Source organism: Streptococcus australis (assembly GCF_040226615.1).
Classification (GTDB): domain Bacteria; phylum Bacillota; class Bacilli; order Lactobacillales; family Streptococcaceae; genus Streptococcus; species Streptococcus australis_E.
The window spans coordinates 57,672-154,947 of record NZ_JBCOAT010000002.1 but is presented as its reverse complement, the minus strand read 5'-3'; the positions used below and the strand labels follow the sequence as shown (position 1 = coordinate 154,947).

The window sequence follows — 97,276 nt, the reverse complement described above, 5'->3', positions numbered from 1 at the left end:
TCTTAGGCTCCTCTGATGAAACAGTTGTAGCAGGAGTTTCAGGCGTAGTAGTTGTCGTAGTAGTGGTTGTTGTAGTCGTTGTAGTTGGTTTGTTTGATGTGTTGACGACCTTAATCACGTTTGCATCATCAATTTTTTCAACTTTAGAAGTGTAACCTTCAGGTGTGTTTGTTTCCACTACTGAGTACTCAATCTTCTTACCGTCTTTGATACCTGGCAATTTCGTAAATGCTGCTTGCCAACCAGAAGCTTTTGTAAGAGTTTGTGTCATTCCTTCTAAAGCTTTGCCGTCAGCATACAATTGAACAGTGATATCTTTACGGTCAGCTTCTTCATCGCCAACCCATTCTTTCTGAACGGTCACAGTTGTGTCACCAGATACCCAGAATTTCAACTCTGTATTGTTCCAGAATGCTGGGTCTGTTTGAGGTGTTGTGATTTCGTCAGCTTTCAAGGTAGAGTTGTTGTCTACGCGAATGGTAGTCTTAGGAATTAATGTTTGGTATTCAATGATTAATTCTTCGTCTGTAGCAGTTTTGAAGACATCACTGACATCTGATAAGTTCACAGTAAATCCGTTACCGTCTGCATCGAATTTCACATGTTGCCAGAAGTCCCATCCTGAAGCAACCACTTGACCACCTTTTCTTAATGTGAAGGATGGTTTCAAGTAAGTTCCCACGAAGAATTCACTTGCTTCGTGCTTCGCAGCTGGAGCGAAAGTGATTTTTGAATAATCTACTGCTGGAGCTTGGATACGATCTGACACAACTGGGTTAGTGATGGCTTGTTTCTTACCATCTCCGTTGATACGGATAAACCATTTTGTAAGGTAGTAGTCATCTCCAACATTCATCCAGGCATAGTTTTCAGAAGCGTCTAATTTGAATGTTTTTGTTGTGTAGGAACCATCAAGGTTGTACTTGTTCAAAACAGATTCAAATACGCCAGGTCCATCAGGACGAGTGATGATGACAGATTCTGAACCGACTTTAGAAGTGGCGGTCTTGTTTCCAGGATTTCCTGGAGTGCTATCCCACACTGCTTGGTATGAGAAACCACCCTTAACGTTTTGGTTCATGGATTCGATTGCTTTTTTAAAGGTAAAAGTAATCTTCTTGTCTGTCATCGACAAGGTAGCTACTTCAGCACCGTTGGCTTGAAGTGACTCTGTTGCAAGTTTGGTGATATTGACACCTTCAGGAGCGTCGATAGTAAACGTATCACCTTCCTTAACAGAAATACCTGTTAAGTCCCAATCAAAAGAAAAATTAACCTTTTGACCAGATGTATCTGCTTTAAGGTTTGTAATGGTTGGTGTAACAGTTGCTGCAGAAACTGGCTTGATGATTGACAAGCCAAGAGCAACTACACTAATCATTGCTACAAACGCGAATAATTTTTTATAGAAAGTTTTCACTTGTTCCTCCATTCCTTTTTCCTGGTTTGGAAGTAGATCACTTTTTTCCACACATTTTAAGCGTGTCCAGTTCTATACCGACAAGGAGTCGGTTAGATGTTTATGACGGTTTTTCTGCTAGGACTGAATGGTAGAGACCATCGTTGTAGCTAGAGAAAAGCGGAAGTCGACTGTGACAGCTTAAAATAAAAAACTGATTGTCCTTTCCACACACAGAATTAATAACTCCAAGGGCCATAAAGTTCAGGATTTCAAAGCAATACAGCTGAAAAACCGATTGATTTGTTTCCCTATAATTTTAAGCCTCTTATATTATATTACAATCCTTTGCAGTGTCAAGTAATTTGTATCTAAAAAATAAAAAATAGTAGGATTTCTTATTGGTAGGTCTTTTCGTAGGTTAAAAAGATTGAAAAGATTGGAAGAAGACTTGTAACAGACGCAGTTTGGGAACTGAGCTAAGCTTGATTTTTAAGACCTGGGGTAGAAGATTTTACCCCTACTGATTCAAAGCTAGCTTTCATTTTCTGGATTCCTGGCTTTCATGTTATAATATGCTGATAAGAAAAAACAGGAGACAAGGACCGAGATGATCACGTCAAAATATGAATGGCAGTTTGCTGCGCCCTTTTCAGATGATACTTTTTTGGCGCAAGCAAAGAAAAGAGGATTGGAAGCATCCGCAGCTAAGTTACTGGGAGAACGAGGGATCCAGACGGAAGAGGCGCTGGATCGTTTTCTTGAACCGCGGCTAGAAGATCTGCATGATCCCTACCTGCTACACGATATGGACAAGGCTGTGGATCGGATCCGCCAAGCTATTGAAGATTATGAACAGATCCTAGTTTATGGAGATTATGATGCAGACGGTATGACGGCTGCTTCTATCATGAAGGAAACCCTGGAGCAGATGGGGGCGGAAGTAGCGGTCTATCTGCCTAATCGTTTTACAGATGGGTATGGTCCCAATGCCAGTGTCTACAAGTACTTTATCGAACAGCAGGGGATTTCCCTCATCATCACGGTGGATAATGGAGTAGCTGGACACGAAGCCATTGACTTGGCCCAAAGCATGGGGGTAGATGTCATTGTGACAGACCACCATGCCATGCCCGAAGTCTTGCCCGATGCCTATGCTGTCATTCATCCTGAGCATCCAGATGCCGATTACCCTTTCAAACACTTAGCGGGCTGTGGTGTTGCCTTTAAATTAGCGACTGCTCTCTTAGAAGAGGTGCCTCTAGATTTTCTTGATTTGGTAGCCATTGGGACCATTGCGGATATGGTCAGTCTGACAGACGAAAACCGCATCCTGGTCAAGTACGGCCTAGGTGTCCTTCGCCAAACCCAACGGATCGGCCTTCAGGAAATGCTCAAGCTGGCCTCCATCGCCCCTCAAGATGTAAATGAAGAAACGGTTGGTTTTCAGATTGCCCCTCGTCTCAATGCGCTGGGTCGCTTGGATGACCCAAATCCAGCGGTCGAACTCTTGACAGGCTTTGACGACGAAGAGGCGTTGGAGATTGCGCTGATGATTCAAGCCAAGAATGAAGAGCGCAAGGAAATCGTCCAAGCCATCTATGATGAGGCCAAAGCCATGGTGGACCCAAGTCTTCCCGTTCAAATTTTGGCCAAGGAAGGCTGGAATCCTGGTGTCTTAGGGATCGTAGCCGGTCGACTGCTAGAAGAGCTCCATCAGCCCATCATCGTCCTCACCGTAGACCAAGGCAAGGCCAAGGGAAGTGCGCGAAGTCCCGAAAGTGTCCATATTTTTGAAGCCCTAGATCCCCATCGGGATCTCTTTATCGCCTTTGGAGGTCATGCGGGTGCAGCTGGTATGACTCTGGAAGTGGACAAGCTCCCTCGTCTGACCGAGATTTTTTCCGATTATATTCGTGAAAAAGGGATTGACCTGACGGCCAAATCTACCCTCTTTGTTGATGAGGAATTGGACCTAGAAGAGCTGACCTTGGATACCTTGAAGAGTTTTGACCGTCTGGCTCCTTTTGGGATGGACCATAAGAAGCCAGTCTTTTACATTCGTGATTTCCAAGTGGAGTCTAGTCGGACCATGGGGGCTGGCAATAGCCATCTGAAGTTGAAGATTCAAAAAGGCGATACCCGCTTTGATGTCGTGGCTTTTGGCCAGGGCCATTTGGAATTGGAGTACTCCCAAGCGAAAAACTTGGAGTTGGTGGTATCCTTGTCCGTCAATCAGTGGAATGGACAGACCACCCTGCAACTGATGGTGGTGGATGCCCGTGTAGAAGGAGTACAGCTCTACAATATCCGAGGAAAGAATGCTCCTCTCCCACAAGCCGTCCCACTCTTTAGTCAGTTGGAAGAAGGGGAAGATTCCCCTGCCATTGTCATCGATCGCATACCCGATGACCTGGCTGACTTGAAAACTCTCTTCCAAGAACAGAGCTTCCAAGCGGTTTATTTTAAAAATCACCTAGACAAGGCCTATTATCTGACCGGCTACGGTAGCCGTGATCAGTATGCTAAACTCTACAAAACGCTTTATCAGTTCCCTGAATTTGATATCCGCCATAAGCTCAGCCAACTATCTGACTACCTCAAGATTCCACAGATCTTGTTAATCAAGATGATCCAAATCTTCCAAGAGTTAGGCTTTGTCCAGATTGAAAATGGCATCATGACGGTCAACAAGGAAGCGGAGAAGAAAGAGATTACCTCAAGTTCCATCTATCAGGACTTGGTGCAGACGGTCAAAGACCAGGAACTCATGGCTTTAGGATCTGTGCAAGAAATTTATGACTATTTAACGGAATCGATTTAATGAACAAAAAGAAAATATTTTTCTGGCTCAGCCCTTTCCTGCTTGTTGCACTTTATTGGTTGGGAATCTACTGGAGTTTGAGAAATCCCATGGAGGAGATCAACTACGCTGAAAATGGCGGCTGGATGCGCTATGTGATGTTTAGGCCCTTTACAGAAACGATCGGAAGGGATCGCATCTGGAAGGAAGATGAAGGATTTCAAATGTATCCCTATTCAGATGACATCGTTGGTGGTCAAGAAGAGCTATCCGTCATGATGTTTCGAGATAGTTCTGAATGGGTTTATTGGTATAAATACCAGCTAAACGAAAATGCATATGTTCGGATGTTCTTCGAGTACGATTCTACAAATAAGGTGTTCCTCCAAAGGGAAGTCTATCTTTATGAGGATGATCAAACAGTCGAGGGGAGTGATTTTTTACAGAAACTATCCACCTACGGCAAAGATCGCACTTGGCTTCGAAACCAAAGTAAGAAGGTCGCCGAACAATACATCCTTGGTACTTGGTTCAAAAGGGGAAGTTCTCGTTATTCCTTGAAGAACTTAGGCGATATGAAAATCCAGTACAATGAATTGCTAGAAGAATAGTAAGTTTTTTGGAATCCAATCCCACATCTTATTTCGGATGTGGGATTTTGCTTTTGTCACAGAGGGTTGGGAAAATGATTTAGTAAAAAATGATGCACGTTAGTAGAATTCATGGTATAATGGAATGTAAAAATTTTTTATGAAAGAAAGTTAACCATGAATTTAAAAGATTACATTGCAAGCATTGAAAATTATCCACAAGAAGGAATTACCTTCCGTGATATCAGCCCTTTGATGGCAGATGGCAATGCTTATAGTTACGCGATTCGTGAAATCGTTCAATACGCAACCGATAAGAAGATCGATATGATCGTCGGTCCTGAAGCGCGTGGTTTCATCGTTGGATGTCCGGTCGCTTTTGAATTGGGAATTGGTTTTGCACCTGTTCGGAAGCCTGGTAAGTTGCCACGTGAAGTCATCTCAGCGGACTACGAAAAAGAATACGGTGTGGATACCTTGACCATGCACGCCGATGCTATCAAACCAGGCCAACGCGTCCTCATCGTCGATGACCTCTTGGCAACAGGCGGTACCGTTAAAGCAACCATCGAAATGATTGAAAAACTCGGTGGAGTGGTTGCAGGTTGTGCCTTCTTGATCGAGCTCGATGATCTCAAAGGCCGCGAAGCTATTGGAGACTACGATTACAAGGTCTTGATGCATTACTAATATAGTTTAGAGCTATATCTAGATAGAGAAAAACCATAATTGAAAACTATATGCTCCTGTCTTATAATAAGAGGTAACAACTTGTAAGATGGGAGCTTTTTATGCCAATTACCTTAGATAAGAAATTACCAGCAGTTGATATTCTTCGCTCAGAAAATATTTTTGTTATGGATGATATTCGGGCAACTCACCAAGATATTCGTCCGATGAATGTTCTGATTTTGAATCTCATGCCGACTAAGGTAGCAACTGAGACTCAACTGTTACGCCTCCTGGCCAATACTCCCTTGCAGATCAATGTGGATTTCCTCTATATGACAAGCCATGAGTCCAAGACAACAGCAGCAGAGCATATGGAAGTCTTTTACAAATCCTTCGAGGATATTAAAGAGAATTATTATGATGGCCTGATCATTACGGGAGCTCCAGTAGAGAAATTGGCTTTTGAGGAAGTGGATTACTGGGAGGAGTTAACAAAGGTCTTTGCTTGGTCGAAGCGCCATGTTTTTTCAACCTTGCATCTTTGTTGGGGTGCGCAAGCTGGTCTCTATTACCGCTATGGGATTGAAAAAGTAGCTCTCTGTGACAAGCTATCAGGGATCTATGAGCAAACAGTCATGAATCCACAGAACCGATTGATGCGTGGTTTTGATGATGCTTTTCTGGCTCCTCACTCACGTTATACGGATGTTCCCCTCAAAGAAGTGCTAGACAAGAGCAACTTGCAAGTCTTAGCTCAAGGCGGTGAAGTAGGTCTATCTATTCTGGCCAGCCCAGACCTTCGAGAGGTCTATAGTTTTGGTCATCTGGAGTATGACCGTGATACCTTGGCCAAGGAATACCAGCGGGATGTGAAAGCGGGCTTGAATCCAGATCTTCCGAAAAATTATTACGATCAGGATGACAGCAGTCGGGACCCTCGGATGCGGTGGAACTTAGCGGCAGCCAACTTCTTTAGCAATTGGATCAATTATGCAGTTTACCAAGAAACTCCTTATCGTTTGGAGGAGTTAGAAAAAGATATTTCATTTTATGGTTACCTATAAAGGGGTAGTATGACATATTCACAAGCATTTAAGTCAGGCAATTTGGTCTTACCAAGTGCCTTACTTTTCCATTATCAACACTTATTTAAAGACGCAGAGGATTTTCTGGTTTGGCAGTTCTTTTATTTGCAGAATACGACCAACCAATCCAGCCTCACGCCGAATCAAATTGCAGATGCGATTGGCAAGTCGGTCACAGAAGTCAACCAGTCCATGTCTCGCCTGACCAATCAAGGTTTGCTACAGTATCGAACCATTGAGCTGGATGGGGAAATTGAAGTTCTTTTTGATGCGACCATTGCCCTCGAACGCTTGGATGACCTTCTTCAAAGTAAGACGGAAGTAGCACAGCGTGGGCAAAACAAGCAGGCAGAAAATGAGCTGGCTGATTTGGTCAAAACCTTTGAGCAGGAATTAGGCCGTTTATTGACTCCCTTTGAAATTGAAGACTTGACGCAGACAGTCAAACAGGACCAAACAGACCCTGATATTGTGAAGGCTGCCTTGAGAGAAGCAGTCTTTAACGGCAAGCCTCACTGGAAATACATACAGGCTATCCTGCGCAATTGGCGACGGGAGGGCATTACCAGTTTGACACAATTAAAAATCAAACAGCAAGAGCGGGAGGCCCTTCAGCCTGAAAATGTTACGGTTTCAGATGATTTCTTACAGGCCATGGATTTATGGAAAGATTAAAAAACTAGCACTCATAAAGTGCTAGTTTTTTTCGTTTATAAATAGTCTACGTAGGCTTCTTCTAGTTTGGTCAGGAGTTTTTGTTTTTCCTCGTCGCTAGCAAAGGAAGCTTGGATGGCATTGACATTGTGCTGGTAAAAATCAGCTGGCGTCGTTTGGAAGTGGTGGTGGTAGAGCTCGTATTCCTTGGTTAAATCCGTATCAGATACGGTCCGGTTATCGGTGTTGATACTGATATGGGCCTGAGCTTCTTTCATCTTTAGGTAAGGGAAGTCTGCCACAGTGGTAGCAGCCTTGGTTTGAAGGTTACTGGTCAAACAGAGCTCACCAGTAACCCCATTTTTCACAAACTCTTTTAGAAGTTCTGGTTCGTAAGATAATAAGGTCACATGGCCATTTCGTTTGATACCATAGGCCATGGATTGAGTGACATTGGCTGGACAGTGGCATTCTCCTGCATGCAGGGTCATGGGACGGTTGTAACTGTTGACCTGTTGGATGAGGGCCTCAATGGCTTGTGGAGGGTAGTGGTGCTCATCTCCAGCGAAGTCAAAGCCGACAAAATCCTGATCAGTGACTTGGTTGGCTTCTGCCAGGATGCTAGAGGTGAGCTCTTGATCGGACTGGCGCATGCCACAAACGAGGGCTTTGGCCGTAATGCCAAATTCATCCTGGGCTTGGCGCAATCCTTCACAGACAGCATCGATAGTTTCTGGGACGGTAAGTCCTTGATTCATGGACAATTCTGGGGCAAAACGAACCTCGATGTAGAGGACATTCTCCAGAGCCGCTTGCTTAGCGACATCGTAAGCAGCAAGTGTCAAGGCTTCCTTGGTCTGAAGGAGAGGGCGAATGTAGTCAAAGGCCTCCAAATAGTCCAAAAGATTCTCACAGTGGGCAGGGGCAGTGACATGGTGCTTGAGCTCTTCATCGCTAGCAGGAAGGTCAATATTGGCCATTGCTGCCAATTGGCGAATAGTCGGAAGAGACAAGGAACCGTCTAAGTGGCAGTGGAGTTCTGTCTTTGCCAAACTATGAAAGTCAATTGTGGACATATTTTTCTCCTTAAAATGTATTTTTTCTATACTATCATTTTGCCAAGAAAAGTCAAGTAAAGCTAGCGTAGTAGATTTTTGAAACTAGAGGCAGGATTTGATATGCTAGTAGTAACATAGACAAAGGAGAACAGAGATGTCAGATTATCAATTACCAGAAGTATGGGAAGCGCCAAGTCAAATGGGTGGAGCCTGGGGTAGCTTGAACCAACCAACAGCAGGTGCCCGCTTTGAACAAAGCCTTCCAAAAGGCGACCAGCCTTTCCAACTCTATACTCTTCCAACCCCAAATGGAATCAAGGTGACTATTATGCTGGAAGAACTAAAAGAGTTGGGTGTGGATGCGGGCTATGACGCTTATCGCATCAAGATTGGTGATGGGGATCAATTCGGCAGTGACTTTGTAGCCATCAATCCAAACTCGAAAATTCCAGCCATGTTGGATCAATCAGGTGACCAAGCTATTCGGGTCTTTGAATCAGCCAATATTCTCTTGTATCTAGCAGAGAAATTTGGACAATTGATTCCGACAGATCCTGCTAAACGGACCGAAGTGCTTAACTGGCTCTTCTGGCAGACAGGGGCTGCACCTTTCTTAGGGGGAGGCTTTGGCCATTTCTTCCACTACGCTCCTGAAAAAATCGAGTATGCCATCAACCGCTTTGCCATGGAAGCCAAACGCCAATTGGACCTACTGGACAAAGAATTGGCGACCAAACCTTATATCGCAGGGGAGGACTATACCATTGCGGATATTGCCATCTGGTCCTGGTATGGCCGTCTAGCCCAAGACAAGGTCTGGGATCGTGCTGGAATTTTCCTAGATGTGAAGGAATACAAGCATTTGCAAGCTTGGACAGAGAAAATTGCTAATCGCCCAGCTGTTCAACGTGGCTTGGAAGTAGAATATAAAGAAATTGATGCATAAGGAAAAGGCGCCGTCGCGCCTTTTTTTAATGGTGCAAACATGGTATACTTAAGGATGGAATAAAAGTTTAGAAAGTAGCACATGGAATTTACAAAATTATCAAATCGCTTGGACTTGGTGGCTAGCTTCGTCCCAGAAGGAGCGCGTCTGTTAGATGTGGGAAGTGATCACGCTTATCTCCCAATCGCTCTTTTACAGGAAGGCAAGATTGAGGCTGCTATTGCAGGGGAAGTGGTTGAGGGACCTTATCAGTCTGCCCTCCAAAATGTTGCCGATAATGGTTTAGAGGACAAGATTGAAGTCCGCCTAGCTAATGGCTTGGCTGCATTTGAACCAACAGATAGTATTTCCTGCATCACTATTGCAGGAATGGGCGGGCGCTTGATTGCAGATATCTTAGCAGCTGGACTTGAGAAATTAGCCGGTGTCTCCCGCTTGGTCCTACAGCCCAATAATCGGGAGGATGAACTGCGGGCTTGGTTAGTAGACCATGATTTCCGCCTTGTTGATGAAGCTATCTTAGAAGAAAATGAGAAGTTTTATGAGATCCTCGTGGTCGAACAGGGTTCTCAAGAGTTGACAGCTAAGGAATTGCGCTTTGGTCCGTATTTGATGATAGAACAAGCTCCAGCCTTTGTTCAAAAATGGTCCAAGGAAGTGGAGAAATTAGCCTTTGCCTTGGAGCAGGTCCCAGTTGAGAATCAGTCCGCCAGAGCATCGTTAGAAGAGCGCATCGCCCAAATCAAGGAGGTCCTAAATGCTAGCAAGTGAAGTTATCAAACGATATGAAGCCTACTGTCCCCAGGAACTTTCCATGGAGGGAGATGTCCGTGGGCTACAGGTCGGGACGCTGCAAAAAGACATCAAGAAGGTCATGGTAGCCTTGGATATCCGGGAGCAGACGGTGGCAGAAGCCATTGATCATGGAGTGGACTTGATCATTGTCAAACATGCGCCCATTTTTCGTCCTATTAAGGATCTGGTTGCCGATCGGGCTCAAAATCAGATCTACATTGACTTGATCAAGCATGATATTGCGGTCTATGTCAGCCATACCAATATTGATATTGTTCCAGATGGATTGAACGATTGGTTCTGCCGGCTCTTAGAAATTGAAAATACAAAGCCCCTCAGCATGACAGGAGAAGGTCTAGGAATCGGCCGGATCGGTCAAGTGCGCACCCAAACCTTTGGCCAGTTGGCTCATAAGGTAAAAGAAACCTTTGGCTTAGATGCCTTACGCTTGGTTGGTTATGACCAGGCGGACCTGGATCGGATGATTGAGCGCGTCGCTATCTGTGGCGGAAGTGGCCAATCCTTTTACAAGGATGCTCTTGCTAAGGGGGCAGAGGTCTATATCACAGGAGATATCTACTACCACACGGCTCAAGACATGCTGAGCGATGGTCTCCTTGCCTTGGATCCAGGTCACCATATCGAAGTTCTCTTTGTGTCGAAACTAGTCGAAAAACTCAATCAGTGGAAGTCTGAAGAAGCGTGGGAAATCGAAGTGATTGGCAGTCAAGCCAGCACCAATCCTTTTTATCATATCTAAGGGGTTATCATGAAAGTTGCCATTATCGGTGCAGGGATTGTTGGATCCACTGCAGCCTATTATTTATCCAAGGAAGCACAGATAGATGTCACTGTCTATGATCACGGAGTTGGCCAAGCAACCAAGGCAGCGGCTGGCATTATTAGCCCTTGGTTTTCTAAGCGGCGAAACAAGGCTTGGTATCGTCTAGCTCGGCTAGGAGCTGATTTCTACCAAGAATTGGTAGAGGACCTAGCCAAAGACGGAATCAAAACAGACTTTTACCAGCAGACAGGGGTCTATCTTCTTAAGAAAAAGGAAGAGAAATTAGATGAACTCTATCAGTTGGCGCTGAGTCGACGGGAAGAATCTCCCTTGATTGGGGAATTGGCGGTTTTAACCAAAGAAGAAGTAGGTCAACAATTCCCAGGTCTGCAAGGCTTTGAACAGCTCCTTTATGCCACGGGTGGGGCCCATGTAGAGGGAGCCCTTCTAACGGAAACTCTCCTTAAAGCAAGTGGCGCAAGAGTGATCAAGGAAGAGGTTACTCTCTCCGTCACGGGTGATGGTTTTCAGATAGCAGGAGAGAGCTATGACCAAGTCATCCTAGCGACTGGAGCCTGGTTGGGTCAAATTCTTGTGCCACTTGGCTACCAAGTGGATGTCCGTCCGCAAAAAGGACAGTTGAGGGATTATCAGCTAGACCTAGATACGGATAATTATCCTGTGGTTATGCCAGAAGGAGAGCTAGATATCATTCCCTTCCAGCAAGGTAAGATCAGTATGGGAGCCACTCATGAGAATGAGCTGGGCTTTGACCTGACGGTGGATCAAGCTTTACTAAATCAAATGGAAGAAGAAGCCTTGACCTACTATCCAGAACTAGCTCAAGCGACAGTTGTCGGTGAGCGCGTGGGAACCCGGGCTTACACCAGTGACTTCTCGCCCTTTTGGGGAGCTCTTCCCGATCAAGCTGGTATTTATGTCGCCAGTGGCCTAGGTTCGTCTGGCCTCACAACTGGTCCCCTTATTGGGTGGCACCTGGCCCAACTAGTGGCAGGAGGAAAGGTGCGCCTAGATCCAGCAGATTATCCAGTTGAACAATATGTGAAGAAGAGAGTGGGACAGAAATCGGAAATTCGTTAGAATTCGATTTCGTTGTCCCACCTCCGCACAGTTGAGTAGGGCTGTAAAAGCTGACGAAATCAGCGTAGTAGAGCCCACTCAACCACTGCGTCTTGCTCGACAATCCAAAGATAATTGAGAGGCTAGGACTTTTATCCCAGCCTCTTTTTTTCGAAAGACCTTCCTTAATTCGGATAGAAATAGTAGAATAGAACAAGTGAATCAACAAGAAAATGGGAGTTGTTATGAATTGGTTTTAATCACAATCCGTGGTCTTACAGGCCTTTCTCGCAGGATTGTTTACATGGGGCTGTACCATCGTAGGATCAGCCATCGTCTTTTTCTTCAAGCATATTAGTCGCAAATTACTGGACATTATGATGGGCTTCGCGGCGGGCGTTATGATTGCGGCTTCTTTTTGGTCCCTCTTGCAACCGTCTATTGAGTATGCGGAAAACTCCTATGGAAGTTTGGCTTGGTTGCCAGCGGTGATTGGTTTTCTAACTGGAGGATTCTTCCTTCGCTTGATCGACGCCATCGTCCCTCACCTTCATATGACGAAGGAGATTGAAGAGGCAGAGAGTATCCATACGTCGAGGGAGAAGAAGTTGTCTAAAACGACCCTCCTCTTTCTCGCTATTACCATCCACAATTTCCCAGAAGGCTTAGCAGTCGGAGTGGCCTTCGGAGCTCTGGCTAGTAATCCAAGTCCAGAAGCCTTTATCGGGGCGGTTGGTTTGGCCATTGGGATTGGCTTGCAAAATATCCCAGAAGGAGCTGCCCTCTCGATCCCAATCCGGACGGATGGCAAATCCCGTCTCAATGCCTTTTATTGGGGATCCATGTCAGCCATCGTAGAGCCAGTAGGAGCCCTGCTAGGAGCAGTTGCCGTCTTATCTATTACAGCCATCCTACCATATGCCCTCTCTTTTGCGGCAGGCGCTATAATCTTTGTAGTTGTCGAAGAGTTGATCCCAGACTCGCAGACTAATGGCAACACAGATGTTGCGACCCTCGGTCTCATGGTTGGCTTTGTCATTATGATGATCCTAGACGTCGCTTTGGGATAAGAAACAGAAAAGGAGATCAATAGTGAACTCTCTTTTTGATTGCTGTTATTGTCTTTGAGAAAAAAGATAGTCAGAAACAGCTCGAAGGTAGCTCAGAAAGGGATCTCCATTAGTAAGGAGTATCGTCTTATGGTAAAAATCAAGTTTATAAAGAAAAGCAAAAGGATTATGAGTGTCATCGCTTTTGCTCTCCTTATGGTAGTTGGGATTTCTTTGTTTTATGTGAATAAAAATTTAGAGGAAAAGCGACGGAACCGAGAGTATGAAGTCAGCCTTGTAAAGACCTTGAAGAATTCTTACGAAGGAATTGATGAGATTGAGATTAAAAACCCATCCTATAGCTCCATTCCTTCAGACGCATGGGGGGCTGATGTCAAAATTACATTTGTTGATGGGACTTCAAAGCAACACGAAATGGCCTATGATAAAGATGCTCATAAAATGAAGATAGAAATCTATGAAAACCAAGATGAGGGATTTCAAAGGTTTATGGATTCTAGGAAAGGCACGACCAAATCGAGAGTAAAGGTAAGGTTTTCAGACGGCTCAGTCAAGGAGCAGTAATCTATTTGAATCATGAGTAAGACCAATGCTAACAATTCTACAACTCTCATCTCCTGTCATCACCTTGCAACACAAATGCAAGGTGACTTTTTTATATAAACATGATAAAATAAGGGTAATGACTACGTAGAAAGGCCTAACATTATGAAAGGTATTATTTTAGCTGGTGGTTCGGGGACTCGTTTGTATCCTTTGACCCGTGCCGCTTCCAAACAGTTGATGCCCATTTATGACAAACCAATGATCTACTATCCACTGTCAACCCTTATGTTGGCAGGGATCAAAGAAATCTTAATCATCTCAACTCCGCAGGATCTTCCTCGTTTTGAAGAACTTCTTGGGGATGGTTCTGAACTAGGAATTTCCCTCTCTTATGCAGAGCAACCAAGTCCAGATGGCTTGGCGCAAGCCTTCATCATTGGAGAGGACTTTATTGGTGATGATCATGTTGCCCTCGTTCTTGGAGATAATATCTTCCACGGAAATGGCTTAACCAAGATGTTGCAACGGGCGGAAGCGAAAGAAAAAGGCGCGACTGTCTTTGGTTACCAAGTCAAAGATCCAGAACGTTTTGGTGTGGTAGAGTTTGATGCGGACATGAATGCCGTCTCAATCGAAGAAAAACCAGAACATCCAAAATCGAATTTTGCGGTGACTGGGCTTTACTTCTATGACAATGATGTGGTAGAGATTGCCAAAAACATCAAACCAAGTCCTCGTGGAGAGCTCGAAATCACCGATGTCAACAAGGCCTATTTGGAGCGTGGAGATCTCTCTGTCGAGCTCATGGGCCGTGGCTTTGCTTGGTTGGATACAGGAACTCATGAAAGTCTCTTGCAGGCTTCTCAGTATATCGAGACTGTTCAACGTTTGCAAAATGTCCAAGTAGCCAACCTTGAGGAAATCGCCTATCGTATGGGCTATATTACTAAAGAGCAAGTCTATGAATTGGCACAACCTCTGAAGAAAAACGAATACGGACAATATTTGCTCCGTTTGATTGGAGAAGCTTAATGACAGAACAATTTTTCGGAAAAGAATTAGCAGCCCGTAAGATTGAAGCTATCCCAGGTTTGATGGAATTTGATATTCCAGTTCATGGAGATAACCGTGGTTGGTTCAAAGAAAACTTTCAAAAAGAGAAGATGCTTCCCCTTGGATTTCCTGAGAGCTTCTTTGCGGAAGGCAAGTTGCAAAACAATGTGTCTTTCTCTCGCAAGCATGTCTTGCGTGGTTTGCATGCAGAACCTTGGGATAAGTACATCTCTGTAGCAGATGAAGGCAAGGTTCTCGGAACTTGGGTGGACCTTCGTGAAGGTGAGACCTTTGGGAACACTTACCAAACTGTGATCGATGCTTCTAAAGGAATCTTCGTCCCACGTGGCGTTGCCAATGGTTTCCAAGTCTTGTCTGACAAAGTAGCCTACAGCTATTTGGTCAATGATTACTGGGCATTGGAACTCAAGCCAAAATATGCATTTGTTAATTATGCAGACCCAAGTCTAGACATCCAGTGGGAAAATTTGGAAGAAGCAGAAGTCTCAGAAGCTGACAAGAATCACCCATTGCTCAAAGACGTCAAACCCCTAAAAGCAGAAGATTTGTAAAAATGAACCCTGCATAGCAGTATCGCGACTGCAAGGAGCGTTATAAGATTGTTCCTGCCCTAGTGAAAACAAGATTCCCTGAGGGAATCTTGTAGGGAAATCCGGAGACTTCGGCTTCGGATTTAGCCATGAAACCGAAGGGTTGCTGGCGTCCCTCACTAGCTAAAGGAACAATGCAAAGAAAAAACTATTTGGAGAAAAAATGACTGAATACAAAAACATCATCGTAACCGGTGGCGCTGGTTTCATCGGTTCAAACTTCGTACACTATGTCTACAACAACCATCCAGATGTACATGTGACTGTCCTTGACAAACTCACTTACGCTGGTAACCGTGCCAACATCGAAGAAATCCTTGGGGATCGTGTTGAATTGGTTGTGGGTGACATTGCTGATGCAGCCTTGGTGGACCAATTAGCTGCTAAGGCTGATGCGATTGTTCACTATGCGGCTGAAAGCCACAATGATAATTCATTGAATGACCCATCACCATTTATCCACACCAACTTCATTGGTACATACACACTTTTGGAAGCAGCTCGCAAGTATGATATTCGTTTCCACCACGTGTCAACAGACGAAGTATATGGAGACCTTCCATTGCGTGAAGATCTTCCTGGACATGGGGAAGGTCCTGGTGAAAAATTCACTGCTGAAACCAAATACAACCCATCATCCCCTTATTCATCAACCAAGGCTGCTTCAGACTTGATCGTGAAGGCTTGGGTTCGTTCCTTCGGTGTTAAGGCAACCATTTCAAACTGTTCAAACAACTATGGACCATACCAACACATCGAGAAGTTCATCCCACGTCAAATCACCAATATTTTGTCTGGTATCAAACCAAAACTTTATGGTGAAGGCAAGAACGTCCGTGACTGGATTCACACTAATGACCACTCAACTGGTGTTTGGGCCATCCTTACCAAGGGCCGTATCGGTGAAACTTACTTGATCGGTGCTGACGGTGAAAAGAACAACAAGGAAGTGCTTGAACTCATCCTTGAAAAAATGGGTCAACCAAAAGATGCCTACGATCGTGTAACAGACCGTGCTGGTCACGATTTGCGTTACGCCATCGATTCAACAAAATTGCGTGAAGAATTGGGTTGGGAACCACAATTCACAAACTTTGAATCAGGTTTGGAAGAAACCATCAAGTGGTATACAGACCACCAAGACTGGTGGAAGGCTGAAAAAGAAGCTGTCGAAGCCAACTACGCTAAGACACAAGAAGTCATCAAATAAAAATAAGCCTCTCTTGATCAGGATTTCTGGTCGACGGAGGCTTTTCTATTTTAGAAACAAAAAAAGACCAAATGGTCTTTTTGTTAATTAGCAGATGATTCGGTATCAGTAGCAGATGGTGTTGTGTCTGCAGGAGCTTCACTGGCACTGGTTTCTACCTGAGATGAATCTGTTTGTTCAGAGCTTGCTTCGGATGCTTGGCTACTGCTAGCACTGGTATCTGTTCCCGTAGCACTTGAATCAGTAGCAGATCCATCCTTTTCATGGACAACAACAACGCTAGTGGAGCCATCTTTTTTCTCCTCTGTCTTAGTCGTTGGTTTCATGATACTGTAAATAGTAAAGGAAGTAACGATAATCCCGAGAAGACTAGCAATCGTTGCGACAATCATCTGGAATAAAGAAAGGCTCTGTTTCACTTTTTCGCTTCTTGATGGTCTGTTGCTGTCTTGGTGTTTTTCTTTTCGTGAGTATTGTGACATAATCTGTTCCCTCTTCATTTCATATTTGGTTCTTTTATGTGAACACTTTAGTCATTATACGTTATTTTTATGAAAATGTCTAAGAAGAAATGGAAGAGGTTTTTAAAATTTCAAATTGCTTTCAAACTGGACACTTTGTGTTTCGCTTGCTTCAGAGGATGTTGCAAAGTTTGCCTGTCCTTTTTCAGAGACTGAAATCGGCTGGCTTGTTTGACTAGGTTGGCTGATGATTTCATGGTTACTAAAACTAGAGGAGTCATTAGGAGAGATAAACTGGCCATTCGCCTGAATCTCTATCTTGTTGGGATCCGGGATAGAGTAGTCAATCTTACCCTTGAATTCCTTGGTTTTTGAAATAACTTTTACATCTTTCACGCGGATGATACGACGGAACCAGCCGTTGTATTCGACCAAGCATTTGAATTCGATGTGACTATCGGATTCGCCAGGGATTGGTTGGATAAGACTCATTTCACGGAGGCTCCCTTCATCTTCCCTAAAGTAAGGTGGCTTCTCCAAGGGCTGTTGCAAGTCACACTGTCCTTTACCGTGACAGGCTAGTTGAGCAGAGGGGAGGGTAAATGGAAGTGGTGGTAGGACAGAGAGCAGTCCTCCAAGAGCAAGACTCCCAGCTAGGGCAATGGAAAGATAGATTGGTCGTTTCATGTTTGTCTCCTTTTATCATCTTTCGAGACCAGTTCAGTGGTTGAAAAAATGTTGTAAAAGCCAATACTTAATTTTGTAAGCGCTTGACAAAACTCTCCATCTTCATCATAAGCTATTTTGAGAAATTTACAAGTTTTCTGTCTGAAACTAGGAACAAAATGAAGCCAGCCAAATCCTTGTTCCTCCAACCTAGAAATGTTACAATAAGATGATTGAAAATTGACTAGGAGAGAGTGGAAGATGATTTACTTTGATAATTCAGCAACAACCAAACCTTATCCAGAGGCCTTGGCTACCTACACGGAAGTCGCAAGCAAAATTTGGGGCAATCCATCTAGCTTGCACAACCTAGGAAGTCAAGCGACTCGGATTTTGGAGGCATCTCGTAAGCAGATAGCTTCCCTCCTAGGAAAGAAAGCAGAAGAAATCTATTTCACCTCAGGTGGGACTGAAGGGGACAACTGGGCGATCAAAGGAGTTGCTTTTGAAAAAGCTCCTTACGGGAAGCATATTATTGTCTCAGCTATTGAGCATCCGGCTGTGAAGGAATCAGCCCTTTGGCTACAAGGTCAAGGATTTGAGGTGGATATTGCGCCAGTTGATGCGCGTGGCTTTGTCCAAGTAGAAGAGTTGGAAAAACTCTTGCGTCCCGATACAACCCTTGTGTCGATCATGGCAGTGAATAACGAAGTAGGTTCTATCCAGCCTATTCAAGCCATTGCAGAGCTGTTAGCAGATCGTCCGACCATCACCTTCCATGTCGATGGGGTTCAGGCGCTGGCTAAGGTTTCAACTGCTCTCTACCTACCAGAACGGGTGGATTTAGCGACCTTCTCCAGTCACAAGTTTCATGGACTTCGTGGGGTTGGCTTTCTCTACCTCAAAGAAGGTAAAAAAATCAGTCCCCTCTTAACCGGTGGCGGACAAGAAAAGGACCTACGTTCGACGACGGAGAACTTAGCTGGAATTGCTGCGACTGCCAAGGCCTTGCGCTTGGCGATGGAGCGTCAGGAGGTCTTTGAGCACAAGTGCCATCAGTTAAAAGAAGTCATTCGTGAGGAATTAGCTCACTATCCAGATGTGATGGTCTTCTCTGGAGATGAGGGCTTTGCGCCTCATATCTTGACCTTCGGTATCAAGGGAGTGCGTGGAGAAGTCATCGTTCACGCTTTTGAAGAGTATGAGATTTACATATCGACAACCTCTGCCTGCTCTTCCAAGGCTGGTAAACCTGCTGGAACCTTGATCGCCATGGGAGTAGACAAGGCTCTGGCGCAAACAGCTGTCCGCCTCAGCCTAGATCTCGAAAATGATATGAGTCAAGTCGAGCAATTTTTGACCAAGTTCAAACTGATCTATGAAAAGACGCGAAAGGTGCGTTAAGGAAAAGAAAAGGAAGTAACTATGCCATTAACTTATTCAGAAATTATGATCCGCTACGGGGAGCTTTCTACTAAAGGAAAGAACCGGATGCGCTTCATCAATAAATTGCGCAATAATATCTCAGATGTTTTGTCCATTTACCCAGCTGTCAAAGTGACAGCCGATCGGGACCGGGCTCATGCTTATCTAAATGGAACGGATTACGAACCAGTGGCTGAATCTCTTAAACAGGTCTTCGGGATTCAAAACTTTTCACCAGTCTACAAGATTGAAAAATCTGTCCCAGCCTTGATTTCAGCCGTTCAAGAAATCATGCAGGAAATCTACCAGGAAGGGATGACCTTCAAGATTTCCAGCAGACGGAGTGACCACTCTTTTGAACTCGATAGCCGCGAACTCAATCAAACCTTGGGTGGAGCTGTCTTTGAAGCGATCCCAAGTATCCAGGCACAGATGAAAAAGCCAGATATCAATCTACAAGTCGAAATCCGGGAAGAAGCAGCCTATATCTCTTACGAAACCATTAAGGGAGCAGGTGGTCTGCCAGTTGGGACATCTGGTAAAGGCATGCTCATGCTATCTGGAGGGATTGACTCTCCAGTAGCTGGTTACCTAGCTTTGAAGCGGGGTGTGGATATCGAAGCGGTTCACTTTGCTAGCCCGCCTTATACTAGCCCAGGAGCTCTTAAAAAAGCTCACGATTTAACTCGTAAATTAACCAAGTTTGGAGGCAATATCCAGTTTATCGAAGTGCCTTTTACAGAGATCCAAGAGGAGATCAAGGCTAAGGCGCCGGAAGCATATCTCATGACCTTGACCCGCCGCTTTATGATGCGCATAACCGATCGGATTCGTCAAATCCGTGGAGGCCTAGTCATTATCAATGGGGAAAGCCTCGGTCAGGTAGCTAGCCAAACGCTGGAGAGTATGCAGGCCATCAATGCAGTGACCAATACGCCCGTCATCCGTCCAGTGGTGACCATGGACAAGTTGGAGATTATCGATATCGCCCAAGCCATCGATACCTTTGAAATCTCCATCCAACCTTTCGAAGATTGCTGTACCATCTTTGCGCCGGATCGTCCAAAGACCAACCCAAAACTCAAAAATGCAGAGAAATATGAGGAACGTATGGATGTGGAAGCTTTGGTCGAGCGTGCTGTGGCAGGTATTATTGTGACGGAGATCACCCCTCAAGCTGAAGCGGATGAAGTCGATGAACTGATTGAGGATTTGTTATAAAAGATGACGGTAATCGGTTCTCACTAAGAGCCCTGACTACTGGCATGAGTTTGATAAAGAATAATAGCACCCTTGAAGCTAGTGCATAGCATCTAGCTTCAAGGGTGCTTTTCTAATACATGGTGGACTTAATTTCGTACTTCTTGGAGTGCTGCTTGAGCGACAGCTAGTCTAGCAGCAGGAACCCGGTAAGGAGAGCAGGAAACGTAGGTTACTTGAATGTCTTGGAAGAAGGAAATTGAAGAAGGATCTCCGCCAACTTCTCCACAGATCCCGATAGCGAGGTTTGGTTTTACCTGACGAGCCTTGCTGATAGCAATTCTCATTAATTCACCGACGCCATCCTTATCAATTTTTTGGAAAGGGTCGAAAGAAAGAATATCCTTATCCTTGTACTGGCCAATGAATTTTCCAATATCATCCCGAGAGAAGCCATAGGTCATCTGAGTTAAGTCATTGGTGCCAAAGCTGAAGAAATCAGCCTCTTGAGCCAGTTTATCTGCGGTTAGGCAGGCGCGGGGCAGTTCAATCATGGTACCAATTTCATAAGGGAATGGCTTTTGACCATGCTGCTCGAAAAGATGTTCAATATGCTGAACGAGATACTCTTTGATGCGTTCTAATTCTTTTTGATCAGCAATTAAAGGAACCATGATTTCCGGCTTAATCTTTTGTCCTTCTTGATGCAATTTGATAGCACTTCTAAATATAGCTTCCGTTTGCATCTTGTAGATTTCAGGTTTGGTTATACCGAGACGGCAACCCCGGTGTCCCAACATTGGATTACTTTCCTGTAGACTTTCAATGCGCTCGGCAACTTTTTCAGGAGATTTTTTTAGTTTGCTTGCTAATAATGCAATTTCTTGGGAATCCTTCGGTAGGAATTCATGCATGGGTGGATCGAGCAGGCGGACAATCATTGGTTTATCTTGGACGGTTTGGAACATTTGGTAGAAATCTTTTTCTTGGAAGTCTAGGAGCCTATTGAGGGCTTCTTTTGTTTCCTCTTCGGTATCCGCTAAGATGAGGCGACGCATTTCAAGAATTCGTTCCTGTCCAAAGAACATGTGTTCCGTACGGGCTAGGCGACGCCTTTGGCCCCAAAATTCATAGCGGTTGTCAAATCTTTGACGGTTTCTGCATTGGCTCGGACTTGAAGAATAGCGACTTCATCTGCCCAAGCAAGCAAGCGCTGGAGGTCTTGGTTGTTTTCTACTAGGACAGTTGGAAGTTCGCCGCGATAAATGCGGCCAGAATAGCCGTCGACGGAAATCAAATCTCCCTCCCATAAGACTAAACTGCCACAGGAAAGGCTTTTATTTTCTTCACTGATGGTCAATTCTCCACAACCAGCGACACAGCAAGTTCCCATGCCACGCGCTACAACAGCAGCGTGAGAAGTCATTCCCCCTTGGCTGGTGACAATGGCTTGGCTGACAATCATCCCTTCAATATCTTCAGGAGAAGTTTCTTGTCGAACAAGGATGACTTTTTTCCCTTCTTGATGGATTTCTTTAGCTCGGTCGGCAGTAAAGACGATTTGGCCAGTAGCAGCACCTGGGCTAGCTGGTAGACCTTGAGCTAAGAATGGTGCTTGCTCTAAGGCTACTTCCTCAAAGACAGGATGGATTAGTTGACTGATGGAAGCAGGAGCTACTCTGAGGAGAGCTTCTTCCTTACTAATCAGACCTTGGTCTACCATATCTAGAGCAATCTTTAAAGAAGCTTTGGCTGTTCGTTTTCCATTTCGAGTTTGGAGGATGTAGAGCTTGCCTTTCTCAATGGTAAATTCAATATCCTGCATATCCTTATAATGGTTTTCAAGGATCTTGGCATAGTCTCTGAAAGCTTGATAGGTTTCGGGTTGGATCTCTTTTAAGGTTGCAATCGGCTCGGGCGTACGGATGCCAGCGACGACATCTTCCCCTTGAGCATTTAGCAAAAATTCACCAAAAAGTTCCTCCTCCCCAGTTGCAGGGTTTCTAGTGAAGCAAACCCCTGTTCCACTGGCTTGGTCACTATTTCCAAAGACCATGGCCTGGACATTGACAGCTGTTCCTAAATCATGAGGGATCTGATGAAGCTCTCGGTAAATTCTAGCCCTCTTGTTATTCCAGGATTTAAAGACTGCTTGGATGGCAGCATAAAGTTGCTCATTCGGGTTCTCAGGAAATTGCTTCTTGTGCGTGGAGTAGAGAGCTATATAGTGTTGGATCAATTCTTGTTGCTGGGCCAGGTCAAAATCATGTACCTTTTTATTCTGTTTTTGTTCAAATGCTGCTAGTTGGTCATCAAAAAGTCCCTTATCGATACCATAGACCACATCAGCAAACATCTGGAGTAGACGGCGATAGCAGTTGTAGGCGAAATCAAGATTGGTTTCTTTGGCCAGTAATTGAGTCCGTTGATCATTGAGACCAAGGTTGAGGATGGTGTCCATCATTCCTGGCATGGAAAACTTGGCCCCGCTACGCACAGAGACTAAGAGCAAGTGAGGATCCTCTCCACTAAAATATTTATCCGTCTTTATCTCCAATAGAGCAAGCGCTTTCAAAACTTCCTCTTTTAAAGTGAAATCAAAGAAATCAGGGTTATCGAGATATTTGATACAACTTTGAGTCGTGATGGTGAAGCCAGGAGGGACAGGTAAGCCCAAATTGCTCATCTCTGCCAGATTGGCCCCTTTTCCACCTAGGAGATCTTTGTCATTTGCGCTTCCTTCTTCGAAGGAATAAATCCATTTTGTCATATAAGCCTCCAAAAAACTAAATATGTGTCATAATTAAGACAAAATCATTGTAATATACATCACATATGTTTGTCAAATAAAACATGCATCTTTTTTTGTTGACTATTTAGATCATTCTGCTATAATATTCAGTAAAAATGATGATTATTTAAAAGTAGGGATTGGATATATTACCATTATTTCATTGGGTATGTCTTATATAACCATCGTAGAGATAGAAATAGAAAGGCTAGGAAATTTTGAAATTAAGTGAACGTCAAAAGAAAATAGTTGAAATTGTAAAATTGCATCAGCCCTTAAGCGGAGAGAAGATTTCTGAGTTATTGGATATTTCAAGAGCGACCCTTCGCCCGGATTTGTCCTTTCTGACCTTGGTTGGCATTTTGAAAGCTACACCAAAAATTGGTTATACTTACTCTGGATTAGATCTCGAAACGCTTTTCTTTTTTGATACTTTTCAAAAAGAAGTGGCAGAGATTATGACCTCTCCAGTTTTAGTCACCCATGATTCCTATATTCAGGATGCTATTATCACCCTATTTATGTATGATGCTGATGTCCTCTATGTTATCGATGAAGGCAAGCTCTTACTGGGAATTATGTCCCGTAAAGATTTATTGAGGGCATCTCTTAATTCGAGTATCCAGGCGACCCCTGTAGCAGTTTGTATGACTCGAATGCCACATATCATTACCTGTACTAAAGATATGAACATCTTAGAAGCGGCTGCCCTACTGCAAGATCATGCCATCGATTCCTTACCGGTAGTCGATGAGGAGAATGACCGAAAAATTGTGGGAACGGTGACCAAATCAGCCTTGCTCGATTACATTATCCTACAAGCAAGAAATGCTGAACTGAAGAGTGAAGAGGAATAAATATGAAAAAAGAGATCATTGTATATAGTATTTCAGATTCTTTGGGTGGGACTTCCCAAAAATTATTGTCAGCAGTTACCGCACAATATCCAGATATCATTTTTAATAATAGTTATCGTTTTCCTTTTATCAATCAAGAAGAGGAACTCTTGGATATCTTATATGATGCCTTGAAGGATAATGCACTTGTCATCAGCACCTTGGTCAATAGTCAGTTAGCATCAGTAGCTAGAGAATTTAGCCAAAAAAATGGTTTGGCTTATTTGGATCTCATGCATCCATTTTTTGAAATTATCGAAGAAAAGACTGGTACCAGACCAATAGAAGTTCCAGGAACCTTGCACCGCTTGGACAGTGATTATTTTAAGAAAATATCAGCAATTGAATTCGCTGTGAAATATGATGACGGTAAGGCACCCCAGGGGTTTTTAGAAGCCGATTTGGTCCTGCTTGGTGTTTCCCGTACCTCAAAAACTCCCCTGAGTATTTACCTGGCCAATAAGGGCTACAAGGTTGCAAATCTACCTTTGATCCCAGAAGTTCCTTTACCTCAGCTCCTAGATAAGGTTGATTCTCATCGCTTGATTGGGCTGATCTGTGAACCTGAAAAATTAATGAAAGTTCGAAGCCATCGCTTAGATTCTTTAGGATTAACGCAAGAAACAAGTTATACAGATTTAGAAAAAATCTATCAAGAATTGGATTATTCCAAGAAGGTCTTTAAACAATTTGGTGCACAAGTCATCAATATGACGGATAAATCGATTGAAGAGACAGCTTTCTTAATTGAGGAGCAAGTAAAGAAGATGAACTGATATTTGAATCAGCGTAGATGAGGTTGTAAATAGAGAATTCTTGGAGAGTTGATATGGAGCAATATAAGCGTATTTTACTAGAGAAATTTGATTCTCGTCAAAAAGTCATTACTGAATTGACTAATCTTGAAGCTATTTTAAACCTACCAAAAGGGACAGAGCTCTATATTAGTGATATTCATGGAGAATTTGCAGCTTTTGATTATATTTTGAGGAGTTGTGCTGGAATTTTAAATGAGAAAATCAATGACTGTTTTGCAGCCTCATTGACACAAGAGGAAAAGAATACACTGTCAGCTCTAGTATCTTATCCAGAACGGGTTTTGGAACAAGTGAATAAGGAGAAAGAGTGGTACAAATCAACGATTTCTCAGCTCTTAACTCTATTGAGTTTTGTAGCAGCTAAATACAGCCGTTCCAAACTTAGGAAGGCCTTGCCCCAGGAATATGCCTATATCATAGAAGAATTGATCTATAGTGATCTTACGCTAGCTGATAAACATTCCTATTTCCATACTATCTTAAGTTATGTTATTGAACTAAGAGAAGCGGATCCCTTTATCTTGGGAATTGCCAGCAGTATCCGTCGCTTATTGATTGATCACCTGCATGTGGTAGGAGATATTTTTGATAGGGGGGCTGCTAGTGCCAAGGTAATGGATGAGCTCCTTCATTTTCATTCTTTAGATATTCAATGGGGCAATCACGATATCATTTGGATGGGAGCTTTCTTTGGATCCAAGGCGTGTTTATTGAATGTATTGCGCATTGCAGCACGTTATGGTTACTTGTGGGATATTGAAAAAGCTTATGGCTTAAACATTCGATCCTTAACCTTATTTGCGGATAAAACCTATAAAGCCAATCCTAAGTTTAGACCCATCCTGGGGACAAGAGCGGAGGAATTTACTGCCGAAGAAATATTACAGCTGGAAAAGGTCCATCAAGCGCTAGCCATTCTCCAATTTAAGATAGAAACTCAATTGATCAAGAGACGCCCAGAATTTCAGATGGACAATCAAATCCTGCTGGATAACATTGATTATTGGAAGAATACAATTACTATTGACGGGAAGAGCTATTCCTTGCAAAATACCTGCTTCCAAACCATAGATCGGGCAAATCCTTTTGAATTAAGTATAGTGGAAGAACAAATAGTGGACAGCATGCTGGCTTCCTTCCAAGGATCTCCCAAAATGGCTAAACATATGGAACTGTTAATGAAAAAAGGATCCATGTATAAGGTTTACAACCACCACCTGCTTTTTCATGGCTGTATTCCCTTGAAACCTTCTGGGGACTTTCAACCTCTAGTTCTTCATCAAGCTCAGTATGCTGGGAAAGAATTACTAGACTTTTTCGAATATCATATTAGACTTGCAGCAAAAAACAAAGAAGTTGGGGACGACCTTTCAACGGATTTAGTGTGGTATTGCTGGCGAGGGCCATTATCTCCCCTCTTTGGGAAGAATAAGATGACGACCTTTGAACGGTATTTTATTGAGGAGCCAGAAACGCATCAGGAAGTAGAAAATGAGTATTTTAGCTATCGCAATTCAAAAAAGATTTGCCAATTCATTTTAGAGGAGTTTGGTCTTGAAACCAATCTATCTCGTATTGTGAATGGGCATACACCTGTTAAAACAGGAAAAGGGGAATCTCCCATTCGAGGGGAAGGACTGCTCTTTGTCATTGATGGGGGGCTTTGTGAAGCATATCAAAAGAAGACAGGTACAGCAGGCTACTCACTCCTTAACAATTCCTATGGTTTTCAACTAGTAACCCATCAGCCCTTCCAAGATATTCAAAAGGTTGTAGATTCTCCATTTGAGCAAACTTCTTTGAAGAAGGTGATTGAAGACCTGGAGGATAGTACCCTTATCCAATCAACCACCATCGGTCAGAACTTACTAGAACAACAGCAGTTACTAATCCAATTGCTCCATGAATTTTATGATGGTTGACATCATTCACCAAAGGAACAAACAAAAGGACAGAAAAGAATCCTAAATAGCTTTTTTATAAAGATAGCCAAGAGCATTAAGTAGCCATTTAATTTTTTTAAACACTTAAAAGAATTTTTAAAAGAAAATCCGTTTTCAAGGGACAAAAATACTTGTCTTTGTCTGATAGAAGTGATATACTTAGAGAGTTGACTATGCACATGCCTGTGCAACCGCTCGATCATCGTCGCTCATCCTTTGAGCTTAAGTGGTTCGTCCCACGATGCTAGGCGAGTCTTCACAAAATACGGGGAAACCCAAAAATACATAGGAGGTGCATAATGAGCACATACGCAATCATTAAAACTGGCGGAAAACAAGTTAAAGTTGAAGTTGGTCAAGCAGTCTACGTTGAAAAATTGAACGTTGAAGCTGGTCAAGAAGTTACATTTAACGAAGTTGTTCTTGTTGGTGGTGAAAACACTGTTGTCGGAACTCCACTTGTTTCAGGAGCTACTGTTGTTGGAACTGTTGAAAAACAAGGAAAACAAAAGAAAGTTGTTACTTACAAGTACAAACCTAAAAAAGGTAGCCACCGTAAACAAGGTCACCGTCAACCTTACACTAAAGTTGTCATCAACGCAATCAACGCTTAATTTTTAGGAGAACACATGATACAAGCAGTCTTTGAACGAGCCGAAGATGGCGAGCTGAGGAGTGCAGAAATTACTGGTCACGCCGAAAGTGGCGAATACGGCTTAGATGTCGTGTGTGCATCGGTTTCTACGCTTGCCATTAACTTTGTCAACTCAGTTGAGAAATTTGCAGGCTATGAACCGGAACTAGAATTAAACGAAGAAGAGGGTGGCTTCATGCGGGTGACAATCCCGACAGACATTCCACCTCATCAAAGAGAAATGACCCAACTATTCTTTGAATCATTTTTCTTAGGGATGGCAAACTTATCGGAGAACTCATCAGAGTTCGTCCAAACAAGAGTTATCACAGAAAACTAACATGGAGGAAAACAATTATGTTGAAATTGAATCTTGCTAACTTGCAACTTTTCGCCCACAAAAAAGGTGGAGGTTCTACATCAAACGGACGTGATTCACAAGCAAAACGTCTTGGAGCTAAAGCAGCTGATGGACAAACTGTAACAGGTGGATCTATCCTTTACCGTCAACGCGGTACTCACATCTACCCAGGTGTGAACGTTGGACGTGGTGGAGACGATACTTTGTTCGCTAAAGTTGAAGGCGTAGTACGCTTCGAACGCAAAGGTCGCGATAAGAAACAAGTTTCTGTTTACCCAATCGCAAAATAATTTGTATTCAAAAACTCTCTGATTGTTCAGAGAGTTTTTTTGTGCTCTTTCGATTGAAGCCCACAACTTTTTTCATCCTCTAGATTATGGTATAATGGAGTGATATTGTTAGAAGGAAGAAGACATGAATATTCAACAATTACGCTATGTTGTCGCGATTGCCAATAGTGGTACTTTTCGTGAAGCTGCTGAAAAAATGTACGTCAGTCAGCCGAGTCTGTCCATCTCTGTGAGAGACTTGGAAAAGGAACTGGGCTTTAAGATTTTCCGTCGGACTAGTTCAGGCACTTTCTTGACCCGCCGGGGGATGGAATTTTATGAAAAGGCCCAAGAGTTGGTCAAGGGTTTTGATGTATTTCAAAACCAGTATGCCAATCCAGAGGAAGAAAAGAAGGAATTCTCGATCTCGAGTCAGCACTATGATTTCCTTCCTCCTTTGATTACCCAATTCTCTGTCCTTTATCCGGAAAATAAAGACTTCCGGATATTTGAGTCGACGACAGTTCAAATCCTGGATGAAGTGGCACAGGGTCATAGTGAACTGGGGATTATCTACCTCAACAAGCAAAATACAAAAGGGATCATGCAACGGGTGGATAAACTGGGCTTGGAAGTCGTTGATCTGATTCCTTTCCAGACCCATATTTATTTGCGCAAGGGCCATCCATTAGCCAAGAAAGAATCCTTAGTGATGGAGGACTTGGCACACCTACCGACTGTTCGCTTTACCCAGGAAAAGGATGAGTATCTCTACTATTCGGAGAACTTTGTCGATACGAGTAGCAGTTCCCAGCTCTTTAATGTGACGGACCGGGCAACCTTGAATGGGATCTTAGAGCGGACCGATGCCTATGCGACTGGGTCTGGTTTCTTGGATAGCCAGTCAGTAAATGGGATTACGGTTATCCCCTTGATCGATGATCTGAATAATAAAATGGTCTATGTCAAACGAGAAGAGGTGGATCTCTCACCAGTAGCTGAGAAGTTTGTCCAAGTCATGGAAGCCTACTTTGATGAGAAGAGGTAGGACATGAAGAGAAAAGTAAGTATTTTTATCAGTATCCTTCTCCTAATTGCCTTGGATCAAGTTGTTAAATGGTATGTGGTCAAGGAAATCCCACTGGGAGGCATGCGTTCATTCATTCCCAAAGTGGTCAGCCTGACCTATCTAAAGAACTCAGGTGCGGCCTTCTCCATGTTAGAAAACCAACAGTGGTTCTTTGCCATCATTACCCTGATTGCGATGGGAGCAGCCTTTGTCTATCTCTATCGCCATATCAAAGGCTCCATTTGGCTCTTGTTGGGCTTGACCCTGATTATTTCTGGTGGTATTGGCAACTTTATTGACCGACTCCGTCAGGGCTTTGTCGTCGATATGTTCCACTTGGACTTTATGAATTTTGCCATCTTCAATGTAGCAGACATCTATTTAACCATCGGTGTAGGACTGCTACTGATTTATCTATTGAGAGAGGAGAGCCATGGAAGTTAGAGTAGAAGTCGCTGGAGCGCGACTGGATAAGGCTGTCTCAGAGTTGACTGAACTCTCACGTGGCTTGGCCAATGAGCAGATCAAGGAAGGAAAAATCCTCGTCAACGGTCAAGTCAAAAAGGCCAAGTATACCGTAAAAGAAGGGGATGTCATCAGCTATGAAGTCCCTCAAGTGGAAGAAGTGACCTATGAAGCAGAAGATATCCCCTTAGAGATTGTCTATCAGGATGCGGATGTCGCAGTGGTCAATAAATCCCAGGGCATGGTGGTCCATCCGAGTGCTGGTCACACCAGTGGAACTCTGGTCAATGCCCTCATGTATCACATCAAAGACTTGTCAGGGATCAATGGGGAGCTTCGTCCAGGGATCGTCCATCGGATTGACAAAGACACCTCTGGCCTCCTCATGGTGGCCAAGAACGATGCGGCCCATGTAGCCTTAGCAGATGAGCTCAAGGCTAAGAAGTCCCTGCGTAAGTATTGGGCCATTGTTCATGGCAATCTACCCAACGATCGGGGTGTCATTGAGGCGCCGATTGGGCGGAGTGACAAGGACCGCAAGAAGCAGGCTGTGACAGCCAAAGGGAAACCAGCCCTGACCCGTTTCCATGTCTTGGAACGTTTCGGGGATTATAGCTTGGTCGAGCTGCAATTGGAGACTGGGCGAACCCACCAGATCCGGGTTCATATGGCCTATATTGGCCATCCGGTCGCTGGTGATGAAGTCTATGGACCTCGCAGGACTTTGAAAGGCCATGGGCAATTCCTCCATGCTAAGACACTGGGCTTTACCCATCCTCGGACGGGAGAGGTCATGGAGTTTTCAGTTGAGGTTCCGGAGATTTTCCAAAAAACCTTGGAGCAGCTCCGTCAAGGATAAGCATTCAATCATAAAAACGAGTTTACCTCTTGTGGTTCAACTCGTTTTTTTGTGGGCAAATGGGGGTTCCCCCTGGTCCGCTCTTAGTATTTTTTAAGGCTTTCATGGTATAATGTTACAATCGAATACTCTGGAGAATGAATGGATGAAGAATAAGCGAATTGTGTTTAAAGTGGGGACCTCTTCCCTAACCAATCAAGATGGAAGCTTGTCTCGGAGCAAGGTCAAGGCCATCACCCAGCCCGATTAAGGGATGCGGTTTGTAGTCCAGGTGGCTCTACCATCGCAGGAGTCAACTGCTTAGAACAAGTCGGCTTACGAGGCGACATTATTGCAGGTGTGGAAGCAGCCTACAAACGGACCCAAGAAATGGGACAAGAGGCAGGGAAGAATTAGAAAAAAGATTGGTTTTAGCCAATCTTTTTTACGTTAGAGAGCCTCTATTTCTACCAAACCATTTTCAGTCAGACGATAGATCTTTTTGCAGACTTCTTTGAGGAAGGTCCGATCGTGGGACACTGTAACCAGTCCGCCTGGGTAGTCTGCGAATAGGCGACGAATTTCTGGTTGGGAAGTGGGTGAAAAATTACGAGTAGGCTCGTCCAAGAGCAGAAACTGGGGACTTGTGAGTACTAATTGAAGGAGGAAGAGTTTTCCTTGCTGGCCACCAGAAAGTTCAGAGATTGGATGGTGCATTTCAGAATAGGTAAAGTTGAGGGAGGCTAAATGCAATTGAATGGTGTTGATTTCTTCACGATCGCCTGAATGCTGTAGAAATTGAACGGGTGTCTGAGTCAGAGGGAGACGTTCAGTGTAATCTTGAGGCATATAGGCAGTGCGGATACTCTCATTCTTCTGTAGACTTTTCCAGATCATTTTTAGGAAAGTGGATTTCCCAACACCGTTGGAACCGATAATCCCTATTTTATCCTGTCCTAGAAGAGTAAGGGAGAGGTTCTTGACCAGGACACGATCACCAATTGCGAGCTCTTCCTGATCTAAGAGAAGGACACGTTTTTGAGGAGACAAGGGAGTGAGGGGTGGGAAATGCAGATTGATGATTTCCTCATCATAGGGTTGGGAAGTCATGGATTGGAATTCTCGCTCGTAGCGCTTTTCTTGTGAGAGGAGGGACTTCATTTTCTTTGCCAGGAGACGTCCAGCAGTGCTATCTTTGGTGTTTCGTAAGGAGGTTTCGACTTGCTGACGGACACGACGGTGCTTCTCCATAGTTTTTCGGTAGGCTCGTTGATCGTTGGCCGCTTGCTGAGACTGTTGATTAAATTGTTGTTCCCTCTGGCTACTGTAGTCTTGATAGCCTAGATGCTCTACGATGGTTTCAGCTTCCTTGCGGTGTTTGATCTGTCTGAGGTGGATGATCGTATCCGCCGTCTGAGTCAAAAAATCCTCATGATGGGAAATAAATATTATTGTTTGGGGACTCGTTTGGATCATCTGCTGGAGCCAATCCAAGGTCTCCAAATCCAGATCATTTGAAGGTTCATCTAAAAATAGTAATTCATGAGGACGACAAAGTTCGTGAAGAAGTTGGACTTTGAGGGATTCTCCTCCAGATAGACTTCCGATAGCTTGATCGCTTGTAAAGCGCTCGCTATTAAAATGCAATTGATCTGCCAGTCTGTAGAGGGTGGCATAGTCTAGCTCGTCCTCTCCAAAAAAATATTCTTCCAAGGTTTTTCCCTTCAAAGCTTCCGGTAAAGTTTGGGGAATATAGGCATAGGAGTGAAAGGAAGTGGTGATTTCGCCTTCTATGGTCAGATAATCTGGTAGAGATTTTGGGGACATGAGGACCTGAAGTAAGGAAGATTTTCCATTCCCTTCTTCGCCAATAATAGCAACTTTTTCTCCTTCATGAATGGTCAGGGAAAGATCTCGAACCAGATCTCGTAAATCTTTTGTATGTCGGATAGTGAGGTGGGATAGTTTTAGCATAAGATTCCTTTCTACTGGGACAAAAAACAGCTCTACCTATTTAGTAGAGCTGTATTCAAGTGAAACCCAAGCAGAAAAAGACCTTATTTAGCCAACACAAGGTTGGAAATTAGGCGAGAGGGTACACAAAAAGAGATAGAACAAGCAGTCCACTAAATAAAGTATCTTATTTAACGAAACTTAGTTGTTCATATCTCCTTACCTCCGAATGTGATTAGCTTTATTCTATTCCTTTCATTCTCTCTTGTCAAGGAAATCCTTACTTCTTCCTCTCTTTTCTGCTCGGGCTTTGGTCGGAAATATGGTATAATAAAGGTTATGCAAGCTAAACCGTCTTCTGCCTATGTGCATATTCCATTTTGTACCCAGATTTGTTATTATTGTGACTTTTCTAAGGTTTTTATCAAGAATCAACCGGTCGATGCCTATCTGGAACACTTAATCCAGGAGACTCGATCGTATGAGATTGGCAAACTGCGTACTCTCTACATTGGTGGAGGGACACCGACAGCCCTATCTGCCCAGCAGCTGGCCTATCTCTTGACAGAATTGCCCAAGGTCATGGATCTATCGGAGGTAGAAGAGTTTACCATCGAGGCCAATCCAGGCGATTTGGATCCGGATAAGATCGCAGTCCTCAAGGACTCTCAGGTCAATCGGGTCTCTCTGGGTGTCCAAACCTTTGATAACAAGATGCTGAAAAGGATCGGACGGAGTCACCAGGAGCAGGATATCTATGACAATATCCGCCACCTCAAGCAGGCTGGCTTTGATAACATTTCTATCGACTTGATCTATGCTCTGCCGGGTCAGACTATGGACCAGGTCAAGGAAAATGTTGCCAAGGCGATCGACTTGGACATTCCCCACATGAGTCTTTATAGCTTGATTTTAGAAAACCACACGGTTTTTATGAATCGCATGAGACGAGGCAAGCTTCCTCTGCCTAAAGAGGAGTTGGAAGCAGAGATGTTCGAGTACATCATTGATGAGCTTGAAAAAGCAGGCTTTGAGCATTATGAGATTTCCAATTTCTCCAAGCCTGGCTTTGAAAGTCGGCACAATCTGGTCTATTGGGATAATGCAGAATACTATGGTCTAGGAGCAGGAGCTTCTGGCTATGTCGATGGGATTCGTTACAAGAATCACGGACCAATCCGGCATTACCTAGAGGCTATTGAGGCAGGTAAGGCTCGGATAACAGAGGAGCACCTGACACTGGAAGAGAAAATGGAAGAGGAGTTGTTCCTCGGTCTACGGAAAAAGTCAGGTGTGTCTAAGGCACGTTTTGAAGAAAAATTTGGTGTCTCCTTTGACCAACGCTATGGACAAGTGGTGGCCAGTCTGACGGAGCAGGGACTCTTGGTTCCAGACGACAAGCAAGTTCGGATGACCAAGAGAGGCTTGTTCCTTGGTGATACCGTAGCAGAGAAATTTATATTGGAGTAAACGATGGCTAAAATTTATCAGTATGACATGAAAGTTCCTTTTGATATGAGCGATGTGAATGGCTTTATCAAGATGCCACAGCTTATCCTCCTGTCCTTGCAGGTGTCAGGCATGCAGTCGATGGAGCTGGGTGTCAGTGACAGGGACCTGCTCGAACAGCGCAATCTGGTGTGGATCATCACCGACTATGACATCACGGTTCACCGCCTACCAGTCTTTGATGAACAGATTACCATTGAGACCCAGGCCCTGGCCCACAACCGTCTCTTTTGCTACCGTTCCTTTGTCGTTAGAGACCAGAAGGGGGAGGCCATCGTCGAGATGGTGGCGACTTTTGTCTTGATGGATCGGGATAGCCGCAAGGTCCAATCCGTACCAGAGGAAATTACAGAGCCATATGAGTCACCATTTGAGAAGAAGATTCGCCGTGGTCCACGCTATCCAGAACTGAATGGAGCTATGGAGCAGGACTATCATGTGCGTTTCTATGATTTAGACATGAACGGCCATGTCAACAACAGCAAGTACCTAGACTGGGTCTTTGAAGCCATGGGAGCAGAATTCCTAACCCAGCATATCCCCAAACGGGTCCATCTCAAGTATGTTAAAGAAGTCTTGCCTGGAGGTATGATCACCTCTAGCGTCGAGCGAGAAGGAATGGTCAGCAATCATCTCATCTCATCAGAAGGCCAAATCCACGCCCAAGCCCTGATCACTTGGGAAGAAATAGATAAGGAAACATTATGGAAAAACGAAGATTAAAACAGAAAAAAGAAGACTTGATGGAGGTTCAACGGCGGGTTGTTGCTTATGCTCGTCGTAAGAAAAATCCCCTCTATGTATTAGGAGATGGTTTCTTAACCTTAGTCGCAGCCTTTTATATCTTTATTGAGGAAGCGATTCGCTTTGTACGCTACCGTCTGAGTTTTGAAGTCTTTATGCGTTTTCTCAAGGAAGACGTGCGTTGGTATCGTGTCTGGATTCATTTGATTTTGGCCTTTATCCTGCCTGTTGTCGTCTTTTCTTTGAGTATCACCAGTCAATCAGGAAGCTTCTGGAGTAACTTCTTTGACAAGCTCTCCCAAGGTGTCCTCTTCAGTACGACTATCAGCCTCGCAGCGACCTTAATGACAGATTTCATTGAAACCATGAAGCCTATCCAGGCCGAGAAAGAAAGCAATAAGAAAAAAGAAACCGGCGTCTATACTATTACCATTGATCAGGCTAAGATTGGTGGTTTAATGGTGACCATCGTCATCTTGATGATTTCCTCCTTCCTCTTTACTCAAGCTGGAAAAGCAAGTATCAATTTCTTCGGTCTGGTCCTTCAATTTGCCTTATATGGAGCTTGCTTACTTCTGTATGGAGCAGGAGGCCAGTTTCAAGGTCAGGAGAAAGTAGCAGAGGAAGCAAGTGAAAAAGGAGACCAAGAATCCCATGACTTATAAGGGTTATTTAATTGATTTAGACGGAACCATCTACAAGGGCAAGGAGCGGATCCCGGCTGGGGAAGCCTTTGTCCACCAATTGCAAGAGCGTCAGATCCCCTATCTCTTTGTGACCAACAATACTACCCGGACGCCGGAAATGGTCCAAGAAATGCTGGCAGGCCAGTTCAATATCGAAACGCCACTGGATACCATCTATACAGCGACGCTTGCAACCATCGATTATATGGTGGATATGAATCTTGGGAAAACTGCCTATGTCATTGGAGATGTGGGCTTGAAACAAGCTATTGCTGAAGCAGGCTTCGTCGAAGATACCGTGAATCCAGCCTATGTCGTGGTGGGTCTCGACTGGGAAGTGGACTATGAGAAATTCTCTATCGCGACCTTGGCTATTCAAAAGGGAGCCCATTTCATTGGGACAAATCCAGACCTCAATATCCCGACAGAACGGGGAATGATGCCAGGGGCGGGTGCTCTAAATGCCCTAATCGAAGCGGCAACACGCGTGAAGCCGACCTTTATCGGTAAGCCCAATGCCATCATCATGGATAAGGCCATCGCTCACCTGGGACTAGAGCGCGAAGAAGTGGTCATGGTAGGAGACAATTACCTAACTGACATTCGAGCAGGGATTGACAATGGTATCCCTACTTTGCTAGTGACAACTGGATTTACCAAGCCAGAAGAAGTGCCAGACCTGCCCTTGCCACCAACGCACGTCCTATCGAGCTTAGCGGAGTGGGATTTCGATGCGTGATCGGTTGAAAGTAACGGGATTTGTCTTCTGGCTCTTAGCAACGGTGATTTTGGGGACCATTCTACTAGCCTGGTTGATCTATCCCATGGAGATTGGCTGGTTACGAATTCAGAATCGGACTGGTTTGGCTCCTGCAGTCATCCAGAAGAATTTTCAGATCCTTATGCAGTATTTGACCAGTCCTTTTACCTGGAAGCTGGAGATGCCGGATTTTCCATCTTCTCCCGATGGGCTCCATCATTTCCAAGCAGTCAAGTACCTCTTTCACCTTACCCAGGCCCTGTTCTTGGTCTTGTTGCCAGTAGCTATACGATTTATTCGAACAGTGATGCGTCAGGGTTACGCAGGCCTCTATCGCTTTTTATTTGGTGGGATGGTTCTCTTACCTATTATCATAGGAGGAGTGACCCTCTTTATTGGCTTTGATCAATTCTTTACCCTCTTTCACCAAGTCCTCTTTGTCGGAGATGCTACTTGGCTCTTTGATCCTTATCGGGATCCGATTATTTTAGCACTACCGGAGGACTATTTCCTACATGCCTTTCTGATTTTCTTTGTATTGTATGAAGGGGCTTTTGGATGGTGCTACGGGTGGAGTCGGAAAAGAAAAACAGTAGATTAGTGGAGTGAATGGATGAAACAGTTCAATCGATTTATAGATCCCAAAAAGGATTTGGGCAGCTTTTCAGGGATGGTTTGCCTCTATCTCTTGGTCATGGTCTTTGTCAGCATCATTTCGACCTTTACCATTACCCTCTTTATGTTTGGACGGTATGGATTGGAGATGGCAGAGAAGCAGGAGTATGTAGAAAAAATCATCAATGGGAACGGGATTAGCTATCTGATATCTGTCAGTATCGGGGTCCTCCTATTTGCCCTTTATCGGCAAGGCTCCCTCTTTAAAGGAGATGTGAGACAAAAGGGACGCAAGATGACTTGGCAGACTTTCTTAGTGTTCATTGCCTTCTTGGGGTTCGCCCAGTTGGCTTCTAGCGCCTTATCGCAGCTCTTAGACCACATGATGGAAACCCTGGGCTTTTTCAAGCCTCAAGAGGACATGTCTGAGCAACTTAGCCAGTCTTGGAGTCTCTTGCTCTACGCGACCCTGATCGGTCCTATCACTGAGGAATTGGTTTTCCGGGCCGCTGGACTGAGAGCCTTAGAAAAGTATGGAAAAGTCTTTGCGATCGTCATGACAGCCTTAGCTTTTGGAATGTTCCATGCTAATTTTGATCAGTTGTTCTTTGCGACCATTATTGGTTTTGGCTTTGGCTACTTGACCTTCGAGTATTCGATCTGGTGGGCTATTTTCTACCATATCTTTAACAACCTGGTCCTCTCTCAAGGGCTTCATTACCTCGGCACGCATGTGAGTATGAATGTAGCCGAATGGGTTCAAATTCTCGTCTTTTTAGGTGGAACCATCGCCTTTACCATCGTCTTGATTTTAAAAAGAAAATCTATTTTTCACTACATTCAAGAAAACCGACCAGCACCTGGCGTCTTCCAAAGAAGCTTGTATTCCTTCTGGTTCTGGATCTTGGTCCTTGGGACAACTCTTATGTCCTTACTTCCTTACTTAAGAGGCTATTAATATCAAGAGGCTGGGACAAAAGTCCTAGCCTCTCAATTTTTTTGGATTGTCGAGCAAGACACAGTGGTTGAGTGGGCTCTACTACGCTGATTTCATCAGCTTTTACAGCCCTACTCAACTGTGCGGAGGTGGGACGACGAAATCGAATTCTAACGAATTACCGATTTCTGTCCCACTCTCTTTTTTGCTATAATAGAGGTAGTAGAAGTGATGGTAAGCGATCAGGTTGATTGAAATTGCTTGCTGCATCATCGCTTGGTCTAGATCTACTGAGAAAGATACGAAAGTAATTGTTAATGAAATAAGGAGTTTTATGGTTAAAGATTATAAAGAACTAAGAAGACGTTACAATATTCCAGCGATCGTCCTACTGGTCATTCTAGCCCTACCATTTTTATATGCAGTGCAAGTGACCCAAAGTAAAAGTATTGCAACCATTTGTTTTTTGCTTTACCTAATGATTGAGCTGGCTCTAGCTATCATTAAAGATACGCTTTTAATCAAAAAGTTGTATAGTCTCATCTATGAGGATATCAATCTAGACCTGATGGCAAGCTATATTCTGACTCAAAAAAGAAAGAGTATCAAAACGATTAAGGTGAGAGTACTGATTGCCATACTTTTCTACTATTATCGGATTGGTGACTTTGGATCTATTGAAGCAGTTGCAAAGGAACTCAAACAGAATCATAAGTTTACAAATGTTGAACAAGTAACATTAAATGAAATTCTACTGAATGCGAACCTATTTTCAAGGCTGGATTTGAAGGAAGATGAGTTTGAGGAGTTACTAGCTAACTATTTAGCAGATGATGAATCGCTCAAGATGGCTTACAGAGCCCGCTACGATATTCTGGTCAAAAAAGAAGCTAATGATGCCATCTTAAAGGAAGTAAAAACTACCAAATTCTCTCAATTGGAATCTATCTACCTAAGGGCAGTCAATGAGTACCTCAAAGGAAATATTAATGAGGCAATGGAGCTATTTGCTACCATTGTGAAAGAAGATGAGAGACTGTATCTGGTCAGAATGGCTCAGGCCTATCTAGATAGTGAAAACTCAGGAGGAAAGAGTGTTTCGCTTGATGCAAGACAAGAAGAAGTCACTATGAAACTATTGCGAATGAAGCTGGTAGAAGAGGGGCCGGTCAAACAAGACAAAGTATCCAAATCTAATAAAGGTCTTGCTTTTTTTAGAGGCTGGAAAATAGCTCTTCTTTTAATCCCGCCATTTTTAATGTATGCGATAATTTTATGCGTTCTAGCAGTCCTCAAAAGAATAGGGTCATTCGTCCCCCAAAAATTTAAAATATGGCTGCTTTTATTAATTCCTGTAGCAATGATCATATTCTATATCAAACAAGAACAAGAATTGAATGCTATTAAAGATGGCCGGTATTATCTAGTGGTTAAGACTAAATCATCTAATACAGCTTCTATAGATAAGTCGACTTGGGTAGAGTTTTCTGGGGATTATATTATTCTCAAAGAAGGAAATACAACGACTACTATTCTGTATAATAGTGAGGATCGAAGTTTTGAAAAAGATGGAATAATTTATAAGTTTACTGATGACCATGGAGACTTATCCATCAGTGACATGGTTTCACACGAGTCCGTGTCATATGTCAGTACAGAGAGTTCAATATTCCCTAAATCTGAAAAAGGAAAGTAATTGTTCAAGATTGAAATGCTTTGTCCATTTTTCAGGGTAGATGCATTTTTAGGGTGTTAGTAGAGGTAGAGGTGAAAAGTGAAGATCAGTAAAAAAACGTTCTTACGAAGTTTAGGGGTACTTATAGGGATTGGACTCTTGGTAAGCATCAGTTTTTATATCTATCAAGGATATTTAACGAAGAAATATTCGGGATTTCTATATTACACTGGAAAAGCGAAAATTGACTCTTACGAATTTATTGCAGATGGTCAAGGTGTTATTGTTCATTGGGAACCTGTTGAGTCTGAGAAAAAGGAGTTGCATAAATATAATGAGTACTTGATTACGGAGTGGCGCAATCCTACATCCCAGCACTATGTTCTCAGAGATAATATGAAATTGCCAAAACATCCTTCCGACATCCATGAAACGGTCAGAAAGGATGCTTATTGGACCCTGACCATGTATAAAGTGGAGGGAAATCGTTTGAAAGAAGAGCCTGAGATTGATTTGCTTTCAACAGTTGATCAGTATAAAAAAGGCTATATTTCAAATGATCTTGGTCCTGTCTTTTCGTATAAAGGGAAAGATTTTCTAACGCTTTATGTAAGACCATTAAAAGAATGGAAAACTGTAAAGAAAGTATTTTTAAATCTTCAAACCAAAAAAATAGAAGAAGTAGTAGCGCTTGAGACTATGGAAGATCCATTGCCACAAACTGAAATAAATGTTAAAGATTTTTCAGATCTTGGTATTAAAGATTCCATTTTAGATATCAACCAATTTGTGGTTGAGAAAAAGACGTTAAAAACTTCTCCTATCAACAAAGATAGAAAAGCAATGTCAATTCTGGAAAAAGAAAACTCAAAAATTATTGTGTTAAACAATGAGAATACGATTGATCTTGGTCCGCGACTTGTTTCGGTGTATCCACTTTTTTATCCTAAAGGATATAGTCCAAGCGAGTATCTGTATATTCCAAAAGAACTTTCAGTAGATAGTCAGGAACATGATACTAAAAATAAACAAGAATTTAATCAGTACTATGATATTGATAAAGCTAAGCAATTGTATCATCTGACAGATTGATTGAAATAAGCTGCCAGTCTCGTAGAAGTTTCAGTTAAGATCCTTTCATCTTGAAATTTTAGAAAGCGTACGATTTAAAACGAATGATATGATAGAACAATATGAAGAGGGGCAATGCCCCTCTTTTTTGCTATAATAGAGAGTATGAATAACTTGATTAAATCCAAGCTCGAGCTCTTGCCGACGAGTCCGGGCTGTTACATTCACAAAGACAAGAACGGAACCATCATCTATGTGGGGAAGGCCAAAAATCTTCGCAATCGGGTGCGGTCCTATTTCAGAGGGAGCCACGATACCAAGACAGAAGCGCTGGTATCTGAGATTGTGGATTTTGAGTTTATCGTCACTGAGTCCAATATTGAGGCCTTGCTTCTCGAGATCAACCTCATCAAGGAGAACAAGCCCAAATACAATATCATGCTCAAGGACGATAAGTCCTATCCCTTCATCAAGATTACCAATGAGCGCTATCCGCGTCTCATCATCACGCGCCAGGTCAAAAAGGATGGTGGCCTCTATTTCGGTCCATATCCAGACGTGGGGGCAGCCAATGAGATCAAGCGACTTTTGGATTGGATTTTCCCATTCCGCAAGTGTACTAATCCGCCTTCCAAGGTCTGCTTTTACTACCATTTAGGGCAGTGTATGGCTCACACAGTCTGCCACAAGGACGAGGCTTATTTCAAGGGGATGGCCCAGGAGGTTTCTGATTTCCTTAAGGGGCAGGATGACAAGATTATCGATGAGCTTAAGCTCAAGATGACTACCGCAGCGCAAAACATGGAATTTGAGAGGGCGGCCGAGTATCGGGATCTGATCCAGGCTATCGGGACCCTGCGGACCAAACAGCGGGTTATGGCCAAGGATTTGCAGAACCGTGATGTCTTTGGCTACTACGTAGACAAGGGCTGGATGTGTGTGCAGGTCTTCTTTGTCCGTCAGGGCAAGCTGATCGAGCGTGACGTCAATCTCTTCCCTTACTACAATGATCCGGACGAGGATTTCCTGACCTATGTGGGGCAGTTTTACCAGGAGAAATCCCACCTGATCCCCAATGAAATCTTGATCCCTCAAGATATCGATGAGGAAGCAGTCAAGGCCCTTGTGGATACCAAGGTCCTCAAGCCCCAGCGAGGGGAGAAGAAGCAGTTGGTCAATCTGGCCATCAAGAATGCCCGTGTTAGTCTGGTGCAGAAGTTCAATCTCCTTGAAAAATCGATGGAAAAGACCCAAGGTGCTATTGAAAACCTTGGAAAACTTCTGCAAATTCCTACCCCTGTGCGCATTGAGTCTTTTGACAACTCCAACATCATGGGGACCAGTCCAGTCTCAGCAATGGTGGTCTTTGTCAATGGGAAGCCAAGCAAAAAGGACTACCGCAAGTACAAGATCAAGACCGTCGTTGGGCCAGATGACTATGCCAGCATGCGGGAGGTCATTCGCAGACGCTACAGCCGGGTTATGCGGGATGGCCTGACGCCACCTGATCTGATCGTTATCGATGGGGGGCAGGGGCAAGTCAATATCGCTAAGCAAGTTATCCAAGAAGAGTTGGGGCTGGATATTCCCATTGCAGGTCTGCAAAAGAATGACAAGCACCAAACGCATGAATTACTCTTCGGGGATCCTCTCCAAGTCATCGAACTCTCTCGGACCTCGCAGGAATTTTTCCTCCTGCAACGGATCCAGGATGAAGTCCACCGTTTCGCCATCACCTTCCACCGCCAGCTACGATCCAAGAATTCCTTCTCCTCCCAGTTGGACGGTATCGAAGGCTTGGGACCAAAACGCAAGCAGCTACTGATGAAGCACTTCAAGTCACTGACCAAAATCAAAGAAGCTACTGTGGATGAGATTGTCACAGTCGGCATCCCACGAACTGTGGCGGAGGCAGTGCAAGAAAAGCTCCATCAAGGAAAGCAGGAAGAAGCAAGTCCCTTGATGGAAGTGGCGGAGCCGGTAAAAGATTTGCAGTAAAGGATTTTATTTTTAGGGAAAAATAAATGGAACTTCTTGATACAAAAATTGAAAGAAACGGTTTTATTTTTTATGGGAAATTCTCTGAGGGACTTTTCCAAGAGTGGTTAAAAATCATAACTATACTGGCATCTAAAAGTGACCTTCAAAATGAGCTCTTGTTTCAGGTTGGGTTTAGTGTCTATAAGCTGATAGAAGTAGAAAAACAGCAGTTTAGACTCGTCTCCATTGATTATGAAGCCAACCCTTTTAAAGATTTTACAGAGGATTTAACGGTGGCACTTTGGATCCAGTCCGAACAGGCTAGTCTCACTAAAGAATTGCAGATAAATCCCTCAGAAATTCGATTTGACGATAAAATCCTGATTGCCAAAGGTGTCTTCGAGGATGAGCATGCCTATCTGCAAAGACAAAATACTCAAAGTCAGAGAGACTCAGGCTGGTTTATGGGCTACCAAAGGCAAGATAATGAAGACTTTGTTGGCATTTACGCTTTTGAACTATTGAAATGGAATCCAAAACTTATAAAAGTGTTGGTCTTACCAACTGATTATCTAGTTAATGTTAATGACGGAGAAATCCATTCAATTTTAAACGATTGCGATGAAGAAATTTTTCCGATTTCGTAAGTTTATTCATTAAACGTAAGAGAAACCATCCAATCCAAATGGATGGTTTTCACTTTTTTATTTGTTTTTGTTATACTTAATGCACACAGATTTTTCAATCCAAAAAGGAGTAGTTATGAACCATCGAATTGCCATTTTATCTGATATCCACGGAGATACGACAGCCCTGGAGGCAGTGATTGCGGATGCGCGTGCTCAGGGCTCGACGGAATACTGGCTTTTAGGGGACATTTTGCTACCGGGGCCAGGAAGAGAGGACCTGTTTGAGTTGCTGGATGCGATTCCTATTACAGTAGCTGTTCGTGGAAATTGGGATGATTGTGTCCTAGAAGCCTTGGATGGCGAGTACGGGCTTGAGGATCCGCAGGAGATCCAGATGCTTCGTCTCACTCAGTATGTTATGGAGGGACTAGATCCTAAGCGAATTGATTGGCTTCGATCCCTTCCCTTGGTAGAGAAGAAGGAGGTCAATGGTATTCGCTTTTCACTGACCCACAATTTGCCAGAAAAGAATTACGGTGGAGACTTGCGTCCAGCAAATGTGACGGAGAACTTTGACCAATTGCTGGATGACCAGACAGATATGGCCATCTACGGTCATGTTCACAAGCAGTTGCTTCGCTACGTCAGCCAGGGCCAGCAGATTCTTAATCCAGGGACTATTGGCATGCCATATTTCGACTGGGAACCAATTCAAAACCACAGAGCCCAGTATGCTCTGATCGATGTCGAAGAAGATGGGGTGACCAACCTGCAATTCCGTAAGGTGGCCTATGACTATGAAGCAGAGCTTCAAGATGCCAAGGACAAGGACCTTCCCTTTATTGAGATGTACGAAGAATTGAGACGCGAGGATAACTATCGGGGTCATAACATCGAGCTCCTAACTTCCTTGATTGAACAACACGACTATCTAAAGGAGGCTAATGCTTTCCTTCAGTCTATAAAAACGCATAAGGGGTAAGAAACAGAGAAATGGGATTAACTGTTGATCAGCATAGAGGACTTGTGGTAAATGATATCCGACAAGCCCTTCAACATGTTTTTGGTGAGCATTTCGAAATTGTAGACATAGAAACGACGGCCCGGAGTGCTTATGGTCCGACTTTTATTCTTGAGATTCATCTTGAAGAATATAAGACAACAATAAATATTTTGGTTGAAGATAACGATGTATCACTCCTCTGGGGTCCTGAAAGATTCGGGATGGAGTTTTTGTATGATCGAGATCGTTTTCGAGCTAGCTTCGGAAAGATCAAAGCTTATCTGGATCAACCAGGACTTATGTTATCTGAAGCACTGACTCCTGATAATCTCTTAAAAAAGCGTTTCCTCCTTAAAAGAATGATAGAATCTACCTTTGAGGGAATAGCAAAAATAGACTACTGGAGAAGACCCTTCGAAAAAAATGAGCCCTTTAGGGTTCTCTTTACTTGTCTGTTGCCTTATTATCCGGCTTTTTTTAGCCTTGAGATAGCGGGTCAGCAGTTTGTCCTTGGAGTGTTAGACCCGGCAAGGTCTGGAATAGAAAGACAAGACTTCCCATTTCCTCAGCCTATTGATCTAACTGTTTCCAATATGACTTCTTTCTTGGAATGGTTTAAAGATAGTCTAAAAGGGAAACTAGAAAAGAATACTTCCACCGATACGCTTTCTGGTTTAATTCTCCCTCTTGATCCTGCTACAGTTGAAGAGAATATTTCTCAAGTACAAGAGATAATCCGATCGACGTTTACAAAGAATGTTTCCTTTATGGAAGCGAACAAACTGGTTAAGTCTAAGACATTTTATGGAGTTGATTTTGCGGTTGCATCTGATTTTTATGGAGCCATATTTTCAATAAGCCTGATTGGACGACACTTTGATCTTCATGTTATGAAGCCAGATAAACCAGAAAAGAAAAACAATTGGATGATCAATGGCTTTCCTTATCTGCTGACGGAGGAAAACCTTAGCAAACTCATCAGGGAAGCAGAGGCCTATTTTGCTAGACAGCTAGAACCAGTTGAAAAGAAAGTAGGGTCAACTAAAAGTAATAGTGAAGTAAAACCAAGCACCCCAGCTCCAGTAGAAGTAGACCAAGCTAAGGACAAAGAAGAGGCACTCAAAAAAGAGTATTTAGGATTAAGAAAACTCTGGAAAGTCCAGTTCCTGATTTTCTGTCTGTTGATGATTACCGTCTTCGCCCTAGAAGTGTATATGGGGGGAGCTGGTTATAAGGCCTTTAAGATGAGAATTAAATATAGTTGGATTTCTGTCCATAGTTTTTCATTTCTCTTTCTGACCTTGTATGCAGTGTTGACCCTCTTCCCGACTCAAAAGAGAGTCTATGAGCTCTTACCTCAATCCCCTAGTTGGAAATCTCTTTCGACTAAGGGAGTCCGGCTACCTAAGAAGGAAACTGGCTGGACCTCTTTAGTGATTCTGATTTTGCTTCTTCTGGGGACTCTTGATTTCCTCAGTCGCAAGCCAGAACCAAAGGTTGAAAATCCGTTGAACTATCAAGAAATCAACAATCTCTATGAGGAAGAAAGAAATTCTCGCTACGACGACATCATCAACAAAATCCAAGACTCTAGTGGCCAGTTCTTTGAAAAAGAAAGTCCCGCGTCGGAATAATTTGAGTCCATAGAAGGGCGAGTAGCTTAGTTGAAAAGGAAACAGTCTCCTCAATGAAAAAACTCTGCAAGCTCTTTCATTTTGTGTTAAAATAGAGGTAATAGAATTAGAAAAGGAAGTTGACTATGAAATTCCTAGAACTCAACAAAAAACGTCATGCGATCAAGCATTTTACAGACCAGCCGGTCGATCCAAAGGATGTACGGACAGCTATTGAAATTGCGACATTGGCTCCAAGTGCGCACAATAGCCAACCATGGAAATTCGTGGTCGTTCGTCAGAAAAATGCGGAATTGGCTAAACTAGCCTATGGTGGGAACTATGACCAAGTCATGGAAGCACCTGTGACCATCGCTCTCTTTACAGATACCGATTTGCAACGTCGGGCTCGGAAGATTGCGCGTGTCGGTGGGGTCAAGAACTTCACAGAGGAGCAGTTGCAATACTTCATGCAAAACCTTCCTGCAGAATATGTTCGCTACAATGAACAACAGATTAGCGATTACTTGGCATTGAATGCTGGATTGGTCGCAATGAACTTAGTATTGGCCTTGACGGACCAAGGGATCGGCTCAAACATCATCCTTGGCTTTGACAAATCAAAAGTCAATGAAGTCTTGGAAATCGAAGAGCGTTTCCGTCCAGAACTCTTGATCACAGTCGGTTACGCAGCGGAGAAGGTAGAACCTAGCTACCGCTTGCCAGTAGACGAAATCATTGAAAAACGCTAATAACAACAGAAAGAACCGGATGGTCCTCGTCTCGTACGATACAAGTCCGGTTTTCTAGAATCCTTTGGTAGACTGAAGGACAGTAGCTGATGGGATTCTGAAGGATTCAATTTAAATCGAAATAATGGAGGAATGCATGACAACAATTGACTTTAAAGCAGAAGTAGAAAAACGTCGCGAAGAAATGATGGCTGACCTTTTCAGCCTCTTAGAAATCAACTCAGAACGGGATGACAGCCAAGCGGATGCGACTCACCCTTATGGACCTGGACCAGTCAAAGCCCTTGAGAAATTCTTGGAAATCGCTGAGCGTGATGGCTACGAAACAACCAACGTGGATAACTATGCTGGACACTTCACCTTTGGACAAGGGGAAGAAGAGCTCGGGATCTTTGCTCACATGGACGTGGTACCTGCAGGGAGTGGCTGGAATACAGACCCTTACAAACCTGAGATTATCGATGGTAAGCTCTATGCGCGTGGTTCATCTGATGACAAGGGACCTACAGTAGCGTGTTACTACGGTTTGAAGATTATCAAGGATCTGGGATTACCTGTATCTAAGCGCGTGCGCTTTGTGGTTGGTACAGATGAAGAATCTGGCTGGGGCGATATGGACTACTATTTCAAACATGTCGGTCTTCCTGATCCAGACTTTGGTTTCTCTCCAGATGCCGAATTCCCAATCATCAACGGGGAAAAAGGAAACATTACCGAGTACCTCCACTTCGGTGGTTCAAACACAGGTCAAGCGCATCTTCATAGCTTCACCGGTGGCCTTCGTGAAAACATGGTGCCTGAGTCAGCAACTGCAGTTGTTTCTGGTCAATTACCAGATCTAGCTAGTCTTTTGGAGGCCTTTGCCAATGAACACCAACTTCGTTATGAAGTGTCTACAGTAGATGAAGACCAGTACAAGATCACCATTATCGGGAAATCTGCCCACGGCTCTACTCCAGAAGCTGGAATCAATGGAGCAACTTACTTGGCTCTCTTCTTGAACCAGTTTGACTTCGGTGGAGATGTCAAAGCATACTTGCAAGTGTCAGCATCTCTTCTTCACGAAGACTTTGCTGGTGAGAAGCTTGGCATTGCCCACACGGATGAAAAGATGGGGGCTCTCAGCATGAATGCGGGTGTCTTCAACTTTGACGAAAATAGCTCAGATAACACCATTGCTTTGAACATTCGTTACCCTAAAGGAACAGATCCAGAAACCATCAAAGCTGGTCTTGAAAAAGTAGAAGGAGTGGCATCTGTCAGCTTGTCTGCCCACGGCCACACCCCTCACTATGTTCCTATGGAAGATGAATTGGTCTCAACGCTTTTGCGTGTCTATGAAAAACAAACCGGACTGAAAGGTCATGAGCAAGTAATCGGTGGCGGAACCTTTGGTCGTCTATTGAAACGTGGCGTTGCCTTCGGTGCCATGTTCCCAGACTATGTGAACACCATGCACCAAGCCAATGAATTTACGGATGTAGAAGATCTCTACCGTGCTGCTGCAATCTACGCAGAAGCCATCTACGAACTCATCAAATAAGACACTACTCAGTCGGCACTTGCTGGCTGAGTTTTTGCTTAAAGGAGGAGAAATGGAGCAACTAGAGCGGATCAAAGATGCCATCATGGCCGATCCACAAAACAAAGACTATACGGATAAGGGGATTGAGCCCTTGTTTGCGGCACCAAAGACTGCTCGGATCAATATCATCGGACAGGCACCTGGACTGAAAACACAAGAAGCCGGCCTCTATTGGAAGGACAAGAGTGGAGACCGTCTTAGGGAGTGGTTGGGAGTTGATGAAGAGACCTTTTACCATTCGGGTCTATTTGCGGTTATTCCCATGGACTTTTATTTCCCAGGGCATGGCAAGTCAGGGGACCTGCCACCTCGCAAGGGCTTTGCGGAAAAGTGGCACCCTCTGCTCCTTAAGGAGTGTCCGGATATTGAGTTGACCCTCTTGATCGGCCAGTATGCCCAAGCTTACTATCTCCATGAGAAAGTCAGTGGCAAGGTGACCGAGCGGGTAAGCCGATACAAGGACTACCTGCCCGACTATTTCCCTCTGGTCCACCCTTCGCCCCGCAATCAGATCTGGATGGCCAAGAATCCCTGGTTTGAGGCAGAAGTGGTGCCGGCTCTTCAGGCTCGGGTTCAGCAGATTTTAAGAGAGTACAAAAAGAATAATGAGTGGTAACCACCAATAGGAGGAATTCCCATGGATGCATATCAAAAAGTCAAAGCCAAATTGGACGAGCTCGTGATTGAATTTGATGTGGTGGAGCATCCACCAGCATTGACTACCGAGCAGGCCGATTCCTATATTGAAGGTCTCGAAGGGGTCCGGACAAAGTCCATGTTTTTGACCAACAAAAAGAAAACCCAGTACTATCTGCTCATCATGGATGACCAGAAACCCTTGGATATGGAGGATTTCAAAGACCAAGTAGGAGCCAATCGGATCCGTATGGCTTCAACTGAATCTCTGGCAGAAAAAATGCAATTACCAGCTGGGACAGTATCTCCCTTTGGATTGTTAAACAATGAAGATAAGGATATTCTCGTCTATTTTGATCAGGACATTGTGTCAGAGGAAATCATGACCTTCCATCCTAACACGAATGAAAAGACGATCTTTATCAAAACCCAAGACCTATTCCGCTTTTTAGAATCCATTGATTATAAATATGAAATACTAACCTTGCCATAGTGGCATCAAAAAGGAGAAATCATGAAAGAAATTCCATTTAATGACTTTTTAGCAAAGTACCAAGCAGGAGAAATTAACGTCGTCGATGTTCGCGAGCAAGAGGAATATGATGCTCTTCATCTGGACGGAGTGACCTTACTTCCCTTATCAGTGTTGGCAGAACGCTATTCAGAGCTGAACAAAGACCAAGCCTATTATGTCATCTGCAAGTCTGGTCGGCGCTCAGCCCGCGCCTGTCAATTTTTGGAAGAAGCGGGCTATGATGTAACCAACGTCCAAGGAGGCATGGATGCATTTGAGTAGTTGGGATGGCCCAGCTTGTGAATTCCGGTAGAACATTGAATTCTAGTGGAAATTTTTATATAATATATCTGTATTTTGTTTTATAAGGAGATTATTTTATGATCAAACAGGATTGGCTTGATTACTTTGAAGCTGTGAACGGTCGTTCAGCAACTGAAGAAGAGATCGCTCAAGCGTTGGCTGCAGGTGAGTTCCAAGAAGAACAGGTAGCCCAAGAAGCTTCACAATTTGTTGGGGCTCCAGTAGCTCCAGACCAAGTAAACGCTGGTTTCGTTGCTGCTCCAGCTGCACCAGAAGAAGTGACTTCACAGTACGTTGCTGCCCCAGAAGCACCAGTTCAAGAAGCACCACAATTTGCTGCTTCTCCAGAAGCGCCAGTGCAAGAGGCACCACAATTCGCTGCTGCACCAGAAGCACCAGTACAAGAGGCACCACAATACACTGCTGCACCAGAAGCACCAGTACAAGAGGCACCACAATACACTGCTGCACCAGAAGCACCAGCTCAAGAAGCACCGCAATTCTCTGCTACTCCAGAAGCGCCAGCTCAAGAAGCACCACAATTCGCTGCTGCTCCAGAGGCACCAGCTCAAGAAGCACCACAATTCGCTGCTGCTCCAGAAGCACCAGTACAAGAAGCACCACAATACACTGCTGCTCCAGAAGCACCAGTACAAGAAGCACCACTGTTTAATACTGCGCCAGAAGCACCAGCATTTGGCGCTCAACCAAATAGCTTCCAACAAGCGCCTCAACAACAGCCACAACCAGGATTTGGTCAACCAGCCCCAGGTCAAGGTTTCCAGCAAGCACCTTATCCAGGACAACCTCAACCAGGTCAAGCCTATTATGCACAACCTGCTCAACCAAATGCCTTTGGTCAAGCAATGAAAGGATTCTGGTCATGGTTTGTTTCTGCTTTGGTTCGACCAACAGTAGAAAATCAACCAAGAGTATTGAATGGTATTCTTCATTATGTCTTAACTGCATTTATCCTTAGCCTCTCACTTTTCTTCGTGGCGAGTGCCTTCCCTTACGCTGAAGTAGGATTTACGGCTTACCTATTGATTGTCATTGTAACTTTCTTTACAATTTACGCCACTCAATTAACTGGTTTCTTGGTTCGTCACCTTGTCTTGCAAGATAAAGAATACACCTACAAACGTTCATTCGATGAGTTTGCTCGCTTGTCTATCTATGCCTTGCCAGCATCCCTCATTGTCTTAATTTTTTCTCTAGTTAAGTACTTTGAAGGATTTAGCTTCCTTCGATCGTTAATCTTCGTTCTCTATTTCTTAGGCTTGCTATACACTGTTTACCAAGGTTTGAACAGAACAAAAATCAAGGCTGACAAATTCTTGTTGCTCCTTGCTTCAACAGCGGTCATTCTAGTCATCTTCACCATTGTTGGCATCGTTGACAGACGCATTTTAGAACAAGTATCCGTCTATATCGCTTCCTTCTTTTAATCGGGTAGGAACCTTGTCATAAAATTCTTGTTCATATAGATATCGGATAAAAAATATTTTAGGTTTTAGGAGAACATACCGATGAACAAAAAATGGGTAGAATTATTTGAAAAAGTGATCGGTCGCAAACCTACTCCTGAAGAATTCATTGCCGGAAGAGATTCCGGCTTTGATTTTAAGGCAATCAAATCGATTGCTGGAGTAGCGATCGACCAAGTGGCGTCAGAAGCGCCAGGACTAGGAGGGCAGGAGCCAGTAGAAGAGCCTGTAAATCCACTCCAACAGGCCTGGGAAGAGCGTTTCTTCGCCCTTTATGGACGTGCGCCACTTCCAGAAGAGATCGAATCAGCACGTAGTCAGAACTTTGAAATTGTGGAAGGACCTGCTCCAACTATTCATTTGGATGAGACCAATCAAACAACACAGGTCTTCGCACCAGTAGAGAGTCCATCAGAGGCCTCAGAAAGCCTGTCCCAGCCAGTTGAAGCCGTAGCGGCAGCAGAACTACCAGAGCAAGAAGAAGCTGTCAAGAAAGGCAAGAAAAAGAAAGAAAAGAAAGTCAAAAAAGAGAAAAAGGGCAAGAAAAAGAAAGTCTTCTTCTTCAGTATTTTAACTTTGTTGGTCTTGACCTTGTCTGGTCTAGGCTATTACTTCTCATCAACTACAGGCCCACAGGTGACAGTGGACAAATTGGTCACAGCCATTGAACAAAAGGATTACCGGGAAGTGGCTAGCATCCTTTCAAATGATAAGGATAAGTGGACCAAGGAAGAAGCTCAAGGCTTGCTAGACTATATGACTGCTCAGAAGATCGATGTGATTTACGAATTAGATCATATCGCCCAGTCTTCCAAAACAGGGATCGTCAAGGACAAAAATCAGAATCTACTGATTGGAATCGAGAAGGCGGATAAGAAATTCGGTATCTTCCAAGAATATCGCATCGAGACCTATCCACTTGAAGTCACAGCGACTACGAATCTGGATGATGCCAAGCTTAAGACCAGTGAAAAAGAGTCGACAGTGCTCAAAAAGAACCAAACGACCAAACTTGGTAAGGTTCACTTTGCACCTCGAGATATGCAACTAGACGGTAAGACCGAAGTTGGAAAGATCTCTAGTGAGGTCAAGCTAGATCCAGCTCAAGCTTCGAAGAATAAGCTGGACTTGACCTTCAATTCTGAGAAACGTCTTCTTGAAATTGAATTCCCAGAGGAAGTCAGCAATCCAACGGATATCAAGGCGGCCGTGAATGGCAAGGAAGTCGGCACAAGTACCCTATTTGAAGTCGATGTCGTAGCCCATCAAGAAATCGAGGTCCATGCAGTCTTTAGTGTCAACAATGAGAGCTATACAACTGAAAAGGCCAAGGTTACGATCGGTGAAACTCCGGATGATGATGAAGTCATCACTTTGAAGCTTTCTAAGGATGTAGCCAAACGATTGAAAGATGCAGAATCAGCTCGTAAAGCCAAGGAAGAAGAAGCCAAGAAGGCAGAAGAGAAGAAAACTGCTATCACCTCCTTCCTCCAAGACTACCGGACAGAAATCTTCTCATCTGTCTCAAGTAGATCCAACACCTACTCCAAGTACTATGACACTTCAAGTGATGCCTATAAGGAAATGGTGGAGTGGACAACAGGTGGCGGAGTCAAGAAGGCTGAAATCGACTACTATACACCAGGTGTTTTCAATGTTCTCAGCGTTACCGAAGAGAATGGAATGGTGATCGTGAAAACCCATGAAGAATATACTGTGCACTATGTGACCAGCCGAAAAGATAGCCAGAGTAGCAAGGACAAGACCTACACCCTGAAACCTGTAGGGGATACTTACGTGATTACGGCTATTGCGGTCACGGCTGGTAATTAGGAGGTTTATGATGAAATTAAGCATGACAAAATGGACGCTTGCTGGCCTGGTTCTGTTGAGCCTAGGTGCTTGTGGCCAACAGAAGGAGTCAAAAAGCTCATCTCAAAAAGAGCCTGCTTCCAGTAAGCAAGTCGCTCAGTCGTCAGCCAGCAAAGAAACCAGTGCTTCTGAAGCAACTTCATCTGACGATAACAAAAAGTCAACGAAGAAGGCAGGCGAAGTAACGGTGGACCAAGGTGTTTCCTTTAATGGCTCTTATTACAGTGTCCAAGGAAAGTCTGGAGATATCGTCATTGCTAACAAGCACTACCCCTTAGCTGCAGACTACAATCCAGGTGAGGATCCAGTAGCTGTTGCGGCCTTGCACGAGTTAATCGCGGCCATGCAGGCTGAAGGGTATGCTATCAGCGATCAGTACAGTGGTTTCCGCAGTTATGAGACCCAAGTAGATCTCTACCAAAGATATGTCAATCAAGACGGTGCCGCTGCAGCAGATCGCTACTCAGCTCGTCCTGGCTATAGCGAACACCAGACAGGTCTAGCATTTGACCTCATCGATACCAGTGGCAATCTCGTTCAAGAACAAGGCGCAAGCAAATGGTTGCTCAAGAACGCTGCCAAGTATGGCTTTATCGTCCGTTATCAAGAAGGAAAAGAAGCGAGCACGGGCTACATGCCGGAAAGCTGGCACCTTCGCTATATCGGAGAAGACGCAAAAGATGTCGCAGCATCAGGAAAAAGCTTAGAAGAATACTTCAACTTTACCGGTGGCGACTACGAATAACAAGAAAACCGCTCTTTCAGGAACCTGAAGGAGCGGTGTTTTTATGTTGGGCAGAACAAGAAAAAACCACTGCCAAGTGGAAGTGGTTTTGATGGGTTTCTTATTTGAGACCGTATTTTTTGTTGAAACGATCCACACGTCCATCTGCTTGAGTGAACTTTTGACGTCCAGTGTAGAATGGGTGTGAGTCTGATGAAATTTCAACACGGATCAATGGGTAAGTTTCACCTTCGAATTCAACAGTCTCGCTAGAGTACTTAGTTGAACCACTAAGGAACTTGTAACCAGTAGTAGTGTCCATGAAGACAACAGGGCGATATTCTGGATGGATATCTTTTTTCATTTTGCAATATTTCCTTTCTGCCATGGTCTCTTTCCGAGCCATAGATTGTTACTAAGCTAGTGTATCAAAAACAAAAGAGTTTGGCAAGGATTTTTACCAAATTTTTCGCATTTTATAAAGAAAAAAAGTGGGAGAAGCTCATCCTATTAGGCAAGCTTTTCCCACTCTGACCAACACCCCTAGTAAGGAAATGTTGGACATGCATGATTAATAGAAATCTATTTATTCTTGACCAGGTTCAGTAGTTGGCTGTTCTGGTTGTTGAGGTTGCTGTTGCTCTTGTGGTTGCCAAGCTTGTTGAGGTGCTTGTTGGAAACCTTGTTGAGGCTGTTGAGGTGCTTGTTGGAACCCTGGTTGAGGTTGTTGAGGCGCTGGTTGGAACCCTTGTCCTGGAGCAGGTTGACCAAACCCTTGTTGCCATTGTTGTTGATTAGGTTGACCAAACCCTTGTTGAGGTGCTTGTTGGAACCCTTGTCCTGGGGCAGGTTGACCAAACCCTTGTTGCGGTTGTTGGAATCCTTGTCCTGGGGCAGGTTGACCAAACCCTTGTTGAGGTGCTTGTTGGAACCCTTGTCCTGGGGCAGGCTGACCAAATCCTTGTTGAGGTGCTTGTTGGAACCCTTGTCCTGGAGCAGGTTGACCAAATCCTTGTTGAGGCGCTTGTTGGAATCCTTGTCCTGGAGCAGGCTGACCAAACCCTTGTTGTGGTTGTTGCCATTGTTGCTGACCAGGTTGACCCGGTTGTTGTGGTGATTGGACAGATGATGCAACAGATTGGGCAAATCCTCTACTTGTTGATGCAAGTTCTTGGAATGTCCCTTTAGTGATTTTACCACCAGACATCGCAAGAAGTCCTGTGATCACAATAGCAATACTTGCAATGACTGCAATAATCAAACCAAAACCAATAGAAAAGCCATCACCGAATTCAGATGAAGCACCCAAAACTCTAAACATAGTGATGATCGTAATTAAGCTTTCAAGAATACCGATAGCAATGACACCAATGGAAAAATTCTTGTTCATTGGTGGAGCAATGTTTGGAAGACAAGCTAGAACGATGGCACCAATAGCTAGGACAACGATGACCCATCCAAATTCACCTCGAATTCCACTGAAAGAATAACTTCCAAAGGATCCACCATTAAGTGTACTCCATGGCAAAAAGGTAGAAATGGCAGTAAGAGCTGCTGCGACAATGATAAAAATACGATGTTTATGCATAAAACGTCTCCTTTTTTGTGATTATTATAGCATAAATAAGCTCAAACTGGAATGGAAATCTAAGAAATCGTTCACATTTTTCTAAATGTTATTAAAATTCATTCGTTTTTGTTTAAAATGAAAAAAGGCCAATCGTCTTCACTAGAAACGACTGACCTGCTTGCTTGATTCTTCATGAACATCTACTTTGCCTTGGCAACTTCCTGTAGTTCCCGATAGATTTGCTCGTTTTCTTCTAAGGAATAAGAATTGGCGCCACTGGCGAGTGGGTGGCCTCCACCATCGTGGCGTTTGGCAATCTCGTTGATCACCAGAGCTTTACTTCTCATACGGACGCGGTAGTGGCCATCGGCTTGCTCGACAAAAATAGCCCAGACGCTGACGTCTTCGATTCGACCAGGTGCTGAGACGATCGCAGCAGTCTCGGCATCTGTGATTTGGTAATGTTTGAGGAGCTCTTGGGTAAGTGTCACGCGACTAGCTCCATTTTCATCGATTTCGAGATTGTCATAGACATAGCCTTGAAGCTTGGCAATCTTAGAGCTCATGCTATCCATCTGACGAGAAAGACCGGCAAAGTCAAAGTCAAAGCTACGAAGGTGGGCAACCATCTCGAAAGTCCGGCTTGTCGTCGAAGGGTAGAGGAAGCGTCCAGTATCTCCGACAATACCGGCATAGAGGAGACGGGCTGCTTCTGGACTGATCTCAAGCTGTTGTTCAAGAGCGAAGAGGGTGATGAGTTCACTCGTAGAGCTAGAGTCGGTGTCTACCCAGAGGAAATCTCCGTAGGCATCGTCGTTTGGATGGTGGTCAATCTTGATCAGAAAATTGCCGCTTGTGTAGCGTTTGTCATCGATGCGAGGGGTGTTGGCAGTATCGCAGACAATGACTAGAGCACCCTCATAATCTTCATCTGTGACAGTATCCATACTAGCCATCCAAGCAAGAGTCGGCTCGTTAAAGCCGGTAGCTAAGACTCTTTTGTCTGGGAAGTTGGTCTGGATGATTTCTTTCAGGCCGACCTGGCTTCCGATTGCGTCCGGATCGGGATTCATATGACGGTGAAGGATAATGGTATCGTATTGGTTGATTTTCTCTAAAATGTCCTGTGTAATCTGCATATAGTACCTCATTTAGTTCTCATTCAATTTTAGCATAAGGCGGGCATTTGGAAAAGAAAAAGATTGTCTGGCTCTCTGGTGGAGAATTTCCGAACAATGCCAGGTACCCAGAACTTCCCCATGCAAAATGCGCGCGAAAGTGGTATAATGTCATAAGATTATTATTTGGAGGGAATTATGACATTAGCAAAGATTGTTTTTGCAAGTATGACTGGAAATACTGAAGAAATTGCTGATATCGTAGCGGACAAATTCCGTGATCTTGGTGTCGAAGTAGATGTGGATGAGTGTACAACTGTGGATGCGGAGGACTTCCTTGAAGCAGATATCGCAGTGGTAGCGACTTATACATACGGTGATGGAGAGCTTCCAGATGAGATCCAAGATTTCTACGAAGATTTGGCTGGCCTTGATCTCAAAGGCAAACTTTACGGTGTGGTAGGATCAGGTGATACCTTCTACGATGAATTCTGTAAAGCAGTTGATGATTTCGACCGTTGCTTCGCTGCGACTGGTGCTGAAAAAGGTTCTGAGTGTGTCAAAGTTGATTTGTCTGCAGAAGACGAAGACATTGAAAAATTAGAAGCCTTTGCAGAAGAACTTGTAGCAAAAGCAAATTAATGACAATGAGGCTGGATCGATGGATTACAGCTTCGATTTATATCCAAAATAAAGAGGAGACACATGGATTTAGATCAGATTCGTAAGGACATTGACCAGATCGATCAAGAGCTAGTAGCCTTACTGGAAAGACGGATGGTCTGTGTCGGTCAAATTGTAGAATATAAGGAGCAACAGAGTTTACCTGTGCTCGATCAGAGAAGGGAGAGAGAAGTACTTGAGAAAGTCGGCTCTCTCGTGACGGAGGAGCAGTATCGGGCGACTATTCAAGCTCAGTTTCAAGATATGATGAAGCGCTCGAGAGACTTCCAAGAGGAGGTGAGGGCGCGTGACTAGTCTATCTATCAAGCAAAAAGTACAACAGTATGTGGTCCTAACAGGGATGGCGCTTTTCATTGGTCTCTTGGTTGGTGCCATTGACATGATTTTTGGTCAAGGATTGCTCCTGATTGGAGATGTCCGAAGCCAGCATTGGCCTTTGATTCTTTTTCTGGCCTTAGCGGGGCTTGTCATTGTTTATCTTTATAAACGTTTTGGTGGCAAGGCTTCAAAAGGGATGGGCCTCATCTTTGATGTCGGACACGCGCGTGAGGAGAAAATCCCCTTGGTCTTGGTGCCTTTGATCATGCTGACGACCTGGATGAGCCATCTCTTTGGTGGTTCGGTCGGTCGGGAAGGTGTAGCAGTCCAGATCGGAGCGACGCTTTCGCATCGTTTTGCCCGTCATATCAAGATTCCAGATGCTTCGCGTATCTTTCTCATGACAGGGATGGCAGCAGGTTTTGCGGGGCTCTTTCAGACACCACTAGCAGCAACCTTCTTTGCCCTGGAAGTCTTGACAGTTGGGGAGTTGCAGTTGATTGCTCTCTATCCAGCGCTCATTGCCTCGATCGTGGCGAGCTTTACCTCTCATGCTCTTGGCTTGGAGAAGTTTGCTGTGCCACTCAAGGAAACGCTGAGCTGGACACCAGAGACCTTGATCAAAGTCGCCCTTCTTGGCTTGGCGTTTGGCCTCGCCGGGAAGCTTTTTGCAGTTAGCCTTTCCTGGTTGAAGAAAACAGTCGCGAAAGTACTGCCTAATCCTTATATCCGAATCTCGGTCATTGGGGCTGGACTCAGCTTGATCCTCTTGACCCTCCAGCTGACCAAGGTCGGCTCTTATAGCGGACTCGGAACCAATCTGATTGATATGGCATTTCATCAAGGAAGTGCGCAGAGTTATGACTGGATCCTCAAGCTCCTCTTTACCGTGGTGACCATCTCGGCTGGGTACCAAGGAGGAGAAGTGACACCGCTCTTTGCGATCGGAGCTACACTTGGCGTTTTTCTCGCTCCTCTGCTGGGCTTACCCGTCTTAGTGGTGGCTGCTATGGGTTATGCCAGTGTCTTTGGTAGTGCGACCACGACCTTGCTCGCACCGATCTTGATCGGAGGAGAAGTCTTTGGCTATGCCAACCTTCCTTTCTTTGTGATCGCCTGCGCCATCGCCTATTGCCTACCAAAAGAGTGGAGCATTTATTCCGGCCAAAAAGTTGCAAAAAAGTAGAGAAAAGAGCTTTACAAACCTGAGATTATCTGATATGATAGTTTCTGTGCGTAATGGAAGCACAAAAATACAGTTTATCCGCTGAGGGAGATCCCTCAAGATTGACGAAGATAGGAGAATAAAATGAATCCATTAATCCAAAGCTTGACTGAAGGTCAACTTCGTACTGATATCCCTGCATTCCGTCCTGGTGACACCGTTCGTGTACACGCGAAAGTTGTCGAAGGATCTCGTGAACGTATCCAGATCTTTGAGGGCGTTGTTATCGCTCGTAAAGGTCAAGGACACACTGAAATGTACACTGTTCGTAAAATCTCTAACGGTGTCGGTGTTGAACGTACATTCCCAGTACACACTCCACGTGTAGAAAAGATTGAAGTTGTACGTTACGGTAAAGTACGTCGTGCGAAATTGTACTACCTTCGTGCATTGCAAGGTAAAGCAGCTCGTATTAAAGAAATCCGTCGTTAAGACGAACAAGGAGGCGGGAGTGATCTCGCTTCTTTTTTTATAGGTCCCCTTAGTTCAATGGATATAACAACTCCCTCCTAAGGAGTAGTTGCTGGTTCGATTCCTGCAGGGGACAGAAGTAGAAAAAAACACTGAAGATTCAGTGTTTTTTTGTTGGTTTATGCAAGGATGGATCTTGGGGGAAGTTCTTGTATGGTATAATAGTAGAAAACATAACATTGATTTTTAAGGTAATTCCATCATGTTGGAATACCAAATTAAGAAGATTATGAGTGCTCTACAAGTTTAGTCTAAAAGGGATATAAGAAAATGAAGTAAAATGAAAATTTCTAGTACAAGGTCTATCATCATTTTTGATTATGAAAATGGTAATGTTTTAAAAGCAAAGGGAGAATTGTTGATTGATGGAAGTTTTACTGTATATAGGTCAAGTATACAGAATTGTGAGGCATCATTCAACCACATTCGTATCACACAGAACGAGATAGATAAACTTGTTGAGGAAGTGGATTCCATGATGACTGAGCAAACAATACAACTCGAATTTATCTGAGTTAGAGTAGGAGAAGGATGATGAAAATTGATTACGGTGAACAGATGGTCACATGGGAGTGGAATGGTTGCGTAATAAAGATAGAACTACCAGATATCAATCATGCGGAATATAATAAAGATGAGAACATTGTAATCGTCTATAGTGGGGAAAACTTTGTAAGCAAAATCATTTTCTACTTTAGTTTAGAAGGAAAATTGTTAGGGCAACAAAATTTACTAGAAGGAACCCTAGAGTGGAATCATAATGGGAAGCATCAGATTGGGTTTCAGCATTCACATCACTTACGCTTTAGTCCTAAATATCAGCGTATCTTAAGCATATCTTGCGCATCAAGTGACTTTGAACTTCCTTCAGAATTAGAGATTTATAATTTAGAAGGTGAGAAAATTGACCAAATTGAATCTCCTGCAGGATTTACTATGCTATATATTTCTGAGATAAGTAAAGAGAAACTGAGAATTGTATGTGAGGCTCTTAAAGAGGATTGTTTTGATAAATTTGGTCGAAGAGATTTCTATTTTAATTTGGAGTTAGAAACTAGAAAATGGGTAAAAGATGGCATTGCCTATTGAGGATTTACCAGTAGACCGAAGGAGATAAATATGATTTTAAGGGATGAAATAACAACGAGTGATAGAATACAAAAGTTAATTAATTTTGAAAAAGAACAAATAAATGTAAAGCGAAATAAAATTAAGAGTTTAATGAAGGATACGGAGGAAGGAATTCAAAGACACAAGCTAACAAATGACGAAGTTATTGCAAACATCAAGGGGACAATTAATGTATTGACTGAAGAATTATTAGTTGCTACCTACACTGCAGGATATTCTATTGAGAGATTCAAAGAAGAGTACCTTAAATATGTCGATAGCCTTCTCCCTATTTGGTATAGTAATTCAGGATATGATGCAATGCTCTGGGCTCTTTCCATTGGTATTTTGTTAGAGGTTGATGAAACGACTTTTGATAAATTGGTAGATTTGGTAAGGAAAGATGATCCAGAGGACTATTTGATCGATTACCTTATCCAGTCTCGTCATCCAGAGTGGACAATTCGGATAAACTATAATTTCCCAAGACCTTATGGCTTTACCCGAAAGATTATAGAGGAAGAAAATTCTGAAAAGGGAGTATCTCTCTTGAAAGAATACTTGACTAAAAAATGGTATCAGGGATGTAGAGATGAAGGCTGGTATGATTTGCATAAGCGCAACATTGATAATTATTATGGCTACTGGTCCTTTGAATCAGGCGCCCTCTGCAAACTCAAGGACTTGGATTACAAGGAATTGGAAGGTGTTCCGTATTTCCCTTATGATTTGGTTGCAGAAGGTGCGACGAAAGAATAAGTATCATGGATTGTTATTAACAAATCTTTTTATAAGAGAGTTCAGATGAACTCGTTCCTGCAGTAACCATTACATTAGATAATCAAATTAGAAACATCATCGACGCTCTTTCAGAACAGAATGGCTATGAAGGCTATCCAGAGGCCATTTCAGAAATTCTTTTCAAAGGGATAGAAAGTATGATTAAAAAATAATCAACTCTTTTGCAATAAGAAACAACTTCTGGCTAAAGTAAATAATAGGATTTCTATCTGACTTAACTCTTCTCTTGGTTTTTGTACTCTCAAGATTTAAGAAACTGTACAATCAAATAGCAAAATGATTTTAATATATACTTCATAAACTAGCAGCCGCTATTTCCGTAGCCATTTATTGTTTTTTTGAGCTTTTATTGTTACAATATCCATATAGACAAAAAGACTGGGATTCCAGCCTTTTTAATTGTTTTAAAGAAAGGTTTTTTATGAAACGCAAATCGATTTTGTTTCTATTTTTATTCTTGCTCTCGATTGGTCTGGCCTATGAGACGCAGTCTATCACAGCTGGTTGGATGACAGGTAGCCAGTATGGGATCATTGGTATCTCTGTCCTCTTGCTCCTAGTTTATGCGATTCCTGCTGTTTGGGCTCTCTTTCATTTCGCCAAGAAGTGGAAGTTGTCTTGGATTCCGGTTCTTTTTTCTCTCCTAGGTGGGGGCTTTATCGCAGGTTGGTTGTCTAGTTTTGCCAATACCTACTTCCACGAGATGATTCAAGCGGTAGCGCCAAATAGCGATTTTTGGAACCAGTATGAGAGTGCCATCGCAGGACCCCTCTTTGAGGAACCCTTCAAGTTGATTCCGATCTTCTTTGTCCTCTACTTGTTCAATGTGCGTCGGATCAAATCTATCTTCCTTTTAGCGATTGCATCTGGTCTTGGTTTCCAGATTGTGGAGGACTTTGCCTATATCCGTCAAGACATGCCAGAAGGTTTCTCTTACGCAGTATCTGGCATCCTAGGTCGGATTATGAATGGGGTCGTATCACACTGGGTCTACACAGCCCTCTTCATGGTGGGTCTCTACTTGATCCTTCAAGCGACAAAAGGTCGCAAGGAGTTGATGCTGACGGGTTGGTTCTATTTTGTATCTGGTTTTGGCCTTCACTTTGTTGGTAATTCACCATTTGGCCAAATCGAGACAGAACTCCCTCTCGCTATTCCATTCTTGACAGCAGTAGGACTCTTCTTGGTCTACCAAGCCTACCTCACTGTCCAAAGTATGGACCAAGGAAATTAAGAATAGAAAAATCGTATGTTTGCAACATACGATTTTTTTGAATCTTATTTTCCAAGACAGAATTGACTGAAGAGTTGGGTGATGAGCTCGTCCGGAGCAGCATCTCCTGTGATTTCTCCAAGGATTTCCCAAGTGCGTGTCAGATCGACTTGAAGCAGGTCCACTGGCATGCTCATAGCCAGGCCTTCGTTAACTGCTTGGAGGCTTTCAACGGCTTTCTCAATGAGAGAGATGTGGCGGGCATTGGAGAGGTAAGTAGCATCTTGCTCTACTAAGCCAGCATTTTCAAAGAAGAGGGCATTAATACGGTCTTCGATGTGGTTGATATTTTGATTTTTCAGAACCGAAATCTTGATGTAATCTTCTGGCAGTTGGTCGATTTCAATCTTCTCTGGGAGATCGACCTTGTTGAGGAGAATGATGCGGTTGCTGTCTTGTGAGATTTCCAGCAACTGACGATCCTGATCAGTCAGTGGTTCACTAGCATTGAGGACCAGAAGGACCAGATCGGCTTCCTTCAGTGCCTTGCGAGAGCGTTCCACCCCGATGCGTTCAACGATGTCTTCTGTCTCGCGGATCCCAGCCGTGTCGACCAGCTTGAGGGGAACACCGTTGATATTGACGTATTCCTCGATGACGTCTCGGGTCGTCCCTTCGATATCGGTCACGATAGCTTTTTCCTCGCGTAGGAGGTTGTTCAGAAGGCTAGATTTACCGACGTTTGGTCGCCCGATGATAGCAGTCGAGATTCCTTCGCGAAGGATCTTACCCCGGCGAGCTGTCTTGAGGAGGTTGGTCAAGAGGGCTTCGAATTCGGTGGTCTTTTCACGGATGATCTCGGTGGTTGCTTCCTCGACATCATCGTACTCAGGATAGTCGATGTTGACTTCGACCTGAGCTAGGGTATTGAGGATCTCTTGACGCGTGTTGTTGATGAGGTCAGATAGGGATCCGTCCAACTGTTTAACAGCGATGTTCATAGCCTTGTCGGTCTTGGCGCGGATAATATCCATGACCGCCTCGGCCTGGGTCAAATCGACACGACCATTCAGGAAGGCCCGCTTGGTAAATTCACCAGGCTCAGCCAGACGAGCGCCTTCGCGGATCACCAATTGCAGGATTTCGTTGGTCACAGCAATCCCACCGTGAGTGTTGATTTCGATGATGTCTTCTCGCGTGAAGGTCTTAGGAGAGCGCATGGCTCCGACCATGACTTCATCCAGAATTTCATCCTTATCCGGATCTACGATGTGGCCGTAGTTGAGGGTATGGCTAGCCACGCTGGTCAAGTCTTTTCCTTTAAAGATCTTTTGAGCGATTTTAAAGCTGTCTGTCCCGCTCAAGCGGACAATCCCAATCGCTCCCTCACCAAGTGGAGTCGAGATCGCAGCGATGGTATCAAATTCTCTAGTAATCATGTATCTTCTCTTTTCCTGTGTATTCCCTTCTATTCTATCGTAAACTAGCAAGAGGGGCAAGGTTTTGCTTTTAGAAGGAGAAGTTGAAAAGGTTTTCAGTTAGGTAGTGAAATCTGTCGGCCGATATGCTATACTAAATATGAATAGAAATGGAGGTCTAAGATGGTAAACCTAAAAGAACAGGTAGGCATTAAGGCGGCTGAGTTTGTTACAGACGGCATGATTGTCGGTCTTGGTACAGGGTCAACTGCTTATTATTTTGTGGCTGAATTGGGACGTCGCATCAAGGAGGAAGGCTTGCAGATTACAGCTGTAACGACCTCAAGCGTGACCTATGAACAGGCAGAAGGCTTGGGAATTCCTCTCAAAGCGATCGATGATGTCGAAGTGGTGGACTTGACCGTCGATGGTGCGGACGAAGTAGACCCTGCTTTGAACGGTATCAAAGGTGGTGGCGGTGCCCTCTTGATGGAGAAAATCGTTGCGACCAACTCAAAAGACTGCATCTGGATTGTCGATGAGTCAAAACAAGTGGAGACGCTTGGTGCCTTTAAACTACCAGTAGAAGTGGTTCAATACGGAGCAGAAAATCTTTTCCGTCATTTTGAAAAGAAGGGCTATTCACCAGCTTACCGTGAAAAAGATGGCCAGCGCTTTGTGACCGACCAAGGGAACTTTATCATCGATTTGGATTTGAAAGTGATCCCAGACGCTGAAGCCTTGGCAGAAGAGTTGGACCGCACTGTCGGTGTTGTCGACCATGGTCTCTTCTTAGGAATGGTTTCAAAAGTCATCGTAGGGACACCAGAAGGTCCAAAAATCATTAGCAAATCACATTAAAAAGGGCTTTTTGTCCTTTTTTCTGAGGATATAAAACTTATTTATAAAATTTTATATGAAAGCGTTACATTTTCAAAAATTTGTGTTATACTGTATTCAGTTTAAATTATAAAGGAGACATTCAATATGCCAAAATTTAATCGTATGCATTTAGTGGTTTTGGATTCAGTAGGGATCGGAGCAGCTCCAGATGCTAATAACTTTGTCAATGCTGGTGTACCTGACGGCGCATCTGACACACTTGGACACATCTCAAAAGCAGTTGGTTTGAATGTACCAAACATGGCAAAACTTGGTCTTGGAAATATTCCTCGTGAACAAGCCTTGAAGACTGTTCCGGCTGAGAGCAATCCAACTGGTTACGCTACGAAGTTAGAAGAAGTCTCTCTTGGAAAAGATACCATGACAGGTCACTGGGAAATCATGGGTCTTAATATTACAGAACCCTTTGATACTTTCTGGAATGGATTCCCAGAAGAAATCTTGACAAAAATCGAAGAATTCTCAGGTCGCAAGGTCATCCGCGAAGCCAACAAACCTTATTCTGGTACAGCTGTTATCGATGACTTCGGACCACGCCAAATGGAAACTGGCGAGTTGATCATCTATACATCAGCTGACCCTGTTCTTCAAATCGCAGCTCACGAAGACATCATTCCTTTGGATGAACTCTACCGTATCTGTGAATATGCTCGTTCCATCACTTTGGAACGTCCAGCTCTTCTAGGTCGTATCATTGCTCGTCCTTACGTTGGTGAGCCTGGAAACTTCACTCGCACGGCTAACCGTCGTGACTTGGCTGTTTCACCATTTGCTCCAACTGTTTTGGACAAATTGAACGAAGCTGGTATCGATACCTATGCAGTTGGTAAGATAAACGATATCTTCAACGGTGCTGGTATCAACCATGATATGGGCCACAACAAATCAAACAACCACGGGATAGATACCTTGATTAAGACCATGGGACTTCCTGAGTTCCAAGAAGGCTTCTCATTTACCAACTTGGTAGACTTTGATGCTCTTTACGGACACCGTCGCAATGCGCACGGCTACCGTGATTGCTTGCATGAGTTCGATGAGCGTTTGCCAGAAATCATCGCTGCAATGAAAGAAGACGATCTCTTGATGATTACAGCTGACCATGGTAACGACCCAACATACGCTGGTACTGACCATACTCGTGAATACATCCCATTCTTGGCTTACAGTCCATCTTTCAAAGGTAGTGGCTTGATTCCAGTCGGACACTTTGCGGATATCTCAGCTACTGTGGCGGACAACTTTGGTGTTGAGAAAGCCATGATCGGAGAAAGCTTCTTAGATAAATTGGTTTAAGATGATGCGCTTTGCTCTCCTCGTAAGAGGAATCAATGTTGGCGGCAAAAACAAAGTGGTCATGGCTCAACTTCGTCAAGAATTGACGGAGCTGGGATTCGAACAAGTGGAAACCTACATCAACAGTGGCAATATCTTCTTTACGACAGGTCTTTCTCGATCTCAATTAGTAGAGTGCCTGTCGACCTTCTTTGAGCATCACTATCCCTTCATTCAGTGCTTTTCTCTCCTGAGTCGTGAAGACTATGAAGCAGAATGTGCAAACCTACCGCAATGGTGGACAGAAGAGATGGCTCGCAAGGATGTGCTCTTTTACACCGAGGGCTTGGATAGGGAATCCGTAGAAGAAAAGTTGCTTGCTTTGAAGCTAGGCGATGAAGTGCTTCACCTTGGCAAAACAGCGGTTTTCTGGGGGAAATTCTCAGAAGCAAGCTACGCTAAAACCGCCTACCACAAACATCTGATGAAGATGCCTTTCTATCGTCAGATCACTATTCGCAACGCTAACACCTTTGACAAAATTGGCACATTACTTAAGAAATAAAAGGAGAAACACAATGACATTATTAGCAAAAATCAATGAAACAGCAGCATTTTTGAAGGGCAAAGGAATCGAAGCTACTGAGTTCGGTTTGATCCTTGGTTCAGGTCTTGGAGAATTGGCTGAAGAAATCGAAAATGCAGTCGTAGTAGACTACTCTGACATTCCAAACTGGGGTCAATCCACAGTAGTCGGACACGCTGGTAAATTGGTTTATGGTGATCTTGCTGGTCGTAAAGTTTTGGCTCTTCAAGGTCGTTTCCACTTCTATGAAGGAAACCCATTGGAAGTGGTGACTTTCCCAGTTCGTGTCATGAAAGTTTTGGGATGTGAAGGAGTGCTTGTAACTAACGCTGCTGGAGGTATCGGCTTCGGTCCTGGTACCTTGATGGCTATTACTGACCACATCAATATGACTGGTCAAAACCCATTGATCGGTGAAAACTTGGATGACTTTGGTCCGCGTTTCCCTGATATGTCGAAAGCTTACACTCCAGAATACCGTGAAACTGCTCATCAAGTAGCAGATAAATTGGGCATTAAAATGGATGATGGGGTTTATATCGGTGTGACAGGTCCAACTTATGAAACTCCAGCTGAAATCCGTGCGTATAAGACTCTTGGTGCAGATGCTGTCGGTATGTCAACTGTTCCTGAAGTCATCATTGCGGCTCACTCTGGTTTGAAAGTTCTTGGTATTTCATGTATTACCAACTTTGCGGCTGGTTTCCAAGAAGAGCTTAACCACGAAGAAGTAGTGGAAGTGACGGAGCGCGTCAAAGGCGACTTCAAAGGCTTGCTAAAAGCAATTCTGGCTGAATTGTAATAAAGATGGAAAGAATTGTGAGAACCATTCAAGCAATTCCCTATAAACTGAGAATGGTCCTAGCAGCTTGTCTGCTAGGGCTTGTTTCGGGTTTTGCAGGTATTATTCTTCATGATCTTCTGGAATTTTTTGAAGGGCTAGTATTTGGTCACTCCGAGCATGAGTCTAGTTTTTTGACGGATGGAGTTCCCCCTTATCGGGTAGGAATCAGTTTACTAATTGTAGGTCTTACTTCAGCCTTAGTCTGGTATTTTTTGCAACGAAAGGGGAAGCTTCTCTCCATCAAGGGTCAGATGAAGGAGGAAGATTCCCGTCTCGCCCTTCATTTCTGGAGACAATTGCTCCATTCTAGCTGGCAAATTGTGGCTGTTGGAGGAGGAGCACCGATCGGCAAGGAAGGAGCGCCCCGAGAGATCGGGTCCTTGTTGGCAGGTCGTCTTGCGAAAGGTTTTGGCCTGCCGCTGGCAGATCGTATTTTTTTGATTGCTTGTGGGGCAGGAGCAGGATTGGCTGCGGTTTACCAAGTCCCATTAACGAGTGTGTTTTTTATTTTTGAAACCTTAGGCATTGCATTTTCGCTTAAACGCTTTTTCTTGGCAGGGATTTCCACTTATGTGGCTGCTTATACGGCAGGTTGGGTGATTTCAGATCATGCACTCTACAAGCTGCCGGTTACGACTTGGTCGCTACAGGGGTTGTGGTTGATGCCAATCTTAGTCTTGGTCTTAACGCCCCTAGCCTTTGGATTTGCGCGATTGACCAAGCAAGCTACTGCTCATCGGATTAAAGACAAGCGTATTCTCTTGACTCTTCCACTTGCATTTCTTTTCTTAGCTGGCCTAGCTCAGAAACTCCCCCACCTTCTTGGAAATGGACGAATGGTAGCTCAGGAGGCCATCAATGGTATTTCATGGAAGACGGCCTTCCTCTTGTTGGTTCTAAAGGCACTTGTCGTTTTGCTTACTCTCTGGGCGGGAGCTTATGGAGGGACTTTGACGCCTTCCTTTGCCCTGGGGATGGTAGGAGCGGCACTTTTCACTCTAGCTTTTGGAATTGAGAGTCCATCTACCATCTTACTTATTGGCGCTGTTTGCTTTTTGACCGTGACCCTAAAGGCTCCCTTTTCTGCAACTGGTTTAGTGATTGGATTTACAGGTCAAGGATTAGATGCTCTGCCTTACCTATTACTAACAGCCTTTCTAACTGTTGGTTTGACTCAAAGGTTGGATCGTATGATGGGGAGAAAATTAAAGGAGTCTTCGAGTAGATAAGATTCAGGAGCTTTTTATGGAGGGGATTTACCCTACAAGCTAGATGAATCCTATCTTCTTATGGTATAATTGATGTATACGCAATAGGTCAGATTAGTCTGGGGTTCAAATAGAATCTGAGGCCTGACCTATAAGAAAAAAACAAGAAGCTAGAACGTGTGTTCTCTATGAACACGAGCAGAAAGCTTTTCTAAACAAAATACATACAGAAAGGTAGGGTTAACCGTATTCGCTGAACTGAATACGGGCGGAGAACTGTGTAAAAAAGATAAACTGTCTAGCATCTACGATGCGTCGTCAGTTTCCTATTTTTACTTTGTTCTCTGTCGCCCTCTATATCTTAATTATGTCTATCCATATTGCTGCTAAGCAAGGTGAAATTGCTGATAAAATTCTTCTTCCTGGGGATCCTCTTCGTGCGAAATTTATAGCTGAGAACTTCCTTGAAGACGCTGTTTCCTTCAATGAAGTTCGGAACATGTTTGGTTACACGGGTACCTACAAGGGTCATCGTGTATCTGTTATGGGAACTGGGATGGGGATGCCATCGATCTCTATCTATGCGCGTGAGTTGATCGTGGACTACGGTGTGAAGAAATTGATCCGTGTGGGTACAGCTGGTTCTTTGAATGGCGATGTCCACGTCCGTGAATTGGTCTTAGCTCAAGCAGCTGCAACCAACTCAAACATCATCCGCAACGATTGGCCTCAATACGATTTCCCACAAATCGCTAGCTTTGATCTTTTAGACAAGGCTTACCACATTGCCAAAGTCCTTGGTATGACGACTCACGTCGGCAATGTCTTGTCATCAGACGTTTTCTATTCAAACTATGGTGAAAAGAACATCGAGCTTGGTAAATGGGGTGTGAAAGCTGTGGAAATGGAAGCAGCAGCTCTTTACTATCTTGCCACCCAACACCAGGTGGATGCCCTTGCCATCATGACTATTTCTGATAGCTTGGTTAATCCAGAAGAAGACACGACTGCTGAAGAACGACAAAATACTTTCACTGATATGATGAAAGTTGGTCTTGAAACCTTGATTGCAGACTAATGACAGAATACCTTCATGATGAGTGGCTCTACGACCTTCAGACTTACCAGTATAGTCGGGCCCTTCGCTCTGCTAAGAAGCAGAAGGAAGTTCCGGAGTTGGTCTTGACCTTATTACAGTTAATGGCCGAGCGTCGGGAGCTCAATATTCAACCGATTATGAACCAAAAGTTGAGAACTGACTTGCTAGAAGCGACTGGTTTTCAGCTTTTTTGGCATGAGGACCCAGAAGAGGAGCAACTGGCTAACTACCTGTACGATTTAGAAGCCAAGCTCCGCAATGAGCAGATCATCGACTTCATTCGGGCGGTGAGCCCAGCTATTTACCGGATCTTTATGCGCTTGATTGAGTTGCAGATCCCTGATATTGCAGACTACATTCACAACTCTAAGGAGTCCAGCTATGACCATTGGAAGTTTGATAAGATCCGGGCGTCTGACCATCCAGCCTTGCAGATTTTCCATAGCGAGAGTGCAGTCAATTCGTCCAGTTTGACGGAGTTGATCTTGATCTTGGACTTGCCGGATTCCACCAAGGAAGCAGCCAAGCAACTGCGGGAGTTGGAAAAATCTGTTCGCAATCCTTTGGCCCACTTGATCAAACCCTTTGATGAGGAAGAATTGCACCGGACGACGGGTTTCTCTTCTCAGCATTTTATGGAGCTCTTGGTGAGCTTGGCTCAGGAGACGGGGATTGTGTACAAGCGAGAACCTTTCTATTTCGACCAGGCCAATGCAGTGATCGAGGCGCTCTTGTAAGGAGGAAGAGATGGATAAACTAAAAGAGTTGCAAGACGTGATTGACCACAGTCAGAATATTGTCTTTTTTGGTGGAGCAGGTGTCTCTACAGAGTCCAATATTCCCGACTTTCGTAGCTCGAATGGCGTTTATAGCGTCACCTTGGGGCGTCATTTTTCGGCTGAGCAACTGGTCTCTCATACCATGTTTGTGCGCTATCCAGAGGACTTTTTCGAATTTTATAAAAAATACCTGCTCTATCCAGATGCCAAGCCCAATGCGGCCCATCGTTATCTGGCTTGGCTGGAGCAGACAGGGAAGCTCAAGGCAGTGGTGACACAAAATATCGATAGCCTCCATGAAATGGCAGGCTCTAAAAAGGTATTGAAGCTCCATGGCAGTGCTGATCGCAATCACTGCACAGGTTGCCAGCGCTTTTATAATCTGGTGGCCTTTTTAGCTTTGGAAGGCCCTGTTCCACTTTGCCTGGATTGTGGCAAGGTCGTTAAACCGGATGTAACCCTCTACGAGGAAGCCCTCGATATGGAGGTCTTTAGCCAAGCAGCTCGAGCCATCCAAGAGGCTGAACTTCTCATCATCGGAGGAACCTCCCTCGTTGTCTACCCAGCAGCTAGCTTGATCCAGTATTTCCATGGCAAGCACTTGGTCGTGATTAACAAAACTAATATTCCGCAAGACAAACAGGCAGACCTAGTCATCGAAGGGAAGATTGGCCAAGTATTTTCTCAATTAAGACAATAAAAGAACACCTGAAGGAAGTGGAAATCCACTTGTTTCAGGTGTTTTTATTGATCATACTCTCATTAGCAAGTCTATAATAATGAGGGTGATTATGATATAATGAAATAAATCTCCCAGGAGGTGAGTATGAAGAAGGTGAAGAGTAAAAAGTTGAAGTTTAAGAGGAAATATATCCTTCTTGCTTTAGTTAGTTTGTTTATTGGCTATATTGGTCTTCGCTATTACATCAAGCCAGAGTGGTTTGATTCGGAACATATCTACCATAGAATAAAAAATTATAAGCTGAAAGAACTCAAAAAACAAAAGAAGATCATCCAGTCTGTCAATATTGAATTTTTTTATCGAGAGGATGTTTCTGTTCCATGGGAAGCTTACTGGGTGGAGTCGACAAGAAAGGATCTTGATAAATATTTAAAGCCCATCATGCATGTGACTTTCACTGACGATACCAAGGCAGATATACCAATTGATACTTCTTATGAAGGGCCAGCATTTAGTGATAATCTATTGGATGATAAATTGTATAATCAACTGCGGTATCGATTTCCTAATTTTGAAAGTGATGATAACATAAGCTTATTAGACTATGTTTTGATGATCTATTCAAATGACACACTCTACCAGGATACGGATCTAAAAGAGATAGTCAGTTTTCAGTTTAAAGATCCTATCATTCAGACCAATCAAACTTATTATAAGTATGTCACAGAAACACAAAAAAGTATTTTTCCAGTTTACTTTGTTCAACAGAAGGATCAGTATGCAACCTCAAATATGAAAGAATTTTTGGAGGATGCTGAGAAAAGAGAAAATAGAAATTATGTCGATACCTGGCCAAACTATGGAAATGTTGAATTAAATGCTCATATTACAACAAACGGTTCCCGACTCTATTATTCGGATGAACTATCAAATTTACCATTAAATATACTGCCAACAGGGAACCAGTTAAACATGACAATCACATACAGCCTAGTTGTCTCTAAAGAAGATGATGATGAGTACAAGCTAAAGTCCACTTCAAAAACTTACACCGAATCGAATAAAGATGAATATATTACTGAAGTTTTAATACCAAATCAAAACAAGTCCAAATGAGATTCATTTGGACTTGTTTTTACAGTAGGATGTTTAAGATAGGATCCGCAAAGTCATCATCAAACAGATTGATGTTAGAAAAATTATAATTCTTATCGATGGCTTTTGGGGCGATTCTTCCGACATTGAAAGTTTTTTTATTTTCTTTTATAGTGGCTATTTTGGGTGTTTGTTTGATCAAATCCGGAAGTTCGTTAATGATTCGTTTGTATAATTGGCGAAAATCATGACCAACCTCTTGTTTTAATTGGCTTTCCCTCTCATTGATCCTCCGATTGAGATCCTCTATATCGGGTTCAGACCAGTTAGAAGTAACCGTAAAGGAATACCCTGTAGAAGTAGCTGTATCCATATGTACTTTATAACCAGAAGAATGGGTTATAAAAGTATCTGTGTAAGCTTGTTGAATAGCTTCTAGCTCTTTTTCAGTAGGGGTGTAATAGACTTCAATAGACTTAGTCATTTCCTTTGTCTTATCCAGTATACTATCTTTTATATTCGTATCGTATTCACCCTTTATTTTCTTCTCTACAATTTGATAAACATCTTCTAAATTGAATGGTTTATCAGCAGTGGAAAAAGTCTCTTGAAGAACAGCTTTATCTGTATCATTTTTCTTTTGAATGTGATAAACCAATTTATAGTTGGAATGAGGTTTTCCGTAAAACCATAAGACGGTTTTGCCTTGAGAAGAAATTTCTTTTCTCTCAATCTCTATTTCATTGTTCTGTTCATCTACGAGTCTTATTTTTTCGGTAGAGTAGTTTTCAAGATTCTTTTCTGAAATAGTCACGAAATACATCTCGTTTGATTTTTGAAAATTTGAAGTGTTTTGGTCCTTATCAAACACTCCATTGTCAACAGTTTCAACGCTGATAGAAGGACTTAAAAAGTAAATCAGTAACAACATCGAAATTAGGATGGAGAAAAACCATATTAGTCTTTTTTTAATCTTTTTGCTCATACATACTCCGGTTACAGTGAGAGTTTTTTAAAAATAGGTATCGTTAGAAGCATCGTCACAATGATACCAGTTAAACATAGTGCCTTTATTTTAACATAGGTGATGAATATTATCTAGAGTCGTCATGGGACTCAGATGTAAGGAAAAACCTTATTTTTATATAAAGAAAATGGTTACTTTTCGAATAAAGGAATTTTTGTTTCTGAACTTGCCCTACATTTTGAAAATTGTTACTGATTATGGTTTAATGAAAAGAGATAGTGTTGCAATGAAATAGATTTTCCCTGGAGGTGAGTATGAAGAAGGTGAAGTTTAAGAAGAGATATATCATCCTTAGTTTGATAGGTCTCTTAACGATGGGCTATTTCGCTTTTCGATATTATATTAGACCAGATTGGTTTGATTCAAAACATATCTATCATAAGGTTTATAATTATAAGGTCAGTGATGTCAAACCTCAAAAAAAGGTCATTCAAGATATCAACATCGAATTTATCTACGATAAAGATGTTGAGAAACCTTCTGATGGTCAGTGGGAAGAGTCTACAAGAACAGATGTAAGATTATATGATAATGATTCTGTATTACATGTAACCTTTACTGATAAAAGTAAAGCAACAATTCCAATCTTTACCTCTAGAAGCGGCCCAGCTTTTAGCAAGGAAAGTATCGATTCACGACTATTAAAAAAACTATCTTATCGCTTTCCTGAATTGCAAGTGAATGAGAAAAGAAGTACGATTGAACTTGGCTCTGTCCTGATGCTCTATCAAGGCGATACCTTGTTTCAAATTCCTGAAGCAAGTACAGAGATTCAGTTTCAGCTGAAGAATACGAAGACAGGGAAATTGCAAACCTATTATCAGTATGGCGGTGCCCCAGATTTTAATTATTTCCGCCCGGTATATTTTCTACAGTATCAATCAAACTCAACAGCAGAGAATCAAGCATTCTTTGATGATTATGACCCTTCAAAAGAATTAAATTATTGGGATACACGCTATGATTTGGGTTCCAATACGCTAGATGTGAAGCAAGATTATTCTTTCTATAATTTATTTTATTCAAATCAATTCTCCAATCTTCCAGTCGGTATTAGTACAACCGGTGACACCTTTAAAACAACGATTACTGAAACCTATGTTATAGAGGATGTTGGTGGAGGAGATAAGGTGGTCAAAGTTGTATCAAGGTCAAAAACCTATACGGACAAGATGGCCTATACCACTGAAGTTCTTGATAAAAAACTAAACAACTCCAGGTAGCCAATTGAGCTATCTGGAGTTGTTGTCGTTTAAGGATATATTTCTTCAATTGTGTTAAGAATATCTTCCAACCCAATGATCCTTAATGTATCAGAAGTCTTGTCTAATGATGGAGAATCACGATTAAAGCTTAAGGAAGCTGTCTGCTCTTCAGTTTCTCTCCGAGGTGTCTCCTTGATCATTTCTGGCAGTTCTGAAACAACTGTTTTGAATACTTTTTTTGGATCATTCTTGAATTCTTTTTTTAGTTGGTCTTCACGATCATTTATTTTTTTGTTCAGCTCGTCCATATCTGGCGGTGACCATTTATAACGGATAAGAAAACGGAAAGCAGAAGCATCAGCTTGAGAGAATTCCAGAGTATAGGTCATGGATGAGTCCCAATAGGCATCAGCAATGGCCTTTTTCTCCTCATCAGTTGGAGTATAATAAGGGGAAATATTGGTCCAGTTAGAATTTAGTTTACCATATATTTCTGTTTGGAGGTTAGTTTTCAGATAGTTAGCAAGTAGATTCTCTCCTTCTTTTCGAACTTCCTTAAATACAGTTCTATTTGAAGGTGTGGTGAAAGAAGATTCTGCTTTAGTATCTGAAAAACGATCTTTATAACTGAGTTTGTACTTGGTATTTGGTTTTCCCGCGAACCAGAGGGTGTTATATCCTTCTGAGTCATTTTCAAATGTCAAAATACTTTGTTCCTTGTTATCCTGATCCAGGATTTTAACATCATCTGAAGATACGCGGTTGATTCCTTCAATAGTAAATGTTAATAAATACCTATTTTCGGCTTCTTTATCTTCCTTTAATGGATAATCAGAGTCAAAATAGCCATTAAAATCAGAACTCAAGGTAACTTGAGGGGGAATTTCGAATAGAGTCGGAATAGGATGGACATTAAAAAAAGCAATCAAACCAATAACAAGAGTTATACCGATAAAAATAAGGGTTTTCTTTACCTTCATAGTCCCTCCTTATTTATCAAATTGGACTTCCTCAAGTAAGTATTCGATAAATTTTTCACCCATCTTAGAGAGGCTTGCTTTCTCGTGTTGGATGTAGACCAGCTCGATTGGGTCATCGATATCTAGCGGGATGGAGACGATATTATCTCCGTTGAGGTTGCTATTGAGGATCCCAGTCGCAATGGTGTAGCCATCCAGACCAATCAAGAGATTGAAGAGGGTAGCACGGTCACTGACGACAATGGACTTTTTGTGATGCTCTTGGGAGAGGATTTCTTCAGAGAAGTAGAAGGAGTTGTGAGTCCCTTGGTCATAGCTGAGATAAGGGAAGTCTTCTAGGTCTTCTAGCTTGACCACTTCTTTGTTAGCTAGAGGATTGGTCTTGCTGACGAAGATGTGAGGTTGGGCAGTGAAGAGGTGGGTTGCCTTGAGGTGGCTATCATCCAGCATTTTTGAGAGGACATCCCGGTTGTACCCATTGAGGAAGAGGACACCAATCTCACTACGGAAGTTCTTGACGTCGTCGATGATTTCCCAGGTTCTAGTCTCCCGTAGAAAGAGCTCGTATTTCTCCATATCGCTTTTCTTGAGGAGAGAGACGAAGGCTTCGACCACGAAGGCATAGTGCTGGGAGGATACGCTAAAGAGCTCCCGATTGGCTACTGGATTTTTATAGCGTTCTTCTAAAAGTTGGGTCTGCTCGACGACCTGACGGGCATAAGAAAGGAACTCCATCCCATCCTTGGTCAGAGTGATCCCTTTGGGATTACGGATGAAGATATCAATTCCCATTTCTTTTTCCAAGTCCCGCACAGCATTGGACAAACTTGGCTGGGTGATGAAGAGTTGCTTGGACGCTTCATTCATAGAGCCTGTTTCGACGATTTTGATAATGTAATGTAATTGTTGGATTCTCATGCTTATATTTTAACATACTTTTGACAGAAAATCCTAGCTAGTATCAGTCTCTAGAAGGATTTTTGCCTATAAAACAGGTTTAGAATTGAAGGATTGATTGTAGCTTGATAGAATGATGGAAAAGATGATCTCTGGAGGACTTATGAAAAGAATTGCTTACTGGTACAAAAAATGGAATCAGGAACTAGAAACTAAATTTTTAGCCAGTTTAATAAAGATAAACTTTATGACCAACTTCCTGATTTTTCTTAGTTTGTCTGTCCTTCTAATTATCAGGAGCTTGCCAGGAAATATCCAATCTTTGGGTTTCTGGAATGCTATTTTTGGAGTCGCAATTTACAGTGTTACAATTCTTGTTCATGCCCTAGTGGTTAGTTATTTTGTTCCTAATATCTTTGTGATTCTGTATGTTATTTCTCGCTGGTCTACGATTCATGCCCAGACCTTGGAAAAGGAGCTAGTCGGCGTCTATGATGAGAAAGAAGAGGAAAAAATTAAACGAAGGGTTAACAATCGCAAGTACTTTGTGATCCTTTGGATAGGAGTCTTTGGCAGCATCCTGGAATCCTTCGTCATCTATCTAGTAAAAGATTTAACGAGTTATGATTGGACCCAGCAGCTCATTAATGAGCAGAAGCATACCATGATTTGGTCGGAGGCGCTACCGACGATCCTTATTTTGGCACTGATTTCCTTCCTAGCTTTGGCCATCTATTCTTACCGAGATGCCAATTCCTTGTCTCCACTTTTGAATATCTTTTGTATCAGTGGGATATTGATGGGATTGGTGCTAGTAGTGGTATTTGACATCCAGTTGCAAGTCATCGGTTGTCACACGGCCTTCTTGTTGGTTTATTCCATTAGTCTTTTGCGGACCAGGATGAAGGAGTGGGAGGGGGAGTCTGATCCCAATAGGGCATATGACAATCCCATTCTCCAGCGCTTTCACCTGATTCTTCACCAATCCAAACACTGGCCTTGGTTGGCAGTCATCTTTGCCCTTCCCTTATTAGCGGTATTGGTTATGGTCCTCATGCTCTTTGGTCAACGTCCTGATAGCTTGGTCAAGGCCTGGACCAATACGGCAGATTGGACCTTCTCGGAAAAGATCCCTCCTCAGAATCTCATTATTGATGAGCACTATCTCTGTACAGTCGCAGCAGGTGGTCATGAAAAGGTGGTCAAGCCCCAGCGGATGGGAGTCCGGCATGGTCATCCTGTTGTGGTTAATCGCCAGCTCTGTATTGCAAATGCCTTTGAGCAGGTCTTAGAAGAAAAGACGCCACGTTTCCATCGATTTCTGCGTCGTAATTATGACCGTTATGGCTATCCCTTTGCTAAACATATCAAGAAGAAATGGGCTATGGATGTCATTTACTATCTAATGAAGCCCCTGGAATGGCTCTTCTTGTTGGTTCTCTACTTGATCGATCGCAAGCCAGAAAATCGCATCGCTCTGCAGTATATCCCTCCGGTACCAGAAGAGTTTTCTCCTGAACCAGATGGGAAATGAGCAGAGCTATCGGGCTTCTACTTGACAAGCGACCAGTAGCGCGATATAATGAGAAAAATTTAACCTTTAAGGGGTCCAGAGAGGCCTGCAAGGAAAGACAGAAAAAAGATCAGCGGACCAAGTCTAGCTGATCATTTGTAGGACCTTGCTTTTGCGAGGTCTTTTTTGCTGGAAGAAAGAAGAGGAAACCAATGGTCAGTGACAGCTGTAAGAAACGGTTTGGAAAAATCATGATGGAAGACATGGAGTTAATCGCTCAAGAAGAGATTGCGCCACGGATTTTTTCAATGGTCTTGAAGGGGGAAATGGTGGAACAGATGTTGCCGGGGCAGTTTCTCCATATTCGTGTACCGGATGACTCCAAGCTCCTTCGCCGTCCCATTTCTATCTCAGAGATTGATCCAGACAGCCAGACCTGTCGCCTCATCTATCGGGTAGAAGGAGGTGGAACGGCCATCTTTTCTCTCTTGCCTGTCGGTAGCTTCCTCAGTGTCATGGGTCCTCAAGGAAATGGCTTTGACTTAAAAGGTCTTGGTCAAGGGGCGCGTTCCTTGATCATCGGTGGCGGGATTGGAGTGCCTCCCTTGGTCCAAGTGGCTAAACAGCTATATGAGCAAGGAGTAGAAGTCCATTCTGTCCTTGGATTTGCTAATAAAGAAGCTGTGATCCTCGAAGAAGAGTTGAAGCAGTATGGGCAAGTCACTATTACAACTGACGATGGATCTTATGGCACAAAGGGATATGTCTCCACCATCGTTGACCAGATGGACCAGGAGTTTGACGCTATCTATTCTTGTGGGGCTCCTGGCATGCTCAAATATGTCAATAGCAAGTTCTATGACCACCCTCGTGCCTATATTTCCATGGAATCCCGCATGGCCTGTGGGATGGGAGCTTGCTATGCCTGCGTGGTTCATCTGGAAAATGCAAGCCAAGCAGCCAATAAGCGCGTGTGTGAAGACGGACCGGTCTTTGAAACTGGTACAATTGTGATGTAGGGAGGAAAGTATGACAAGCAATCGATTAGCTGTATCCTTACCAGGATTAGACTTGAAAAATCCCATTATTCCAGCTTCTGGCTGTTTTGGGTTTGGCCAAGAATATGCCAAATACTATGACTTAGACTTATTAGGATCCATCATGATCAAGGCGACGACAGCTGAGGCTCGCTTTGGAAATCCTACACCACGTGTTGCTGAGACCCCTGCAGGCATGCTCAACGCCATTGGACTCCAAAATCCAGGCGTAGACGTGGTCTTAGCAGAGAAACTCCCTTGGTTGGCCGAGAATTATCCGGACTTACCGATTATTGCCAATGTTGCCGGGTTTTCCAACGAAGAGTATGCAACGGTATCTCGGAAGATCTCGCAAGCACCAAATGTCACAGCCATTGAACTCAACATCTCCTGTCCCAATGTGGACCATGGCAATAATGGTCTCTTAATCGGTCAGGTTCCCGAGTTGGCTTATGATGCAGTAAAAGCTGCGGTGGAAGCTTCGTCGGTCCCTGTCTATGTTAAGTTGACTCCTAGTGTGGCTGATATTACCCAAGTAGCCAAGGCTGCAGAAGATGCGGGGGCTAGTGGCTTGACAATGATCAATACGCTAGTCGGGATGCGCTTTGACCTCAAGACTGGCAAGCCCATCATTGCCAATGGCACGGGCGGTATGTCAGGACCAGCTATTTTTCCAGTAGCCTTGAAACTCATCCGCCAAGTAGCACAATCGACCAAACTGCCGATTATTGGAATGGGTGGCGTGGATTCCGCAGAAGCAGCTATTGAGATGATGATTGCTGGTGCCTCTGCGATTGGAGTTGGAACTGCCAACTTTACAGATCCATATGCTTGTCCGACCATTATCGAAAATCTTCCACAGGTTATGGATCAGTATGGAATAACTAGCTTGGAAGATTTGCGTCGGCATGTCCGAGAAAATCTATTATAAGGATTATCAAGAAAATAAAAATGCCTGCTGGCTACAACCCCAACAGGCTACTGAGTAAGCTACAACTAAACAACCCTTACTCAGCATACAAAAATTTTACAGGAAAATCGGATCTTCGTCAAGAATTTGACATGTTTGTGAATCTTCCCTAGTCAAAAGATGAAAAAAACAGATTGAATCCGAACGTTTTATGATTATTTCTTGACTTTTCTTTCATATCGTACTACAATGTAGAAAAACCTTTAAAGCGGTCCAGAGAGGCTCCTAAGGTCTAGACGGTGAATCAGGGTATATACTACCTAATTTTCGTGTAACCTTGCCTCGGGCAAGGTTTTTTTGTGGAAAAAATGTCAGCCATAAAAAGGAGAAACCCATGCGTGAAGAACGTCCCATCATCGCCCTTGACTTTCCAGCTTTTGAAGATGTCAAAAACTTTCTAGAACATTTCCCAGAAGATGAAAAACTTTTTGTAAAAATCGGAATGGAATTTTTCTATGCAGTCGGCCCAGAAATTGTTCACTATCTGAAAGGTCGTGGCCACAGCATTTTCTTGGACCTAAAATTGCACGACATCCCAAATACGGTTAAGTCAGCCATGTCTGTCCTAGGCACCTTTGGAGTGGATATGGTGACAGTTCATGCAGCCGGTGGTGTAGAGATGATGTGCGAAGCCAAAAAGGCGCTTGGCCCAGGAGCTAAGTTGGTGGCGGTGACTCAGTTGACTTCTACCAGTGAAGAAGACATGCGTGATTGCCAAAACATCCAAACCACTGTCCAAGAGTCAGTTGTTAATTATGCCCGTAAGGCGCAAGAAGCAGGCTTGGATGGCGTAGTCTGCTCAGCCCATGAAGTAGATTTGATCAAGAAAGCTACATCAGAAGAGTTTGTCTGCGTAACCCCAGGGATCCGTCCTGCAGGAGCAGAAATTGGTGACCAAAAACGGGTCATGACCCCACAAGAAGCCCATGCCATTGGTTCAGACTACATCGTAGTCGGACGTCCGATCATCCAAGCAGAAAACCCATGGGATGCTTATCATGAGATTAAGAGACAGTGGAATAGTTAAGAACGTCTAAGAAGCTGAGCTTCAAGACGTTCTACGGAAAGTCCAATGGGACCTTTCCTAAACTATTCACTAACTTAGTTGAAAGAAAATTATCGTTTCTTTCAACTAAGTGTCGGAATTAAAAAAGTCCGATAGGATATTCCCTAACGCATTCACTAGATTAGCTAAGAGAAAAAAATCGTTTCTCTTAGCTAATCGTCGGAATAGTATGGTCTACTAAAAGTATTACTTTTGTAATTTTACGGGAAGTCCTATGGGACCTTTCCTAAACTATTCACGAACTTGATTGAAAGAAATAAAATCGTTTCTTTCATTCATACGTTGGAACACTAATCGCTACTAAAAGTGAATCTTTTGTAGCTCTAGGGAGACCGATGGGGCCTTTCCTAAACTATTTACTAACCTGTACTGTCGTTCAGAAATCACTTGTTGATTTAATTCGTATTCGATTAAAATCGTAAAAAAAGGAGTTATCATGTCATTAGCTAAAGATATTGCCAGCCATCTTCTAAAAATTGAAGCCGTTTATTTGAAACCAGAAGAGCCTTTTACTTGGGCTTCTGGAATCAAGTCCCCTATTTATACAGATAACCGCGTGACCCTTGCTTATCCTGAAACTCGTACTTTGATTGAGAATGGCTTCGTGGATAAAATCAAGGAAGCTTTCCCAGAAGTAGAAGTGATTGCTGGGACAGCAACTGCGGGGATTCCTCATGGTGCCATTATTGCGGACAAGATGAACCTGCCTTTTGCATACATCCGTAGCAAACCAAAAGATCATGGTGCTGGTAACCAAATCGAAGGCCGTGTACCGCAAGGTCAAAAGATGGTGGTGGTTGAGGATTTGATTTCTACTGGTGGATCTGTCTTGGATGCTGTTGCAGCTGCGAAGCGTGAAGGAGCAGATGTCCTTGGTGTGGTAGCGATCTTCACCTACCAATTAGAGAAGGCTGATAAGAAATTTGCGAAAGCTGGCGTTCAACTTGAAACCTTATCTAACTACACAGAATTAATCCATTTGGCTGAAGAACAAGGTTATATCACCTCTGAAGGATTAGAGTTGTTACGCCGTTTCAAGGAAAACCAAGAAACTTGGCAAAATAAATAATAGAATAGAAGCGTTTGTTGCGCTTCTTTTTTATCCTCTTTTCACTAATTGTTAGCTAACTTGAATTACATAGAAAAATCCTGTATGATAATGGTAATTGTTTTACGATATAAGTGATCTTAAGGGAGAAGCACATGACAAAAGAAAAGTATTTGGAAATGAAAAAGCAGGCGAGAGTTTGGTTTACTGTTAATATCATCATCAGCTTAATTGCTATTACAGGAGGAAGTTTAGTGATTATTAGTAAATCGCGCCACATTCCGTTTTTGCTGATGTCTCTGGGTGCAATCACCTTAATGAATCAAGTTTTGATTACACCTGCGTTTAATGCTAAAAAAGCAGCTGAAGAGCAACACCCAGAGTGGAAGGAATTATCCACGAAAGGTACTAAAATACCTGTTGAAGATTTTCAGAAAGGTTTTCTCATATCGGGTGCCGCTCTTCTGATTGTCATTACTGGTTTCTTCATGTTCTATCGTCCTCTACCAAAAGCAGACCCTACAGTTTCGAATTTGACACCTAAAGATGTTCAAATCCTACAAGAATTGGAAGAAGATATTGACTCCAACATTTCCTCTGATTCAAATTCATTGGATATCGATAAAGCAAAAGATTTAGCAGAGAAAGCACAAAAAGAGAATTGGTTGAAAAGAGACGAGTAAGAAGTCTTTTTTGGGAGTTTTGATGTAGCTAGTCTATGTGAAAGGTTATTAAAACGTTAGTGACAGGAACAACATTTTGGCTTGTTATTGACACTGATTTTATATTTGTTGGTTGTTCTATTCTACAGAGGGCTTGAATTTACAGAGCCCTAGGGAAATGGAGTTTGATATCAAAGAAGATTGCAAATAATATAGAAAATTCCTCAACCTAAATGATTTGATGTCAGCCCAAAACAGCAGAAATGCTGTTTTTTTGATATAATGGACCTATGTTATCGAAAAGTAAACGTATTCTATTTGGGATGCTTCATGTTGTCATGTTGCTAGTGATGGTCCACTGGTTCTTGATCAGTGTGACCTATCTGAGAGAGATTTCATGGCTAGCCATTTTAGGTGCTGGATTTCTATTTCTGCTAGCTTGGTTGAAACGCGATGGGGTTAAAAGAGCCATTGTTTGGTTGACCCGTCATAAAATAGGCTTCTTGCTTGGCGCGATCATCTGTCAGTTGATCTTTATGATTTGTGCGGAGCTTTTGATCCGTCGGGATGCCGCGGTTGTTTTTAAGGGCGCTTTTGATCTTCTTAAACAATCTTCCATCACCAACTACCTCAGTCGCAATCCCAATAACATTCCGCTCTTTCTTTACGAGAAATTTTTCTATGTTTTATTCGGCTCTAGCGGTCTGTGGGTTATGCAGGCTCTCAATATGCTCTATGTCAATCTGGGTGCCGTCCTCTTGTACAAACTGTCCCAGAAGCATTTCAATCAGAAAACAGCTGATCTAGTTTATCTCTTTTATGTCAGCTTGATCTGTTACTCGCCTTATTTCTATTCCATGTATACAGACATTCCTCCGCTTCCTTTGATTGCTCTTCAGTTGTGGTGGGTCTTGGATCTCTTAGAGGAAAACCAAGCAGGGATCTCCTGGAAGAAGATGTTTGCTTTAGGGATTTTATCTGGCGTGACCATGTTGATTCGTCCAACGACGATTATTGTCATGATTGCCTTTTGGGCTGTCCTCTTCTTTAGAGGAAACTGGAAGGCCTTTGGCAAGATTGCTATGGTGACAGTCATGACGACGGGATTTGTCTTTGCAGGATTGAACACAGCGGTCAATCATCAAACAGTTGTGCCGATTCTGAAAAAAGAAGGGCTGGCCAAAGGACCACTCTTGTTTATCAATCTAGGCTTGACGGATATGGGGCATAACCAAGAAGATATGAAAGAAGGCTTGCTGGCTTATATCGATGAGGACAAGCGCTCGGACTACAACAATGGGCTTTTTAAGAAGGAAAATGTCATCAAAGAAATCAAACGCCGCCTCAAGGAGTACGGACCTTTCGGTTTGATTGGGCACGTCTATTACAAGCAATCCTTGACGGTTGCAGAAGGCACCTTGGGTTGGCTATACCGAGATGTAGAGTTTGAGAAGACGCCTTATATTAATCCTCTCTATGCCCCACTCACCCAAAATAGTAGTCTGGCCAAATGGGTGCGAACCTATTTCCTCAGCACGGATCGCCCACAGTACAAGTATTATGAATTTGTGAAACAGTTGATCTGGATTGTCCTATCAGCTGGCTTGGTTGGGGCTTATCTCAAACGTCGAGATACAGATGCCTTCAATTTCCTTTCCTTAGCGGTCTTTGGTGGTTTGCTCTTCTTAACCATCTTTGAAGGTGGGAAGACCCGCTACCTCATCCAATTCTTGCCACAAATTTTGCTAGTGGCTTCGATTGGTCTAGCAGGATTCAGCAAGAAAGAAAATACCTAAAAACTCTCGCTTGTTTAACAGGCAGAACCAGAGGTTGGACAAAAATGTCCAGCCTCTTTTTTATCCAGTGGATCTGTGTCAAATGTGGTATAATGGAAGGTAAGAATTTATTGGATAGCGGAGAGTTTCCATGCAACATTCCCCCTGGCATGAAGCCATCAAATCCCAACTTCCGGAAGGGTATTTTCATCAGATCAATGACTTTATGAATGAGGTCTATAGCAAAGGTAAGGTTTATCCACCTCGTGACAAGGTCTTTAAGGCCTTGCAGACGACTGAGATGGATCAGGTCAAGGTCTTGATTTTAGGCCAAGATCCCTACCACGGACCGGATCAAGCGCAGGGCTTAAGTTTTTCTGTGCCGGATCATGTCCCAGCCCCCCCTTCTTTGCAAAATATTCTCAAAGAATTGCGCTCAGATATTGGAGAGAAGCGGTCGCATGATCTGACCTCTTGGGCAGAGCAAGGAGTGCTCTTGCTCAATGCCTGCTTGACGGTTCCTGCTGGTCAGGCCAATGGCCATGCGGGACAAATTTGGGAGCCGTTCACAGATGCTGTGATCAAGGTGGTCAATGAGTTGGAGGAGCCAGTTGTCTTTATCCTCTGGGGATCTTATGCCCGTAAGAAAAAGCCTCTGATTACCCACGATCGACATTTGGTCCTTGAATCAGCTCACCCAAGTCCCTTATCGGCCTACCGAGGATTCTTTGGTTCCCAACCCTTTTCAAAAACCAATCAATTTTTGACAGAGGCGGGACGCGAGCCGATTGATTGGTTAAGATAGGAGAAAGAAATGCCACAATTAGCAACGATTTGTTATATCGACAATGGGAAAGAATTTCTCATGTTGCATCGCAATAAAAAGCCCAATGATGTCCATGAAGGCAAATGGATTGGAGTTGGTGGAAAATTAGAACGCGGAGAAACTCCTCAAGAGTGTGCTGCTAGGGAAATCCTTGAAGAGACGGGCCTGAAAGCTAAACCAGTTTTAAAAGGGATTATCACCTTCCCTGAATTTACTCCAGATCTGGACTGGTACACCTATGTCTTTAAGGTGACCGATTTTGAAGGAGAGCTCATCGAGTGTAACGAAGGGACATTGGAGTGGGTGCCTTATGATCAAGTCCTCTCAAAACCTACTTGGGAGGGGGACCACACCTTTGTTGAGTGGCTCTTGGAGGATAAACCCTTCTTTTCAGCTATGTTCCGCTATGATGGGGATCGCTTGCTAGAGACCCATGTTGATTTCTATGAATAAAGGAGTAGAAGATGTTAGTCATTAAAAATGGTCGGGTAATGGATCCAAAAACTGGTTTGGACCAAGTATGTGATCTTTTGGTAGATCAGGGGAAAATTGTGGAAATAGGTCCATCTCTTTCTTATGAAGGAGCCCAAGTTATCGATGCGAGTGGCAAGGTGGTAGCGCCAGGTTTGGTGGACATTCACGTTCACTTCCGTGAACCAGGTCAGACCCACAAGGAAGATATTCACACTGGGGCTCTCGCAGCTGCTGCAGGTGGTTTTACGACAGTCGTCATGATGGCCAATACCACTCCAACAATCTCGGATGTCGTGACCTTAAAAGAAGTCTTGGATTCTGCTGCTAAGGAAGCCATCCATGTAAAGACCGTTGCGACGGTTACCAAGAACTTTGATGGCCAACATCTCACCGACTTTGAAGGCTTGTTACAAGCTGGCGCTGTCGGTTTCTCAGATGATGGGATCCCGTTGCAAAGTACCAAGGTAGTCCGTCAGGCTTTGGAAGAAGCCAAACGTCTGGGGACCTTCATTAGTCTCCACGAAGAAGATCCAGAGTTGAACGGCATTCTGGGACTCAATGAGCACATTGCTCGGGAGCACTTCAAGGTTTGCGGAGCGACTGGAGTGGCAGAATACTCGATGGCAGCGCGGGATGCTATGATTGCTCACGCAACAGGTGGCCACCTCCACATCCAACACCTCTCGAAAGCTGAGAGTGTGAAGGTAGTTGAGTTTGCCCAAGCAATCGGCGCTCCTGTGACAGCAGAAGTAGCTCCTCAGCATTTTTCTAAGACGGAAGACCTCTTGTTGTCTAAGGGAAGCAATGCCAAGATGAATCCGCCTCTTCGTCGGGAAGAAGACCGTCGTGCAGTCATCGAAGGCTTGAAGTCAGGAGTCATTACCGTAATCGCAACGGACCACGCGCCTCATCATGCGGATGAAAAGAACGTAGCCGATATCACCAAGGCTCCTTCCGGCATGACAGGATTAGAGACTTCTCTATCGCTTGGTTTGACCTATTTGGTCCATGCAGGAGAGCTCAGCTTGATGGAACTCTTAGAAAAAATGACCTATAATCCTGCTAAATTATATAACTTTGAAGCGGGTTATTTGGAAGTCGGTGGACCAGCAGATATTGTGATCTTTGATCCGGATGCTGACCGTTTAGTGTCTGATCATTTTGCTTCTAAGGCAGCTAATTCACCGTTTGTTGGTGAATCCCTCAAGGGACAGGTGGCCTATACTATCTGCCAGGGTAAGATTGTCTACCAAGCCTAAACCTGACTTAAAAATAAGAAAGTCAAATTGAAAGCTGGACGAATGAGGAGTATATGAATAGTAGAAAAATACTAGAGATGATCTTGTATTGTTTGGTCACTTTTCTGGTCTGCTTTTTTCTGGTCAATTGGCTCCTTCCTTCGGCAGAACCAGTGATGACCAAACCGTCAACAAGTGCCAAAAAGAAGGTAGTCACCTATGTAGCGATTGGGGATTCCTTGACCAAAGGTGTAGGAGATAGCACCAATCAAGGAGGTTTTGTCCCTCTGCTCGCTCAGAGTTTGACCAATGAATCAGGTCTTGAATTCAAAGCGATCAACTATGGTGTTTCTGGTAACACGAGCGGTCAAATTTTGTCACGTATGCAGGAGAAAAAGGAGATTCGAAAGGACCTGAAGAAGGCTCAGTTACTGACCATTACTGTCGGGGGCAATGACCTGCGAAAGGCCATTCTTGAGGATACCAGTAACTTAGATCTGGACCGCTTCGAAAAAGCATCGAAGACCTATGAGAAAAATCTCAAACAGATTATCGAATTGGCCCGCAAGGACAACCCTGATCTGCCTATTTACGTGGTGGGGATCTATAATCCCTTGTATCTCAATTTCCCCGATCTAACGGAATTGCAGACCCTTGTCGATCAGTGGAACCAAAGAACGGAGGAGACCCTCTCTGCCTATCAAGGCGTCTACTTTGTTCCGATCAATGACCTCCTTTATAAGGGCATTGATGGTAAGAGTGGGGTGACAGAATCCGAATTAGGAAAAGAGACTGTGACCAATGATGCCTTGTATGATGAGGATAGTTTCCATCCCAATAATACAGGCTACGAGATCATGAAAGAAGCCGTACTGGAGAAAATACATGCAACTGAGAAAAAATGGTTCGAGTGAGAAGAAGGTTAAGCCAGCAACCACAGGACCTCATTTTAAGGAGAGACGGGAGAAAACGCCGGTTAACATCTGGAAATGGCTCTTTCTAGGCTTGGTCAGTTTCTTATTCGCTACAAGTCTAGTCGTATGGACTCGTTTCTCAACGGTACGAGAGGATGTCCGGCAACTACAGACTCCTAGCCAAGGAGGAGATGTCAAGATCGGCAGTATGACCACAACTAGGGCTCAACTAAATGAAACCATCAAGGTCATGCTTAAAAGTTATCATTTGAGTGATTATCAACTGTATGCAGACAACCAACAGATGTTACTAGAGGGAAAGATGGACTTTTTAGGAAAGGAGTACCCGCTCTATATCTATTTCCAGCCAAGTAAGCTAGAGGATGGGAGTATCCTCTTGACCCTCAAGGATTTTTCGGTTGGGACCTTGAAACTTCCTAAGAAGACCGTGATGCAGGTGCTATCTACAAACAAGGATCTACCTGACTTTGTAAAAATTGATAGCAAAGAAGCGACGATCAAGATCGAGCTTGCTAAGATTAAAAATGAGATGGATTTCTATGTCAAGGCCAATACCATTGATCTATACAATGATCAAATCATCTTTGATCTCTACAGGAAAAAATAAGAAGATCAGGCGAAAGTAAAAAAGCGACTTTCGCCTTTATTTTATTTCTATTCAAAAAATTCAGAATATTGTAGAAAATTCTTGACATTCAATTTTCCCTATGCTAAAATACTAAACAAGACATCAATCAAAGGAGAAAGTCAAACATGAAAACAGCTAAGTTTATTCAATTTGCTTTGTTGTTGAGGTACTCGGGCTAGTGCAAAAGCATTAGTCCTGTTTGGCATACCAAGCGGGAGTAACAAAACATCTCGCTTAGGTAACTGGCGAGATGTTTTTATTTTATTCACTATGTTTAGAAAAGAGGAGACCCTATGCGTAAAGTTGAATTTTTAGATACCAGTCTTCGGGACGGTGAACAGACTCCAGGAGTCAATTTCTCCATTAAAGAAAAGATTGCCATTGCCAAGCAATTGGAAAAATGGGGCATTTCTGCTATTGAAGCAGGTTTTCCTGCAGCTAGTCCGGATTCCTTCACAGCTGTGCAGGAGATTGCAAAGGTCTTGACCAAGACAGCCGTGACAGGTTTGGCTCGCTCCGTTAAATCCGATATCGATGCTTGCTATGAAGCCTTGAAAGATGCCAAGTATCCGCAAGTTCACGTCTTTATCGCAACGAGTCCCATTCACCGGGAGTTTAAACTCAACAAGACCAAGGAAGAAATTCTTGCAGCGATCAAGGAACACGTTTCTTATGCGCGTTCTAAGTTTGAAGTTGTTGAATTCTCGCCCGAAGATGCGACACGGACGGAATTGGATTTCCTCTTGCAAGTTGTCCAGACTGCAGTCGATGCTGGTGCTAGCTACATCAATATTCCTGACACAGTCGGTTTCACGACACCAGCAGAGTACGGAGCTATTTTCAAATACTTGATCGACCATGTCAAGACAGATCGTGAGATTATCTATTCCCCTCATTGCCATGATGATCTAGGAATGGCGGTGGCTAATAGCCTCGCCGCTGTCAAGAATGGAGCTGGTCGTGTCGAAGGAACCATCAATGGCATCGGGGAACGGGCTGGAAATGCTGCACTTGAAGAAGTAGCGGTCGCCCTTAATATTCGCGAAGACTATTTCCAAGTGGAGAGTCCGATTGTCCTTAATGAAACCATCAACACCTCTGAGTTGGTCTCTCGTTACTCTGGGATTCCAATTCCTAAAAACAAGGCAGTGGTTGGCGGCAATGCCTTCTCACACGAGTCTGGGATTCACCAGGATGGAGTCCTTAAAAATCCTCTTACCTATGAAATCATCACTCCTGAGTTGGTGGGTGTCAAGAGCAATAGCCTCCCTCTTGGAAAATTGTCTGGTCGCCATGCCTTTGTAGAAAAACTGCATGAGTTGGGACTGGAATTCACAGAAGAAGACATCCAGCCATTGTTTGCTAAGTTCAAATCTCTGGCAGACAAGAAACACGAGATCACTGATGCCGATATCCGCGCCCTTGTTGCCGGTACAGCAGTGGAAAATCCAGAAGGCTTCCACTTTGATGATCTTCGTCTCACAACCAATGAAGATGAAAGCATCACTGCAGCAGTCAGTCTGAAAAATGAAAATGGTGAAATTCTTGAATACCTTGCCAAAGGTCAAGGTTCAGTGGAAGCAATCTTTAATGCTATTGATCAATTCTTCCATCAAGAAGTTCGTCTGACTTCCTACACTATTGATGCGGTGACAGATGGGATTGATGCCCAAGCGCGTGTACTGGTCACTGTTGAAAACGAAGCGACGGATACCATCTTTAATGCTTCTGGTTTAGACTTTGACGTATTGAAGGCGTCAGCGATTGCCTATATCAATGCCAATACCTTGGTGCAAAAAGAGAATGCTGGAGAGATCGGTCACATTGTATCCTATCGTGATCTACCAGATGCTTAAAGGAGAACACTATGACGAAGAAGATTGTCGCCCTAGCTGGAGACGGGATTGGACCAGAGATCATGGAGGCTGGCCTGTCCGTGCTGAAAGCAGTGGCAGAAAAAACAAATTTTGACTATTCAGTCCAAGATCATCCATTTGGGGGAGCAGGGATTGATGTGGCTGGTCATCCTCTACCAGCTTCTACTCTAGAAGCTACAAAGGAAGCGGATGCCATTCTCTTAGCGGCTATCGGATGTCCTCAGTATGACCAATCACCGATTCGTCCGGAGCAAGGCTTGTTAGCTCTTCGTAAGGAGCTCAACCTTTATGCTAACATTCGTCCGGTCAAGATTTACGACTCCCTCAAGCACCTCTCTCCTTTGAAGGAGGAGCGCATCCATGGTGTGGATTTCGTAGTAGTTCGCGAGCTCACCGGCGGGATCTACTTCGGAGAGCATATCTTAGAAGAAAATCAAGCACGGGATATCAACGACTACTCAGTTGAAGAAGTGGAGCGAATCGTGCGGAAGGCTTTTGAGATTGCGCGGGGACGTCGCAAGAAAGTCACCAGCATTGATAAACAAAATGTCCTCGCAACCTCCAAACTTTGGAGAAAAGTAGCTGATCGAGTGGCTCAAGACTTTCCAGATGTGACCTTGGAGCACCAGTTGGTAGACTCAGCAGCCATGCTCATGATTACCAATCCTTCTCGCTTTGATGTCATCGTGACGGAAAACCTCTTTGGTGATATCCTCTCAGACGAGTCCAGTGTCTTGTCTGGCACTCTTGGGGTCATGCCATCGGCTAGCCATTCAGAATCAGGTTCAAGCATGTATGAGCCTATTCATGGATCAGCTCCAGATATTGCAGGTCAAGGCGTGGCGAATCCAGTCTCGATGATCCTCTCTGTTGCCATGATGATGCGAGAAAGCTTTGATCGAGAAGAAGATGCTAGCCGCATTGAAAAAGCAGTGGAAGCTACTCTTGCTGCAGGGATCTTTACGAGAGACCTAGGAGGCAGTGCTTCGACAAAAGAAATGACAGAAGAGATTATAAAACGCTTATGAGTGTAAAAGGAATGATTACTGGCTTGATCCTTCTATGGAATCTCTTCGTAGGGATTCTCTACGGAGTTGATAAGGAAAAGGCCAAAAGAAATACTTGGCGGATACCAGAAAAGACCTTGCTCTTTTATGCTTTTGCAGTTGGAGGGCTAGGAGCGTGGATAGGAGGGCTACTCTTTCATCACAAGACACAGAAGTGGTATTTTAAGGTCACCTGGCTCTTAGGAACCCTTCTCACACTTTACACACTCTACGCTTTATGGAGGTAAGGATGGCAGGAAAATCAATTTTTGATAAAATCTGGGAACGGCATGTAGTGACCGGTGAGGAAGGCCAGCCCCAACTCATGTATGTGGACCAACACTATATCCACGAGGTGACCAGTCCCCAGGCTTTTCAAGGGCTTAGAGACACTGGTAGAAGGGTTCGGAGACCAGATTTAACCTTTGGAACCTTTGATCACAATGTCCCGACTGTTAACATTTATGATATCCGGGATGTGATTTCCAAGGCTCAGATTGATAAATTAGCTGAAAATGTCAAGGACTTTGGGATCGATCATGCAGGTCATGGTTCAGAAAAACAGGGAATTGTCCATATGGTTGGTCCTGAAACAGGACGTACCCAGCCTGGAAAGTTCATTGTCTGTGGAGACAGCCATACGGCGACCCATGGAGCTTTCGGCGCCATTGCCTTTGGAATTGGGACCAGTGAGGTGGAGCATGTCTTTGCGACTCAGACCATCTGGCAGGTCAAACCGAAGAAGCTCTTGGTCGAGTTTACTGGAAAGCCTCAGAAGGGGATTTATGCCAAGGACTATATTTTGGCCTTGATTGCTCGTTATGGCGTAGCCTGTGGGGTTGGCCATGTGGTCGAGTATAGAGGGGAAGCAATCGATAGCCTCACCATGGAAGAGCGGATGACCATCTGCAATATGTCCATTGAATTCGGCTCTAAGATGGGGATTATGAATCCAGATGAGACGACTTTTGACTATCTCCGTGGTCGTGAATGTGTGCCAAAAGATTTTGAAGCTGCAGTAGCCGATTGGCAGTCCCTGGTCAGTGACAACGATGCGACATATGATAGAGTCATCACCATCGATGTATCCCAGTTAGCACCCATGGTGACCTGGGGGACCAACCCTTCTATGGGAGTCGACGTGGAAACAGCCTTCCCAGAAATTCGGGATATGAATGATGAACGGGCCTATGCCTACATGGATCTCCAACCAGGTCAAAAGGCTTCAGACATCGAGTTGGGCTATATCTTTATCGGATCTTGTACCAATGCCAGACTCAGCGATTTGCAGCTGGCTGCCCGTTTCGTAGAAGGGAAGAAAATTGCCCCTAATTTAACCGCCATCGTAGTTCCAGGTTCCCGTCCTGTCAAACGAGCAGCGGAAAAAATGGGTTTGGATAAGATCTTTCTGGATGCTGGCTTTGAATGGCGTGATCCAGGATGCTCTATGTGTCTCGGGATGAATCCAGACAAGGTGCCGGATGGCGTCCACTGTGCCTCTACTAGCAACCGAAACTTTGAAGACCGCCAAGGATTTGGGGCTAAGACCCATCTCTGTAGCCCCGCAATGGCCGCTGCAGCAGCAATAGCCGGTCGCTTTGTCGATGTGCGCCAAATGCCAGAAGTTGAGTAAAAGGAGGAATCATGGAGAAATTTACCATTTATACGGGAACTACGGTTCCTTTGATGAACGATAATATCGATACCGACCAAATCCTCCCCAAGCAATTTTTAAAGCTGATTGATAAAAAAGGCTTTGGTAAATACCTCATGTACGCTTGGCGCTACTTGGATGATCAATACACCGAGGATCCAGAATTTATCTTTAACAAACCAGAATACAGCAAGGCAACCATCTTGATTACTGGCGACAATTTTGGGGCTGGTTCTTCTCGGGAGCACGCAGCCTGGGCTTTAGCTGATTATGGCTTTAAAGTCGTTATCGCCGGCTCTTTTGGAGATATCCATTACAATAATGAACTCAATAATGGGATGCTACCAATAGTCCAGCCTTTAGAGGTTCGTCAAAAGCTGGCAAGCTTGAAGCCGACAGATGAGGTAACGGTGGATTTGGAAGAGCAGAAGATCATCTCGCCTGTTGGAGAATTTAGCTTTGAGATCGATGGGGATTGGAAGAACAAATTACTCAACGGTCTAGATGATATTGGGATTACCCTCCAATACGAGGACTTGATTGCTGCTTATGAGAAGAATCGGCCCGCCTATTGGCAATAAAAATTGTATAGTTAATTAAGAATTTTCAGAAAATATATTGAAGCTTTTTTGGAATTTTGATAGAATAGAAAAAAAGAAATAGAAGAGGACGAAATTTATGACAAAACACATTCAATGGGACGGAACACTTTCACAAGAAGGATTTGACATTCTTAAAGGCGAGGGTGGTTGTATCGTCTGCCCTACCAAAGTCGGCTACATCATCATGACCAGCGACAAGGCTGGCTTGGAACGCAAGTTTGAAGCCAAAGAACGTAACCGCAACAAACCAGGTGTCGTTCTTTGCGGAAGTATGGATGAACTTCGTGCCCTTGCGCAATTGAATCCTGAAATCGAAGCCTTCTACCAAAAACATTGGGATGAAGATATCTTGCTTGGTTGTATCCTTCCTTGGCGTGAAGATGCCTATGCCAAATTACAAGCCTTCGGCGATGGACGTGAAGAACTCATGACAGATGTTCGTGGAACCAGCTGTTTTGTCATCAAATTCGGTAAAGCTGGTGAGCAAATCGCCAAAGAAATGTGGGAAAAAGAAGGCAAAATGGTTTATGCCTCTTCAGCTAACCCATCTGGTAAAGGAAATCGTGGGAAAGTCGAGGGAATCGGAGAGCGAATCGAAGGTGCCGTGGATTTGGTCATCGAAGCCGATGATTATGTAGCCTCTATCCAACCAGACAAGACTATTGAAACTCGCTATGAACAAGGAGTGATGGTTTCTATGGTTGATGCAGAAGGAAAACTCATCCCAGAACAAGGAGCAGGTAGCCGTTCTGTCAATACTTGCCCAGTTGTGATTCGTAAGGGATTGGATATCGACAAGATCATGATGCACTTATCTGATCATTTCAACTCTTGGAACTACCGCCAAGGGGAGTACTATTAAAAGATAGAAAAAAGGTCGTTACAGTTCGTAACGACCTTTTACTTGTCTATTTTATCGAATAGCTGATTTCCAACTTTAATAAGTCACGACATTAATCTCACCCTTGTCGTACTCAGCGATAAAGATGTCATCGACATTTTCAAATCCTTTTTTATTCAGTTCTGCCATAAGCCATTCTTCAGTTTTACCGATGGTCTCTAAGATTTCTACTTGGACTACACCATCTGTAATGATTGGGTATTTGGGATTTTCATCTCCCATTCGAACGATTATGAGTTGGCCATTTTGTTCGATGATGGCTCTTTTGACTTCTTTCAATTGGAAGACCCCTTGAGAGCGCAACTTAAGAGCGACGTCAGAAGCAGAAAGGCCTTTTGAGCGACAAGCTTCTGGATCTAATTTTCCGTTTTTTATGATAATAGTTGGTTTTCCATCAATCAGATGTTTGATGAAGTAAACATTGGTATTAAGCCATTTGAGTGACAGAATCAAAATCGTCCAGATGATGAGGATGACGACATATTGAAGGATGGTAATCGAGCTATTGTAGATGACCCCGCCGATAATACCCCCGAGAACAAAGTTCTGTATTTGGTCTACTGCAGAACTTGGCGCTAAATTTCCTTTTCCTGTTACGTTAATAACAAAAACAAGAGAAAGAAGCCCGAAGGCCAATTTAATTGCAATTGTAGCAAAAAAGCTTATCATTTTTCAACCTCCACCAGTTCTACATCTGTTTTATATAAGTCCATTTTTTCAAGTAAATAGCTATCTGGGTCTGTTCCGCTAATCGCACGATAGAATTGCTTGTCTACCTTGATAATAGCTCCGTCGGTCGTATCCGAAGTATTGACATAGACATCTTCTTTATCTACACCTAATTCTTTTGAAACAACTTCGATAAAGTGTAGGGAAGAGCGGAATTGATTGTCATTAGACTGATTGTTTTGAGAATTTGAAATGCCAATCAAAACAACGGCTACTAAGATTAAGACAGAAATAATAGACAATTCACGGAACTTACTTCCACGTTTATCCTTATATGCCTTAAAGACAAAAAAAGCCGTTACCAACACTAAGAGAATGGACATGATCACCATGACCCAATTTTGCTGGCTAATCTGACTCAGTACATAGTCGTAGGAATATAATTTCATAAAAACCCCTCAATTATTTTGTATTCAAGCTATTATAAACTATTTCAATCCTTACTTCAATGATTTAAAGTGACATTCTCATTGTTTAAAGGTATGGATTGTACCTTAAGGTGGAAGAATAGAAGTAGGAGTTTTCTATCTAATCGAAATTTGGTACACTAGAGCTATGAAGATAGAAGATACTATAAAAAAAGCGATCATTTTAGGGGCTACAGGGGGGATTGGCCGTCAGCTAGCGAAAGAATTGGCAAGAAGTCTGGATTATCTGGTCTTAGTAGGACGTGATCCAGACAAACTCTCCCAAGTCCAAGAGGAACTAACTGGGAGCAAGGCGCAGCTGTCAACCGTAATATTAGATATGCTAGATCAAAAGTCTCTAGAAGCTTTTGTAGAGGACCTAGATGCAGATCTTCTTGTCAATTGTGCGGGACTAGCCTATTTTTCCCGTGGAAGTGACCTTGATTCAGCCAGTGAGCAAGATCTCTGGCAAATCAATTACCATGCTCCTGTCCACCTAATCAAGAAGGTAGTGCAGAAACATCAGAAGATTCAGCTGGTCCAGCTGTCTTCTCTGGCTGCCCTTTATCCTCATCCCTATCTAGCAGCCTACAGTTCCAGCAAGGCTGCCTTGCAGACCTACACTCTTGCTCTCCAGGAGGAACTAAGTCAATTAGATTCTCCGGTCCAGCTAGGTCTCTATATTCTTGGACCAGTCCAAACAGGCATTTTTTCTCCTAAACTAAAAGAAGCATTGGGAGGAAGTCGCTTGCAGATGAAGCCTGAGAAAGTCGCTCAGCAGTTGATTCGATTCATAGAAAGAGATACTTCCTATGCTGTTATCGGCCTTCGCTATCGCTTGCTCGTTTTGCTAGGTCGTCTGCTTCCTCAAAGATGGATCATTCGTCTCCTTGCAAGGTATTTACGAAAGGGACTTAATAGATGAAATTTATATTTATATTTTTAGGCCTTGCTTATCTTCTCTTATTTCTCATCCGTTGGTTGCTGTCCTTCATTTATTATAAAAAAGGCCAGTCTCATATTGCAGACTTCCCAGAAGAGCTTTTTACAGTGGTCCAACCCATCCTTTCTGGGGATCCTCGTTTAGCGAATGATTTGCAGGCCAATCTCCAGCAAACAGAAGCAGTGGAATTCTACTGGTTGATTGACCAGTCTGATACAGAAACCCAGCGAGTAGCAGATCAGATTTGCCAAGATGCTTCCTTTGCCCAACGCATTCGAATCTTTCTCATCGAAGACGTCCCTCAGGGGATTAATCCCAAGAGTTACAAGATTGAGCAGGTTGTAGAGGAGCTGACACGGCCTTATCTAATTGTTTTGGACGATGATAGTGTGATTGATTTTTCTAAAATGGGTGAGCTGACTGCCTATCTGGGTCAAGAGGTCATTCTGACAGGTATTCCCTATAATCAAGAAAGAAGTAATTTCTGGTCCAAGCTGGTTGCGGCATTCGTTAATGGCAATTCCTTTATTACCTATTTTACCATGGCAGAAGTTAAGGCGAATCACTCCATCAACGGGATGTTTTATATCCTACCGGTAGAACTTGCAAAAGATCAGGGGCTCTTCACAGCGATTAAGGACTATCTATGTGATGATTTAGCTGTGGCCGATTTTTTAAGGAGTAAAGGAGTATCCATTATCCAAACGCGGGTTACCTGTAATGTTCGAACCACTATAAAAAACGCTAAGCAATACCTGCTCCAGATGAAGCGGTGGCTTCTCTTTAGCTCTATCTATCTCAAAGAACACATGGACTGGAAGCTGTTTAGCCTCATAGGTTTACCGAGTTTTCTACCTCTTCCAGGTTTGATCTTAAGTCTGTTTTTAGGTTGGCCTTATCTTCTTCTAGCCTTAAGCTTACTGGTATTTAAGGCAGTTTGGATGCTCCTCTATCGACAAAGCATTCTAACCAATCGCTTATACTTGGATGAAGTCACCTACGAAGTGCTGAATGATCTCCTGCTTCCTTGGCTGTTTGTCTATGTTCTAATGACACCTCCTGTGATTCATTGGCGGGGGCGGAAGATTCGAGTGACGGATGGAAAGATTCGTTATGAGTAAGATGAAGTCCTATCTGGACCGTTTGTCTGCCTTGTCACCTAATCAGACCATGCTAGACTCTGATCGCTTGGTTCTC

The 97,276-nt window shown here is 43.5% G+C and carries 98 protein-coding genes, 1 tRNA gene, 2 pseudogenes and 1 other annotated feature (1 of these 102 running past the window's edge); of the genes and pseudogenes, 86 read left to right on the top strand and 15 right to left on the bottom strand.

The genetic code is table 11. From position 1 onward, the window contains the following. Window positions 1–1,432, bottom strand: a 1,432-nt coding sequence (locus tag ABT997_RS03165) for a Cna B-type domain-containing protein (protein ID WP_350018715.1), incomplete at its 3' end; no start/stop codon positions are given. Between the two features lie 577 nt (window positions 1,433–2,009). Between ABT997_RS03165 and recJ the strand changes: the two genes are divergently transcribed. From recJ to ABT997_RS03140, 5 genes are all read left to right on the top strand, one after another. Next, complete coding sequence (gene recJ, locus ABT997_RS03160) at window positions 2,010–4,223, top strand: single-stranded-DNA-specific exonuclease RecJ (protein WP_350018714.1); 2,214 nt, start codon at window positions 2,010–2,012, stop codon at window positions 4,221–4,223. After that, a complete protein-coding gene (locus tag ABT997_RS03155; protein ID WP_350018713.1) occupies window positions 4,223–4,813 on the top strand; it encodes a TipC family immunity protein in 591 nt (196 codons plus the stop codon). The genes recJ and ABT997_RS03155 overlap by 1 nt, the downstream gene beginning before the upstream one ends. 156 nt (window positions 4,814–4,969) lie before the next feature. Continuing rightward, a complete protein-coding gene (locus ABT997_RS03150; protein WP_003002788.1) occupies window positions 4,970–5,482 on the top strand; it encodes an adenine phosphoribosyltransferase in 513 nt (170 codons plus the stop codon). 101 nt (window positions 5,483–5,583) lie between these two features. Then, the gene (gene metA, locus ABT997_RS03145) at window positions 5,584–6,528 is read left to right on the top strand and encodes a homoserine O-acetyltransferase MetA (protein ID WP_006596512.1); all 945 of its coding nucleotides are present in this window, start codon (window positions 5,584–5,586) and stop codon (window positions 6,526–6,528) included. A 9-nt stretch (window positions 6,529–6,537) separates the two neighbouring features. Further along, window positions 6,538–7,224 carry a DnaD domain-containing protein gene (locus ABT997_RS03140; protein ID WP_350018712.1) on the top strand — a complete coding sequence of 229 codons (687 nt, stop codon included), beginning with the start codon at window positions 6,538–6,540 and terminating at the stop codon, window positions 7,222–7,224. Between the two features lie 35 nt (window positions 7,225–7,259). On the opposite strand, the gene add is transcribed toward ABT997_RS03140, so the two are convergent. Further along, window positions 7,260–8,279, bottom strand: coding sequence for an adenosine deaminase (add, locus tag ABT997_RS03135; RefSeq protein ID WP_350018711.1), 1,020 nt, complete (start codon window positions 8,277–8,279; stop codon window positions 7,260–7,262). 136 nt (window positions 8,280–8,415) lie between these two features. On the opposite strand from add, the gene yghU reads away from it, so the two are divergent. The 9 genes from yghU to rfbB all read left to right on the top strand — a co-directional run bounded on the left by yghU (window position 8,416) and on the right by rfbB (window position 16,356). Then, complete coding sequence (gene yghU, locus ABT997_RS03130) at window positions 8,416–9,207, top strand: glutathione-dependent disulfide-bond oxidoreductase (protein ID WP_350018710.1); 792 nt, start codon at window positions 8,416–8,418, stop codon at window positions 9,205–9,207. Between the two features lie 81 nt (window positions 9,208–9,288). After that, window positions 9,289–9,978 carry a tRNA (adenine(22)-N(1))-methyltransferase gene (locus tag ABT997_RS03125; protein ID WP_350018709.1) on the top strand — a complete coding sequence of 230 codons (690 nt, stop codon included), beginning with the start codon at window positions 9,289–9,291 and terminating at the stop codon, window positions 9,976–9,978. Continuing rightward, complete coding sequence (locus ABT997_RS03120; RefSeq protein WP_006596507.1) at window positions 9,965–10,762, top strand: Nif3-like dinuclear metal center hexameric protein; 798 nt, start codon at window positions 9,965–9,967, stop codon at window positions 10,760–10,762. The genes ABT997_RS03125 and ABT997_RS03120 overlap by 14 nt, the downstream gene beginning before the upstream one ends. A gap of 9 nt (window positions 10,763–10,771) precedes the next feature. Continuing rightward, window positions 10,772–11,887 carry an NAD(P)/FAD-dependent oxidoreductase gene (locus ABT997_RS03115; protein WP_350018708.1) on the top strand — a complete coding sequence of 372 codons (1,116 nt, stop codon included), beginning with the start codon at window positions 10,772–10,774 and terminating at the stop codon, window positions 11,885–11,887. Between the two features lie 248 nt (window positions 11,888–12,135). Then, window positions 12,136–12,936 carry a ZIP family metal transporter gene (locus ABT997_RS03110; protein WP_350018707.1) on the top strand — a complete coding sequence of 267 codons (801 nt, stop codon included), beginning with the start codon at window positions 12,136–12,138 and terminating at the stop codon, window positions 12,934–12,936. A gap of 129 nt (window positions 12,937–13,065) precedes the next feature. Then, a complete protein-coding gene (locus ABT997_RS03105; protein ID WP_350018706.1) occupies window positions 13,066–13,500 on the top strand; it encodes a hypothetical protein in 435 nt (144 codons plus the stop codon). Between the two features lie 144 nt (window positions 13,501–13,644). Next, window positions 13,645–14,514 (top strand): glucose-1-phosphate thymidylyltransferase RfbA, encoded by an 870-nt coding sequence (rfbA, locus tag ABT997_RS03100; protein ID WP_126404122.1) that lies wholly within the window; start codon window positions 13,645–13,647, stop codon window positions 14,512–14,514. Beyond that, on the top strand, window positions 14,514–15,107 hold the full coding sequence (locus tag ABT997_RS03095) for a dTDP-4-dehydrorhamnose 3,5-epimerase family protein (protein ID WP_023022979.1): 594 nt from the start codon (window positions 14,514–14,516) through the stop codon (window positions 15,105–15,107). Before rfbA ends, ABT997_RS03095 begins: the two co-directional genes overlap by 1 nt. A 202-nt stretch (window positions 15,108–15,309) precedes the next feature. Next, window positions 15,310–16,356, top strand: coding sequence for a dTDP-glucose 4,6-dehydratase (gene rfbB, locus ABT997_RS03090; protein WP_350018705.1), 1,047 nt, complete (start codon window positions 15,310–15,312; stop codon window positions 16,354–16,356). A gap of 83 nt (window positions 16,357–16,439) precedes the next feature. Here the strand turns inward: rfbB and ABT997_RS03085 are convergent, their stop codons facing one another. Both ABT997_RS03085 and ABT997_RS03080 read right to left on the bottom strand, forming a co-directional pair. Then, window positions 16,440–16,838, bottom strand: coding sequence for a DUF6556 family protein (locus ABT997_RS03085; protein WP_229038968.1), 399 nt, complete (start codon window positions 16,836–16,838; stop codon window positions 16,440–16,442). A gap of 102 nt (window positions 16,839–16,940) precedes the next feature. Further along, window positions 16,941–17,504, bottom strand: coding sequence for a hypothetical protein (locus tag ABT997_RS03080; protein ID WP_350018704.1), 564 nt, complete (start codon window positions 17,502–17,504; stop codon window positions 16,941–16,943). A 240-nt stretch (window positions 17,505–17,744) separates the two neighbouring features. Here ABT997_RS03080 and ABT997_RS03075 point away from each other — a divergent pair, with 240 nt between their 5' ends. Both ABT997_RS03075 and thiI read left to right on the top strand, forming a co-directional pair. Continuing rightward, entirely contained in the window at window positions 17,745–18,887 is a 1,143-nt protein-coding gene (locus ABT997_RS03075; RefSeq protein WP_342991737.1) for a cysteine desulfurase family protein, read from the top strand. Between the two features lie 21 nt (window positions 18,888–18,908). Then, window positions 18,909–20,129, top strand: a complete 1,221-nt coding sequence (thiI, locus tag ABT997_RS03070) for a tRNA uracil 4-sulfurtransferase ThiI (protein WP_347086768.1) — start codon at window positions 18,909–18,911, stop codon at window positions 20,127–20,129. A 128-nt stretch (window positions 20,130–20,257) separates the two neighbouring features. Here the strand turns inward: thiI and ppdK are convergent. Next, window positions 20,258–22,878, bottom strand: a pseudogene (gene ppdK, locus ABT997_RS03065) (pyruvate, phosphate dikinase). Between the two features lie 239 nt (window positions 22,879–23,117). Here ppdK and ABT997_RS03060 point away from each other — a divergent pair. The 10 genes and pseudogenes from ABT997_RS03060 to ABT997_RS03015 all read left to right on the top strand — a co-directional run. Continuing rightward, the gene (locus ABT997_RS03060) at window positions 23,118–23,756 is read left to right on the top strand and encodes a helix-turn-helix transcriptional regulator (RefSeq protein ID WP_350018703.1); all 639 of its coding nucleotides are present in this window, start codon (window positions 23,118–23,120) and stop codon (window positions 23,754–23,756) included. Window positions 23,757–23,758: 2 nt separating this feature from the next. Beyond that, window positions 23,759–24,571, top strand: a complete 813-nt coding sequence (locus ABT997_RS03055; protein ID WP_350018702.1) for a pyruvate, water dikinase regulatory protein — start codon at window positions 23,759–23,761, stop codon at window positions 24,569–24,571. A gap of 53 nt (window positions 24,572–24,624) precedes the next feature. Further along, window positions 24,625–26,535: a fructose-1,6-bisphosphatase gene (locus ABT997_RS03050; protein WP_350018701.1), complete on the top strand. Its 1,911-nt coding sequence runs from the start codon at window positions 24,625–24,627 to the stop codon at window positions 26,533–26,535. Between the two features lie 200 nt (window positions 26,536–26,735). Further along, window positions 26,736–26,822, top strand: a sequence feature (ribosomal protein L21 leader region). A 33-nt stretch (window positions 26,823–26,855) separates the two neighbouring features. Next, entirely contained in the window at window positions 26,856–27,170 is a 315-nt protein-coding gene (rplU, locus tag ABT997_RS03045; RefSeq protein ID WP_003007734.1) for a 50S ribosomal protein L21, read from the top strand. Between the two features lie 15 nt (window positions 27,171–27,185). After that, entirely contained in the window at window positions 27,186–27,530 is a 345-nt protein-coding gene (locus tag ABT997_RS03040) for a ribosomal-processing cysteine protease Prp (RefSeq protein ID WP_006596492.1), read from the top strand. A gap of 17 nt (window positions 27,531–27,547) precedes the next feature. Then, complete coding sequence (gene rpmA, locus ABT997_RS03035) at window positions 27,548–27,841, top strand: 50S ribosomal protein L27 (RefSeq protein WP_003002805.1); 294 nt, start codon at window positions 27,548–27,550, stop codon at window positions 27,839–27,841. A gap of 124 nt (window positions 27,842–27,965) precedes the next feature. Continuing rightward, window positions 27,966–28,868, top strand: a complete 903-nt coding sequence (locus ABT997_RS03030; RefSeq protein WP_048690250.1) for a LysR family transcriptional regulator — start codon at window positions 27,966–27,968, stop codon at window positions 28,866–28,868. Window positions 28,869–28,871: 3 nt separating this feature from the next. Beyond that, window positions 28,872–29,333, top strand: a complete 462-nt coding sequence (gene lspA, locus ABT997_RS03025) for a signal peptidase II (RefSeq protein WP_350018700.1) — start codon at window positions 28,872–28,874, stop codon at window positions 29,331–29,333. Continuing rightward, the gene (locus ABT997_RS03020) at window positions 29,323–30,213 is read left to right on the top strand and encodes an RluA family pseudouridine synthase (RefSeq protein ID WP_023026726.1); all 891 of its coding nucleotides are present in this window, start codon (window positions 29,323–29,325) and stop codon (window positions 30,211–30,213) included. The genes lspA and ABT997_RS03020 overlap by 11 nt, the downstream gene beginning before the upstream one ends. Before the next feature lie 228 nt (window positions 30,214–30,441). Continuing rightward, window positions 30,442–30,609 (top strand): annotated as a pseudogene (locus ABT997_RS03015) (pyrroline-5-carboxylate reductase dimerization domain-containing protein); the annotation flags it as partial. 33 nt (window positions 30,610–30,642) lie between these two features. Here ABT997_RS03015 and ABT997_RS03010 read toward each other — a convergent pair. After that, window positions 30,643–32,166 (bottom strand): ATP-binding cassette domain-containing protein, encoded by a 1,524-nt coding sequence (locus tag ABT997_RS03010; protein WP_006596488.1) that lies wholly within the window; start codon window positions 32,164–32,166, stop codon window positions 30,643–30,645. Between the two features lie 318 nt (window positions 32,167–32,484). On the opposite strand from ABT997_RS03010, the gene hemW reads away from it, so the two are divergent. From hemW to ldcB, 20 genes are all read left to right on the top strand, one after another. Beyond that, complete coding sequence (gene hemW / locus ABT997_RS03005; protein WP_350018699.1) at window positions 32,485–33,615, top strand: radical SAM family heme chaperone HemW; 1,131 nt, start codon at window positions 32,485–32,487, stop codon at window positions 33,613–33,615. A 3-nt stretch (window positions 33,616–33,618) separates the two neighbouring features. After that, window positions 33,619–34,377 (top strand): acyl-ACP thioesterase domain-containing protein, encoded by a 759-nt coding sequence (locus ABT997_RS03000; protein WP_350018698.1) that lies wholly within the window; start codon window positions 33,619–33,621, stop codon window positions 34,375–34,377. After that, complete coding sequence (locus tag ABT997_RS02995) at window positions 34,359–35,063, top strand: hypothetical protein (protein WP_350018697.1); 705 nt, start codon at window positions 34,359–34,361, stop codon at window positions 35,061–35,063. The genes ABT997_RS03000 and ABT997_RS02995 overlap by 19 nt, the downstream gene beginning before the upstream one ends. Beyond that, window positions 35,053–35,823: a TIGR01457 family HAD-type hydrolase gene (locus ABT997_RS02990; RefSeq protein ID WP_223363976.1), complete on the top strand. Its 771-nt coding sequence runs from the start codon at window positions 35,053–35,055 to the stop codon at window positions 35,821–35,823. Before ABT997_RS02995 ends, ABT997_RS02990 begins: the two co-directional genes overlap by 11 nt. Beyond that, entirely contained in the window at window positions 35,816–36,445 is a 630-nt protein-coding gene (locus ABT997_RS02985; protein WP_350018696.1) for a TIGR01906 family membrane protein, read from the top strand. The genes ABT997_RS02990 and ABT997_RS02985 overlap by 8 nt, the downstream gene beginning before the upstream one ends. 12 nt (window positions 36,446–36,457) lie before the next feature. Continuing rightward, window positions 36,458–37,417 (top strand): CPBP family intramembrane glutamic endopeptidase, encoded by a 960-nt coding sequence (locus ABT997_RS02980; protein ID WP_350018695.1) that lies wholly within the window; start codon window positions 36,458–36,460, stop codon window positions 37,415–37,417. Window positions 37,418–37,730: 313 nt separating this feature from the next. Then, window positions 37,731–39,092, top strand: coding sequence for a hypothetical protein (locus ABT997_RS02975; RefSeq protein WP_350018694.1), 1,362 nt, complete (start codon window positions 37,731–37,733; stop codon window positions 39,090–39,092). Window positions 39,093–39,170: 78 nt separating this feature from the next. Then, window positions 39,171–40,163: a hypothetical protein gene (locus ABT997_RS02970; RefSeq protein WP_350018693.1), complete on the top strand. Its 993-nt coding sequence runs from the start codon at window positions 39,171–39,173 to the stop codon at window positions 40,161–40,163. Window positions 40,164–40,307: 144 nt separating this feature from the next. Continuing rightward, window positions 40,308–42,140, top strand: coding sequence for an excinuclease ABC subunit UvrC (gene uvrC / locus ABT997_RS02965; protein ID WP_350018692.1), 1,833 nt, complete (start codon window positions 40,308–40,310; stop codon window positions 42,138–42,140). 26 nt (window positions 42,141–42,166) lie between these two features. Next, on the top strand, window positions 42,167–42,769 hold the full coding sequence (locus ABT997_RS02960) for an immunity protein Imm33 domain-containing protein (RefSeq protein ID WP_350018691.1): 603 nt from the start codon (window positions 42,167–42,169) through the stop codon (window positions 42,767–42,769). A gap of 115 nt (window positions 42,770–42,884) precedes the next feature. Next, on the top strand, window positions 42,885–43,733 hold the full coding sequence (locus ABT997_RS02955; protein ID WP_350018690.1) for a metallophosphoesterase family protein: 849 nt from the start codon (window positions 42,885–42,887) through the stop codon (window positions 43,731–43,733). 11 nt (window positions 43,734–43,744) lie between these two features. After that, window positions 43,745–45,388, top strand: a complete 1,644-nt coding sequence (locus ABT997_RS02950) for a hypothetical protein (RefSeq protein WP_350018689.1) — start codon at window positions 43,745–43,747, stop codon at window positions 45,386–45,388. 125 nt (window positions 45,389–45,513) lie between these two features. Then, window positions 45,514–46,119: a nitroreductase family protein gene (locus tag ABT997_RS02945; protein WP_350018688.1), complete on the top strand. Its 606-nt coding sequence runs from the start codon at window positions 45,514–45,516 to the stop codon at window positions 46,117–46,119. Between the two features lie 136 nt (window positions 46,120–46,255). Further along, on the top strand, window positions 46,256–47,662 hold the full coding sequence (gene pepV, locus ABT997_RS02940) for a dipeptidase PepV (RefSeq protein ID WP_350018687.1): 1,407 nt from the start codon (window positions 46,256–46,258) through the stop codon (window positions 47,660–47,662). Between the two features lie 52 nt (window positions 47,663–47,714). Next, entirely contained in the window at window positions 47,715–48,320 is a 606-nt protein-coding gene (locus tag ABT997_RS02935) for a uracil-DNA glycosylase family protein (RefSeq protein ID WP_350018686.1), read from the top strand. Between the two features lie 21 nt (window positions 48,321–48,341). Further along, entirely contained in the window at window positions 48,342–48,833 is a 492-nt protein-coding gene (locus tag ABT997_RS02930) for a prolyl-tRNA synthetase associated domain-containing protein (RefSeq protein WP_350018685.1), read from the top strand. Window positions 48,834–48,854: 21 nt separating this feature from the next. Further along, complete coding sequence (locus ABT997_RS02925) at window positions 48,855–49,136, top strand: rhodanese-like domain-containing protein (protein WP_140813935.1); 282 nt, start codon at window positions 48,855–48,857, stop codon at window positions 49,134–49,136. Window positions 49,137–49,234: 98 nt separating this feature from the next. Continuing rightward, the gene (locus ABT997_RS02920; protein ID WP_350018684.1) at window positions 49,235–50,605 is read left to right on the top strand and encodes a DUF6574 domain-containing protein; all 1,371 of its coding nucleotides are present in this window, start codon (window positions 49,235–49,237) and stop codon (window positions 50,603–50,605) included. 81 nt (window positions 50,606–50,686) lie between these two features. Continuing rightward, window positions 50,687–52,477, top strand: coding sequence for a TcaA second domain-containing protein (locus tag ABT997_RS02915; RefSeq protein ID WP_350018683.1), 1,791 nt, complete (start codon window positions 50,687–50,689; stop codon window positions 52,475–52,477). A gap of 10 nt (window positions 52,478–52,487) precedes the next feature. After that, on the top strand, window positions 52,488–53,261 hold the full coding sequence (ldcB, locus tag ABT997_RS02910; RefSeq protein WP_350018782.1) for an LD-carboxypeptidase LdcB/DacB: 774 nt from the start codon (window positions 52,488–52,490) through the stop codon (window positions 53,259–53,261). A gap of 100 nt (window positions 53,262–53,361) precedes the next feature. On the opposite strand, the gene ABT997_RS02905 is transcribed toward ldcB, so the two are convergent. From ABT997_RS02905 to ABT997_RS02895, 3 genes are all read right to left on the bottom strand, one after another. Beyond that, window positions 53,362–53,604 (bottom strand): type B 50S ribosomal protein L31, encoded by a 243-nt coding sequence (locus ABT997_RS02905; RefSeq protein ID WP_003016441.1) that lies wholly within the window; start codon window positions 53,602–53,604, stop codon window positions 53,362–53,364. 222 nt (window positions 53,605–53,826) lie between these two features. After that, window positions 53,827–54,828, bottom strand: coding sequence for a hypothetical protein (locus ABT997_RS02900; protein WP_350018682.1), 1,002 nt, complete (start codon window positions 54,826–54,828; stop codon window positions 53,827–53,829). A gap of 182 nt (window positions 54,829–55,010) precedes the next feature. Next, the gene (locus ABT997_RS02895) at window positions 55,011–55,949 is read right to left on the bottom strand and encodes a DHH family phosphoesterase (protein ID WP_350018681.1); all 939 of its coding nucleotides are present in this window, start codon (window positions 55,947–55,949) and stop codon (window positions 55,011–55,013) included. A 177-nt stretch (window positions 55,950–56,126) separates the two neighbouring features. On the opposite strand from ABT997_RS02895, the gene ABT997_RS02890 reads away from it, so the two are divergent. The 9 genes from ABT997_RS02890 (at window position 56,127) to ABT997_RS02855 (ending at window position 61,771) form a co-directional block, all read left to right on the top strand. Further along, window positions 56,127–56,570, top strand: coding sequence for a flavodoxin (locus tag ABT997_RS02890; protein ID WP_350018680.1), 444 nt, complete (start codon window positions 56,127–56,129; stop codon window positions 56,568–56,570). 63 nt (window positions 56,571–56,633) lie between these two features. Next, a complete protein-coding gene (locus ABT997_RS02885) occupies window positions 56,634–56,906 on the top strand; it encodes a chorismate mutase (RefSeq protein WP_070594523.1) in 273 nt (90 codons plus the stop codon). Between the two features lie 46 nt (window positions 56,907–56,952). Then, window positions 56,953–58,116 (top strand): chloride channel protein, encoded by a 1,164-nt coding sequence (locus tag ABT997_RS02880; RefSeq protein WP_350018781.1) that lies wholly within the window; start codon window positions 56,953–56,955, stop codon window positions 58,114–58,116. 123 nt (window positions 58,117–58,239) lie between these two features. Next, the gene (gene rplS, locus ABT997_RS02875) at window positions 58,240–58,587 is read left to right on the top strand and encodes a 50S ribosomal protein L19 (RefSeq protein ID WP_003003254.1); all 348 of its coding nucleotides are present in this window, start codon (window positions 58,240–58,242) and stop codon (window positions 58,585–58,587) included. A gap of 43 nt (window positions 58,588–58,630) precedes the next feature. Continuing rightward, a tRNA-Arg gene (locus ABT997_RS02870) sits at window positions 58,631–58,702 on the top strand. A gap of 204 nt (window positions 58,703–58,906) precedes the next feature. Continuing rightward, entirely contained in the window at window positions 58,907–59,140 is a 234-nt protein-coding gene (locus ABT997_RS09845; protein WP_491009173.1) for an Imm74 family immunity protein, read from the top strand. 17 nt (window positions 59,141–59,157) lie between these two features. Beyond that, on the top strand, window positions 59,158–59,715 hold the full coding sequence (locus tag ABT997_RS02865; RefSeq protein WP_350018679.1) for a hypothetical protein: 558 nt from the start codon (window positions 59,158–59,160) through the stop codon (window positions 59,713–59,715). A 30-nt stretch (window positions 59,716–59,745) separates the two neighbouring features. Further along, window positions 59,746–60,495: a PoNe immunity protein domain-containing protein gene (locus ABT997_RS02860; protein WP_350018678.1), complete on the top strand. Its 750-nt coding sequence runs from the start codon at window positions 59,746–59,748 to the stop codon at window positions 60,493–60,495. Between the two features lie 463 nt (window positions 60,496–60,958). After that, window positions 60,959–61,771 (top strand): PrsW family glutamic-type intramembrane protease, encoded by an 813-nt coding sequence (locus ABT997_RS02855; RefSeq protein WP_350018677.1) that lies wholly within the window; start codon window positions 60,959–60,961, stop codon window positions 61,769–61,771. A 44-nt stretch (window positions 61,772–61,815) separates the two neighbouring features. Here ABT997_RS02855 and mnmE read toward each other — a convergent pair whose 3' ends face one another. Beyond that, entirely contained in the window at window positions 61,816–63,189 is a 1,374-nt protein-coding gene (gene mnmE, locus ABT997_RS02850) for a tRNA uridine-5-carboxymethylaminomethyl(34) synthesis GTPase MnmE (protein ID WP_350018676.1), read from the bottom strand. A gap of 162 nt (window positions 63,190–63,351) precedes the next feature. Between mnmE and rpiA the strand changes: the two genes are divergently transcribed. From rpiA to ABT997_RS02805, 9 genes are all read left to right on the top strand, one after another. Beyond that, window positions 63,352–64,029 (top strand): ribose-5-phosphate isomerase RpiA, encoded by a 678-nt coding sequence (gene rpiA, locus ABT997_RS02845; protein ID WP_350018675.1) that lies wholly within the window; start codon window positions 63,352–63,354, stop codon window positions 64,027–64,029. A 126-nt stretch (window positions 64,030–64,155) separates the two neighbouring features. Next, entirely contained in the window at window positions 64,156–65,367 is a 1,212-nt protein-coding gene (locus ABT997_RS02840) for a phosphopentomutase (protein ID WP_350018674.1), read from the top strand. A gap of 1 nt (window position 65,368) precedes the next feature. After that, window positions 65,369–65,911: a DUF1697 domain-containing protein gene (locus ABT997_RS02835; protein WP_350018673.1), complete on the top strand. Its 543-nt coding sequence runs from the start codon at window positions 65,369–65,371 to the stop codon at window positions 65,909–65,911. Window positions 65,912–65,924: 13 nt separating this feature from the next. Next, window positions 65,925–66,734 (top strand): purine-nucleoside phosphorylase, encoded by an 810-nt coding sequence (locus tag ABT997_RS02830; protein ID WP_350018672.1) that lies wholly within the window; start codon window positions 65,925–65,927, stop codon window positions 66,732–66,734. Window positions 66,735–66,739: 5 nt separating this feature from the next. Continuing rightward, the gene (locus ABT997_RS02825) at window positions 66,740–68,005 is read left to right on the top strand and encodes a chloride channel protein (protein WP_350018671.1); all 1,266 of its coding nucleotides are present in this window, start codon (window positions 66,740–66,742) and stop codon (window positions 68,003–68,005) included. Window positions 68,006–68,351: 346 nt separating this feature from the next. Then, window positions 68,352–69,062 (top strand): purine-nucleoside phosphorylase, encoded by a 711-nt coding sequence (gene deoD, locus ABT997_RS02820; RefSeq protein WP_350018780.1) that lies wholly within the window; start codon window positions 68,352–68,354, stop codon window positions 69,060–69,062. After that, the gene (locus ABT997_RS02815; RefSeq protein WP_350018670.1) at window positions 69,062–69,820 is read left to right on the top strand and encodes a hypothetical protein; all 759 of its coding nucleotides are present in this window, start codon (window positions 69,062–69,064) and stop codon (window positions 69,818–69,820) included. The genes deoD and ABT997_RS02815 overlap by 1 nt, the downstream gene beginning before the upstream one ends. A 10-nt stretch (window positions 69,821–69,830) precedes the next feature. After that, window positions 69,831–70,562 (top strand): NAD-dependent protein deacylase, encoded by a 732-nt coding sequence (locus ABT997_RS02810; RefSeq protein WP_350018669.1) that lies wholly within the window; start codon window positions 69,831–69,833, stop codon window positions 70,560–70,562. 126 nt (window positions 70,563–70,688) lie between these two features. After that, window positions 70,689–71,660, top strand: coding sequence for a hypothetical protein (locus ABT997_RS02805; protein ID WP_350018668.1), 972 nt, complete (start codon window positions 70,689–70,691; stop codon window positions 71,658–71,660). Between the two features lie 19 nt (window positions 71,661–71,679). Here ABT997_RS02805 and ABT997_RS02800 read toward each other — a convergent pair whose 3' ends face one another. Then, window positions 71,680–72,624: a hypothetical protein gene (locus ABT997_RS02800; RefSeq protein ID WP_350018667.1), complete on the bottom strand. Its 945-nt coding sequence runs from the start codon at window positions 72,622–72,624 to the stop codon at window positions 71,680–71,682. Between the two features lie 296 nt (window positions 72,625–72,920). Between ABT997_RS02800 and ABT997_RS02795 the strand changes: the two genes are divergently transcribed. Beyond that, entirely contained in the window at window positions 72,921–73,889 is a 969-nt protein-coding gene (locus ABT997_RS02795) for a hypothetical protein (protein ID WP_350018666.1), read from the top strand. Window positions 73,890–73,918: 29 nt separating this feature from the next. Here ABT997_RS02795 and ABT997_RS02790 read toward each other — a convergent pair whose 3' ends face one another. Both ABT997_RS02790 and ABT997_RS02785 read right to left on the bottom strand, forming a co-directional pair. Then, on the bottom strand, window positions 73,919–74,851 hold the full coding sequence (locus ABT997_RS02790) for a hypothetical protein (RefSeq protein WP_350018665.1): 933 nt from the start codon (window positions 74,849–74,851) through the stop codon (window positions 73,919–73,921). 9 nt (window positions 74,852–74,860) lie between these two features. Further along, entirely contained in the window at window positions 74,861–75,769 is a 909-nt protein-coding gene (locus tag ABT997_RS02785; RefSeq protein ID WP_048689847.1) for a LysR family transcriptional regulator, read from the bottom strand. 142 nt (window positions 75,770–75,911) lie between these two features. Here ABT997_RS02785 and ABT997_RS02780 point away from each other — a divergent pair, with 142 nt between their 5' ends. The 18 genes from ABT997_RS02780 (at window position 75,912) to ABT997_RS02695 (ending at window position 93,961) form a co-directional block, all read left to right on the top strand. Then, window positions 75,912–77,282, top strand: coding sequence for a DUF6688 domain-containing protein (locus tag ABT997_RS02780; RefSeq protein WP_350018664.1), 1,371 nt, complete (start codon window positions 75,912–75,914; stop codon window positions 77,280–77,282). A gap of 191 nt (window positions 77,283–77,473) precedes the next feature. Beyond that, window positions 77,474–78,280, top strand: coding sequence for a dihydroorotate dehydrogenase electron transfer subunit (locus tag ABT997_RS02775; protein ID WP_350018663.1), 807 nt, complete (start codon window positions 77,474–77,476; stop codon window positions 78,278–78,280). 10 nt (window positions 78,281–78,290) lie between these two features. Continuing rightward, a complete protein-coding gene (locus tag ABT997_RS02770; RefSeq protein ID WP_350018662.1) occupies window positions 78,291–79,229 on the top strand; it encodes a dihydroorotate dehydrogenase in 939 nt (312 codons plus the stop codon). A gap of 373 nt (window positions 79,230–79,602) precedes the next feature. After that, a complete protein-coding gene (gene pyrF, locus ABT997_RS02765) occupies window positions 79,603–80,295 on the top strand; it encodes an orotidine-5'-phosphate decarboxylase (protein WP_350018661.1) in 693 nt (230 codons plus the stop codon). Between the two features lie 475 nt (window positions 80,296–80,770). Continuing rightward, window positions 80,771–81,403 carry an orotate phosphoribosyltransferase gene (gene pyrE / locus ABT997_RS02760; RefSeq protein ID WP_350018660.1) on the top strand — a complete coding sequence of 211 codons (633 nt, stop codon included), beginning with the start codon at window positions 80,771–80,773 and terminating at the stop codon, window positions 81,401–81,403. 134 nt (window positions 81,404–81,537) lie between these two features. Further along, the gene (locus tag ABT997_RS02755; RefSeq protein ID WP_350018659.1) at window positions 81,538–82,065 is read left to right on the top strand and encodes a hypothetical protein; all 528 of its coding nucleotides are present in this window, start codon (window positions 81,538–81,540) and stop codon (window positions 82,063–82,065) included. Between the two features lie 269 nt (window positions 82,066–82,334). Then, complete coding sequence (locus ABT997_RS02750; protein ID WP_350018658.1) at window positions 82,335–83,840, top strand: glycosyltransferase family 39 protein; 1,506 nt, start codon at window positions 82,335–82,337, stop codon at window positions 83,838–83,840. Between the two features lie 130 nt (window positions 83,841–83,970). Then, window positions 83,971–84,624, top strand: a complete 654-nt coding sequence (locus ABT997_RS02745) for a uracil-DNA glycosylase (RefSeq protein WP_350018657.1) — start codon at window positions 83,971–83,973, stop codon at window positions 84,622–84,624. 9 nt (window positions 84,625–84,633) lie between these two features. Further along, window positions 84,634–85,098, top strand: coding sequence for an NUDIX hydrolase (locus tag ABT997_RS02740; RefSeq protein ID WP_350018656.1), 465 nt, complete (start codon window positions 84,634–84,636; stop codon window positions 85,096–85,098). 11 nt (window positions 85,099–85,109) lie between these two features. After that, window positions 85,110–86,378, top strand: a complete 1,269-nt coding sequence (locus ABT997_RS02735; protein WP_350018655.1) for a dihydroorotase — start codon at window positions 85,110–85,112, stop codon at window positions 86,376–86,378. A gap of 53 nt (window positions 86,379–86,431) precedes the next feature. Further along, window positions 86,432–87,271 (top strand): SGNH/GDSL hydrolase family protein, encoded by an 840-nt coding sequence (locus ABT997_RS02730; RefSeq protein WP_238656335.1) that lies wholly within the window; start codon window positions 86,432–86,434, stop codon window positions 87,269–87,271. Next, the gene (locus ABT997_RS02725) at window positions 87,243–87,899 is read left to right on the top strand and encodes a YpmS family protein (protein ID WP_350018654.1); all 657 of its coding nucleotides are present in this window, start codon (window positions 87,243–87,245) and stop codon (window positions 87,897–87,899) included. Before ABT997_RS02730 ends, ABT997_RS02725 begins: the two co-directional genes overlap by 29 nt. Window positions 87,900–88,213: 314 nt before the next feature. Further along, window positions 88,214–89,776, top strand: a complete 1,563-nt coding sequence (locus tag ABT997_RS02720; protein WP_129822098.1) for a 2-isopropylmalate synthase — start codon at window positions 88,214–88,216, stop codon at window positions 89,774–89,776. Window positions 89,777–89,787: 11 nt separating this feature from the next. Continuing rightward, entirely contained in the window at window positions 89,788–90,825 is a 1,038-nt protein-coding gene (gene leuB / locus ABT997_RS02715) for a 3-isopropylmalate dehydrogenase (protein ID WP_129822097.1), read from the top strand. Then, window positions 90,822–91,091, top strand: coding sequence for a DUF1294 domain-containing protein (locus ABT997_RS02710; protein WP_048689804.1), 270 nt, complete (start codon window positions 90,822–90,824; stop codon window positions 91,089–91,091). The genes leuB and ABT997_RS02710 overlap by 4 nt, the downstream gene beginning before the upstream one ends. A gap of 2 nt (window positions 91,092–91,093) precedes the next feature. After that, window positions 91,094–92,476, top strand: coding sequence for a 3-isopropylmalate dehydratase large subunit (leuC, locus tag ABT997_RS02705; protein WP_140813962.1), 1,383 nt, complete (start codon window positions 91,094–91,096; stop codon window positions 92,474–92,476). An 11-nt stretch (window positions 92,477–92,487) separates the two neighbouring features. Then, complete coding sequence (leuD, locus tag ABT997_RS02700) at window positions 92,488–93,078, top strand: 3-isopropylmalate dehydratase small subunit (protein WP_006596431.1); 591 nt, start codon at window positions 92,488–92,490, stop codon at window positions 93,076–93,078. 97 nt (window positions 93,079–93,175) lie between these two features. After that, window positions 93,176–93,961, top strand: a complete 786-nt coding sequence (locus ABT997_RS02695) for an L-threonylcarbamoyladenylate synthase (RefSeq protein ID WP_006596430.1) — start codon at window positions 93,176–93,178, stop codon at window positions 93,959–93,961. A gap of 75 nt (window positions 93,962–94,036) precedes the next feature. On the opposite strand, the gene ABT997_RS02690 is transcribed toward ABT997_RS02695, so the two are convergent. Both ABT997_RS02690 and ABT997_RS02685 read right to left on the bottom strand, forming a co-directional pair. Continuing rightward, complete coding sequence (locus ABT997_RS02690) at window positions 94,037–94,669, bottom strand: DUF421 domain-containing protein (protein ID WP_154852758.1); 633 nt, start codon at window positions 94,667–94,669, stop codon at window positions 94,037–94,039. After that, a complete protein-coding gene (locus tag ABT997_RS02685; RefSeq protein ID WP_154852761.1) occupies window positions 94,666–95,118 on the bottom strand; it encodes a DUF3290 family protein in 453 nt (150 codons plus the stop codon). The genes ABT997_RS02690 and ABT997_RS02685 overlap by 4 nt, the downstream gene beginning before the upstream one ends. A gap of 166 nt (window positions 95,119–95,284) precedes the next feature. Here ABT997_RS02685 and ABT997_RS02680 point away from each other — a divergent pair, with 166 nt between their 5' ends. The 3 genes in view from ABT997_RS02680 to ABT997_RS02670 are tightly spaced (each overlapping or abutting the next) and all read left to right on the top strand, a layout consistent with a single transcriptional unit that may run on beyond the window. After that, entirely contained in the window at window positions 95,285–96,061 is a 777-nt protein-coding gene (locus ABT997_RS02680) for an SDR family NAD(P)-dependent oxidoreductase (RefSeq protein WP_350018653.1), read from the top strand. Beyond that, complete coding sequence (locus ABT997_RS02675) at window positions 96,058–97,200, top strand: glycosyltransferase (protein ID WP_238656341.1); 1,143 nt, start codon at window positions 96,058–96,060, stop codon at window positions 97,198–97,200. The genes ABT997_RS02680 and ABT997_RS02675 overlap by 4 nt, the downstream gene beginning before the upstream one ends. After that, on the top strand, window positions 97,193–97,276 hold the start of the coding sequence (locus ABT997_RS02670; protein ID WP_350018652.1) for a hypothetical protein. 573 nt of this gene lie beyond the right edge of the window; the window shows 84 of its 657 coding nt (coding positions 1–84); the start codon lies at window positions 97,193–97,195; the stop codon falls past the right edge of the window. Before ABT997_RS02675 ends, ABT997_RS02670 begins: the two co-directional genes overlap by 8 nt.

Excerpts from the sequence above, each read along its gene's own strand:
- metA (WP_006596512.1), top strand. The coding sequence starts at position 5,584 with ATGCCAATTACCTTAGATAAGAAATTACCAGCAGTTGATATTCTTCGC.
- ABT997_RS02945 (WP_350018688.1), top strand. The coding sequence starts at position 45,514 with ATGAAATTCCTAGAACTCAACAAAAAACGTCATGCGATCAAGCATTTT.
- pyrE (WP_350018660.1), top strand. The coding sequence starts at position 80,771 with ATGTCATTAGCTAAAGATATTGCCAGCCATCTTCTAAAAATTGAAGCC.
- ABT997_RS03125 (WP_350018709.1), top strand. The coding sequence starts at position 9,289 with ATGGAATTTACAAAATTATCAAATCGCTTGGACTTGGTGGCTAGCTTC.
- ABT997_RS02925 (WP_140813935.1), top strand. The coding sequence starts at position 48,855 with ATGAAAGAAATTCCATTTAATGACTTTTTAGCAAAGTACCAAGCAGGA.
- ABT997_RS02695 (WP_006596430.1), top strand. The coding sequence starts at position 93,176 with ATGACAAAACACATTCAATGGGACGGAACACTTTCACAAGAAGGATTT.
- ABT997_RS02915 (WP_350018683.1), top strand. The coding sequence starts at position 50,687 with ATGAACAAAAAATGGGTAGAATTATTTGAAAAAGTGATCGGTCGCAAA.
- ABT997_RS02825 (WP_350018671.1), top strand. The coding sequence starts at position 66,740 with ATGGAAAGAATTGTGAGAACCATTCAAGCAATTCCCTATAAACTGAGA.
- ABT997_RS02800 (WP_350018667.1), bottom strand. The coding sequence starts at position 72,624 with ATGAGCAAAAAGATTAAAAAAAGACTAATATGGTTTTTCTCCATCCTA.
- ABT997_RS02730 (WP_238656335.1), top strand. The coding sequence starts at position 86,432 with ATGAATAGTAGAAAAATACTAGAGATGATCTTGTATTGTTTGGTCACT.
- leuC (WP_140813962.1), top strand. The coding sequence starts at position 91,094 with ATGGCAGGAAAATCAATTTTTGATAAAATCTGGGAACGGCATGTAGTG.
- rfbB (WP_350018705.1), top strand. The coding sequence starts at position 15,310 with ATGACTGAATACAAAAACATCATCGTAACCGGTGGCGCTGGTTTCATC.
- ABT997_RS02840 (WP_350018674.1), top strand. The coding sequence starts at position 64,156 with ATGCCAAAATTTAATCGTATGCATTTAGTGGTTTTGGATTCAGTAGGG.
- ABT997_RS02720 (WP_129822098.1), top strand. The coding sequence starts at position 88,214 with ATGCGTAAAGTTGAATTTTTAGATACCAGTCTTCGGGACGGTGAACAG.
- deoD (WP_350018780.1), top strand. The coding sequence starts at position 68,352 with ATGTCTATCCATATTGCTGCTAAGCAAGGTGAAATTGCTGATAAAATT.
- ABT997_RS02980 (WP_350018695.1), top strand. The coding sequence starts at position 36,458 with ATGAAACAGTTCAATCGATTTATAGATCCCAAAAAGGATTTGGGCAGC.
- ABT997_RS02835 (WP_350018673.1), top strand. The coding sequence starts at position 65,369 with ATGATGCGCTTTGCTCTCCTCGTAAGAGGAATCAATGTTGGCGGCAAA.
- ABT997_RS09845 (WP_491009173.1), top strand. The coding sequence starts at position 58,907 with ATGAAAATTTCTAGTACAAGGTCTATCATCATTTTTGATTATGAAAAT.
- ABT997_RS02710 (WP_048689804.1), top strand. The coding sequence starts at position 90,822 with ATGAGTGTAAAAGGAATGATTACTGGCTTGATCCTTCTATGGAATCTC.
- ABT997_RS02995 (WP_350018697.1), top strand. The coding sequence starts at position 34,359 with ATGGAAAAACGAAGATTAAAACAGAAAAAAGAAGACTTGATGGAGGTT.
- ABT997_RS02920 (WP_350018684.1), top strand. The coding sequence starts at position 49,235 with ATGATCAAACAGGATTGGCTTGATTACTTTGAAGCTGTGAACGGTCGT.
- ABT997_RS03080 (WP_350018704.1), bottom strand. The coding sequence starts at position 17,504 with ATGAAACGACCAATCTATCTTTCCATTGCCCTAGCTGGGAGTCTTGCT.
- ABT997_RS02950 (WP_350018689.1), top strand. The coding sequence starts at position 43,745 with ATGGGATTAACTGTTGATCAGCATAGAGGACTTGTGGTAAATGATATC.
- rfbA (WP_126404122.1), top strand. The coding sequence starts at position 13,645 with ATGAAAGGTATTATTTTAGCTGGTGGTTCGGGGACTCGTTTGTATCCT.
- ABT997_RS03000 (WP_350018698.1), top strand. The coding sequence starts at position 33,619 with ATGGCTAAAATTTATCAGTATGACATGAAAGTTCCTTTTGATATGAGC.
- ABT997_RS03075 (WP_342991737.1), top strand. The coding sequence starts at position 17,745 with ATGATTTACTTTGATAATTCAGCAACAACCAAACCTTATCCAGAGGCC.
- ABT997_RS02990 (WP_223363976.1), top strand. The coding sequence starts at position 35,053 with ATGACTTATAAGGGTTATTTAATTGATTTAGACGGAACCATCTACAAG.
- uvrC (WP_350018692.1), top strand. The coding sequence starts at position 40,308 with ATGAATAACTTGATTAAATCCAAGCTCGAGCTCTTGCCGACGAGTCCG.
- ABT997_RS02975 (WP_350018694.1), top strand. The coding sequence starts at position 37,731 with ATGGTTAAAGATTATAAAGAACTAAGAAGACGTTACAATATTCCAGCG.
- ABT997_RS03105 (WP_350018706.1), top strand. The coding sequence starts at position 13,066 with ATGGTAAAAATCAAGTTTATAAAGAAAAGCAAAAGGATTATGAGTGTC.
- ABT997_RS02745 (WP_350018657.1), top strand. The coding sequence starts at position 83,971 with ATGCAACATTCCCCCTGGCATGAAGCCATCAAATCCCAACTTCCGGAA.
- ABT997_RS02810 (WP_350018669.1), top strand. The coding sequence starts at position 69,831 with ATGGATAAACTAAAAGAGTTGCAAGACGTGATTGACCACAGTCAGAAT.
- ABT997_RS03010 (WP_006596488.1), bottom strand. The coding sequence starts at position 32,166 with ATGCTAAAACTATCCCACCTCACTATCCGACATACAAAAGATTTACGA.
- ABT997_RS03020 (WP_023026726.1), top strand. The coding sequence starts at position 29,323 with ATGGAAGTTAGAGTAGAAGTCGCTGGAGCGCGACTGGATAAGGCTGTC.
- pyrF (WP_350018661.1), top strand. The coding sequence starts at position 79,603 with ATGCGTGAAGAACGTCCCATCATCGCCCTTGACTTTCCAGCTTTTGAA.
- rplS (WP_003003254.1), top strand. The coding sequence starts at position 58,240 with ATGAATCCATTAATCCAAAGCTTGACTGAAGGTCAACTTCGTACTGAT.
- ABT997_RS02895 (WP_350018681.1), bottom strand. The coding sequence starts at position 55,949 with ATGCAGATTACACAGGACATTTTAGAGAAAATCAACCAATACGATACC.
- ABT997_RS02690 (WP_154852758.1), bottom strand. The coding sequence starts at position 94,669 with ATGATAAGCTTTTTTGCTACAATTGCAATTAAATTGGCCTTCGGGCTT.
- ABT997_RS03150 (WP_003002788.1), top strand. The coding sequence starts at position 4,970 with ATGAATTTAAAAGATTACATTGCAAGCATTGAAAATTATCCACAAGAA.
- rpiA (WP_350018675.1), top strand. The coding sequence starts at position 63,352 with ATGGTAAACCTAAAAGAACAGGTAGGCATTAAGGCGGCTGAGTTTGTT.
- hemW (WP_350018699.1), top strand. The coding sequence starts at position 32,485 with ATGCAAGCTAAACCGTCTTCTGCCTATGTGCATATTCCATTTTGTACC.
- ABT997_RS03115 (WP_350018708.1), top strand. The coding sequence starts at position 10,772 with ATGAAAGTTGCCATTATCGGTGCAGGGATTGTTGGATCCACTGCAGCC.
- thiI (WP_347086768.1), top strand. The coding sequence starts at position 18,909 with ATGCCATTAACTTATTCAGAAATTATGATCCGCTACGGGGAGCTTTCT.
- yghU (WP_350018710.1), top strand. The coding sequence starts at position 8,416 with ATGTCAGATTATCAATTACCAGAAGTATGGGAAGCGCCAAGTCAAATG.
- ABT997_RS02885 (WP_070594523.1), top strand. The coding sequence starts at position 56,634 with ATGGATTTAGATCAGATTCGTAAGGACATTGACCAGATCGATCAAGAG.
- ABT997_RS03050 (WP_350018701.1), top strand. The coding sequence starts at position 24,625 with ATGGAGCAATATAAGCGTATTTTACTAGAGAAATTTGATTCTCGTCAA.
- ABT997_RS02935 (WP_350018686.1), top strand. The coding sequence starts at position 47,715 with ATGGAGCAACTAGAGCGGATCAAAGATGCCATCATGGCCGATCCACAA.
- ABT997_RS02785 (WP_048689847.1), bottom strand. The coding sequence starts at position 75,769 with ATGAGAATCCAACAATTACATTACATTATCAAAATCGTCGAAACAGGC.
- ABT997_RS02680 (WP_350018653.1), top strand. The coding sequence starts at position 95,285 with ATGAAGATAGAAGATACTATAAAAAAAGCGATCATTTTAGGGGCTACA.
- rpmA (WP_003002805.1), top strand. The coding sequence starts at position 27,548 with ATGTTGAAATTGAATCTTGCTAACTTGCAACTTTTCGCCCACAAAAAA.
- ABT997_RS03055 (WP_350018702.1), top strand. The coding sequence starts at position 23,759 with ATGAAAAAAGAGATCATTGTATATAGTATTTCAGATTCTTTGGGTGGG.
- ABT997_RS03030 (WP_048690250.1), top strand. The coding sequence starts at position 27,966 with ATGAATATTCAACAATTACGCTATGTTGTCGCGATTGCCAATAGTGGT.
- ABT997_RS03140 (WP_350018712.1), top strand. The coding sequence starts at position 6,538 with ATGACATATTCACAAGCATTTAAGTCAGGCAATTTGGTCTTACCAAGT.
- ABT997_RS03040 (WP_006596492.1), top strand. The coding sequence starts at position 27,186 with ATGATACAAGCAGTCTTTGAACGAGCCGAAGATGGCGAGCTGAGGAGT.
- add (WP_350018711.1), bottom strand. The coding sequence starts at position 8,279 with ATGTCCACAATTGACTTTCATAGTTTGGCAAAGACAGAACTCCACTGC.
- ABT997_RS02735 (WP_350018655.1), top strand. The coding sequence starts at position 85,110 with ATGTTAGTCATTAAAAATGGTCGGGTAATGGATCCAAAAACTGGTTTG.
- ABT997_RS02755 (WP_350018659.1), top strand. The coding sequence starts at position 81,538 with ATGACAAAAGAAAAGTATTTGGAAATGAAAAAGCAGGCGAGAGTTTGG.
- ABT997_RS02930 (WP_350018685.1), top strand. The coding sequence starts at position 48,342 with ATGGATGCATATCAAAAAGTCAAAGCCAAATTGGACGAGCTCGTGATT.
- ABT997_RS02805 (WP_350018668.1), top strand. The coding sequence starts at position 70,689 with ATGAAGAAGGTGAAGAGTAAAAAGTTGAAGTTTAAGAGGAAATATATC.
- ABT997_RS03095 (WP_023022979.1), top strand. The coding sequence starts at position 14,514 with ATGACAGAACAATTTTTCGGAAAAGAATTAGCAGCCCGTAAGATTGAA.
- ABT997_RS02675 (WP_238656341.1), top strand. The coding sequence starts at position 96,058 with ATGAAATTTATATTTATATTTTTAGGCCTTGCTTATCTTCTCTTATTT.
- ABT997_RS02725 (WP_350018654.1), top strand. The coding sequence starts at position 87,243 with ATGCAACTGAGAAAAAATGGTTCGAGTGAGAAGAAGGTTAAGCCAGCA.
- ABT997_RS02740 (WP_350018656.1), top strand. The coding sequence starts at position 84,634 with ATGCCACAATTAGCAACGATTTGTTATATCGACAATGGGAAAGAATTT.
- ABT997_RS02865 (WP_350018679.1), top strand. The coding sequence starts at position 59,158 with ATGATGAAAATTGATTACGGTGAACAGATGGTCACATGGGAGTGGAAT.
- ABT997_RS02790 (WP_350018665.1), bottom strand. The coding sequence starts at position 74,851 with ATGAAGGTAAAGAAAACCCTTATTTTTATCGGTATAACTCTTGTTATT.
- lspA (WP_350018700.1), top strand. The coding sequence starts at position 28,872 with ATGAAGAGAAAAGTAAGTATTTTTATCAGTATCCTTCTCCTAATTGCC.
- ABT997_RS02880 (WP_350018781.1), top strand. The coding sequence starts at position 56,953 with ATGGCGCTTTTCATTGGTCTCTTGGTTGGTGCCATTGACATGATTTTT.
- ABT997_RS02860 (WP_350018678.1), top strand. The coding sequence starts at position 59,746 with ATGATTTTAAGGGATGAAATAACAACGAGTGATAGAATACAAAAGTTA.
- ABT997_RS02890 (WP_350018680.1), top strand. The coding sequence starts at position 56,127 with ATGACATTAGCAAAGATTGTTTTTGCAAGTATGACTGGAAATACTGAA.
- ABT997_RS02960 (WP_350018691.1), top strand. The coding sequence starts at position 42,167 with ATGGAACTTCTTGATACAAAAATTGAAAGAAACGGTTTTATTTTTTAT.
- ABT997_RS02685 (WP_154852761.1), bottom strand. The coding sequence starts at position 95,118 with ATGAAATTATATTCCTACGACTATGTACTGAGTCAGATTAGCCAGCAA.
- ABT997_RS02780 (WP_350018664.1), top strand. The coding sequence starts at position 75,912 with ATGAAAAGAATTGCTTACTGGTACAAAAAATGGAATCAGGAACTAGAA.
- ABT997_RS03155 (WP_350018713.1), top strand. The coding sequence starts at position 4,223 with ATGAACAAAAAGAAAATATTTTTCTGGCTCAGCCCTTTCCTGCTTGTT.
- ldcB (WP_350018782.1), top strand. The coding sequence starts at position 52,488 with ATGAAATTAAGCATGACAAAATGGACGCTTGCTGGCCTGGTTCTGTTG.
- ABT997_RS02795 (WP_350018666.1), top strand. The coding sequence starts at position 72,921 with ATGAAGAAGGTGAAGTTTAAGAAGAGATATATCATCCTTAGTTTGATA.
- ABT997_RS02855 (WP_350018677.1), top strand. The coding sequence starts at position 60,959 with ATGAAACGCAAATCGATTTTGTTTCTATTTTTATTCTTGCTCTCGATT.
- rplU (WP_003007734.1), top strand. The coding sequence starts at position 26,856 with ATGAGCACATACGCAATCATTAAAACTGGCGGAAAACAAGTTAAAGTT.
- ABT997_RS02905 (WP_003016441.1), bottom strand. The coding sequence starts at position 53,604 with ATGAAAAAAGATATCCATCCAGAATATCGCCCTGTTGTCTTCATGGAC.
- ABT997_RS02900 (WP_350018682.1), bottom strand. The coding sequence starts at position 54,828 with ATGCATAAACATCGTATTTTTATCATTGTCGCAGCAGCTCTTACTGCC.
- leuD (WP_006596431.1), top strand. The coding sequence starts at position 92,488 with ATGGAGAAATTTACCATTTATACGGGAACTACGGTTCCTTTGATGAAC.
- ABT997_RS02770 (WP_350018662.1), top strand. The coding sequence starts at position 78,291 with ATGACAAGCAATCGATTAGCTGTATCCTTACCAGGATTAGACTTGAAA.
- recJ (WP_350018714.1), top strand. The coding sequence starts at position 2,010 with ATGATCACGTCAAAATATGAATGGCAGTTTGCTGCGCCCTTTTCAGAT.
- leuB (WP_129822097.1), top strand. The coding sequence starts at position 89,788 with ATGACGAAGAAGATTGTCGCCCTAGCTGGAGACGGGATTGGACCAGAG.
- pepV (WP_350018687.1), top strand. The coding sequence starts at position 46,256 with ATGACAACAATTGACTTTAAAGCAGAAGTAGAAAAACGTCGCGAAGAA.
- ABT997_RS03120 (WP_006596507.1), top strand. The coding sequence starts at position 9,965 with ATGCTAGCAAGTGAAGTTATCAAACGATATGAAGCCTACTGTCCCCAG.
- ABT997_RS02775 (WP_350018663.1), top strand. The coding sequence starts at position 77,474 with ATGGTCAGTGACAGCTGTAAGAAACGGTTTGGAAAAATCATGATGGAA.
- ABT997_RS02815 (WP_350018670.1), top strand. The coding sequence starts at position 69,062 with ATGACAGAATACCTTCATGATGAGTGGCTCTACGACCTTCAGACTTAC.
- ABT997_RS02750 (WP_350018658.1), top strand. The coding sequence starts at position 82,335 with ATGTTATCGAAAAGTAAACGTATTCTATTTGGGATGCTTCATGTTGTC.
- mnmE (WP_350018676.1), bottom strand. The coding sequence starts at position 63,189 with ATGATTACTAGAGAATTTGATACCATCGCTGCGATCTCGACTCCACTT.
- ABT997_RS02955 (WP_350018690.1), top strand. The coding sequence starts at position 42,885 with ATGAACCATCGAATTGCCATTTTATCTGATATCCACGGAGATACGACA.
- ABT997_RS02830 (WP_350018672.1), top strand. The coding sequence starts at position 65,925 with ATGACATTATTAGCAAAAATCAATGAAACAGCAGCATTTTTGAAGGGC.
- ABT997_RS02985 (WP_350018696.1), top strand. The coding sequence starts at position 35,816 with ATGCGTGATCGGTTGAAAGTAACGGGATTTGTCTTCTGGCTCTTAGCA.
- ABT997_RS03085 (WP_229038968.1), bottom strand. The coding sequence starts at position 16,838 with ATGTCACAATACTCACGAAAAGAAAAACACCAAGACAGCAACAGACCA.